The sequence below is a fragment of the Xanthomonas theicola genome (genome assembly GCF_014236795.1).
GTDB lineage: Bacteria > Pseudomonadota > Gammaproteobacteria > Xanthomonadales > Xanthomonadaceae > Xanthomonas_A > Xanthomonas_A theicola.
Genome location: NZ_CP049017.1, coordinates 2595940 through 2710666, shown reverse-complemented (window position 1 = coordinate 2710666; position 114727 = coordinate 2595940). Strand labels below are relative to the sequence as shown.

Sequence of the window (114727 nt, the reverse complement as noted above, 5' to 3'; positions counted from 1 at the left end):
CCACTCCTTTCCATCGTCCTTCGTACGCAAGCCCCAACGTGGATTGATCGACGCTATCGCGCGTCCGCTCGCCGAAATCGAAGCGCTCGGGCCGGGGCTGCACGACCTGCACCCCCAATCGATGCACGCCGAAATCGAACGGCTCGGTCGAGCCTCCGTACCGGTTCTCCTGCTTCCGCTCGCGCACGGATGCGTAGACGACATGCAGACGCGGCCCTTCCGTGAAACTCCTCGATGCACGCAGTTCGCCGCTGGTCGAGGCGTAGCGTTGCTGAGGATCGGCGATAACCAATTCATGGGTCATGCCATCGGGAGTGGTGTCGTTGTAGAGTTCGGAAAATCCTTTCTTGACGTCATAGACCGATTTGAACATGCCGGCCGCGATAGCCCAGTTGGACCCGATCCGGGCTTTCGTGATCAATCCATAGTTGGTGCTCCAGGTCTCGTTCTGCGCCCAAGGCTGGCCAAAATAAGGACGTCGCGATGGTTCGGGAGGCAAATAGTTTCCGCTCGTATTCACCAGCGCGGCGACCTCCTCGTCGTCGCCCCGATTGATGCTCCAGAACGGAATCACCTCGATAGCGTCGGTGGGATGCCAACGGGGTACGATGGCCGCACGCCAGTAAGGCGCGCTTGCACCATCGAGATATTTCTCGTACGAATACGACGCGCCGGCGGCGACGCTCAACCGATCACGCACGATCGGCAATTTGCTGCCTACTTCGATGAAGGGCGAATCGTAGGCATTGAGCGCGCCGACGATGCTCACGATACGTTCGTTGCCCGCTTCGTGGAGTTTGTAGTCGACGATCCCGGTGGGCGCCCGAAACGGGAAACTCTGCGCGGCTAAACCAACACGGATCGTGGAGCCTTCCACCAGCGGCGCCGGCAGGATGCCCTGACGATCCATGTACAGCCCTTCGATGCGAACGTTGCCGGCGACGACTGGCGAGAAGCCACGCACCTGGCTTTCGTCATACAGACCGATGGTTTCGGTACCGACCGTCGCACCGAAAGCATCTTCGACGGCGGTCACCGCATTGTCGTCGGCGCGCTGCGCATGCACGGGAGACGCGACAATGACAACCAGGAGAAAGCCGCAGCAGCGCCAGCAGGACATATTGCGCAGATCTCCTTATTTTCCAAACCCGATCATTCCATAGGGCGGCGGCACTTTCGTGACGCCGAAGTGTCATCAAAATGACGCGGATGCCGGTGATCCTCTTCGAGGAAATGGTTTTGTTTCAAGGAAAGACACATGACGCTGCGGGCATCCTCATTCCTTGTGGGCAATAACTGCCGCCACGATTTGGCAAATCAGGCCACTGGACTGAAATGCTGCATGCCTGTCCTCAAAAAATAGCCGTGTTCCTCACGTTGCAGACGGGCGCCACGCGCCACCCCCCCGTGTTTTGTGTGCCGGGTGCAGGCAACACCGCGATGTCGTTCGCGCCGTTGTGCGGCGCACTGGGAGTGGAATACACCGTGCACGCCTTCATGCCTCCGGGCATGTTGGACGAGCGGTCTCCCCACGCCACGGTGGAGGAAGCGGCCATAGAATATCTCGGCGAACTGCGCAGCGTGTACCCGCAGGGTCCATATCACCTGGTGGGACACTCGTTCGGGGGATGGGTGGCATTCGAGATGGCGCGACGCGCGAGCGCCGCGTCGGTCGTCATCGTGGATTCGGATGCACCGGGGCGACGGCAGCGGGAATACTCGGACGTCGATGCGTTGCTGGAGTTGGCAAGCCTGTTCGAGCTTCACCTGGGTCGACCGCTCAACCTGCGAGCCGCGGACTTCGCCAGTCGCGCCCTCGATGCGCAGCTGCAGGTGCTGGGTCGACGCGCCCAGGCCGATCCGGACGAGTTGGCGATGATCTTCGCCGTGTTCGCCAGCAACCTGAGAACAACCTACCTGCCACCCCAGCGCTATCCCCACGCGATCGATTTGGTGTGGGCCGAGCGCACGGCTGCGGATTCGGACACGTGGCTGCCATGGGCGCCAGCGCAACACGTGCATCGCGTTGCCGGCAACCATGCGACGATGCTGGAATCGGCCCATGTCGCCAGCCTGGCGCGGGTGCTCCGGGCCGTATGGGCCCGCGTCAGCGGGCCGTAAAGGCGGCGTCGACGGTGATGGTCGATCCGGTCATATAGCTCGCCGCGTCGGAGGCCATGAACAACACCACGCGCGCGATCTCGGCGGGATCGGCCAGGCGGCCCATGGGGACGGTCTGCGCGATGCCGTCGAGCAGCGCCTGCGTCACGCGTTCCTTGCGTTCCGACTGCAGCATCGGCGTGTTGACTTCGCCCGGCGCGATCGTGTTGATGCGGATGCCGTCCTTGACATGCTCCAACGCCATGGCGCGGGTCAGGTTGTGGACGGCGCCCTTGGAAGCGCAGTAGGCCGCCACGCCCGCGGCGGCGACGTCGCCCCAGATCGATCCGAAGTTGACGATGACGCCCCCACCCTGCTGTTTCATGATCGGCAGCACCGCCCGGCACGTATAGAACACGCCGCCCAGGTTTACGTCGAGCACGCGCTTCCACTGCTCGTCGGTTGTGGCGACCGCGCCCGCGCGGGCGATGATGCCGGCCGCGTTGACAAGTGCGTCGACCCGTCCGTGACGGGACATCGCCGTGCCGATGATGTGCCGGCAGAACACCGGATCGCCGACATCACCTACCAGCGGCTCGTCGCCGCCGATCTGCGCCGCGACCTGCTGGGCTTTGGATGCCGTCCGTCCCGCGATGACCACGCGGTAGCCGGCTGCGGCGAATTCCCTGGCGCACGCGGCCCCCATGCCGGAGGATCCACCCGTGATGACCGCGACTCGATTCGTTTGGCGCATATGGCATCCTTGGTTCAATAGACCGCGCGCCCGCCGGACGCATCGAAGACGGCGCCGGTCGAAAACGTGCATTCGTCCGAGCACAACCACAGGCACAGTGCTGCGATTTCGTCGATCTCGCCAGGACGCCCCAGGGGAATCTTGGCGATCATCCGCTGCATGTATTCCTCGCTCATCTGCTCGAAAAGCGCCGTGCGGACCATCGCGGGCGCGATCGCGTTGACGCGGATGCCCGTGTGCGCCAGCTCCTTGCCAAGCGACTTGGTCAGCGCCAGCACGCCAGCCTTGGCCGCCGAGTACGCGGCGGCGTTGGCATTTCCTTCCTTGCCCGCGATGGAGCCGAGATTGACGATGCGGCCCCGGTCGCGCGTCAGCATGTGGGGTATGCAGGCCCGACACGGGATGAACGTGCCATGGAGATCGACGTCGATGACGCGTCGCCACTCCTGCACGTCGTATTCCCAGAGCGGACCGTTGAGCCCGATGATGCCTGCACAGTTGACGAGGATGTCGATGCCGCCGAACTCGGCGGCGACGCGACCGGCGGCGGCGTCGACGGCATGCACGTCGGTGACGTCGATACCCGTCGAAAGATCCCAGATCACCACGCGCGCGCCCGCCTCGTGCAAGCGCTGGGCGATACCCGCGCCAATGCCGCTGGAGCCGCCGGTCACGATGGCTGTCCTGTTATGCAAATCGTAGATGGTCGTGCTCATGCCGGAGGCTGATGTCCTGGTACGCGTGAAGGGCCAATTCGAGCCGCCGCAAGGCGCGGTCGGTGTGCTCCGGCAGGTAGGAGAAAGGCAGGCGGATGAACTCCCGGCGAAAACCGGCGTAATTGCTCGACGTGGCGAGCACCAGCTCGTGTTGGTTGAGCGCGTAATCGGCAAAGTGCTCGACATCGCCGACGGGCAGCCGCAGGACCATCTGCGTGCCGGCCGGAGGGATGCATGGTAGACCGAACGCTTGCTGCAAAAACGCCAGCACGCGCGAGCGCACGATCGTCATGGACTGGAGCAAGGGGGCGTTGCCTTGCGCCAAGGCCATAGCCGCCAGTTCCTGCGACACCGAGGACACCGAGACGTTCTCGTTCTCCAGCCAGTACAGCGCCGTCCGCACGTTGCGCGGGCTCGACGCGAGCCAGCCGATCCGGGCTCCGGGCAGCCCGAAGTTCTTCGACATGGAGCACACGAAGTAAAGATGATCAGCGGTGCCCAAACCTGGTGGCAGCGACGGCGTGCCGCCATCGAAGAAGTACGAGTCGTAGACCGCGTCGACGACGCAGCTGAGTCCCAGCGCGTCGACCCACCGGCCGATGTTCCCCATGACCTGTTGGTCGAAGTACTCCCCGGTCGGGTTGTGCGGGGAGTTGAGGTACAGGCAGCCGACGTCGTCGGTGAGATGCTGCTCGATGTCCTCGAGCGTCAGTTCGAACGGATTGCGATCGACGAAACGCACATGCATCCCTGATAGCGCAATCAGGTTGCTGACACCGACGAAAGTGGTCCCTAGACACAGCACGGTGCTCGCCGGTCGGCGCTTGGCGATGTCCCGGAACGCCAGCCACAGTGCGTGCATGCCGCCGGCCGTGACGAGCACCTGATCCTCGGCGAGCGTGATGCCGTACTTGCTGCGCTCGTGCGCGAGGATCCGCTCGACCAGATCCGCCGAGCCACGCGACGGCAAGTACTGCCCGGCGGATCTGGCGCTGCGCAGACGGGTAACCTCTTCGAAGGCGTGGGGCGGCCACTCGGGAAAGTTTTCCATGAGGTAGACCGGTCGCTCGAAGCGCGATTCGGCGAACAGAATGCGTTGCTGGAGCACGCTGAGCGGACCGCGCCGATGGACGAACTCACTCATGGCGATGCTCACCGGCGGCGCGCAGGAGGTAGCCGATCTCCAGGCGCGTGGAATCAACCTGCTCGGCCGTCGACTCCGTCGCCAGCACCTCCAGACCCGCGGTCGCGAACAGCTCCAGCCACTCGGCGTGCGGCAGCAGTTGCTGCCGCGTGAAGGCGTGCAGGAGGTAGTAGGCGTTGTAGTAGGCCAGGGAGAGGCCGTGTTGCATGACGCCCGGATCGTCCCAGCGATCGTCCACCTCGATCACGATCAGTCGGATCTGCGGAAAGCGCTCGACGATCGAGCGCAGGAAGCGCACCGTGCCGTCCTTGCCCTCCGAGCCGACGATTTCATGCAACACGAAGCCGAGGATCAGAAAGTCCGGGTCGAAGTCGATCTCGCTGCGCATGAACTCGACCGCGCCCAGGTTGACCAGCCAGACGCGCTCCTCCAGGCCATGGCGGCGAATCGTCTCGAGCCCGGCTTCATAGCCGCCGCGATCGGGCTCCACGCCCAGCGCGTACAGGTCGGGATTGGCCTGGCAGAACTCCGCCAGATACAGCGCGTTGCCGCACCCCAGGTCCAGCAGGTTGCGCTTGCGACCGGGCGCCCGCGCCATCAGCGAGCGCGTCAGCGGCATGGCGTCGTAGTGGCTGATCTGGCAGCTGCCGATGCCGACCTTGGCGGCGTCCCTGCTGGCCCAGGGCGCTTCGACGCCGAGCACGGGTCCCATCTGCAGAAACGTGTGACCGTATCCGCCGATGAGCATCGTGTACCAGCCGCGAAAGCGCGCCAGTTGGTGCGCCTTGGATGTCAGGGCGTAGTCGTTCGCCTCGCCACGCGCCAGGACGTTCTCGTTGACCAGGAAATCCAGCAGCCCGCGCAGCTTTTTCTCGCTCAGCCGCAGCGCCGAGGCCAGGGTCGCGACCGGCGCCGGCCCCCGCTCGCGCAGGCGATCGAACACGCCCTGGTCGAAGAAATGGTAGACCGTAGAGGCCAGCACGAAACCACGAATCGGCTGGGTCGCCTCGATCAAATCTCGTTCAATGCTCACGATGTCCTTCTACGACTCGAAAATGAAACCGCTGTAGTGCTGCGCGGCGACCCGATCGCAGATGCTCCGATAGGCGCCGCCGCTATCCACGTAGGGCACGAACACCCGCGGTTTGCCGGGGATGTTCGCGCCGAGATACCAAGAATTCGTCGCCTTTTTGTAGAGCCACGGCTCCGCCGCCGCGTCCACCTGCCGGCCCCAGTCGTCCGCGGCCGCGCGCGTCGGTTCGATGCGCGTCAGTTGGCGCTGGCGCATGTAGTCCAGGCAGTCGGCGATCCACTCGACGTGTTGCTCGATGGAGTTGACCGTGTTGCTCAGGACCGACGGGCTGCCGGGTCCGGTGATCGTGAAAAGGTTCGGATAGCCGGCGATGCCGAGGCCCAGATAGGTTTGGGGTCCGTCTCGCCACTGCTCGCGCAGCGGCTCGCCCGTGGTGCTCTCGAAATCGATGGCCAGCAGCGCTCCGGTGACGGCGTCGAAGCCGGTGGCCAGGACCAGCGCGTCGAGCGCGACCTCCCCGCTCGCCAGTCGCACGCCGGTCGGGGTGACCGCCTGGATGGGATCGGACCGCAGGTCCACCAAGGTCACGTTCTCCCGGTTGAACGTGGCGTAATAGTCGGTATCGAGGCAAAGGCGTTTCGCCCCGAGAGGATGATCCGTCGGGGACAGTACCTCGGCGACGCGCGGATCCTGCACGATCGAGCGGATCTTCCCGCGCACGAACTCCGCGGCCGTGTGATTGGCTTCGTCGGTGTTCATGATGTCGGCGAACGCGCCGATGAAGAAGCCGCCGCCGCGCCGCCAGCGGTCCTCATAGGCACGCTCGACCGCCTCCGGCCTGGCCTCGCCGACGTTGACCGGCGGCGGATCCAACGCCTCGACCGGCACGCACAGGTCTCCGTCGCCGAACAGCTCACCTTTGCGCACCATCTCCCGATAGCGCGGATAGTTCGTCTTGAACTGCTGGACGAACGCATCGTCCAGCGCTGCGTTGTTGGCGGGGAGGCTGAAATTGGGCGTGCGCTGAAACACCGTCAGATGCGCCGCCTGCTGCGCGATCAACGGGATGCACTGAATGGCCGAGGACCCGGTGCCGATGACGCCGACCCGCCGACCCGCGAAATCCGCCGGCTCGTGCGGCCACTGGCTCGTATGGAAGCAGGCGCCGGCGAACGTCTCCAGGCCCTGGAGCGCGGGCGTGTGCGTCGTCGACAGGCAACCCGTCGCCATGATGAGAAAGCGGGCGCAATGGCGCTCGCCATTGTCGGTCGTGGCGGTCCACTGGCCGTCGAACCGTGCCGATACGACGCGGGTCTCGAACCGGATGTGGTCGCGCAGCGCGAAGCGGTCCGCGACGTGCCGCAGGTAGCTCAGGATCTCGGGCTGGCCGGCGAAGCGCTGTTGCCAGTGCCATTCCTGCTCCAGTTCGCTGGAAAAGGAATAGGAATACACCAGGCTTTCCATGTCGCAGCGCGCGCCCGGATAGCGGTTGCGGTACCAGACGCCGCCGACCTCCGGCTCCGCCTCGAGGACGAGCGCGTTCAATCCCAGCTGTCGCAGCTTGTGGAGCATGTAAAGCCCCGCGAAGCCGGCGCCGACGACGATGGCGTCGAGAGGGCGTGGAGGGCTCATGGTCAAACGCCTCGATTCAGATAGCGCACGGCGACAACCAGGCACACCGCGCAGAACGCGATCAGGGCGGCGCCCTCGTATAGCATCGTGGTGGGATCACCTGTGCCGAGCAGCGCAAAGCGCGTGAGATCGGTTTGCCAGGTGAGCGGATTCGCGTAGGCCAGCCCCTTGAACCACGCGGGCACGCCGCTGAGTGGATAAAAAATCGAGCTGAAGAACATGAAGATCAGGAACGCGGCGCTGGTCACGCCGTAGAACACATCCATGCGCGAGATGGCAATGGCACAGGCGCTGAACACGAAAAACCAGCCGGCCGTCGCGGTCACGATGGCCAGGGCCAGGATGGGCAGCCGGCTCCATCGCACGGGGACGTGCAGCAGCATGGCCGCGAGGGCGACGACGATGATCGATCCCAGCAGCACCATCGCCACGTTGAAGCCGATCTTGCCGATCAGGATGTGCTCGCGCCGCACCGGATAGGTCAGCAGTTCCTGCGCGATGCCTGATTCCTTGTCCGAGAAAAAGCTCCAGGAACTGTTCATCGCCACGGAAAACGTCACCATGGAGATCACGCCGGCGACCAGGAACGCCGTATAGCCGAGCTGCTGTCCGTCCAGCCTCAGCGTGCCGCCCATCATGCGTTCGAAGCCGACGCCGAACAGCAGCAGGTAGGCCAATGGCGCCAGCAGATCCCAGATGATCAGGGTGAGGTTGTTGCGGCGCTGCCGGTAGTCGCGATAGAAGACGGCGCCGATGCCGCTCATGTCGCCTCCTTCACGAGGTGCATGAAGATCTCCTCAAGCGTCGGGCCGCGCACCTCGAACTGCTGGATCGGCGCGCGACGCGAGACCTCGCCGAGCCTGGATAGCAGCGATGCTTCCTCGCCGTGGATCACCATCTCGGCGCTGCGACCCTTGATGTCCAGTTGCGCCGGATGCAGCGACTGCAGCAGTTGCTCGAGATCCTCGTCGGTGTCGCCGAACGACAGCGCCACGCGAAACATCTGCGCGGAGCGCTTGCGCAGTTCCTGTAAGGTGCCCGACGCCATGGCACGGCCCTTGTCGACGATCATGATGGTCTCGCAGAGTTCTTCCGCCTCGCTCAGGATCTGCGTGGTGAGCAGAATCGTGCGACCGCTGCGCGCCTCGGCGCGCAGCCGATCCATCATGCGACGCTTCATCATGGGGTCCATGCCGGTCGTCGCCTCGTCGAGGATGATGAGCGGTGTGTCGAGCATGAAGATCTTGGCGATCTGCACGCGCCGCTTCATGCCCAGGCTCAGCTCCTGCACCATGCTCTTCACTGAGTCTCCGAGCTCGAACTCCTCGATCACCCGCTGTGCGCGGGCCTTCGCGTCGATGCGCGACAGGCCGTGAAGATAGCCGTAGATCAACAGGTTCTCGTGAACACTCAGCATGTTCTCGGAAGCGGTCTGCTGGAGCACCACCGCCATCTTCTTACGCGCGGCCAATGGGGCGCGCACCACGTCGTGGCCGAAGATCCGGGCGCTACCGGAACTCGGCGTGCTGACCGTGCCGAGAATCTTGACCATGGTGGACTTGCCGGCGCCGTTGGGGCCCAGCAAGCCAAAGATGTGTCCCATGGGTACCTCAAACGACACGCCGCCCAGGGCGGTTACCGGAGTGCCAGCCTTGGACGTGTACTCCTTCCTTAAATCGTCGACGACGATGGCGCTGGTCATTGTCACTCGAGCAGGCTGTGTGGAGAGGGCCCATACGATATGGCGTTTTTCATGACGGATTCAGGTGCTGGTCGTGACAGATTTGTGGACGCATACGCAGGGCGATTCTCTGCTTTTCAAGTGTCGTCTCTCTGACATATGGCGTCACTACCCTGCGGCCTCGCCACCACTTTAGTAAGGAATGGAGACGTGTCGAAGGACGTGCTGGATTTTGTGGGCGTGGGCTTCGGCCCCTCGAATCTCTCGCTCGCGGTCGCCGCGAAGGAGATCGATCCCAAGAAACGTGGCTTGTTCTTCGAGCGTCGTGCGTCGTTCGACTGGCACCCGGGGATGCTGTTCGACAGTTCACGGATGCAGATCTCCTTCCTGAAGGATCTGGCGACGCTGCGCAATCCAGCCAGTCCATTCAGCTTCCTGCGTTACACACAGGCCAAGGGACGTCTCGAGCATTTCGTCAACCTGGGCAACTTTCATCCCACGCGATGGGAATACCGTGACTACCTGCGTTGGGTGGCCGCGGCGTTCGCCGACCAGGTGCGCTATGGTGCGGCGGTTCGGCGCGTGACGCCACGCGCCGACCTGTTCGAGGTGGAAGTGGAGGATCTCGCCACTGGCATGAGCTCGCACTCTCTGACCCGCAACGTCGTGTATGCCGCCGGCGGCAAGCCGCGCTACCCGTCGATCACCGGCTCGAACACCGAGAACGTCATTCACTCCAACGACTTTCTGCATCGCTTCCCACAGCGCTTCCCCGACAGCGAAGGTTCGTATTGCTTCGGGGTGGTGGGCGATGGTCAGAGCGCCGGCGAGATCGTGCTGTATCTGTTGCAGCGCTATCCTCGGGCGCAGGTGCATGCGTACCTGAATGGCTACGCGATGCGGCCGGTCGATCGCAGCCCGTTCGTCAACGAAGCGTTCATGTTCTCCGAGATGGAGGCCTTCCACGATGCCAGCGACGACAAGCGCGCGGTGCTGCGGCAGGAGCTGCGCAGCACGAACTACGGTGTGGTCGCGCCCGAACTGATCGACGCCATCTACGACTGCGATTACATGGACCGCGTGAAGGGCGAGCGTCGCCTGACCTTTCATCGCTTCGCCACCCTGGTCGCGCTCGATGCCGACGACCGGCGCGTCCTCGTCACGAGTCGGGATCGTCATGGCCCGGAGTCGAAGGAAACCTCGTTCGACGGCTTCGTGCTGGCCACGGGCTACGAGCGCACGCTCGATTCCGAGATCTTCGGCGCCGTGTTGCCGTTTGTGCAGCGTGGCGCGTCGGGAGCGCCCAGCCTGACGAAGCACTATCGCGTCCAAACGCAGCCCGAGGTGTTGGCCGGGCTGTACGTCCAGGGTTATGGCGAAGGCTCGCACGGGCTAGGCGACACCCTGCTGTCGCTGCTGCCCTTCCGCTCGCGCGACATCTTCAACGATATGTTCCGCTCGTCGACGTACCCGCTACCCATGCAGCGGATGAAGGACGGCCAGTACCCGCCGAAGCGGCATCTCGAGAACGATCCCGAGAAGCTGTACGCGGTGCTGGAGCACTGCCGGTTCGCGACGTTGATCTCCGCGGACCAGGACGAGCCGATCGTCACCCATGTGCCTTTGATCCTCGATCGCACGAAAGGCGCCAAGGGCGTGCTGTTCGGCCACATGGATCGCGCCAACCCGCATCTCGACGTGCTTGCGGGCAAGCCGGTGCTGGCCGTGTTCCACGGCCCGAACGCCTACATCTCACCGCGCGTTTACTCAACCGAGCAATTGCCGACCTGGAACTCGATCAGCGTGCATGTCCGTGGCCGCGTTCGACTCGTGGAGACGCGCGAGGGGCTGTTGCGGGGCCTGGAGAGCATCGCGGAGACCGATACGCGCCCCGACGCGTACCGGCTCGACGTGGGTCTGCCGGTGGTGGATCGCATTCTCCCCTACATTGTGGGATTGGAACTCGAGATCGACGAGCTGGTGGGGCGGTTCAAGTTATCGCAGGACCGCAATGCCACCGATCAGCGGCTGGCCGCGATCGAACTGGCGCGACGCAGCGAGGCCGGCGATCGCGCGCTGGTCGAAAAGGCGCTGGGTTGCGCGCTCGAGGCGCGCGTGATCCACGAGCGCTTCGAAGCCCAGGTGACGCGCATGCCCAATGCGCTCGCGGTCCGGTTCGAGGGCGAGTCCGTGAGCTACGCGGCGCTCAACGCGCGTGCCAACCAGCTTGCGCACCATCTGCGGGGACTGGGCGCGGGTCCCGAGGTCGTCGTGGGCCTGTGCATGGAGCGGTCCGCCAATGCCCTCGTCGGACTGCTGGGCATCCTGAAGGCGGGCGCCGCCTACGTACCGCTCGATCCCGAGCATCCGCCTCAGCGCATCCAGATGATGCTGCAGGACACGGCCGCGACGCTGGTCGTGACCGAGCAACGTTTCGTCGATCGCCTGCCTGCCGGCCTTGCCCGGTCGATCTGCCTCGATGGGGACTGGCCGGCGATCGCGGAATCCTCGCTCGACAATCCCCGCAGTGGCGTCGACCCGCGCAACCTGGCGTATGTCATGTTCACGTCGGGCTCGACGGGCAAGCCCAAGGCCGTGACGGTTGCGCACGACGGGCTGGTCAATCACGCGCTCCACATGCAGCGCGCGCTGCGCATGACGGCTGCGGATCGCATGCTGCAGATACTGCCGCTGAACGGCGATGGCTCGGTGGAGGAAATCCTCGTGCCGCTCATCACGGGGGCCGCGCTGTTCCCCCTGGCGGAGAAGCTGCCATCGGCGCGCGACTTCGTGCGCTTCCTGATCCACCAGCGCATCACCGTGATCAACATCACCACCGCGTACTGGCACTTCTGGGTCGGCGACATGTCGCAGCGTCCCCCGGAAGAGTGGCCGCAGACGCTGCGTCTGGTGATGATGGGTGGCGAGGCGGTGAGCCTGGAGAAGTTCCGGCAATGGCGCCAGATCGACGCCACGCGCAACGTGCAGTGGATGCAGGAATACGGTCCGACGGAAGCGACGATCAGCTGCACGGTGTACGCGGCGCCACCGATGAGCCGACCCGAGGATCTCTCTATCGGACGTCCCATCAGCAACATGTACGTCCACCTCCTCGACGAGCAGGGGCTGCCCGTCGCGGCCGGCGAGGTCGGTGAGTTGTGCATCGCCGGCGTGGGACTGGCGCGCGGCTACCTTGGACAGCCGGCGCTGACCGCCGAGAAATTCGTTCCCCATCCCTACGGCGCGCCGGGCTCGCGTCTCTACAAGACGGGCGACTTCGCGCGGGTGCTGGCGGACGGCAACATTCAGTTCCTTGGCCGCCGCGATCGGCAGGTGAAGATCCTCGGCCATCGCATCGAGCTGGGCGAGGTGGAGCGCGCGCTCGAGCGGCATCCGCACGTGCGTGAAGCCGTCGTCGTGGTCTACGAATCCGCCACCGAGGGCACGCGACTGGCGGCCTACGTCGTGGCGAACGACTTCGTCGAAAGCCACCTTCGCGAGCATCTGGCGCGAATCCTGCCGCGACAGATGATGCCGGCGTCGATCACCGCGCTGGCCACGCTCCCGATCAACGCCAACGGCAAGGTCGATCGGGCGCGCCTGCCCGCGCCCGAGCTGGTGACACCCGGCATCGCCCACGCGGACGAGCTGGAGCAAACGGTTGCCCGGTTCTGGACGCAGGACACCGGTCGCGTGCCTCAATCCGTCGACGAGGATTTCTTCCTGGTGGGGGGCGACTCGCTACGCGCGTTGCGCCTGCTTTCCCGGCTGTCCTCGTTGACCGGGGTCGAGCTCAACGTCACCGCCTTCTTCCGCGACCGGACGATCCGCGGGCTGACGCAGGCGCTGCGCGCGGGCTCGCCCGTGGCGGGCGGCCTGGCGCCGAAGCTCACCCGGGTGGCGTCCTCGCGTCGATTCGCCTCCAACGCCCAGCAGCGCCTGTGGTTCCTGGACAAGCTGCAACATTGCGCGGCGTATTCCGTGCCGTTGGCCTATCACCTCAAGGGGCCCTTCTCGGTCGAGCGGCTGGACCGCTGCATGACCGAGATCGTGGCCCGGCACGAGGCCCTGCGCACGGCACTGGTGGCGACGGACCACACCGAACTCTGGCAGGAGATCGCCGCGCCCATGGAGATCCGCTCACGCCGCCTGAGCGCCAACAGCCTCGCCGAGGCGCTGGCCGTGGCCAACGCCGAAGCCAGCGTGCCGTTCGATCTCACCGCGGCACCGCTGGTGCGCTCCCTGTGCATCCACATCGCCGAGGACCAAGCCCTATGGTTCGTCAATTTCCATCACGCGATGTGGGATGCGTGGTCGCTGGCCGTCGTCTGGCGCGAGCTGATGGCGCTCTACGCTGGCGCCGAACCGCTGCCGCCGCCGGCGTTCCAGTACGCCGACTATGCGCAGTGGCAACGCGCCTGGCTGTCGAGCGCGGCGGCGGATGTGCAGCGCGCCTTCTGGCGGCAGGAGCTCGCCGGCGAGTTGCCGTTGCTGCAACTCGGGCGCCGCGGCGGGCCACAGGCCGAGCAAACCACGCGTGGGGCCATGGAACTGTGTCCGTTCGATGCCGTCTCGACCCACGCCACCCGGCAGGCCGCCGAGCGGCATGGCACCACCGAGTACGTGATCCTGCTCAGCGCGTTCCTGGCCACGCTGCATCGGTACACGCGCCAGGACCAGCTCGTGATCGGCGTGCCGGTGGCGTGTCGGTCGCTGCCGGAGACGGAAGGCGTCGTGGGCTTCTTTGCCAACACCCTGCCGCTGCGGATGACGTTCACGTCGCAGATGCGGTTCAGTGACCTGGTGGAGCAGACGGCCGAGCGCCTGGCCGCCGCGCTGGCCCATCAGGAACTGCCGTTCGACGAGATCGTCGAGGCGCAGGGGGACTGCGCGCGCGAGGGCAGCCGCAACCCGCTGTTCCAGGCGATGTTCGTGATGCAGACGATTCCGCTCGATGAAACGCAGCGTCTCGGCGCGGCGTCCGTGGAGGAGGTGATCGTTCACTCCGGCACCTCGAAGGTGGATGTGACCTGCTCGATCCGCTCGGGTGCGCAAGGCCTGCGCGGCGAGCTGGAATACAGCACCGATCGGTTGAGCGAAGGCGAGGCGCAGCGTTTCGTCGCGGCGTTCCTCAACGTGGTGACCGCCGCGACCCAGGCGCCATCGACGCCGCTCGACGCGCTGCCCATGGCGACGCGGGCGGAGTGCGACGCGCTGATTCGCCGTTCCAACAGCGGCTTCGCGCGATACCCGGACTTGCAACCGGCCCACGTGCGCTTCGAAGCGCAGGCACGGCGTACGCCGGACGAGATCGCGATCCAGACGACGAGCGCGGCGGTGAGCTATCGCGCGCTCAACGCCAGGGCGAACCGATTGGCGCGGCGGCTCGTCGCCGCGGGCGTCGGCGTGGAATCGCTGGTTGGCATTTCCGTGGAGCGGTCCGTCGAGATGGTCACGGCGATCCTGGCCGTACTCAAGGCGGGCGCGGGCTTCGTGCCGCTCGACCCGCATTTCCCGAGCGAGCGCGTCCGCACCATCGCGGCCGACGCGCGCCTGAAAATGCTCCTGACCGCGCAGGAACTGGCCGAACCCCTCGACGGGGACGACACCAACCTCGACGTCCCCGTCGCGGCCCAGAACATCGCCTACGTGTACTACACGTCGGGCTCGACGGGCGCGCCGAAGGGCGTGGTGCTCGAGCACCGGGGCGTCATGAACCGGCTGGAATGGTTGCGGCGGCGCTATCCGCTGGCGGTGGGCGATCGGGTGGTCCTGAAGACACCGCTGATCTTCGACCTGTCCATCTGGGAGATCTTCGGCCCGCTGATGGCCGGCGCCACCATCCTCATGGCGGACGCGCGGGCGGAATCCGACGTCATGCACCTCGGCGAGCTGCTCGCCGCGCCCGGCACCGCGTTCGCGTATTTCGTGCCCTCCATGCTGGATGCGTATCTCAGCTATGCGCCGCCCCGGGTGTATCCGGACCTCCAATGGCTCGCCGTGACGGGTGAGGCGATGCCCGCGCGGCTGCTGGAGCGCTTCAAGCAGCACTTCACGCAGAGTGAGTTCCATAGCACCTATGGCCAGACGGAGACCGCCGAGGTTGCGTTGTGGACGGGCTCGGAGTGGAGCGAGTCCGCCACGGTGCCCGTGGGTCGCCCCAACGGCATCTATCGGTTGTTCGTGCTCGACGCGGCGCTGAATCCGGTGCCCCCGTACGTGCCGGGGGAGATCTGCGTGGCGGGCATCGACGGCCTGGCGCGAGGCTACCAGAACCGCCCCGCGCTGACGGCCGAGAGGTTCGTCGCCCATCCGTACGCGCTCGAACCAGGCGAGCGCCTGTATCGCACCGGCGACCTCGGCCGTTTCCTGGAGGATGGGCAGATCGAGTACGTCGGTCGCATCGACACGCAGGTCAAGATCCGCGGATGCCGGGTGGAGATCGCCGAGATCGAGGCTGTGCTGTCGCGCCATTCCACGGTGCGGCTGTGCGCCGTCAGCGTGCGGACGGATACAAGTGGCGGCGCCGAGCTGCTGGCCTATGTCGTGAGCGACAGCCGGTCCGCGCAGGACCTGGCGGCTCACGCGGAGAGCGTGCTGCCTCACTACATGCTGCCCGCGGCGTACATCTTCATGGACGATCTGCCGCTCACGCCCTCCGGCAAGCTCGACCGCCAACGCCTACCGGCGCCGAGCAAGAGCGACTTCACCGCGCGATCCACCTACGAAGCGCCTCGATCGGAACTCGAAGTGGAACTGGCGGCGTTGTGGGCAAAGGTGCTGAAGCTCGAACGCGTCGGTCGTAGCGACAACTTCTTCAACCTCGGCGGCAACTCGCTGAAGTCGGTGCAGGTGCTCATGCGGATCAAGGACGCCTACCAGGTCGCCGTGCAGGTGCGCGACTTCTTCGGCGCGCCCACGGTTGCCGGGCTCGCGGCGATCGTGGAGCAGGCCGTGCTGGCTTATGTCGACTCGCTTTCCGCGGAGGAGATCGACGCCACGCTCGCCCTGCCTGTCTAATAGAACCGGATCCGGCAAACGCCGTCGTCGCAGACCTGCGACGACGGCGTTCGTTGTTTCACGTTTCGTTCCGTGTTCGGAGGAGGCAAGACGTGGCTGCAAGTGCCATGCGGACCAAGGAGGCCTGTCCGGTCACCGTGCGCTACGCCACCTATCCGGCACGACCACGATCGCCGGACTGGCGGCTATCGTGGGACGCACTGCGCCGGTTCACGCCGGTTCGGTTTCCGTGGCGGCGACCGGCGCCGCGTTCGCCATGGCCAGCCGGTAGACCCACTTGCGGTAGGCGACACCGAGACGGTCGCTCTTTACGTGCATCTCGGGCGAGATGCCCAGCGGCATCTGCACGGGCCGCTGCGACTCGACGATCCAGCGATCGCCGTCGTCGAAGATCCGCGACTGGCGGCGTTCGATGTCCTGCTGCGGAATCTCCGCCGCGTGATTGAAGCACATGAGCAGCCAGAACTTGGACGCGTCGCGGTCCACGGGTGTGACGGCGGCCCACGTGAACCAGTGTTCGCCGGAGCCGGTATCCTTGTCGGAATAGGCCACCGTCGGCGCCAGGCAGTAGTAGCGATAGCGCACCTGGAGCTGGATGCCGCGCGCGTCGGCATCCGGCTGGACCACCGAGAACTCGGAGGTCTGCAGCTCGCCGTCGTGCTCGGTCACCTGGTAGTCGATCGTCGTGTCCGGCGCTTCGGGGCGACCGTTGATGCCGGAATGCACGAAAGGGAAGTGCGTGGCATCGATGAAATTGTCGATGCAGCGAAGCGCGTTCGCCCGGAACAGGTACGGCCCGGTATAGCTCTTGCGGAAGCTCGGGTCGTCGAACTTGGGAATGCGCGGGATGTCGCCGCGCGGCTCGCCGATGCACACCCACACGAAGCCGCAGCGCTCGGCCACCGCGAACCGGCGGATCGGCGTGTCGACGGCCTTCGTCAGCTCGGGGTGCGCAGGCACGTGCACCCGACGGGCGTCGGCATCGAACTCCCAGCCGTGATAGGGGCAGGCGATCCGACAGTTGTTGATGCGGCCCAACGACAGCGGCGCGCCCCGGTGGGGGCAGTGATCGGCCCAGGCCAGCAGCGTACCGGCCGAGCGCCACAGCACCAGTTTCTCACCCAGCAGCGTGCAGGGGAAGGCCTGGTCCGCCGTCACTTCCGTGGTCTTCGCCACGACGTGCCATTCGTTCACCAGTGCACGGTAGTCGAGATCGTCGGGATTCCAGCGGCCGGTGCGGGTGTATGAGTCCATGGCGTGCACGAGTGGATCCTCGAATGCGTGATCAGGGTTGGTGATGCAGCGAACGCAGACCGATCGCCACGCCCGCGACGGTGACCGCCACCAGCGCAGCGCCCTCGATGAGAAGCTGCTGCGGGTCGCCTACGCCGAGCAGGGCGAAGCGCAGCAGGTCGATCTGCCACGTCATGGGGTTGAGGTAGGAAACGACCTTGAACCAGAGCGGCATGTCGGTCAGCGGATAGAACATCGGGCTCAGGAACATCAGCAGCACGTACAGCACGCCGACGACGGCGTTGTAGGCGTCCATCTGGTTGATCTTGATGGCCACCATGTCGAAGACGAAGAACTGGGTGGTCTGCGACAGGATCGTCACGGCGAGGATCAGCGGCAGCATCTCCGGCCGCACGGGAATGTCCGTCACCAATCCCCCGACCAGGAGAACCAGCGTGGAGCTCGCCAGGGCGAGCGCGATGTTGAACGCGAGCTTGCCGAGCAGGATCTGGGGCCGGGTGAGCGGATAGGTGAGCATCTCCTCGGCCATGCCCGAATCCCGGTCCATGAAAAAGCTCCAGGACGTGTTGACCGCGATGCCGAAGGTCACCAGTCCGAGCACGCCCGAAACCAGGAACGTCGTGTAGCGAACGTGCTCGCCGTCGATCTCAAGCCCCCCGCCCAGCAGCTGTTCGTAGCCGATGCCGAACAGCAACAGGTAGGCGATGGGCGCCACGACATCCCAGAACATCAGAAAAGGATTCTTCCGGCGCAACAGATAGTTGCGGTAAAACACCGCGCTGAGTGCGCTCATCGTCGATTCTCCAGAGACAAAAGGTGTCTGACGCAGGTCCGTAGCAGGTCGTCGTTCAATGCCGGTATGGGCAGTTCCTCGCGCTCGAGCAGGTCGTGGGTGCGCGCGCAGTCAAAGCGCGGCTTGCGCGTCTGCGCTCGCTCCATTGCGTAGAAAGCGTCTTCGTCCAGTGCGAACGAGGGTTCGATCAGCGGTACGATGGGCAGGTCGCGGCCCTGCAGGTGGAGACGCTGGATCGCACGGGTCCACTCATACAGCGGGAGCAGTTCCAGATTCGTGTCGGCGATGGCGTTGCACCGCTCGAAGACCCCTTCCCGCATTTGTTCCCGAGCGGCGACGTGAAAGACGCCGCCCCCTTCCGCCTGTTTGTTCGCGAGGCGCACGACCGCGCTAGCCAGGTAGTCGACCGGAATCGGCGGTCGGTCGTAGTGGTAGTCCTGGATGCCGTAGCCCGATTCCAGGCAGGAGCGCAGGATGCGGTCTTCGCGCTGCAGGGGATCGTAGCGACCCTGCTGGGCGTCCGCCCACACCAGTCCCAACCTGAAGATATTGCAGGGGATGCCGCGTTCCTGGGCCAGCAGGAACAGCTTCTCGCTGACCCACTTGCTGGCAGTGTAGCCCTGGCTTTCGCGATGGACCTCGTGGTCGATCGGCGTGTGCTCGGCGACGCGTCGCTCCGCGCCACCGGGCGTATCGGCGCTGAACACATCCAGGGTGGAAATGAAATGAATGATTTTCGGCGACCGCTCGGTGGCATAGCGGAGGAGCGCCTCGCTGGCCGCGACGTTCTCCAGCTTGGCGGACGCGTACGCCTCCAAATGGTTCATCCTTGTGGCGCAGTGATAGACCGTGTCCACGCCCTCGACATCGAAGCGCGGCGCACGCAGATCGCCGGGCACGGCCACGACCCGGTCGGCCCAGTCGTCCTGCCAAAGCCCCGAGGTGGTCAACACGTCCCGCAGGCGCGTCGACGCCTCCTGGTTCGAGCGCGCACGCACCAGGCAGTGGACGGTGGCGCTCGTGTCATGGAGGAGTTGCGCCAGCAGGAATCGACCCACGAACCCGGTGGCGCCCGTCAGCAGGATCGATCGCGGCTCGAGCGGGCGGTGCCCGGGATGAGGCACGATCGCCGCATCCAGCCGGGCCTCGCGCTGCAGGTCGATGCGCGGATCGTCCACCTCGCCGTCATCGAGCCGGCGCGCAAGCGCTTCGGCCGTCGGACTGCGATAGAGGTCGGCGGCGGTCAACTGGCTCCTGAGCGCCTCGTTGATCCGGTACAACGCTCGCAGCGCCAGCATCGAATGGCCCCCGAGCTCGAAGAAGTTGTCGTGCACGCCGACCGCGTCGATCTTGAGCACTTGCGCCCAGAGGTCGGTGATGGTGCGTTCGGCCTCTGTTCGAGGCTCGACATAGGAAGCGCGGCCGGCGATCGGACCGTCCAGGGCCGGTAAGGCGCTCCGATCGACCTTGCCACTGGGCGTGAGCGGGAAACGCTCCATGAACCGCCACGCGTTCGGAATCATGTAGTCCGGCAGCCACGCGCGCAGGCCCTCGCGGAGCGAAGCGACGTCGGCATCGTGGCCGATCAGGTATGCAACGAGGCTGTCGCCGGCGGGCAGCACCACCGCCTCCTTCACGCGGGGGTCCCGCCGCAGGCATGCCTCGATCTCCTCGATCTCGATGCGGAAGCCGCGAATCTTGACCTGGCGGTCGTTGCGGCCGAGATAGCGCAACGCGCCATCCGCGCGCCAGCGGCCGAGGTCGCCAGTGCGATACATGCGCCCCGACGCGAAGGGATCGGCGAGAAACCGCTCCGCGGTCAACGCGGGCCGGTTGAGATAGCCTCGCGCCAGTCCGTCTCCCGCGATGAATATCTCGCCGGTGACACCGATGGGCACCGGCTGCAACGCGCTGTCCAGCACGTAGACGCGCGTATTGGCGATGGGCCGGCCGATCGGCTCCACCGGGCCGTCATCGGGCGTCGGCGCGGCGACCTGATGGACACAGGACCAGATGGTCGTTTCCGTCGGTCCGTACAGATTCCACAAGGAACCGACCCGGCCGATCAGCTGTCGTGCGAGGTCCACGGTGAGGGCTTCGCCACCGCACAGCGCCTTGAGGTTGGCCCGGCCCTGCCAGCCCGCGTCGATCAGCATTCGCCAGGTGACGGGCGTGGCCTGCATCATCGTGATGGCGTGCTCATCCATCAGGCGCAGCAGCTGTCGCGCATCCTGGTTCGCCAGCACAACCGTGGCGCCATGCAGCAGCGGCAGCAGCAACTCCAGTCCCGCGATGTCGAACGACAGCGTCGTCGCGGCGAGCAGTACGTCGGACGATTCGATGCCCGGCCGTTCGCGCATCGAGCTTAGAAAGTTGACCACGCTCTCGTGCTGGATCATCACGCCCTTGGGCTTGCCCGTGGAGCCCGACGTGTAGATCACATAGGCCAGATTCAGCGGCGTCGCTCTCCGGAGCGCGACGACCGGGGCCGGCTCGCCCGTCTCTATGTCGGTCAGCACCACGGCGGGCGCCGCGTCTTCGCGCATATAGGCCTGCCGGTCGTGAGGCAGCGCGGGGTCGATCGGTAGATACGCGCCGCCCGCCTTCAAGACGCCGAGCAACGCGATCACCATGTCGGCGCCGCGCTCCAGCTGCACGGCCACCAATCGATCGGGACCTACCCCCTGCGCGTGCAGTCGCGCGGCGAGTCGATCGGCCCTGGCGTCCAGCTGCGCGTAGGTCAGCACGCGACCCTGGTGAATCAGCGCCGTGGCCTGGGGCGTGCGCGCCACCTGTTCTTCGAACAATTCGTGGAGCAACTGCGTGCGTGGATACGAGGCGCAGGTGGCGTTGAACTGCTCGAGGACCTGCCTACGCTGCACCGGGGGCAGCGCGCCAAGGTCGCCAACGCGCACGTCGGGGTCCCGCACCATGGCGCGTAGCACTTCGAGGAAGCAATCGCGCCAGCGCTCGGTGGTGTCGCGATTGAACAAGTCGACGGCGTAGTCCAGGGTGCCCTGAACCCGGGAGCCGCAATCCTCGAGCAGCAGCAGCAGATCGACGGTGGCATAGCCCGTGCTGCCGAACTCCACGCTGACGGTCGCCTGGGGTAGACGCAACGCCCCCCGCGGCGTGCTCGTCATGACGAACATGACTTGGTACAGCGGATTGCGCGTCACGCTACGCGGTGGTTGCAGCGCTTCGACGACCCGGTCGAACGGCACGTCCTGATGATCGTAGGCGCCCAGCGTCACCGCCTTGACGTGCTGGAGCAGCTCGTCGACGCGCGCGTTGGCGTCCACGCCGACGCGAAGCACGAGCGAGTTCACGAACACGCCGATCGTGCCTTCCATCTCGGGCCGCGCGCGGCCAGCGACTTGCGTGCCAACAGCGATGTCGGCGTGTCCCGAGATGCGCGACAGCAACACGGCCCATGCCGTGCACAGCACCATGTACAGCGTCAACTCGTGGCGTTGCGCGAGATGTTTCACGCGTGCGGTGAGCGCTTCGTCGAGCGCCAGTTCGACCGACTCGCCACGATGCGTCGGCGCGACCGGAGAGGGCCGATCCGTGGGCAGGTCGATGTCGGGCGGCAGCCCGCGCAGGCGCTCGCGCCAATAATCCAGCTGCGGGCCGATCGCGTCCTGTTGGCGGACCCAGTGCGCGTAGTCCGCGTATTGCACCGCCACCGGCGGCAACCGGTGCTCGCGTTGTGTGTCGAGGGCGCCATACAGCTCGATGAGCTCGCGCGTCAGCACGCCGATGGACCACGCGTCGGAGACGATGTGATGGACGGTGATGTCGAGCACGTGCTCGTCGACGCAGACCTGCGTTAGCCGACCCCGTATCAGAGGCCCGGTCTCGAGGTCGAAACAAGACTCGCTTGGTCCTATGTAGAAGCGCCCCTGCGGCGCAATTTCCTGGAACAACTCGCCGTCGACGTTCACGAAGGTCGTGCGCAGCGACTCGTGTCGCGCCACTAGCGCGTCAAGCGCGTGCTGCAGTGTCTCAATATCCAACGCGCCCTTGAATCGCAACGACACGGACATGTAGTACGCCCGGATGGCATCGCCCATGCGGTCGATGAACCACAACCGCTGCTGCGCGCGCGAGGCGGGCGCTCGCCACGGGCCAGCGTTGAATACGCGCGGCCTCGGTTGAATGGCTGGTGTCGACCGCAGCGGCGTTTTCAGCAGCTTCTGCAAGAGCGCCGCTTTTTTCTCCGCCAGCGATCCCCGATCGGCGTGCGAGGTCACGGAGTCAACCGAGACCTTGGTCTTGCATGTGCTGACGTAGGCTCGACGGCCGCATGTCGATCCACACTCGCTCGATGTAGGCCAGGCACTCGGCCTTGGTGCCCGACACCCCGGTATCACGCCAACCTGGCGCGTTGTTCCGGTCCAGGGGCCAGACGGAATACTGTTCTTCGTGATTGACTACGGCCTTATAGGGAGTCGTATCGTCCGGGGTGATCGCCATGCGCATTCCTCGTTCATGCTCGCGAGGACGGCACAGTCCATGTCCTCAGGCCGCGTAACCTAGTGACCAATGATGACGCGTGAATTACATCACACTGGCCAAAATTCACGTGTAGCAAGATTCCAGAATTCGACGTCCTCCCGGTTTGAGCGGCGCAGCGGTTTGGAGTCCAATTCCATATTGCACAAGCTCCGGCGCGTGACCGGAGGAGTCGCCCTCGAACGCCCGGACAGGGGATCCCACTCGGTGACGACTAGCCCAGTGCGTCATTCCCAAGGCAGTGGACCTGTCGCAAGCGAGCCAGGAGTCCCTCCATCGCCTCGCCAGGCTGATGGATGGGCGTCCTCGCCAGACTAGGGCCTGTTAACACTAATGGCCCGAGCGTTTAAACTATCGGGCATGGAAATCACGCCAGCACAATTTTCCCTAATCGAACACTGCCTGCCGGCACAGCGCGGCAATGTCAGCATGACCAACCTGCAAGTGGTCAACGCCATTCTTTACGTTGCCGAGCATGGCTGCAAATGGCGCGGCCTGCCCAAGCGCTTTGGCAACTGGCACACGGTGTACACACGCATGAACCGCTGGGCCAAGGCGGGTGTGCTGGACCGGATGTTGGCCCAATTGCAGAAGTCCCAGATCGTGCGCATCAAAATCGAAGCAATCTCGCTGGACTCCACCAGCATCAAGGTGCATCCCGATGGCACGGGCGCATTAAAAAAAACGGTCCGCAGGCCGTCGGCAAGTCCCGCGGTGGATGGAACACCAAGATTCATATGGTTGCCGCAGATGCTCGAACATCCATCACCTTTGGATTGACGCCTGGTAACGTGCATGACGCACCTGCAGGCCGCACGTTGCTTGAACACCTGGGGCCAGTGGAGCGGCCGATTCATTTGTTGATGGACCGTGCCTACGAAGGCAACCAAACCCGCCAGTTGGCGCTCGATCTTGGCTTCGTGCCGGTGGTCCCGCCGAAATCCAATCGGGTCGAGCCTTGGGAATACAACCGGGAGATGTACAAGCGGCGCAACGAGGTGGAGAGACTGTTCCGTCGCCTGAAAGGCTACCGCCGGATTTTCTCGCGCTTCGAGAAGCTGGATGCCATGTTCCTTGGATTCCTCAGCTTCGTCCTGGTCGTTGATGGGCTTCGGATGTGTTAACAGGCCCTAGTGAACTGGGCCACGCCGGCGGCGGCCATGGAGAAGGGCATTCCCGCTGTCGAATCGCGGGGCGCACTTCATTCTCGAGACCGCCCTATGGACCGAGCCCAAAGCCGGCAGGACGCCGGCTTCGTTCTTCCACACGCTTGGCCCGCGCAGGCTTACGCCGACAATTCCAGCAGCAGCTTGTTGAGCCGGCGCACGTAGGCGGCCGGATCCTTCAGGCTGTCGCCGGCGGCCAGCGCGGCCTGGTCGAACAGCACCCGCGCCAGGTCGCCGAAGCGTTCGCCGTCGGCTTCCGCGTCCAGCTTCTCGATCAGCGGATGCGCCGGATTGAACTCGAACACCGGCTTGCTCTCCGGCAGCGTCTGCCCGCTGGCTTCCAGGATCTGCCGCATCTGCAGGCCCAGGTCGCCCTGGCCGATGGCCAGGATCGCCGGCGAGTCGGTCAGGCGGTGCGACACGCGCACTTCGGACACGTCCTCGCCCAGCGCCTGCTGGATGCGCTCGACCAGGCCCTGCTTGGCCTTGGCCGCTGCTTCCATGGCCTGCTTTTCTTCCTCGCTGTCGAGCTTGCCCAGGTCCAGGTCGCCGCGCGCCACGTCGACGAAGGACTTGCCGCCGAACTCGGTGAGATAGCTCATCAGCCACTCGTCGATGCGGTCGGTAAGCAGCAGCACCTCGATGCCCTTCTTGCGGAACACTTCCAGGTGCGGGCTGTCCTTGATCTGCGCGTAGCTCTCGCCGGTCAGGTAGTACAGCTTGTCCTGGCCTTCGGGCAGCCGCGCCACGTAGTCGGCCAGCGCCACGCTCTGCTCGGCGTCGCCGCTCCGGGTGGAGGCGAAGCGCAGCAGGCCGGCGATCTTCTCGCGGTTGCCGAAATCCTCGGCCGGGCCTTCCTTCAATACCTGGCCGAAGTGCTTCCACACGTCCTTGTAGCGCTCGGGTTCGTCCTTGGCCAGCTTCTCCAGCATGTCCAGCGCACGCTTGGTCAGCGCCGACTTCATCGAGTCGATCACCGGGCCGGACTGCAGGATCTCGCGCGACACGTTCAGCGGCAGGTCGCTGGAATCGACGATGCCCTTGACCAAGCGCAGGTACAGCGGCAGGAACTGCTCGGCCTGGTCCATGATGAAGACGCGCTGCACGTACAGCTTGAGCCCGCGCGAGGCGTCGCGCTGGTACAGGTCGAACGGCGCGCGGCCGGGCACGTACAGCAGCGAGGTGTATTCCAGCTTGCCCTCGACCTTGTTGTGGCTCCACGCCACCGGGTTCTCGTGGTCGTGCGCGATGTGCTTGTACAGCTCCTGGTATTCGGCGTCCTTGATCTCGTTGCGCGGCCGCGTCCACAGCGCGCTGGCGCGGTTGACGGTCTCCCACTCGGGGGTGTCCGGCTTGTCCTTGTCCTCGCCGTGGTGTTCCTTGGGCAGTTCGATCGGCAGGGCGATGTGGTCGGAATACTTGCGCACGATGCCGCGCAGTTTCCAGCCGTCGGCGAAGCCGTCCTCGCCGTCCTTCAGCTGCAGCACGATGCGGGTGCCGCGCTCGGGCTTGTCGATGGTGGCGACCTCGAACTCGCCTTCGCCGCGCGAGGACCAGTGCACGCCCTCGCTGGCCGGCAACCCGGCGCGGCGGCTGTACACGTCCACCTGGTCGGCGACGATGAAGGCGCTGTAGAAGCCCACGCCGAACTGGCCGATCAGGTGCGAATCCTGCTTCTGGTCGCCGGACAGGTGCTTGAGGAAATCGGAGGTGCCGGACTTGGCGATGGTGCCCAGGTGCGAGACGATCTCCTCGCGGCTCATGCCGATGCCGTTGTCGTCGATGGTGACGGTGCCGGCGTCCTTGTCGAAGCCGATGCGGATGCGCAGCTGCGCATCGCCGTCCAGCAGGTCGGGCTTGACCAGCGCCTCGAAGCGCAGCTTGTCGGCCGCGTCGGAGGCATTGGAGACCAGTTCGCGCAGGAAGATCTCCTTGTTGGAATACAGGGAATGGATCATCAGCTGCAGCAGCTGCTTGACCTCGGTCTGAAAGCCCAGGGTCTCTTTTTGGGTTTCCACGCTCATCGGTGCTTGCTCCATCGTGATGGCCCGCGCGGAGGAGGGCGCGGCTCTGGCAGCGGACATGGTGGCGGCGAGGCCGGGCTTCAAGCGCACCGCAGCAAGCCGCGGCCGCGGCGCTGGTCTATCATCCGGGCCCCGTTCCGCGCCCACCACCGTCGATGCCGACTCCGCGCCCGTCCCATCCCGATTCCCGGCTGCCGCGAGGCCGCCAATGAACCGCCCCGGCGACGGCCAGGTGCGCATCATCGGCGGGCGCTGGCGCAACACGCGGCTGCCGGTGCCGGACCTGCCGGGCCTGCGCCCGACCCCCGACCGGGTCCGCGAGACCCTGTTCAACTGGCTGCTGCCGGCGCTGCCCGGCGCACGCGTGCTGGACCTGTTCGCCGGCAGCGGCGCGCTCGGCCTGGAGGCGGTGTCGCGCGGCGCGGCGTCGGCCTGCCTGGTCGAACGCGACCCGGCACTGGCTGCCGGCCTGCGCGACAGCGTCGGCAGGCTGCAGGCGCAGACGCAGGTGCAGGTGGTGCAGGACGACGCCTTACGCTGGCTGGCGGCGCCGGGCGCCGACGACGCCCCGGCCGACATCGCCTTCGTCGATCCGCCGTTCGCCGCCGGGCTGTGGGACGCGGTGCTGCAGCGGCTGCCGGCGCGGCTGGCCGCCGGCGCCTGGCTGTACCTGGAGTCGCCGGCCGGGCAGGCGCCCGCGGTGCCGGCGCAGTGGGTCCTGTACCGCGAGGGCGGCAGCCGGGAGGTCCGCGCTGCCCTGTACCGGCGCGCCGCTGCTACACTTCCCGGCGACCTTCACGCGGTATCCAACGCATGACCGTGGCCCACAGCCGCATCGCCGTCTACCCCGGCACGTTCGATCCGATCACCAACGGCCACATCGACCTGATCAACCGGGCCGCGCCGTTGTTCGAGCAGGTGGTGGTGGGCGTGGCGCAGAGTCCGTCCAAGGGCCCGACGCTGCCGCTGGAGCTGCGCGTGAACCTGGCCCGCGAGGCGCTGGCCGGGCACCGCAACGTGGACGTGATCGGTTTCGACACGCTGCTGGCGCATTTCGTGCGCTCGGTCGGCGGCGGGGTGCTGCTGCGCGGCCTGCGCGCGGTATCGGACTTCGAATACGAGTTCCAGATGGCGAGCATGAACCGGCATCTGATCCCGGAGGTGGAGACGCTGTTCCTCACCCCGGCCGAGCAACACAGTTTCATTTCGTCCTCGCTGGTGCGCGAGATCGCGCGGCTGGGCGGGGACGTCTCCGGCTTCGTGCCGCCGTCGGTGGTGCAGGCGCTGGTCCAGGCCCGCCAGGCCGCGGCGCAGCGCTGAGCCGTCCGCCATTCACAGACAATAAGGGAGTCATCCATGAAGAACACCGTACGCGCGCTGCTGATCGCCTCGCTGGCACTGGGCTTCACCGCCTGCAAGAAGCAAGAGGCCGCCGCGCCCGCCGCCGACGCGCAGCCGGCGCTGACCGCGCCGTCCAAGGACGACGACGCCGGCTGGAAGAAGTACCTGCAGGAAGTGGCGATCCAGAACATGGGCAACATCACCAACAGCCCGTTCCTGTACTACCTGCCGCCGGAGTCGGACCCGGAGTTCCAGGCCAAGTACGATCGCCAGGTCGAGAGCGCCACCACCGCCATCGGCCGCGGTATCCAGTCGGGCAACATGCTGGCGTTCGGCTCCTCGGCCTCGGCCAAGATGGCCGACCTGATCGCTGCCGCCTTCGCCAAGGTCGAGCCGAACACCATGAAGGGCGTGCGCGTGGTCTACATCGGCGCCGCCGCCGACAATGCCCGCGTGCAGACCGTGGTGCAGCCGACCGGCGCCGAATACATCTTCGTCGAAGCGAAGTGATGCAGCGCCGGCGTCCCCGCCCGGGTACGCCGGCCACGCGGCCCGCCAGGCGTTCGGCGCGGCCGGCCGCATAGGGCGGCCGCCATCTGCGGCCGCCACCCGCTGCGGCTGAGGCAAGCTCAGTCGCCTGCGGTAGCGCCGAACGCCTGGCGATGCCTGCCGACCCACTCTCCGATCGTCGCAGGACGAAATCCTTGCAGTGCCGGCTGTGCCTGGAATGGCGCGGCCAGGATCGCATCGGCCTGGCTGGGATGCGTGGCGAAGAAGCGGAACTTGGACGCCACCTGCCGGCCGCTTCCTGCGCCCAGCGCCGCATCGACCTCGCGCTCGAACGCATTCAGCGGCTGCGCGCGGTACGCGATGCGCCGTCCGAGTGCGGCCGACAGCCGCGCGGCGAGCTGTTCCCCGGTGACGCTCTCCGGCCCGGCGATGCGGTGCCTGCCGCCATCGACGCCGCGCTCGATCAGGGTCAGCGCCGCCTCGGCGCAATCCTCGGCCGAGGTCCAGGCGATCGCCTGTGTGGCGGCGATCGGCGGGGCGAACACGCCGTGGTCGACGATGTCCGCGCGCGCCGACGGCTTCAGCAGGTTGTCCAGGTACAGCGTCGGCCAGACGCTGGCGAACGGCAGCCCTGTGCGCTGGGCCAGGTCCTCGAGCTGCGCGTTGGCGACGAAGCTCGGTTCGCTGCAGGGGGCGGGCAGGCGCGCGCTCGCCAGTTTCAGGACGAACGAGCGCAGCCGGCACGCGGTGATCGCCGCCAGCGCATGTCCGGCCTGGGCCAGCATCGCCTGTTCCGGTCCGGTGGGAATCTGCAGCACGGCATGGGCGACGCCCGCGCTGGCGGCCCGCAGCGACGCCGGATCGCGCAGGTCGCCCTCGGCAAGCTCGACGCCGAGGGCGGCCAGCGCCTGCGCGCGGCGGCGGTCGCGGACCAGCGCCCTGACCTGGAAGCCGCGGCGCAGCGCGGCATGGACGACGGCAGCGCCTTGCACGCCGTTGCCGAGATAGACGAGCAGCGAGCGGGAGGGATGCATGCATGGATGACATGGAACGGCTCCTGGGATGGCGGATCCGCCGGAGCTGCAGGGTCGGCATGCTCACGGACAGACCCCGGGCATGGACGAAACGCGGGGACTGTCGGGGGATCGCGCGCGGCGCGCGGACCAGAGCTTCCCGGGACAGACAGGGAAGGGCTTGGGCCTACCGAGACCAAGCCAGCCATTTTCGACGGCGCGACTGTAGGCGCCGCGAGGCGCAGGTGTCAACGCCGCAGGCATGCGTCGCGTGGCCACCGCTGACCGCCGCCGCGCGCCAAGGCGACGCTGTGTTCCGCGCGCTTGCCGCGCCCTTCGCGGGGCGCGCGCTGCCCGATCCGGTAAGATGCGCGGGTTAGGGCCGAATCCAGCGGAATGTCCCTCAAGATCAACGAGCTCTGCGTCAACTGCGACGTCTGCGAGCCGGCCTGCCCGAACCAGGCCATCGCGATGGGCGAGACGATCTACGTGATCGATCCGGCCCGCTGCACCGAATGCGTCGGCCATTTCGACGAGCCGCAATGCGTGGTGGTGTGCCCGGTCGAGTGCATCGACCCGGATCCGGCGATCCCGGAAAGCCACGACCAGTTGCTGGCCAAGCTGTTGCGACTGCAGCGCGATCATCCCCAGTCGTACCCACAGGAGCCCGCCGCCGTATGAGACGCCTCGTCCGCCGCATCCTGCTGCTCGCCCTGGTCCTGACGCCGCCGGCGTGGGCCGAGGCGCCGACCGCGACCGCTGCCGCGCATCCGCCCGGCGCCGCCGTCGCCAGCGGCCATCGCCTGGCCACCGAGGCCGGCCTGCAGCTCCTGCGCGAGGGCGGCAATGCGTTCGACGCCGCGGTGGCGGTGTCCTCGACGCTGTCGGTGGTCGAGCCGATCAGCTCCGGCCTGGGCGGCGGCGGGTTCTTCCTGCTGCACGACGCCAGGACCGGCAAGGACGTGATGCTGGACGCGCGCGAATACGCGCCGGAAGCGGCCAGCGCCGACGCGTTCCTGGACGCCAAGGGCGCGCTGGACCGCGACCGCTCGGTCAACGGCCCGTGGTCGGCCGGCATTCCCGGCCTGCCGGCGGCGCTGGTGGAACTGGCGACCAAGCACGGCCGGCTGCCGCTGCGGCAGTCGCTGGCGCCGGCGATCCGCATCGCCCGCGACGGCTTCCCGGTGTACCGGCGCATGGCCGAGGGCTACCAGTCGCGGCGCAAGGTGATGGAGCGCTATCCCGGCACCCGTCAGGTGTATCTGCGCAACGGCAAGCCGATCGCCGAAGGCGACCTGTTCAGGCAGCCGGAACTGGCCAATACCTTGCAGTTGCTGGCCGCCAAGGGCTTCGACGGCTTCTACCGCGGCGCCACCGCCAGGAAGCTGCTGGCCGGGGTCAAGCAGGCCGGCGGCCATTGGACCGCCGAGGAACTGGCCGGCTACACGGTCAAGCAGCGAACGCCGATCCGGTTCGAGTACAAGGGCTGGACCGTCACCACCGCGCCGCCGCCGTCCTCCGGCGGCATCGCCCTGGCCAGCATGCTGCAGATCCTGGAAGGCTACGACCTGAAGGCGATGGACCCGGTGCATCGCACCCATCTGGTGGTGGAGGCGATGCGCCGCGCCTACCGCGACCGCACCTTCTTCCTGGGCGATCCGGACTTCACCGCGGTGCCGCAGCGGGTGCTGCTGAGCAAGGACTACGCGCTGGGCCTGCGCTCGACCATCAACCCGGAGAAGGCCACCCCCAGCGACCTGCTGTCGGGCAAGCCGACTCCGCTGGAGGACGACGAGACCACCCACTTCTCGATCATCGACGGCGCGGGCAACCGGGTCGGCGCGACCCAGACCGTGAACCTGCTGTTCGGCTCGGGGCTGATCCCCAAGGGCACCGGCGTGCTGCTCAACGACGAGATGGACGACTTCGCGCTCAAGCCGGGCACGCCCAACGCGTTCGGGGTGATGGGTTACGAAGCCAACGCGCCCAAGCCGGGCAAGCGCCCGCTCAGCTCGATGTCGCCGACCTTCATGGAGAACGCCGACAAGGCGATCGTGCTCGGCACCCCGGGCGGCAGCCGCATCATCACCATGGTGCTGCTCGGCATCCTCGGCTACGACGACGGCCTGAGCGCGCAGCAGGTCGCCGCGCTGCCGCGCTACCACCACCAGTGGCTGCCGGACGTGATCGAGGCCGAGAGCGGCGCCTTCGATGCGGCCACCGTGCAGGGCCTGCAGGCGATGGGCCATGCGCTCAAACTGCCCGGCGATGCCGCCGAGGGCGGGCGCGGTTCCAGCCACGTGTGGGGCAATCTGCAGACCGTGGAGTGGAACAAGCGCAACAATGTGCTCAGCGGCGGCAGCGATCCGCGCAACGAGGTCGGCAGCGTCGAGGTGCAACTGGCGACACCGGCGCCGTAAGCCGCGGTCCCGAGTCCCGAGTCCCGAAAAAATGAAACTCTGGTCCATCCAAGGCAATTCGCAGAAGCTCGACGGCGGCGCGATGTTCGGCAACGCGCCCAAGGCGATGTGGCAGCAGTGGGCCGCGCCGGACGACGGCAACCGCATCGCGCTGGCCTGCCGCGCGCTGCTGGCGCGCCCGCTGGCCGGCAAGACGGTGCTGTTCGAGACCGGCATCGGCGCGTTCTTCGCGCCGGCGCTGCGCGAGCGCTACGGGGTGCAGGAACAGCGCCACGTGCTGCTGGATTCGCTGCGCGCGGTCGGCCTCGCGCATACCGGCATCGACGTGGTGGTGCTGAGCCATCTGCACTTCGACCACGCCGGCGGGCTGCTGGCGCCGTGGCGCGAGGGCGCCGCGCCGGAGCTGCTGTTCCCGAACGCGCGCTTCCTGGTCGGTGCGGCGCACTGGCAGCGCGCGCTGCAGCCGCATCCGCGCGACCGCGCCAGCTTCATCCCCGAGTTGCCCGGCCTGCTCGAGGCCAGCGGCCGCCTGGAGCTGGTCGACGGCGAATACTCGCGCACGCTGGGCGAGGCGGTGCGTTTCCGTTTCAGCGACGGACATACGCCGGGGCTGATGCTGGCCGAGATCGTCGGCGCGCGGCAGGCCGATGGCCAGGCGCACGGCGGCGTCGCCTTCTGCGCCGACCTGATTCCCGGGCGCTCCTGGGTGCACGTGCCGATCACCATGGGCTACGACCGCAACGCCGAGCTGCTGATCGACGAGAAGCGCGCGTTCCTGGAGGACGCGCTGGCGCGCAACGTGCATCTGTTCTTCACCCACGATCCGGACTGCGCGCTGGCGCAGTTGGCGCGCGATGGCAAGGGCCGTTTCGTCACCACCCACGCGCAGGCCGCGCTGCAGGCACGGCCGCTGCCCGGATGAGCGCCACGGCATCGGCGACGGACGGCGCTTGCAGCCGTCATCGCGGCCGGCGAGCATCGGTCCAACCTGCCCGCCGCCCTGCGTTGCCTGCTGCTCGCCTGCCTGCTCGCCGGTGGCTGTGCCTCGCGCAGCGGGGACGCCGCGGTGTCCGGGATCCGGCTCGACCAGATCGACGACCCGCCGGCGCCAGCGAGTCCGCGGTGGTGCCCGACGGCCACGGCGCGGCGTTCGCGATCGAGCGTGCCGACTCCGGCGAGGAGGCGCTGCGCGGCACGCTCGGCGCCGCGGCGGCATGGGCGCCGGCGCGCAGACGGTGCGCATCGCCGACTTCTCCGCGCTGCACACGCCGCGCCGCTATCGCCTGCGCGTGGACGGGCCGCCGCCGTCGGACAGCTTCGCCATCGCCGCCGATGCCGACCAGGCGCTGTCGCGCGCGGCGCTGAAGGCAACCGTGCCGGCCCCGCGCTGCCTGGCCAGCACGCCGGCCGCCGCGCGCGCAAGGGCATCCGGAGACCGAGGTGCCGATCCATGCCTCGGCGGCCTCGCCCGGGCGCCCGGCCGGCAGTTCGATCTCCGCGCCCAAAGGCTGGTACGACGCCGGCGACTACAACGAGTACGTGGTCAATTCCGGCATCGCCGTGTATACGCTGCTGGCCGCCTACGAGCGGTTGCCGGCCTATTTCGCCGCACAGAAGGAAGGCATCCCGGACAGCGGCGGCGTGCCGGACATCCTGCGCGAGGTCGACTGGAACCTGCAAGGGATGCGGGCGATGCGGCATACGGCCCGCGGCGGCGTCGACCACAAGCTGGCCAACCTCGACTTCGGCGGCACGCAGATGCCGACCAGGCGCGCGCGCCGCGCTATGTGATGCGGAAGAGCACCGCGACGCTCGACTTCGCCGCGGCGATGGTCCAGGCCAGCCGCATCTACGCGCCGTTCGACGACCGCTTCGGCGGCGTGTCCCCGCGCATGCTGGACGCCGCGCGGCGCGCCTGGGCCTGGCGCAGGCGCATCCGGACGCGGTCTACTGGCAGCCGGTGGACGTGCATACCGGCGGCTATGACGATGCCATGCTCGACGACGAGTTCGCCTGGGCCGCGACCGAACTGTACCGGGGCGCCGCCGACGACGCGTTCTACGACGCGGCGATGGCGCGCAACGTGCCGGCAAGCGTCCCGAACTGGGGAGCGGTGGGCGGGTTGGCGTGGATGTCGCTGGCGCAACACCGCGCGCGGCTGACCGCGCACGCGGACCAGGCGCGCATCGCGCGCGCGATCGACGGCGTGGCCATGCACCTACTGCACGCCTGGCAGGGGTCGGCATGGAAAGTGCCGATGGCGCCGGCCGACTTCCACTGGGGCAGCAACAGCGCCGCCTTGAACCAGGCAATGCTGCTCGTGCAGGCCTATCGGCTGGAGCGCAGGCCCGAGTACCTGCAGGCCGCACAGTCGCAACTGGACTCGTGCTCGGGCGCAATCCGCTGCGCATGTCGTTCGTGACCGGCATCGGCGCGCGCGCCGATGCACCTCCACCATCGCATCTCCATCGCCGACGGCGTCGCCATGCCGGTCCCGGGCCTGCTGCTCGGTGGTCCGCAGCCGGGCCAGCAGGACGTCAGGGAGGGCAAGCACGCCTATGCCTCGTCGCTGCCGGCGCTGTCCTATCTGGACCAGGAGTGCAGCTACGCCAGCAACGAAGTGGCGATCAACTGGAACGCGCCGCTGGTGTACGTGAGCGCAGCGCGGCAGAACCTGCAGCATGAGCTCGCGCTCGCGGCCGGCAGCGTCTTCACTTTGCTGGATGGCGCTTGCAGGAGCGGCTCCGCCCGAGGTGGCGCACGACGCCTCCGCGCTGGCAGAACGCCCGGCGAAAGCGTGCTAGTCCTGGATCAGGTACGGTGCGCCGCCATTGTCCACGCCGATGCAGGGCGCGCTGTTGCCCAGCACGAAGTCGCCGCTGGGCTGCAGCGCCTGCAGCAGCGCCTGGTAGGCCTGGCTTGCCGAGTGCTCCCAGTAGGCGAGTTGCCCGAACACGATGCACGGTGGGGTACTGCCCGGCGCCGTGCCCGCATGCGCGATCGCCAGCACCGTCGGCACGTCGGCGGCGCCGAAGGCGTCGCCCTGGCTGTCGTGCAGCGGAAGATTCAGCCCGACCAGGGTGCCATTGTTGACCACCGCGATGCCGATGCTGGAAAACAGCGGGTCGAACTGCAGCAGGGTGCCCTGGTTGTTGCCGCCTTCGAGTGCAACCTGCGCCCATTGCTGTGCACCGATCGACAGCGGGTCCGTGGTCTCGTTGATGTAGTAGCTCATGTGCGTGTCCTGGAAGAAGGGAATGCGGCCGGCGCGGCGTGCCCGGCGCCGATCCGCCGATGCGGATGCGCGGGGCCGGTTCGCAGCGCGGCGTGCGCCGGGCCGCCATTGCAGAAACGCGGGCGTGTATCGTTTGTGAGCGCGCGTGCGCGATTGCCGCGCAGCAGGCCAGTGACGTTGCCGATCCAGGCGACGCCACGCGCGCGGGCGACGTGAGGTGGGAGCGGCTGCAGTGGCGACGGGCGTGACTGGCGGCCCTCGTCGCGACGGATGGCCCGAGGTCATCCGGCGTCGCTCCTGCAGCCTTGGGCAGGGCAGCGAGCGCGTCTTCCAACGTCGGCGCTGCGGGTCCTGCGCGCCCGCAGCGCGCCCGTGGCTCAGCCCATCCGGGTGCCGAAGATGCGGTCGCCGGCGTCGCCGAGGCCGGGCAGGATGTAGCCCTTGGCGTTGAGCTGGCCGTCGATCGCGGCGGTGTACACCGCCACGTCCGGATGCGCCGCCTCCAGCGCGCGCAGCCCTTCCGGTGCGGCGACCAGGAAGATGCCCTTGATCCGCCGCGCGCCGGCGCGCTTGAGCATGTCCACGGTGGCGATCAGGGTGCCGCCGGTGGCCAGCATCGGGTCCAGGATCAACGCATCGCGCTCTTCCAGGCGGCCGGTGAGGCGCTCGAAGTAGGGCACCGGCTGCAGCGTCTGCTCGTCGCGCTGCAGGCCGACCACGCTGACCCGCGCCGCCGGGATCAGCGCCAGCACGCCGGGCAGCATGCCCAGCCCGGCGCGCAGGATCGGCACCAGGGTGATCTTGGCCCCGGCAATGCGCTGCACCCGGGTCGGGCCGGCCCAGCCGTCCATCGTGTGCGTTTCCGTCTCCAGGTCGGCGGTGGCCTCGTAGCCGAGCAGGGTGCCCAGCTCGGTGACCAGTTCGCGAAAGCCCTTGGTGCTCAGCGCGGCGTCGCGCAGCAGGCCAATCTTGTGCTGCACCAGGGGATGGCGGACTTCGACGATCTTCATGGGGGCGCTCGCAAGGGGGATGCGCACAGTGTGCCGCAGCCGGCGCGGCGGCGGCCAGGGATCGCGGCCCGCATGCGTCCACCCACCCGCTGCGAAGCAGGCGATGCGCCGCCTACGCAGCGGAGGGTGCTTGCAGGAAGTCCCGCAGCAGTCCGGCCAATACCTGCGGTTGTTCCTCGGGAACGTAGTGGCCGCAATCGGCGATGCTCGCCGCTTGCACGCGCTCGAAGTGGGCGCGCAGCGGCGTTGCCATGTCGCGGATCGAGCCATGTTCGGCGCTGATCGCCAGCAGCGGCATCGCCAGTTTTCCGCTGCGGGCGCGTTCGCGGTTCTGTGCGGCCGAGCGCGCGGCGGCGCGGTAGTAGCCAAAGCCGGCGCGCAACCCGCCCGGGCCGGCGAAGGTGCGCAGGTACTCGTCGATAGCGGCCGCATCGAACACGCCGGGATCGGCTGCCTTGCGCTGCAGGAACCATTGCAGGTAACCGCGTTCGCGCCCGCTCACCAGCATCTCGGGCAGATCGGGCAGCGCGTGGAAGGCGAAATGCCAGGTCTTCCACGCCGTTTGCGGTGCCGTGGACAGGGCTTCGGGCAGTGTCGCGCCCGGGATGCCGGCATCCAGCAGCGCCAGGCGTTCGACCCGGTCGGGGAACATGCCCGCATAGGCATAGGCGACCCAGGCACCGACGTCGTGGGCGACGACCGCATGCGGCGGCCAGCCGATCCGTTGCATCAAGCCATGCAGCGAGGCGGCAAGCGCCGCGGTGTCGTAGCCTTCGGCAGGGCGGTCCGAATCGCCCTGGCCGGGAAGATCCGGCGCGATCAGCCGATAGTGCGGCGCGAGCAGCGGCAGCACGCGGCGCCAGGCGTACCAGCTCTGCGGGAAGCCGGCCAGCAACAGCAGCGGCGGCGCATCGGCGCGTCCGCCTTCGACGTAGTGCAGGCGCACGCCGTCGATCGAGGCATGGCGATGGGCGAATCCTTCCGGGGCGCAGGCGCGTTCGGGCGAAGTAGGCATTTCAGTCTCCATGTTAGGTATCGATCGTTTCCAAATCAGGCAAGAAAATACTCAATCGAGGATCTTCAGCGCCAGCGCGCGCAAGGCATCGCCCTGCAGCGGGTGACCGGCCTTGCCGAGCACGCGCAGGCCGAGCAGGAAGGCGAGCAGGGCCTGGGCCGCCTCGCCGGCTGCCAGCCGCTCGGCGATCGAGCCATCGGCCTGGCCTTGGCGGACCAGTTCTTCCAGCTGCGCCCGATTGCGTTGCAATGTCTCGGCGACGATGGCCTGCATCGAGTGGTCCAGCGTGCGCGCCTCGGCGGCGCTGCCCGCCACCAGGCAGCCGCGCAGGCCTTCTGCGCCCTGCGAGGATGCCAGGTAGAAATCGATCGTCGCGGCGATCCGCTCGCGGCCGCTGCGGCAGGCGGCGAGCCGCTGCCCGAGCAGCGCGCCGCGTGCCTGCAGATAGTGCTGGAACGCCTGCAGGAACAGCGCGCGCTTGTCGCCGAATGCCTTGTAAATGCTGCCGGTGGTCAAGCCCATCGCCTGTGCGAGCAGTGCGATCGATGCGCCTGCGTAACCGCGCTCGCGGAACACCTCGAGCGCTCGCGCCACCGCCTGTTCGGCATCGAACTCGCGTGGGCGGCCGGGCAGGCGCGTGGACAGGGGGGCGGCTGGCATGGCCAGCACTTTAGGAAATGATCGATTCCAAATCAAGTCGGAATCCGACCATGCACTGCCGGCCGCCGATCGAGGCCGGCATCCGGGCGATCAGGCCGCCTTCGCCTGTTCCAGCCGCGGGCCTTCGCGCAGCGCGCGGCCGATCAGCCCCACCAGCAGGTCCAGTTCCTCGGCATCCATCGCGAAATGCGGGGTGAAGCGCAGCGAGTTCTCGCCGCCGTGGATCACATTGACCCCGTGCCGGCGCAGCCATTGTTCGGTGGAGCCGGCGCCATAGCACTTGAACTGCGGCGCCAGCGCGCAGGAGAACAGCAGGCCGGTGCCCTGCACCTGGGTGATCAGCCCGCCGAGCTCGGCCTTGAGCTTCTCCAGCTTCTGCACCGCCTCGGCGCCGCGTGCGCGGATGTTGGCGCGTACCTGCGGGGTCAGCTGCGCCAGCGTGGCGCTGGCCACGTCCAGCGCGCGCGGGTTGCTGGTCATGGTGTTGCCGTAGGTGCCCTTGCGGTACAGCTGCGCGGCGTGCTCGCCGACCGCCAGCACCGACAGCGGATACTGCGCGGCGTTGAGCGCCTTGGAGTAGGTTTCCATGTCCGGCGGAACGAGCTGCTCGAAGCCGGGATAGTCGACCACCGACAGCACCCCGTGGGCGCGCAGGCCGGCCTGGATCGAATCGACCAGCAGCAGGCTGCCGTGGGCGCGGGTGAGGTCGCGCGCGGCGGCGTAGAACGCCGGCGGCAACGCGCGGCCCGGGTCGCCTTCGCCCATCACCGGCTCCAGGAACACCGCCTCGACGAACCAGCCGTGCTGCTCGGCGTCGGCGAATGCGCCACGCAGGGCGTCCACGTCGTAGGGCGCGATCGCGATCACCGAGTCCTCGCCGCGGTAGCTGGCCAGGTGCTGCAGGTAAGCCTTGCGGCTGGAATCGGAGTACAGCCCGGGACGGTCGGTGCGGCCGTGGAAACTGCCCTTGACCACGATGCGCTTGATCCTGGCGCCGGCATGGCGCGCGCCCGGGTCGGTCTGCAGCTTGGCGTTGATGTCGGCGATGCGCGCGGCCAGGCCGACCGCTTCGGAGCCGGAGTTGAGGCACATGAACTTGCTGTACGGGCAACCGCCGCGGCGCTGCCCGATCTCGGCGCGCAGCGCGCGCTCCAAGCGCAGCTGCGACAGGCTGGGGGTCATCACGTTGGCCATCGCCTGCGGCCGCGCCATCGCCTCCAGCACCGCGTCCGGGGTGTGACCGAAGCCGAGCATGCCGTAGCCGCCGGCGTCGTACAGCACCGCGCCCTTCAGCGTGACCACCCACGGGCCGCCTGCGGCCAGCGCCACGTACGGGGTCACCGCATCGTCGGCGTAGAAATTGACGAAGCCGGCCTGTAGCGTGCCGATCTGCGCATCCTCGTCCAGTTCGAGCAATTCCGTGAACTCGTGCGCCAGGCGCGCGTGCTCGGCCGCAGCGGCGGCGATCGCGGCGGCCAACTGCGGGTGCGACGCCGCCAGGCGCTCGATGTCCGCATCGGCCAGGCCGGCGGTCAGGCGTTGGCCGGCGTGGGCGCGCAGCGGGGCGAGGGGGCCGAGTACGGACATGCGGATCTCCTGGGAACGGGCTGTCTGGCGACTGACCTTCTTATTATCGGGACCGGATCGTCGATTGGCAGAGTTGATTTGTGCAGGAAATCGGATAATTTCGTCGATTCGACGAAATCCGGCCGGCATGAAGATCACTTCCTCCGACGAACGCCTGCTCTCGCTGCTGCGCGAGGACGCGCGCGCCTCCACCGCGCAGATCGCCCGCAAGCTCGGCCTGTCGCGCACCACCGTGCAGAGCCGGATCGAGCGGTTGGAGCGCGAGGGTGTGATCTGCGGCTACACCGTGCGCACCCGCGAGGATTTCGAGCAGGGCCATCTGCGCGCGCACATCCTGATCACCGTGCTGCCGAAGAAGATGACCTCGGTGGTCAAGGCGCTGCGCGGCATCGACCAGATCCGCGGACTGCATTCGGTCAGCGGATCCTACGACCTGATCGCGCTGGGCGTGGTGCCGGGCGTTGACGACATGGATGTGCTGACCGACCGCATCGGCGCGGTGGAGGGCGTGGAACGCACCACGTCGTCGATCATCCTTTCGACCAAGTTCGAGAGGTGAGGCTGGGGTTCGGGACTCAGGACTCGGGATTTTTGCGAGTGCGCCGCATTTCTGCGTTTCTGCAAGAGGGGCTTCAGCCCCGATGCGTTACCGGTAGGGCGTGGGGCCGAAGACCCTCCTACAGAAAAACGGTTGGTGCGAAGTTGCAAAAAAGCCGCTTTTTCCTTCTGAAGATGTGGCGATTTTCTTGACAGCGATTTGCGCCGGGACAGCATCCTGCCGTCCCGCGTCCTCGCCCTCCCGCTACAATGTTCGGCCCCGTTCCGCGACCCGCCGGCCTTGAAGAAGTCCGATTTCCGCTACGACCTGCCCGAGGAGCTGATCGCGCAGGCGCCGCTGGCCAAACGTTCCGCCAGCCGCCTGCTGCTGGTGCCGCCGGCACCGGCGCCGTTCGCCGACCGCCAGGTGCGCGACCTGCCGCAGCTGCTGCAGCCGGGCGATCTGCTGGTGTTCAACGACACTCGGGTGATCCCGGCGCGCCTGTTCGGGCACAAGCGCAGCGGCGGCCGTGTCGAGATCCTGATCGAGCGCCTGCTCGGCGGCCAGCGCGCACGCGCGCAACTGGGCGTGAGCAAGTCGCCCAAGGCCGGCGCGCGCATCGCCCTGGATGCCGGCGGCGAGGCCGAGGTGCTGGACCGCGACGGCGCGTTCTACGTGCTCCAGTTCCGCGTGCCCGACACGCTGGAATCGTGGTTGCAGCGGGCCGGGCGGCTGCCGTTGCCGCCGTACATCCGCCGCGAGCCCGGGCTGGACGACCGCGAGCGCTACCAGACCGTGTTCGCGCGGCAGGCCGGTGCGGTCGCCGCGCCCACCGCCGGGCTGCACTTCGATGCGCCCTTGCTGGAGGCCCTGCAGGCGCGCGGCGTCGGCGTCGGCCACGTCACCCTGCACGTGGGTGCGGGCACCTTCCAGCCGGTGCGGGCGGAGGCGCTGGAGCAGCACGTGATGCACCGCGAGTGGCTCAACGTCGGCGCCGGCCTAGTCGAGCAGGTGCGGCGTACCCGCGCCGCCGGCGGCCGCGTGATCGCAGTCGGCACCACCGTCGTGCGCGCGCTGGAGAGCGCCTCCCGGGACGGCGAACTGCTTCCGTTCGCCGGCGAGACCCAGATCTTCATCCTGCCCGGCTACCGCATCCGCAGCGTCGATGCGATGGTCACCAACTTCCACCTGCCGGAAAGCACGCTGCTGATGATGGTGTCGGCCTTCGCCGGCCGCGAACGCATCTTCGCCGCCTATCGCCACGCGATCGCGCAGTGCTACCGCTTCTTCAGCTACGGCGATGCGATGCTGCTGTGGAGCGGGGAATGGGGAATGGGGAATGGAGAGCCGTAAAAAAGCCCAAGCCATTGCGCCATCCGGTGCTGTAACCCCTCCCGATTCCCCACTCCCCATTCCCGGCCTTTCAATGTCCCGACTGCAGTTCCAGCTCGACACCACCGACGGCGCCGCGCGCCGCGGCCGCCTGACCTTCCCGCGCGGTACGGTGGAAACCCCCGCGTTCATGCCGGTCGGCACCTACGGCTCGGTCAAGGGCGTGCTGCCCGAGCAGATCCGCGCGCTGGGCGCGCAGATCATCCTCGGCAATACCTTCCACCTGTACCTGCGGCCGGGCCTGGACGTGATCGGCGACCACGGCGGGCTGCACGGCTTCGCCCGCTGGGACGGGCCGATCCTCACCGATTCGGGCGGTTTCCAGGTGTTCTCGCTGGCGCACCGGCGCAAGATCAGCGAGCAGGGCGTGACCTTCGCCTCGCCGACCGACGGCGCCAAGGTGTTCCTGGGCCCGGAGGAGAGCATGCGCATCCAGAAGGTGCTCGACTCGGACGTGGTGATGATCTTCGACGAGTGCACCCCGTACCCGGCCACCGAGGACGTCGCGCGCCGCTCGATGGAGCTGAGCCTGCGCTGGGCGCAGCGCTCGCGCGATGCGCACGACGGCCTGGGCAACGACGCGGCGCTGTTCGGCATCGTCCAGGGCGGCGTGCATGCGGACCTGCGCACGCGCTCGATCGAGGGCCTGCAGGCGATCGGCTTCGACGGTTACGCGATCGGCGGGCTGGCGGTGGGCGAGCCGGAGCACGAGCGCAACGCGATGCTCGAACACCTGCATCCGCGGCTGCCGGCCGACCATCCGCGCTATCTGATGGGGGTTGGGCGGCCGGAGGACCTGGTCGAGGGCGTGGCCCGCGGCGTGGACATGTTCGACTGCGTGATGCCGACCCGCAACGCGCGCAACGGCCACTATTTCACCGCGTTCGGCACCGTGCGCATCCGCAACGCCCGCTACGAGCGCGACCTGAGCCCGATCGAGCCGGGCTGCGGCTGCCACGCCTGCAGCGGCGGCTATACCCGCTCCTACCTGCGCCATCTGGACCGTTGCAACGAGATGCTGGCGCCGATGCTGGGCACCCTGCACAACCTCTGGTACTACCAGAAACTGATGGCCGACATGCGCGCGGCGATCGCCGCGGGAACCTTTGCCCAGTTCCGGCGGTCCTTCTATGCGGCGCGCGGGGTGGAAGCGGCGCCGCTACCGTCGGAGCAAGGATAAAGCCCCTCTCCTACCGGCGACCGTAGGGAGTCCCCGTGGGAGAGAGGGGTTGGGGTGAGGGTACGGCGCGAAGCGTCTCGCGGCGTTTGGGTGCACGAGGCTTCGCCCGTACCCTCATCCGCCGCTGCGCGGCACCTTCCCCCGAGAAGGGGGAAGGTGGTCCCGGTGGGAGAAGGGGGGTTGCGGCCCGATCCAAGGGTAAGGAGAGATCGTGGCATAATCGGCGGCTGCTTGCCGCCTCCGGCGACAAACCAGCGGTCCGTGCCCGCAACGGCGACGGGCCGCCCAAACCATAGGACACACCGATGAACCCGCTCGATTTCCTGATTCCCGTGGCCCAGGCGCAGACCGCCGGCGCCGCTCCCGCCGGTGGCGGCATGCAGATGTTCCTGCTGCCGATCATCCTGATCGCGGTGATGTATTTCGTGATGATCCGCCCGCAGATGAAGCGGCAGAAGGAACACAAGTCGATGCTGGACAAGCTCGGCCGCGGCGACGAAGTCATCACCTCCGGCGGCGTGGCCGGCGTGGTCACCGACATCGGCGACAACTTCATCACCGTGGAAATCGCCGACAACGTGCGCATCCGCGTGCAGAAGGGCGCCATCGGCAACGTGCTGCCCAAGGGCACGCTGAAGTCCGCCTGATCCATTTCTCCTACTGCTAGGCGCGGCGCCGGCGTGGCGTCGCGCGGGGTCCTGCAATGCTCGAGTTTCCGCGCTGGAAGTATTTCCTCATCCTGATCGTGCTGGCGTTCAGCGCGTTGTACGCGCTGCCCAACGTCTACCAGAAGGACCCCTCGGTGCAGATCACCGCCAGCCGCGGCGGCCAGCTCGACGAGGCCCTGCGCGAGCGGGTCGGCGCCGACCTGAAGGCGGCCGGGATCACCCCCAAGTCGGTGGCCAACGAAGGCGACAGCCTGATGGTGCGCCTGCCTAGCCTGCAGGCGCAGACCCGCGCCAACGACATCCTGCGCCAGCAGGTGGGCGAGAACTACACGGTGGCGCTGAACCTGGCCTCGACCGTGCCGGAATGGCTGTCCAGGATCGGCGGCAAGCCGATGGTGCTCGGCCTGGACCTGGTCGGCGGCGTGCACTTCGCGCTGCAGGTGGACCAGAAGGCGGCGCTGGAGAAGCGGCTGGACGGCTTCGCCGAGGACATCCGCACCACCCTGCGCGACAACCGCATCGCCTACCGCTCGGTCGAGCGCCGCGCCGACAACAGCATCCAGGTCGGCCTGGGCGAGGGCGCCGACGCCGACGCCGCGCGCGCCGCGCTGGCCAAGGCGCAACCGACGCTGCGCTACGCCGTGTCCGCGCAGACCATCGCGGTGAGCGTGCCCGATGCCGAGCTCAAGCAGATCGCCGCCGGCGCCATCGAGCAGAACCTGACCACGCTGCGCAACCGCGTCAACCAATTGGGCGTGGCCGAGCCGATCATCCAGCGCCAGGGCGAGGACCGCATCGTGGTCGAACTGCCCGGCGTGCAGGACACCGCCGAGGCCAAGCGCATGATCGGCGCCACCGCCACGCTGGAGTTCCGCGGCGTGGTCGAAGGCAACGCCGAGGACGCGGTGCGCACCGGCAATATCCCGCCCGAGGCCAAGGTGTTCCGCCTGCGCGACAGCGGCGCCCCGGTGCTGCTGAACAAGCGCGTGCTGGTGTCCGGCGAGCAGATGGTCAACGCCACCGTCAGCACCGACCAGAACGGCCTGCCGGCGGTGGCGGTCACCCTCAACAACGTCGCCGGCCAGCGCATGTTCGACTACACCAGCGCCAATACCGGCAAGCTGATGTCGGTGGTCTACATCGAGCGCATTCCCACCGTGAGCATGGTCGACGGCAAGGAAGTGCGCAGCGTGCGGGTCAAGGAAGAGGCGCTGTCGCCGACCCGCATCGCCGGGGTGTTCGGCAAGAACTTCCAGACCACCGGCCTGGAAAAGACCGAGGCCGAGAACCTGGCCAAGCTGCTGCGCGCCGGTTCGCTGGCCGCGCCGATGGACTTCGTCGAGGAGTACGTGATCGGCCCCAGCCTGGGCGCGGAGAACGTCGAGCGCGGCGTCACCGCGGTGATCTACGCGTTCCTGTTCACCCTGGTGTTCTTCGGCGTGTACTACCGCATGTTCGGCGTGATCACGTCGGTGGCGCTGCTGATGAACCTGCTGATCGTGGTCTCGGTGATGTCGCTGTTCGGCGCCACCATGACCCTGCCCGGCTTCGCCGGCCTGGCCTTGTCGGTGGGCCTGTCGGTGGACGCCAACGTGCTGATCAACGAGCGCATCCGCGAGGAGCTGCGGCTGGGCGTGCCGCCGAAATCGGCGATCGCCGCCGGCTACGAGAAGGCGGGCGGCACCATCCTCGACGCCAACCTCACCGGCCTGATCGTCGGCGTGGCCCTGTACGCGTTCGGCACCGGCCCGCTGAAGGGTTTCGCGCTGACCATGATCATCGGCATCTTCGCCTCGATGTTCACTGCGATCACCGTGTCGCGCGCGCTGGCCACGCTGATCTACAGCCGCCGCAAGAAGCTCAAGTCCGTCGCCATTTGATGTGAGTTCCTTGCAAGAGCCCGTACACCTATGTGCGGGGGGTGCAAAAATGCGAGTCTTTCGCAAGAGCCCGCACATCCATGTGCGGGGGTGCAAAAATGCGAGTCCCTCGCAAGAGCCCGCAAATCCATGTGCGGGGGTCTAAAAATGAAGAGCACGTCTCCATGAAAATTTTCCCGCTTCACCTGATCCCGAACGACACCAAGATCGACTTCATGCGCTGGCGGCGTCCGACTCTGGTGCTGATGCTGGTGCTGGCGGTGGCTTCGCTCGGGGTGATCTTCGCCAAGGGCTTCAACTACGCGCTGGAGTTCACCGGCGGCGCGCTGGTGCAGGCCAGCTTCCAGAAGCCGGTGGACGTGGACCACGTGCGCGAGCAGCTGGCCGCGGCCGGCTTCGAGAACGCGCAGGTGCAGAACGTCGGCAGCGGCAACGAGATCGTGATCCGCCTGCAGCCGCAAGGCGAGCACAACAACCAGGACGTGACCAAGAACCTCGCCGAGCAGGTGCGCAAGGCGGTGGATACCGCGCAGAACCCGGCGACGGTGCAGCCGGGCGAGTTCGTCGGCCCGCAGGTCGGCAAGGACCTGGCGCTGAACGGCGTCTACGCCACGGTGTTCATGCTGGTCGGCTTCCTGATCTACATCGCGTTCCGCTTCGAGTGGAAGTTCGCGGTGGTGGCCAGCCTGACCGCGCTGTTCGACCTGCTGGTGACCGTGGCCTACGTCTCGCTCACCGGCCGCGAGTTCGACCTGACCGTGCTGGCCGGCCTGTTGTCGGTGATGGGCTTTGCGATCAACGACATCATCGTGGTGTTCGACCGCGTGCGCGAGAACTTCCGCAGCCTGCGCGTGGAGCCGCTGGAAGTGCTGAACCGCTCGATCAACCAGACCCTGTCGCGCACCGTGATCACCGCGGTGATGTTCTTCCTGTCGGCGCTGGCGCTGTACCTGTATGGCGGCACCTCGATGGAAGGCCTGGCGCTGACCCACATGATCGGCGCGGTCATCGTGGTGGTGTCGTCGGTGATCGTGGCGGTGCCGCTGCTGTCGATCGGCCCGTTCCAGGTCAGCAAGCAGGACCTGCTGCCCAAGACCAAGGACGTCGAGGCGTTGGCGCGCAGGCCCTGAGGGGCTTGGATTGGGGAGTCGGGATTGGGGATTCGCAAGAGCGGCACCCCATCACCGCCTTGCCCCCTCCCAAAACGAAAAATTTCCGCTGTCAAGCGCTTGGCGCGACCACCTCGCGATGGAAAAGGCAGGCAGGGCGGCCAGTTGGGCGGTGTTCTCGTCGTTGCGCCTGTCAGGCTCTTCGGTGACGAAGTGCCACATGGGTCACACGCATTGGAGCAACACAGCAAGGATCGGAGTAGTTCCTACTGATGGAGCCACGCTGTCAGCGCGGCCCCATCTTGGACGGCACCATCGTTTCACTCAACGCCCACATCGTCCGGTAGATCGCCGCCGCACCGATCACCGCGCCGGCCACGCCGAACACGGCCGCCTTGTTCAGCGCATCGCCGTAATCGGCATCGTGCGGCAGCAGTACCGACGGCCCCAGCGCATGGCCCAGCGCGACCATCGACAATGCGATGCCGAACTTCGAGGCGAAGGTGAAAATGCCGTAGGAAAGCGTGTCCGAGCGCAGCCCGGTGCGGGCGTTGTGGCGGTGAATCAGGTTGGCCGCCGTGCCCCACAGCAGCATCGTGCAGCCGAACGCACCGCCACCGTAGAGGAAAGCGAAGGCATCCAGCCCGACGCTGCCGTTGATTCCGTTGAGGTGGAACGACCACGCCAGCCCGACGCAGGCCACGCCGGCCAGCAACGCCGCCAGCAGGAACGCCCGGTGCTCGCCGAAGCGCGCGGCGACGAACTGGAACATCGGGAGCAGCGCCAATGTGCCGACCGAGAACGCGATCAGCGCGCCCGACCGCTCGCCCAGGTACGGCAGGACGCGGCTCATCACCGACACCATGCCGGCATTGACGAAACCGGCGAACAGCAGCAGCGCCATTCCTTGCGGTATCCGCGCGACCAAACCAGCAAGTGTGGCGTTGGCAGCGGGTTTCGGCGCTTCGCCGGCATGGCCGGTGGTTTGCTTCGCCACCCGCGCCAGCAGCCACGCCGATACCAGCGCCGGCGCGCACAGCAGCGCGACGAACAGGGTCATGCTCCAGTCCGAGCGCGATTCGGCCCCCTTGCCGATCAGCAGGTAGGCGATGCACGCCACCACGATGCGGGCGCTGCCGCTCAGGAAATACCGCCCGGTCGAAAGCCGCAGCACCTCGCGGTTGTCGCGGGTCAGCACCGAGGTCAGCGCGTTCTGCGGCACGTCGTAGAGCTTGTAGCAGACCTGGAAGGCCAGTCCGACCACGACCGCGTGCAGCAACGGCGATCCCGGTCGCGGCACCGAGAACAACACGAGGAAGGCAATCGCCGACAGCAGCGCGCCCCAAACCTGCAAACCGGCCAAGCGCCGCAACGTGTCCGGACCGCAGTCAATCCACCAGCCAACCACCGGGTCGGCGATGGCGCTGAACAGCATCAACGCCATCGCCACCACGCCCATCGTCTGTGGCGGCAGGTGCAGGTACTGGGTCAGGAAATACGCGAACAGCAGATCGTAGGCATGCCAGAACAGGCTCTTGCCGCCATGTGCACCCAAGTAATAGCGGAACTGCTGTTGCACGCGGTTTCCAAGTCGCCCCTGCCGTTAGAGCGTGTTATGAACTTTGAAGGATGGTAGCGGCGTTGCTGAGCATGAGCACGGTGAAGACGACGAAGTGCAAGCCAGCCAAGGTTTCCGGCAAGCGCTCATAGTCGCGTGCCAATCGTCGGAATCGGTTGACCCAGCCGAAGCTGCGTTCGACGACCCAGCGCCGAGGAAGCAAGACGAATCCTTTCTTGGCTTCGGGAAGTTTCACCACGTGCAGTTCGATTCCTTCTGCCTGCGCGGCTTGCGCCGGCTCCTGCCCGGTGTAGCCTTGATCCACGAACGCCAGTTTTACCGTATCGCCCGTGACATGTTGCACCTCTTGCGCCAGCGAGCGCACCTGAGCGCGTTCTTGCTCGTCGGCAGGTGTGACTTGCACTGCAAGCAAATATCCGAGCGTGTCCACCGCCATATGCACCTTGCTGCCCTTCTTGCGCTTATAGCCGTCGTAGCCTGCACGTGTGTCGCTCTCGCAGGTGGATTGCAGCGTCCGCCCGTCCAGGATGACAGCACTGGGTTGGCCATGTCTGCCTTGGGCAACACGCAGGATGGAACGCAGGTCGTTGACCATGGCTTCAAAGCAGCCCGCCTGCAGCCAGCGTTGTGTCTGTTGGTAGACCGCTTCCCATGGCGGGAAGTCCTTGGGCAAAAGGCGCCATGGCGCTCCAGCACGTGCCATCCAGCGCAGCGCATTGAACATTGCCCGCAGCTCGTACTTGCGCTGCGGAGCGTGCTCGGTCATCAGGCTCAGGTAAGGCGCTGCGAACGCCCACTCTTCGTCGGAAATGTCGGTCGGATATGGGCGTTTGCTCTGCATCCCGCTACGATAGCCGGATCGACTCAAAGTTCATAACACGCTCTAGGGCCTGTTAACACATCCGAAGCCCATCAACGACCAGGACGAAGCTGAGGAATCCAAGGAACATGGCATCCAGCTTCTCGAAGCGCGAGAAAATCCGGCGGTAGCCTTTCAGGCGACGGAACAGTCTCTCCACCTCGTTGCGCCGCTTGTACATCTCCCGGTTGTATTCCCAAGGCTCGACCCGATTGGATTTCGGCGGGACCACCGGCACGAAGCCAAGATCGAGCGCCAACTGGCGGGTTTGGTTGCCTTCGTAGGCACGGTCCATCAACAAATGAATCGGCCGCTCCACTGGCCCCAGGTGTTCAAGCAACGTGCGGCCTGCAGGTGCGTCATGCACGTTACCAGGCGTCAATCCAAAGGTGATGGCTGTTCGAGCATCTGCGGCAACCATATGAATCTTGGTGTTCCATCCACCGCGGGACTTGCCGACGGCCTGCGGACCGTTTTTTTTAATGCGCCCGTGCCATCGGGATGCACCTTGATGCTGGTGGAGTCCAGCGAGATTGCTTCGATTTTGATGCGCACGATCTGGGACTTCTGCAATTGGGCCAACATCCGGTCCAGCACACCCGCCTTGGCCCAGCGGTTCATGCGTGTGTACACCGTGTGCCAGTTGCCAAAGCGCTTGGGCAGGCCGCGCCATTTGCAGCCATGCTCGGCAACGTAAAGGATGGCGTTGACCACTTGCAGGTTGGTCATGCTGACATTGCCGCGCTGTGCCGGCAGGCAGTGTTCGATTAGGGAAGATTGTGCTGGCGTGATCTCCATGCCCGATAGTTTAAACGCTCGGGCCATTAGTGTTAACAGGCCCTAGTCTAGAACGGCTTTATTGCGCCAGTTCCTGCCGTGCCGCGTCCACGTCCTGCCGGAACGCCACATCGCCGTGCAGACGGGCGACGACCGACGCACCGGCTAGCCGGCCGGCTTCCACCGCGCTCAGGTTATGCACGCCGCAGATATAGCGGCTATCGCCGTAGGCGCGGCCACGGGCGAGGATTTCCGTCGCGTGGTCGGGCATCAGTTCGACCAGCACCAGCGCCACCGCCGTTCCCCACGTCGTATGGCCGGAGGGATAGTCGTAGTCGGCCACCTGGTCATGTGGTTGGCAGGTCGTGCCCTTGTCCAGATGGAACGGGCGCTGCCGTTGCCACACCGGCTTGGCCGCCGTCACCGCCGCCGCCACGTCCGGGCGCATCCGCGCCAGCAACGCGGCCAGCGCCGGGTTCGCTTCGGGCGTGAGCGTGCGCCCGGCGGCCGGCGAGAAATCGGCCAGCATCGAGGTCACATCCTCGTGCACGTCGCCGACGGCTTGCGCACCGCGCGGCGTGCCCAGCAGCTTGCGGGTTTCGCGGAAGGTGCGGCGGTCGGCCTCGTAGCGCGGCGTGCCGCGTTCGGGCGCAGGCGGAAGCACCTGCACCAGATCAACACCCTCGCCGGACAAGTAGCGATCCGCCGGGGCGGTTTGCGCCGCCGCCGGCATCGCCGCCAGCAACGCGCACAAGGCCAACGGCACGATGCCGTTGACGCGGAACGGAACAGGGATAAAGGTCATCGCCTTGCCAGCAGGAATTGCGTCTTGAATTCGTCCATCGTATCGAACAGGCAGTATTCCGGCGCGCCCAGTTCGATCACCGGCACCCGGAGGCGCAGTTCGCGGATGGCGTCCAGCCACAGCGATTGGTAGCGCCGCTCCTCGGCCACTGTCTCGAACTGGCGGATGTAGTAGCCGAAAGTGGAGTGGAAGCCGTAGCTGTCGTGGTTCGGATGGCGAATGCCGGTCGCTTCCGTCAGCCGGTCGCGCAAGTTGCACAGGCGCTTGTTCTCCGCATCGTCGATCGGGCGCAGCGGGAACTGCGTGTTCGTCCGCGTCGCCAGGGCTTCGTCGGCCACCATGCGGATCGGCAAGTCCATGCCGAGGTCGAACTGCTTGAGCCGTTCGCCGACGTAGCGGTTGCACTCATCCAGCGAGGCATCCAGCGGCAGCTGGTGCGGCCAGTCGCCTGGGCGGCGGCGGGAATCCAGCGCCCCATCGAACACCGTCATGTGGTACGACGATGGCGGTGTCCAGGTGATGTTCTTGTTGCCGACCTTGGCGTGCAATGCTGCCGTTATTTCGGCAAGCGCCGTGTGTATCGGCCCCGGCTGATTCAAATGGCAGAGGATGGTATTGCCGGGGAATGACAACGCCTTTCCGTCGTCGTCGTATTTCTCGCTCACGCCAATGGCGCTGGGAACTCCCAGCGCCATCAGTTCGCAGTCCTTTGCTAGTTCCTTGGCGTGGGCGCGACCGGCAACGGTCGCCCCCATCAAACCTGCACCCGCCCATCCGAGAAATGCTCGGCGTGATGTCTTCATCAGAAATCCTTGTGGAAAGCGAGACCGAAGTAACGCTCGTCGTTGCGCGGCACGCCGCGGACAAGACTGCCATCGAACGTAGCCAGAGTGGCCGCATAGGACTTGTCGGTCAGGTTCTTGCCCAACAACGAGATGCGCCAGCCGTTGTAATTGCTCAAGGTGACGCTGGCGTTCCAGATGCCATAAGCCGGCTGGATGGTGTCCGGGGTCTGGTTGATGCTGTATTGGCTTTCGCTCTGCCAACTGTAATCGGTGACGAAGCTCAGATCGTAGTTCTCGCTGACTGGAACGCGATATTCACCATTGACCGAAGCCTTCCAGTCAGGAGCGAAAGGCAGCGTCTTGCCGTTCACATCGCACGAAGCGGTCGTGCCCGTCGGGCAGACGAATTTGTCGATACGGGCGCGGGTGTAGGCGACCGAGGTGCCGATCCGCAAGCCATCTGCCGGACGCGCCGACAGATCAAGCTCCACGCCCTTGGTCGAGACGCTGCCAGCGTTGATGAGGCGGCTGATGATCGAGCCGTTGTAAGTGTCGTAGAAGTTGACCTGATAGTCGTCGAAATCGTCCTGAAACAGCGCGACATTCAGGTCGAGGCGATGATTGAACCAGCTCGACTTCAGGCCAAGCTCGAACGCATTCGAGGTTTCCGGCTTCGCTGCCTGCGTGTCCTGCGGCAACATGCTGAAGGCTAGGTTATACGCTGGCCCCTTGTAGCCACGCGAATAGGTGAAGTAGACATTGGCGCGATCGCTGAGATCGTATTGAAGGCCCAGGCGTGCGGAATAGCCATCCTTCTGCGTCGAGCCAGAGTTTGCGAACGCCGTCTGGATGCCCGAAACCGCGGTGGCCGAGGTCGAGGTACGGGCGAAGTAGTAGTCGATGTCGTCGTGGATGAATCGCGCACCGGCAATGCCGCGGAAAGCATCGGTGAAGTTCAGGGTCATTTCGCCGAACACCGAATAGTTGGTGTTGATCGTGCCGAAATTGGCAACGCCGCGATTAACGACCGTGCTGCCGGACGACAACTGTGTCGTCTCGCGGGTGTAGGTTTCCTCATCCTCACCACGCATGTAGAACACGCCGGCAACGTAGTCGATGAAGCCACCCTTCGGCGAAGCCACGCGCAGCTCCTGCGAGATTTGATTGAAGTCCAGTTCACCGCGATCGTTTCGCTGCGGATTGGTGGATGTCACCTTCGGCAGACGATCGTTATCCTGCAATTGCAGGTTTTCCCACTTTCGATAAGCGGTAATGCTCGTCCACTCATAGTCGCCAGTGTGCCAGTCCAGTTGCGCCGCAATACCATAGTTGGTGTCGTTGGCGTAGGTGTCCTGGTTGACGTTGGCTTGGCGGTTTTCCTTGCCGGCAACCACCGGAGCCAAGGCGGCGGCGAAGTTCGCGTAATTCGTCACCGTGCCGCTCGGATACGCGCGGAGCCAAGTCTGGGTGACAACGCCATGTGCGGTGGTGTCGTGCGAGCGCAGGTAGTCGAGGCTCACTGTCGCACGCAAGTTGTCGCCGGGGATGATCTCGAACTTGGCACGGCCACCGTTCTTGGTGTAGCCGTTGACCTTGTCGCCGTTGTAAACATTGGTGACGTTGCCGTCGTAGTTCGCAGAGAGGACGCTGACCGAGGCATTGACCTTGTCCGGCACCAGTGCGCCGGAGACGCCGGCCTTCATGTGGATCTCGTTACCTTCGTACCATGACAGATCGAAGGAACCCGTGGTTTCGGCAGTCGGGTTCTTGGTGATGATGCTCACCACGCCAGCCGAAGCATTCTTGCCGAACAGCGTGCCTTGCGGGCCGCGCAGCACTTCGATGTGATCGACGTCGAGCAGGTCGAGGTTGGCCATGCCTTGACGAGCCAGCGGCACACCATCAATCACGGTCGAAACAGTCGGCTCAACGCCCGGCGAGGTGGACACGGTGCCCATGCCGCGCAGGAAGATGGATTGATCTTTTGACGAGGCAGCGGAACGGAAGTTCAGCGCCGGAACCTGCGCCGAGATGTCGCGGATGTTGTTCAAGCCCTGTGCTTGCATGCGCTCGCCAGTGACCACCGAGACAGCCACCGGAACCTTTTGCAAGGGTTCCTCACGGCGGGTCGCGGAAACCGTCACCGTATCTAGGTCCTTGGCTGGTGTCGGTGTGGTCGCCTCTTGGGCGAAGCCCGGCAGCGCGGTCAGGATGCCCGCCGCCAAGATGGACAGCTTGAGGGCGCGGTGTGGATGCGAGTACAGCATGGCGGTTCTCCGGGGAGGTGATGGGGATGGCTATTACATTCCATAGAGAAATTTATTACTTGATTATTACAGGGTGATTGCGCGGAAGGCGCACTTTTATTTGGCTTCTCGGTGTAGTCGTCTGCGTGATATGTTTCTCTGAGGAATCTAAAGGAACTTCGTCGTGTCCATCGAGCTGGGCCTGGCCCCTAGCGAACAGCGCATCCTCGACCTGATCCGGTATCGAGGCCCCATCTCCCGTGCCGAACTGGCACGGGAAGCCGGCTTGTCGCCGCCATCGTTGACCCGTCTCATCCAGCAGTTGCTGGAACGCGGGCTGGTGGTCGAATCCGGGCGTGTTCATGCCGGCCAGCGCGGGCAGCCGGCGCAGCTGGTGCAGCTCAATCCGCGCGGTGCGTTCGCGGCGGGCATCGCGCTGCAAAGCGAATACCTGGAAGGCTGCATCGTGGACATGGAAGGTGGCCTGTGCGCCAGCACCGCGATTCCACTGGAATCGCTCGCCCCGGAACACGTCGGGCCGCTGGCCGCGCGGATGCTGGCCGAATTGATCGCCACTGCGGGCATTGATACCGCCAAGCTGGTCGGCGTGGGCGTGTCGATGCCGGGCATGGCGTTGGGTGCCTACGGTTCCGGCACGCGACCGGAGGGCAACAACGACTTGCCGGACGAGTTCGAGGACTGGAAGCCGCTCGACCTGAAAGCCTTTTTCAGCGAGGCATTGGGCATGACCTGTTGGCTGGAGAACAGCTCGAAGGCCGTGGCCTTGGCGGAAATGTATTACGGCGAAGGCCGCCGGTTGGGCAACTTCGCCGTCGTCCATATCGCCTACGGTTTCGGCGGCGGCCTGATCCTCAACCGCCGCCCGTACCGCGGTGCACGTGGCCGCGCCGGCGAGTTCGGCGGCATGTTCCCGTATGCCGGCGTGCGTCCGGCAGGCCGCGATTTGCTGCTGTACCTGGGCGAGCGCATGGCGAACCCGCCGCAGCATGTGCGCGACATCGTGATCGACGAGATTCCCGACCATCTCATCCACGGCTGGGCCGAGCGGGTCTATCCCTGCGTGCATGACCTGTGCAAGTTCCTCGCCGTGGTACTCGACCTAGAGGCCATCGTTTTCCACGGCCTGATTCCCGACAAACTGACGCATCGGCTGGTGGAATTGGCACGACAGCGCGTTCCTTCGTCGTTGCCGCACGAGTTCGCCATGCCGGACGTGATCGTGTCCGGGTTGTCGGCATCGAGCTTGAGCATCGGCGCGGCGAGTTTGCCGATGCACTTCACCACCGCTGCGGCACCTTGATTCGGGAAGCGAGATGGCAATGGAGTTGCGGCATCTTCGCTGTTTCATGGCGGTAGCAGAAGAACTCCATTTCGCCCGCGCAGCAGAGAGACTGCACATCGAACAATCGCCCTTGTCGCGGGCGATCAAGGAACTGGAAGAAGACTTGGGCGTTCGGCTGTTCATCCGCAATTCGCGCAGCACGCGCCTGTCGCGTGCCGGGCAGGTTTTCAAGGAGCATGTGCCGCGCATCTTCACCGCCTTGCAGCAGGCGCGCGAGGGTGCAAAAGCGGTTGCCGCCGGCTATGACGGCCAACTGCGCATCGCCCTGTCCGACGGCATCACGCCGCCCCGCCTGAGCACCTTTCTGGCGAAGTGCCGGGACGATGATCCCGAAGTCGGGATTCATCTGGCCGAGATACCGCTGTCGCAGCAAATCGCGGGGCTGCGCGAAGACCTCTACGATGCCGGATTTGCACAGTCCGATGATGTGGGCGACGGCCTGCTGGCAGTGCCTGCATGGCATGACCCGCTGGTCGTGGCGGTGCCAGCCAAGCATCCGCTGCTGACCCACAAGCGCATCCCGCTGGAAGAAGTCCTGCGCTATCCCTTGGCGATGGGCGACCCACACGTTTGCGAGGGCTATTGCCGCCAGATCGCACGGGTGCTTCGAACCGTGGACGTGGAGCCGCTGGTGGCCGAAGAAGTCGCTTCGCTCGACCTGATGCTGACCTTGGTTTCCGCCGGCTATGCCTTGGCGCTGGTCGGGGCATCGCAGATCGCCGCCTGCCGTTCTCCCGACGTGACCAGCCGCCCGTTGGCGGGCATGTCGCCCGTCCTAACGACCTACCTGCTACGGGCCGACACGGAGCCTTCCGAACCGCTGGCGCGCTTCATCGAACGCGCCATTTCTAACGCTGCCGACCCGCGCCGCTGATTCCCTTTCCGATATGCGCAGCACTGCGGCGCTGGCGCAGCAAGGCGCGTTGCTGCGTAGCTGGCACGCCACCAAGCCAGTCGTGATGCGGCTTCGCGCATTTCAGCGGCACGGTGCCGTATTCGGCGCGTGCCGCGCCAACCCCATGTGCAGACCGGCTTTCCTCGCGGCGAGGTGCCGCGACCTTTTATCTGGCCTTCCACCGCTGCATGCCTGCCGGCACGCAACGGTGAGCGGCAGCGGCGCTGCCGCCGCCTTGCGCTGGACATGGGGAAGGCTGCGGCCATGCCCGCGAGATGAGCGGTACGCTTCCCATCCAACCGCCATGTTTTGCGCACGAGTTCGTGCGCAAAACATGGCGGAACCCGTGCAGTCCAAATGCAGGCGCAATGCCACGCCGATGGCCGCCCGCCGTGCAACCGATTGGTACGCTCATGGCGGCAAGATCAGAAAACGTTGCGGCGGCTCCTGATGCAGTTCCGCCGTCAAGGCGCGGTTCTCCGCCGTGCCACGCGCCACCAGTCCGGCCAGCACGTCCAGCGAGCCAACGCGATGCGTTTGTGCCAGATGTTGAAAGCGCCGAATTTCGTCCGCCGTGCAGGCGCGGTATGCGTCCCGCAACAGGCCGTTGACCTGCAACAGCCGCAGGTTTTCCGGGTGGATCAGCGCCAGCAGGGTTTCCACTTTGCTGACCTTTTCCTGCAAGTGCTGCAAGGCATCCGCTTCGGTCTGCACGCCGTACCGTTTCCACGCCGGTTCGTAGTGGAACAGCCGGTTGCGGAAGTCGCGTAGCGTGGCGACCAGATCACGGGCATGGGCCAGCACGACGCTGGCCTGATGCGCCGGCCAAGGCCCCCGGAATACCGCCGATAGGTGTTTGGGCCAGATCAACCCGCGCCCCATGAATTCGGCATCCAGCAGGAACTCCCAGGTCGAAAACTCCGTCTTCGCCAGCACGCCGGCATGACTCGGCGTGATGTGCCCGCGCACGCGATGGCGGCTGCGCACTTCGGCAATGTATTTGCGCGTGGCCTTGATGAAGTTGTCATGCACAGCCTGCACCGCATGGGGCGGCACGACACCTGCCGTATGGGAGCGGTGGCGCAGCCGCGCGCCCGACCACCAGAAGGTGCCAAGATCAGCCGTCAGGGCTTGGTCGATGGCGTTGCGCAAGGTGATTTCCGCCATGCCGATCAGCGGATACAACGCGCCGCAGACGTGCGCGTTCCAGAGGTACACGCCCATCAGTTCCACGTCGTTGGCCGGGTGGAAGACGCTCTGGTAGCTGTTGATGCGCTCGTTGCTGATGAGCGAGTCGATCAGCACGGGCCGATAGTGCAAAGTCTGGGGCATACAGTTGGGGAACCTTCGGTGTCCCGGCCCGCCAGCGGTCGGGGTTGACGCTGACGGGCGGATGTGCAGTAGAATAGCGACAAGGTTGGTGATGGCTTCCAATGGGCGCAAGCCTAAGACCCATCATGTAAGACCTGATTTCACCCCGGCCTAGAGCCGGGGATTTCATTTCCAGGGTCGGAAATGTCACGCCGCCGCTGCGGCGCTTTCCTGACCGGCTGGCCGCTTCCCCAAGACCACCGCCTTACGCCGGTTCGCCACGACTTCCGCAGCTTCCCGTACCGGCTTGTCTTCGGTGTGGACGTAGCGCATGAACATCGCCACGGTCTTGTGTGCGGTCAGTGCTATGCCGACTTTGACCGGAATGCCCGAGTTCGCAATGTCGGTCGCCGAGCGATGGCGGATGCCGTGCGTGCCGACGTGTGCCGCGCCTGCGGCTTTGAGTACCCGGCACCAGCCGCCGTAATACTCGCCCTCGGTCAGATGCCGTTTCGGACGGCGCGGGGACGGCAGCACGTAGGGGCTGTCCTTCTGCCGTGGCGCGGTTGAGAGCAGCCGGTAGGCTTCCTCGCTCATGGGCTTGGACATGCCGCCGGTCTTGCTGTCCGGCCACACCACGCGCCGGTTCTCCAGATCGACCCATTTCCATTCGAGCGTGATGATTTCCGAACGACGGCCCGCGAACTCGAACTGGAGCCGAATCGCCAGCGGGATGACGTAGTTCTCCAACCCCTCGGCTTCGATCTTGTCGAGCTGTCGGAACAGCTTGCCCATGTCCTCGTCGCTGATGAGGTGAGTGGATTTACCTGCCGGATAGGTCGGCACATGCCGGCAGGGATTACTGCCGTCGGGCCGAAAGCCCCACACCTCGGCCAAGTTGAACATCTTCCGCAAGATGCTGAACACCTTGTTGGCTTCGGTCGGCTTGTACGCGAGTTTTTCCATCACGCCCACCACATCGGGGCGCTTTACGTCCTGTACCTTCTTGCGCCCAAGCAGCGGGATAATGCAGCGGTCGATCACACCCTGATAGCCTTCCTGCGTACTGGGCTTGTTGCGCTTGCTGGAATAGTCGGCCATGAACTTCTTGCACAGTTCTTCGACCGTGGGGGCTTTGCGTGCCTCGGACTTGGCTGCGCCGGGGTCGCCGCCGCGACGTACTTGCGCCAGCCATTCCTGCGCCAGCGAGCGGGCCTGTTCGACAGTCAGTTCCCCGTACTGGCCCAAGGCCGGCTTGCGCCGCTCGCCCGCGTTCGTGCGGTACTGGAGCATGAACACCTTGCGACCCGCCGGGGTAATCTTGCACAGGAAGCCGGGCACCAGCGTATCCCGCAGTTCGACGGCCTGCGCTTGAGGTTGCGCCGCATCGACGGCGGACTTGGTGAGTTTGATCTTTGCCATGATGACTCCTCGGAAAGACCCGATTCCCAAGGGTCTGATGGGAGCCATCAGCGGGAAAGCCGGGTCAAGTTTCGGAAAGCACCGACATAGGTTGAACTCGCCTAACCCTTTGATAAAACTGACATATCGGGTGGTGGCGTAGTCCAGCGAAGTGCGATGCTGGAGTCATCGTGAAACGAAAAAGCCGCGCAGATGCGCGGCTTTTTCGTTGCAGAACCGGGAACCCGCTTTTGCGAATCCCCAATCCCGACTCCCCAATCCCGGCCCCATCAGAACTTGGCGTCGAACTCCGCCGCATACCCGGTGTTGACGATCAGCTTCTGCAGCGCATCGCTGACCTTGATGTTGCCGGCCACGATCTGGAACTGCGGGGCGCCGCGGTCGTCGATGCGGCCCGGGGTGGCGCCCTTGAAGTCGGTGATGCGGCCGCCGGCCTCGCGCACCAGCAGCATGCCGGCGGCGATGTCCCAGGCCTTCACGCCGGCCTCGAAGTAGGCATCGGTGCGGCCGCAGGCCACGTAGGCCAGGTCCAGCGCGGCCGAGCCGGTGCGGCGGATGTCCTCGGCCTGCACCATCAGCGCGTCCACGCACTTGAGCTGGGCGCTGGTGCGCTTGCGTTCGCGCGGGGCGAAGCCGGTATTGATCATCGCCCCGTTCAGTTCCTTGCGCTCGCCGACCCGGATGCGGCGGTCGTTGAGCACCGCGCCGTTGCCGCGGCTGGCGGTGAACAGCTCGTTGCGCAGCGGATCGAAGATCACCGCGTCGATCGGCTCGCCGTTCTCGACCAGGGCGATCGACACGCAGTAGTGCGGGAAGCCGCGCAGGTAGTTGCTGGTGCCGTCGAGCGGGTCGATCACCCACATGTAGCGGCCGCCGCCCTGCACGCCGCTCTCCTCGCCCATCACCCCGTAGTCGGGATAGGCGCGGCGCAGTTCCTTGACGATCACCTTCTCCGCGTCGGCATCGACGTCGCTGGCGTAGTCCATGCGGTCCTTCTGCACCACGTTCAGCGCTTCCAGCCGGTTGATATGGCGCAAAAGCACATTGCCGGCGAGGCGGGCGGCCTTGACCATGACGGTGACGGCGGGTTTTTGCATGGCAACGGCTCCCGGCAGGGCGGAGAAGGATCTGGCGGAGGAAAAGAGCAGTCCGGCGCGAAGGCCGGCCGCACAGTTTACCATCTACGCCCCGTTCGCTCCGCCTCTACTCTTCGCCATGACCGTTTCCGCCCGCATCCGCTTCGTCCTGGTCGGTACCCAGCATCCCGGCAACATCGGCGCCGCGGCGCGGGCGATGAAGACCATGGGCCTGGCGCGGCTGGTGCTGGTGGCGCCGGAGCGCGCGCTGGACGAGGACGCCTACCGGCGTTCGGCCGGCGCCGAGGACCTGCTGCAGCAGGCGCCGCTGCTGGCCACGCTGGCCGCGGCGGTGGCCGACTGCCGGCTGGTGCTCGGCTGCACCGCGCGCAGCCGGCGGGTGTCGCTGGAGGAGCTGCTGCCGGCCGACGGCGCGCGGCGCCTGGCCGCCGCCGCCGCAGAGCCGGCCGAGGTGGCGCTGGTGTTCGGGCGCGAGCGCACCGGCCTGACCAACGAGGAACTGCAACTGTGCCACGCGGCGGTGCACATTCCGTCCGATCCGGCATTCGGTTCGCTCAACCTGGCCGCGGCGGTGCAGGTGCTGGCGTACGAACTGCGCCTGGCGCAGCTGCGCGGCGCCAGGCCGGCCGCGGCGCCGGAACCGGGCTTGCGCGAGGCGGCGGCCAGCCACGCGCAGCTGGAAGGCCTGTTCGGGCAATTGGCCGACACCCTGGACGACATCGATTTCCACAAGGGCCGCGCGCCCGATTCGGCGATGCGCAAGCTGCGCCGGCTGTTCCTGCGCAATGCGCTGAGCGAACAGGAAGTGCGGCTGTTGCGCGGCATCCTGTCCGATGCGCAGCGCATGGCGCGGCTGGCCGGGCAGGCGTGCCGCTAGTGTGAGGTCTCGAAATAAGGTTAAGAACTTATCCGTAAATTATTAAACTTCTGATCCGAGCCGCAGAGAACGCGGCGGCGGATCGGGACCATGGCCAAGCGCGTCGAATCGTGGGTCGTGACCGATGACTTCTGGGAACGGGGAGGATTGCGCCATGCGCGTGCCTTCTTCCACGCGCTCATGCAGCAAGCGATTGATCCGTTGGGAAAAATTTTGGGGAAACCTGAGCTACAGGTTCCGCCACTTCCCTTTCTTCTTCTTTTGTTCGATCGGCGGCTCGGAGGCTTTCCTGGCGCTGCTTTCCGCAGGCAATTGCTCTGCGTGGGTAAGCAGGTCGGCGATGAGTCCACGGTCTGGCTTGATATCGCTCAGATCCCTGCCGCCCGCGTCTGCAAACGTGCCGTCGATCACCCTGTGAGCCAACACTTCGATTCCAGTCAGCACGTGGTCGCCGCAGGAATAACCGTCCTGTTGTTGCGCGATGGGCGTTCCCATGACGTAGGTATCGATGCCCATGGCCCGGGCCGCCTTCTTGGCCAATTTGTACTGAGCTGTATTGGTAGCGTCTTCGGCTTGCTCGGGATTTATCGAGGAATCGTAGTGGAAGGCATCGTCGGTACGCCGGTCGATGACGAGCAGCGACCAATGGGATTCTGGATTATTGATCGGCAGGAACACGATGGGCGGGGTATCGCGTCCAGCGAGACGGCGCAGCGCAGTTTTCTCCTGTGTTCTGTCCCCGAACATCAGCATTGCGATTATCACAGGGTCGGCAAAGTTGAGTAGCTCGGCATTGGGCTGTCCTTCCAATCGGTGGGCGAGGAGTTGGGTGTAGGCGAGCATATGTTCGTCCCCCAGCCAGGAAGTGGCCGTCAGTCCCTGAAGTCCGGCGCCTTCAGTGGACTGGGGCGTGGGCATATTGTCCACATCAATCCTGCCTGGGCTCATGGCAGGCGTGAGCGACTGCTCCACAGGTGCCTGCGTGGCATAATCGCTATAGGGGCGCCACGGCTGCTCGACTTCCTGGGGGGTATCGAGTTGGAATTCGCCACGGTAATAGGTACCCTGGTTCAGGGAAGAGAGTCCGCCGAAGGTCGAAGCCGGACTTTGAGGGGGATATAGCGGTGTGGAAGGCTCCCTTTCGTAATCGCTATAGGGGCGCCACGGCTGCTCGACTTCCTGGGGGGTATCGAGTTGGAATTCGCCACGGTAATAGGTACCCTGGTTCAGGGAAGAGAGTCCGCCGAAGGTCGAAGCCGGACTTTGAGGGGGATATAGCGGTGTGGAGGGCTCCCTTTCGTAGCCTTGGTAGCCCATGCCTCTCCATTGCGCGCTGACCCCCGAGAAGAATGACGGGGCCGGCAAATTTTCTTCCTGCTGGATAAACCGAGGGGGAGGGGGGGTGTTGGCGGGTGGGGCCGATTGCCGATAACGAAGTCTAAAATTGAAACGGATTGCCTCCTGCATGGATGCGTCGGCTCTCGAAATAACTTCTTCGCCAAGAGCGGTAAGTTCGCCATTTCCTTCGTCGACTAATTTTTCAAGCATTCTTTGGGATAGCAGACTATCGGTTGCATCTTCGATGCTGAGCGTTTTGTTTTTGAGTTTGCTTGACATATCCAACAGCAAGTGTGGGCTTTGGTGAAGAGTTATAAGAGCTCCTTTCTTCAACATTGAGTTGAGGATAGGGGTGGAAGGGGAGGCGAAGGAGGTGGCTAGTTTGCGTTCTTTAATTGCCATCTCTACTGTTTCCATTTCGTGGCCTTGGTAGCCCATACCCGAGAAGAATGACGGGGCCGGCAAATTTTCTTCCTGCTGGATAAACCGAGGGGGAGGGGGGATGTTGGCGGGTGGGGCCGATTGCTGATAGCGAAGTCTAAAATTGGAACGGATTGCCGCCTGCATGGATGCGTCGGCTCTCGAAATAACTTCTTCGCCAAGAGCGGTAAGTTCGCCATTTTCTTCGTCGACTAATCTTTCAAGCATTCTTTGGGATAGCAGGCTATCGGTTGCATCTTCGATGCTGAGCGTTTTGTTTTTGAGTTTGCTTGATATATCCAACAGCAAGTGTGGGTTTTGGTGAAGAATTGTAATAACTCCTTTTTTTGACATTGAGTTGAGGATAGGGGTGGCGGGGGAGGCGGAGGAGATGGCTAGTCTGCGTTCTTTAATTGCCGTCTCTACTATTTGCATCTCTCCGGCAGTGGAGGATTCAAATAGTTTACGCCCTCTTTTGGTATATCCACCTGCCCTGTTCAGGTAGTGGAAAAATTTGAAATCGGCTTGCCTGTCGATTGAATTCACTTCTCCTGCTGCATATTGCGGGATCAGTTGCATGATTGTTTCGATCAGGCTTCTGTCTGAGTGGGGCCTATTCTCTGCAGCAGCTGCTAACTCAGCTGCCTCAGCAGTAGCAACTGCTGCTTCATCTGCCTCAGCGGCAGCTGCTTGTGCTTTGGCATTATCAAGTCTAATTTTTAGACTATTCATTGCTGCTTCTTGATCTTTTTCGTTGGTCAGGAGGTTTTTGATTCGTCTTTCTATTTGATATGTAATTAAATCGATCTGGCTGGGGTTTAAATTTCTCAGCATGGTAGTGGCGGTCATTCTGCTGGAAAGGCCAAAAAATGAAAGGTGTGATTGGATGCGTGGAAATGTCAGTTTTAGATTTGAATATTCTTCGCCATCGCCATAGCGCTCAAGTATGCCGAATAATTCCGAGTAATCATAATTGGATTTCGATGTCGGTGCAGGAGCGCGCATCCGATTAACCGATGTATTGAAACGCCCTTGTGCGGCATTCATTGACGGGAGGTGTTCAAGCAGCGGATGCATGGAATAAGTATCGGCACTCCCGTGTTCTGCCCGGCGTGGGGAGTGATGTTCATTGCTCCCCTCATTCGTCATGTTATAGTATTGACTGTAATTGAATTCGAAAATTTTATCCATGCTCGCTATGCTGTATGTTTATGATTGGGGGTGCCAAGTATATGGATCTTTGCGCGGTTGTAATTTTTGATGGTGAAAATGTATTATGGAAAACGAAGCTATGCGCAATATGTCATGCCCACCATTTTTTGCTCAGGTCATGCGGTTAATGTGTGTGGGGGGGGGCTCGAACAACCCGGATTTTGCCCATTTGATCTGATCAAACCGGGGCACGCGATCGCTGGATGGAGCCAGCGGCGCTGCGGGGGACCCAATGAGAGTGGTTTCAAGCGTGGGGTGCGGTCCATCGACCGGCCTTGCCGCTCATGCCGGCACGGTCCCTTGGTCCTGCAGACGCGCCAGTGGCATCAGATCGCCGGTTCGCCGGCCGCGGCCGAAGCCGCTGCTGCATTGCACTGCGGCGCCTGCCCGGGCCGACTGCGGCTACAGCGCGCGCTTGCCGGTGTCGCCGGGGATCTCGCGCACCAGCGTCGGCAGCAGATACCCGGACAGCCGCGCGGCCAGGGCCCGGTGCAGCGCGCGCGCGGTCGCGTCGTCCACTTCGAAATGGGCCACGCCCTCGACCCGGTCCAACTGGTGCAGGTAGTACGGCAGCACGCCGGCGGCGAAGCTGCGCTCGCTCAGCGCGGTCAGCGCCTCGACGCTGTCGTTGACCCCGCGCAGCAGCACCGCCTGGTTCAGCAGCTGCGCGCCGGCGTCGCGCAGCTGCGCTAGCGCGGCATCGACGCTGGGGTCGAATTCGTTGGCGTGGTTGGCATGGATCACGAACGCCAGTGGCCACGGCAGGCCGCGCAGCCAGGCCAGCAGCGGCGCGTCGACGCGCTCGGGCAGCACCACCGGCAGCCGGCTGTGGATGCGCAGGCGCTTGAGCTGCGGCATCGCCGCCAGCGCATCGGTCAGCTCGGCCAGCTTGGGCGTGGCCAGCGACAGTGGGTCGCCGCCGGACAGGATCACTTCGTCGATGCTGGGATCGGCGGCGATCGCCGCCAGCGGCGCGCGCCAGCCGTCGCGCGCCGCGGTTTCCTCGGCATACGGGAAGTGGCGGCGGAAGCAGTAGCGGCAGTGCACCGCGCAGCTGCCGGTGGCGACCAGCAGCGCGCGGCCGCGGTATTTCTGGATCACCCCGTCGGCCTTCTTGGCCGCGGCGTCGCCGACCGCGTCCAGCGCGAAGCCCGGCACCCGGTGCAGTTCGGCGTCGATCGGCAGCACCTGGCGCAGCAGCGGGTCGTGCGGGTCGCCATGGCGCATGCGCGCCACGAAGCCGTGCGGCACGCGCAGTGCGAACTGCGTCGCAGCCTGTTCGGAGACGCCGAGCGCCTGCGGGTCCAGCCCGAGCAGCGCCAGCAACGCGCGCGGGTCGCGCACGGCGTCGCGCCACAGCTGCTGCCAGCGCGGCGGCGCCGGCGTGGCGGGGGACGGGGACGGCTGCATCGGGCGGGGGCCTGCGGTTATCATAGGCGGTCATAAAACGAGCGCCCGCCGGTGTTGGCGGGCTTTCCATTCTATCCGGCCGGCCGCCGAACGCGGCGGGTTTGCCTTCCCCGAGGAGTTTCAGATGGCCAGCTACGGCATGAACGACGTCAAGAACGGGATGAAGATCCTGGTCAACAGCGAGCCCGCGATCATCACCGATACCGAATACGTCAAGCCGGGCAAGGGCCAGGCCTTCACCCGCATCAAGTACCGCTTCATCAAGTCCGGGCGCGTGGTCGAAATGACCATGAAGGCGACCGACAGCGTGGAAGCGGCCGACGTGGTCGACACCAACATGCAGTACCTGTACACCGACGGCGAGTACTGGCACTTCATGCAGCAGGAGACCTTCGAGCAGGTGCAGGCCGACAAGGCCGGCGTCGGCGACGCCGCCAAGTGGATCAAGGGCGAGGAGGACTGCGTGGTGACGCTGTGGAACGGTACTCCGATCCAGGTCACCCCGCCCAACTTCGTCGAACTGAAGATCGTCGAGACCGATCCGGGCGTGCGCGGCGACACCTCCGGCGGCGGTGGCAAGCCGGCCACGCTGGAAACCGGCGCGGTGGTGCGGGTGCCGCTGTTCGTCGGCCAGGACGAGGTGATCAAGGTCGATACCCGCTCGGGCGAGTACTTCTCGCGCGTCAAGTAAGCCGACGCGCCGCGGCCGCGGCCATCCCGGCGGCGGCCGTGCGCCAGCGCCCGGGTGCGCCGGCCGGCCGATGCAATGCCGCAACGCCGCGTGGCGATGCCGACCGACCCCGCCTCAGGAATTGTTCGCGACGATGAGCCACGCCGATACCGCCGACGCCGAATACCCGCGACCGGATCGTGTTCTTCAGCGCTGCGGTCTTCGCCATCGCCATCGCCTTGCTGGCAGCGCAGATCGAGCTGCCGGTGCATGTCCAGGTCGAGGCCGCAGGCAGAATCGTGCGCGCGCTGCAGCGGATGCTGTCGTCGTTCATCGGCTTGGCGGTGAGCTTCCCGGTCACGCCGCCGTTCTGGAAATCGCACCTGCAGCCGTGCCGGCACATCCGCCAGTTCGACGGGCGCAGGCGCGGACGATGACGCTGCGCGTGGCGATCGCGCCGATCGTGTTCGTGCTGTGCATCCCGCTGCCCCTGGTCGTGCCGGTGCTGGGGCGGCGGGGCTTCGCGGCGCTGTTCGTGCTGCCGTGGGTGGCGATGCGCGTCTACCGGCGGCGCATCGGCCAGGCCCAGGCGGCGTCTTGATCCTTCCTTTTCCAGAGCATTTGCGATGACCTCCTTCTCCGAATCCTGCGACCTGCTGATCGAAGCCGGCTACGTGGTCCCGATCGAGCCGCATGCGCTGGTGCTGGAAGACCACGCGGTGGCGGTGCGCGGCAGCGAGATCGTCGCGGTGCTGCCGGCCGCCGAGGCGCGCGCGCGCTTCGCCGCTGCGCGCACCGTGTCGCGCCCGGATGCGGCGCTGCTGCCGGGTCTGGTCAACGCGCACACCCACAATCCGATGACGCTGCTGCGCGGCATCGCCGACGACCTGCCGCTGATGGTGTGGCTGCAGCAGCACATCTGGCCGGTGGAGACCGCGGTGATCGGCCCGGAGTTCGTCGCCGACGGCACCGCGCTGGCGATCGCCGAGATGCTGCGCGGCGGCACCACCTGCGCCAACGAGAACTACTTCTTCTCCGACGTGCAGGCCGCGGTGTACAAGCAGCACGGTTTCCGCGCCCGGGTGGGCACGGTGATCATCGATTTCCCGACCGCCTGGGCCAAGACCTCCGACGAGTACTTCGCGCGCGCCTGCGAGGTGCACGACCAGTGGCGCGACGATCCGCTGATCAGCATCGCCTTCGCCCCGCATGCGCCGTACACGGTCAACGACGCCAACTTCGAGCGCGTGCGCATGCTGTCCGACCAGCTCGACGTGCCGGTGCACCTGCACACCCACGAGACCGCGCAGGAGATCGCCGATTCGATCAAGCTGCACGGCCAGCGCCCGCTGGCGCGGCTGGACCGGCTGGGGCTGGTCAACGACCGCCTGATCGCGGTGCACATGACCCAGCTCACCGACGCCGAGATCCACCTGTGCGCCGAGCGTGGGGTCAGCGTGGTGCATTGCCCCGAATCCAACCTCAAGCTCGCCTCCGGCTTCTGCCCGGCCTGCGCGTTGCAGCGCGCGGGGGTGAACCTGGCGATCGGCACCGACGGCTGCGCCAGCAACAACGACCTGGACATGTTCAGCGAGAACCGCACCGCGGCGATCCTGGCCAAGGCGGTGGCCAACGACGCCACCGCGCTGGACGCGGCCAGCACGCTGCGCGCGGCCACTCTGGGTGGCGCGCGCGCGCTGGGTTTCGGCGAGAAGATCGGCTCGATCGAGGTCGGCAAGCAGGCCGACCTGATCTGCGTGGACCTGTCCGCGCTGGAGACCCAGCCGTTGCACAACGTGCTGTCGCAGCTGGTCTATGCGACCGGCCGGCAGCAGGTCGGCGATGTATGGATCGCCGGCCAGCGCAAGCTCGAGCAGCGCATGCTGGTGGACATGGATGCCGACGCGCTGGTCGCCAACGCGCGGCAATGGCGCGAGCGCATCCGCAGCGTGCACGCCTGACCCGTCCTCCCGCCGCGCCGCTGCCAGCGCGCGGCCCAACCGAGATGCCGCCATGACCGCTTCCGCACCCAATCCATCCGCCAACTTCGATCAGGCCGAACTGGACAAGTTCGGCGCGCTGGCCACCCGCTGGTGGGACGCCGACGGCCCGCAGAAGCCGCTGCACGCGCTGAACCCGGTGCGCCTGCGCTACGTCGCCGACCGCGTGCCGCTGCGCGGCGCCAGCGTGCTCGACGTGGGCTGCGGCGGCGGCCTGCTCAGCGAGGCGCTGGCCAAGGAGGGCGCGCAGGTCACCGCGATCGACCTGTCGCCGGAGCTGGTCAAGGTGGCGCGGCTGCACCAGTTCGAATCCGGCGTGGAGGTCGACTACCGCGTGCAGCCGGTCGAGGACCTGGCCGCCGAGCGCCCGGGCAGCTTCGACGCGATCACCTGCATGGAGATGCTCGAGCACGTGCCCGATCCGGCGGCGATCGTGCGCGCCTGCGCGACCCTGCTCAAGCCCGGCGGCCAGTTGTTCCTGTCCACGCTCAACCGCACCCCGGTCGCGTTCGCGCTGGCCATCGTCGGCGCCGAGTACGTGGCGCGGCTGCTGGCCACCGGCACCCACCGCTACCAGGATTTCATCAAGCCGGCCGAGCTGGCGGCCTGGCTGCGCCAGGCCGAGCTACAGCTGCACGACGTCAGCGGCATGGCCTACGAGCCGTGGCGCAACCGCGCGCGGCTGTCCACGCGCACCGACGTGAATTACCTTGCCTGCGCGGTGAAGCCGGGAAGCGGGAATGGGGAATAGGGAATCGTCGCAGCGCCTGCGCGACGGGTTCCCACGCGCGGTGCTGTTCGACCTGGACGGCACGCTGCTGGACAGCGCGCCGGACCTGCTGGCCGCGGCCAATGCGCTGCGCACCGAACATGGCGCGGCCGCGCTGAGCCTGGAGCAGTTGCGCCCGGTGGTGTCCAAGGGGACGCGCGCGATGCTGGGCGTCGCCTTTCCCGAAGTGCCGGCGGCGGCGCGCGAGGCGCTGATTCCCGCTTTCCTGCGCCACTACGAAACCCTGATCGGCCGCCATTCGCGCCCGTTCGACGGCATCGCGCCGCTGCTGCAGCGGTTGCAGGACGATGGCTGCGTCTGGGGCATCGTCACCAACAAGCCCGAATACCTGGCGCGGTTGATCCTGCCGCAGTTGCAATGGGCACGATGCTGCGCGGTGCTGATCGGCGGCGACACGCTGCCCGAGCGCAAGCCGCACCCGCTGCCGCTGCAGGTGGCGGCGCAGCGCCTGGGTCTGCGTCCCGAACAGATCGTCTACGTCGGCGACGACGAACGCGACATCCTGGCCGCGCGCGCCGCCGGCATGGCGTCGGTGGCGGTGTTGTGGGGTTATCGCCTGGACGGCGACGATCCGCTGGCCTGGCGCGCCGATGCGCTGGTCGCCGCACCCGCCGAGCTGCTCGACCCGGACGCCTGGCCTGGCGCGCCGCTGCGCTCCTGAACCGACCCAATCGCGCGATCGCATGAGCAGTCCCTCCGCCCTGGATGCCTTCCTCGACAAATGGCGCCGCCGCTGGCCGGAGTGGGCGGTGGCCGAGACGTTCGTGCCCGCGGCGCAGCGCGCGCGGACCGTGGCCTGGTTCGCGCTGCTGCAGGAATTCGACGACATCCTCAACATCGCCGGCGACCCGCTGCCGGCCGACGCCAAACTGGCGTGGTGGGGCGAGGAATTGCGCAACTGGGCCATGCAGCGCTCGCGGCATCCGCTGGGACGGGTGCTGGAGCCGGTCGCCGCACCGTGGGCGCAACTGGCCGAGGCCTTGCCGGGGTTGCTCGCCGCGCGCGCGTCCGCGGTCGATCCGGGGCAGGCCCATGCACAGTTGGAATCCTTCGCGCAGGTAGCGGCTGCGGTCGAGTGCGCGCTGTTCGATGCCACGCCGGTCGACGCCGCCACCCGTGCAGTGGCCACGCAGGTGCTGGCACAGCGGCTGGCCGAGGTCGGTGCCGCGGCGGTGCCGCTGTCGCTGCGCAGCGGCGACGATGCGCAGGCGCGGCAGCAGTGGGCGCAGGCCTTGCTGCAGCGCTGGCCGCGGCGCGTGCGCGGGCCGCGAGCGCGGCGCATCCTGTCCGCGCTGGCGCGTGCACGCATCGTGCGGCAGGCCACCATCCCTGCGCCGAAGCCGCCGACCGCGATGGCCACGCTGTGGCGCGCCTGGTGGGCCGGCCTGGGCTGAGCGTCGGCGCGGCGTGCGCCCGACGACGCGCCGCCGCCGCGGATGGCGCAGCGCCGGCATGGCGCCAGCGCTGCGGGGATCGACGAACGGCGACGCGCTTGGAGCGATCAGATCGGCGAATCTGGCAGCACGCTGCTGTAGGCCGGGAACGCATCGCTGCAGTCCAGCGGCTCGCCGGTTCCAGGCTGGCCCTGGATCTGCACGTCGTACTGTGTGGAAGGGGTCAGCCGGCTGGCGAAGCTGACGGGTCCGCCGGTGAAGCTGAAGTGGGTGGCTGCCGGATTCGCGTTGGGTCCGTCATAGTGCGGAGCGGCGAAGGAAATGGCGCCGCCCTCGAGCACGACATTGTCCATCGCGATCGTGATCGGGTAGGACACCTTCGCGTCCCGATAGCCATAGAAACTCAACTGGCCTGCGCCGAAATGGCGTGAGCCCAGCGAATGCACGTTGCGCAACGTGATGTTGTCGAAATGCGGATACGCGGTGCTGGGCTCGGCATTCCCCGGCTTGCTGTAGAACGCGTCGAATACCAGCGGACGCGCCACGTTACGCATGCAGATGTTCTCGAAGCTGATGTCGGAGACCTGCCCGCCGCGGGTGCGGTCGGACTTGATGCGCAGACCGTTGCCGGACGCAGGATCCTTGATCGCGTCGCTGGCGTTGAACCCGTCGATGCTCAGGTTCTGCACCACGATGTGGTGCATGCCGGAGTCGGTTTCGCTGCCCATCGACATGCCATGGCCGTAATAGAAGTGGTTGTTGACGAATGCCATGTTGCTCGACGGATTGCTGGCCTTGGTGCTGGCATGCGCCTTGATGGCGACGTTGTCGTCGCCGGTGCTGATGTAGGAATCCGCCAGCAGTACGTTCCTGGACTGGCCGGGGTTGAAGCCATCGGTATTCTTGACGGTTGCCGGGGTGAAGCAGGTGGCGGGAGTCAGCACATCCGGCGTGGTGCCGGCCGGGCACTTGTAACCTGGCCGGGTGTAGACCAGGCTCGGGCTGAGGATCTTGATGCCCCAGGCGGTCACGCCGACGACGTTGTCGGTGACCACGTGGAAATTGGGCGAGTTCTCCAGGGTCACGGCATAGAGGGTGAAATCGTTGCTGTTGTCGATCTGCAGCATGCGCGGCGCATGCTGGACCAGCCCTTGGCTCACGTTCTGATAGGCCACGTCCCACCAGCTGCGCTTGCCGGCGTTGGGGCCGGCCGTCAGCACACTGCCGCCGCGCCCGTCGATCTTGCCGTCGCCGACGATGCCGCTGCCGCTGATGGCCTTGCCGTAGATCAGTGGTTTGCAGGATTTTTTCTTGTCGGTGTCTGCGATTCCGCAACTGCCGACGCCGTTATCGTAGTCGTGCGGATTGCGCGAGGCGAACAGCGTGGCGCCCTGATCAATCCAGAGGGTCACCCCGCTCTTGAGGGTCAGCGGGCCGGTGAGGAAACCGGATTCGCCATTGGCGCCGACGACCAGCTTCACTGCACTGCCGGCAGGGCAGTCGGTGATGGCATCCTGGATGCGCAGCGTATCCGTTGCCGAGTACGCCGGATTCGCGTCGAGGCTGTCGAGCGAACCGTTGACCGGCCGCAGCGTCGCCGATAGCTTCATGCATACATTTTGCGGCAGCGTTGGTTTGGCCATCGTCCCCCAGGCGGTGCTGACGCAGGTTGGAGCGTCTCGCTGGGCAAGCGGCTGCCGCGGCGCGGCGTTGGCCTGGAGCGAGGCGATCACCAGCAGCGGTAGGCCGAATTTGAGACAGGGCAAGGGAGTTGTCGTCGTCATGGAATGCTTCTGTTGGGTTGGAAAGGGGAATGGCGCGTGTGCGCAGCGGATGCGTCCGTTCGATGATGCACAGCGGCACCGTTTCGACCGGCGGCGATGCTGGTGGGGACCGGTTCAATTGGTGCTGCCTGCGCCGCTGTTGGAATACTCGTAGAGGCGGTTGGCTGAGTATTTGCAACCGGCGCTGCAATAAGGGCGCATGGTGGTGGACGACGCGGCCCACGGCGCATTCTTGCGAATATGCGCGCCGAGCGTCGAATTGCGGATTGTCACCTGACCGTTCGGCGATGTGCCGTTGACATAATCGGAGAGGCTGGCGACACCCTGGTCCCAGGCCCGGCCCAGATAGACCGAATTGCCGGCGACATCGCCGATCGCGTCGAAGATGCTGTCGGTGGCGAGAAAGCCGTAGATGCTGTCGGGCTTGGTGCTGGGCGCGAAAATATAGCCGCTGCGGCGGCTGCTCAGGCGGTTGGCGTCGTAGCGGATGGTGCTATGGGAAAACACCGCGATGCCGGAGCCGAAGATGAAATCGGTATCGCCCTGTACCAGACTGTCCTTGAAGTACGCACGGATCAGCGACGGCGCCGCGGTGGCGCTGACCATCAGGGTGTCCTGGTTGCCCAGCACCGCCACATTCTCGAAAAGCGCCTTGTCGCCGCGCACGGCCAAGGCGACCGCCGACTGATTGTGGCTAGCATAAGTATCCTCCACATAGTCGTTGGCGACGGTCAGGTTGCGTGCCTGGAACGCATCCGCGCGCACCGTGACCGTGGCGCTGTTGGAGGTGCCGGTCACAGCCGCAGCGGCGTTGCTGGCGCATGGGTGGGTGGGTGTGCCGACCAGCTTGGGCGTCGGATTGGCATTGTTGAAGACGATCAGCGTATCGCTGCGAGTGTTGCCAAGGCCGAATAGCGTGATCGGCGGCGCGGTCGAAGGAATGCACAGCAGTTCCCTGTAAGTCCCTGGCGCGACGCTGATGTAGCGGCGCATCGTACCGCCGTCCGCCACGGCTCTGTTCACTGCGGCCTGCACGCTCTTGAACGGCGCCGAGCCATCGGCGGCGACGCGATAGTCGGCGCTCAGCAGGGCCACCCCCGCGCTTGGATCCCAGTTGTCGCTGCTCAACGCGGCTAGCCTGCCGGCCTTGCCAGGTAGCAGGTCGCTGGAATACTTGTTTCCGGGGTGAATGTCGACACTTTCTTTGCCAAAAATGACGCACATCAAATGAAGGATCAATGACTCACATTGCAAATGGGGTGGCTTTCGAGGTCTGTCAACCGGTATTTCAGCGGTCAGATAGGAGTCGGCGGTGTAGATCCGGGCGTCGGCGGTACTCAATTGCGGTCGGGCGGCAGTGCCGTTCAGGACCTGAGCGTCGCAATTGGAGATGCACAAGACGGTCAGCAATGCGGATACGTGCAGCGAGACGGGAAAATGCATGCGAATTCTGTCTTGTCCGAAAAGGAATGGTGGTCGAGGCCAAGGTGAGGAGTCTTTTGATGCCGCGCTCGGCAGTTCCATCGCGAATGTCGTCAAATTCCTATCATGGCGGCTGTTGTTTTTTATCGGCTTGCGATTTTGCGAAAAAACGTTGCGTGATGCGAAATTCAAGTTTTTTTATGTTTTTGGCGTCGCCGGTTGTGGTATTTTGCGGCCGCTTTCGGCGATGGCGTATACGTAGCAAATGCGAGAGCGGCGATCTTTTTTTTTTATTTGGATCATTCGTCTATCCTTTCAGACGCAGCGGCGCCTTGATTGCGCGCAGGCTCACGTTCTCCGTGTGCGGCGCTCGTGCATTGGCTCGCATGCCCTCGGCAGCGCCTGCATGGCGGTCGGTTGCCGCGCAGCGCGATGGCGGCGCGGCGACACATCGGTTCGTTGGTTGTGCGCATGTCGGCGGATGTTGTCTGCCTCAGTCCGGGATCAGGAAATTACCCAGTGGCTTGCGCGGCGCAGCGTCCCCTAGCGTGGGCGTATCCGTCTGGTCCTTCAGTTGCACGCCGGACAGTTGCCGCCGGCATGCCTCGCGCATCAGCCAGGCCAGCTTGTGCGCGGCCTGCGCGTAGCTCAGGCCCGCCTCGCGCACGTTGGAGATGCAGTTGCGGCAGGCGTCGCTGAGGCCCACGCGCGGGGCGTAGGTGAAGTAAAGGCCGAGGCTGTCCTGCGAACTGAGGCCGGGGCGCTCGCCGATCAGCACCACGCTCATGCGCGCGCGCAGCAGTTCGCCGATCGCGTCGCCGATCGCCACGCGTCCCTGTTCGACCAGCGCCACCGGCGCCAGCGTCCAGCCTTCGGCCGCGGCCAGCGCATCGATGCGTTCGAGCATCGGTGCGGCGTGGCGGTGCACCGCCAGCGCCGACAGCCCGTCGGCCACCACCAGCGCCAGGTCGCAGCCGCGGCGCCGCATCGCGACGTGGCCGGGCAGTTCGCCGGTCGCGTCCTCGCTCAGCCGGCGGCCCAGATCGGGGCGCTGCAGGTAGATGTGGCGATCTGCCGCGGCGCTGCGCAGGGTGAGGTGATCGCGGCCGCGCGCGTGCAGCGCCGCGGCCAGCGGCGCCGGATCGAAACGCAGGTGCACCGCGTCGCGCGCCTGCGCGTGCGCGAACTGGAAGTCCAGCTGCGCCGCTGTCGGCAGGCTGGTGCCGGTGCGGCCCAGGGCGATGCGCGCCGGGGTCAGCCGGCGCAGCGCGGCCCGAGAGGCGGCACGGGAAGGGCGTTCGGCGTCGTCGTGCATGGGCGCGGCCCGCTCAGCGCAGTTGCGCCAGCGCGCGCGCGAACGCGGCCGGCGGCGCGTGGCCGAGGCGGAAACGGCCGTTGTCCAGGTGCAGGATGTCCAGCCGCTCCAGCCACTGCTCGAACTCCGGCGCTGGGCGCAGGCCCAGCGCCTGGCGCGCGTACAGCGCGTCATGGAACGAGGTGCTCTGGTAGTTGAGCATCACGTCGTCGGAGTCGGGGATGCCCATGATGAAGTTGACCCCGGCGGTGCCGAGCAGGGTCAGCAGCACGTCCATGTCGTCCTGGTCGGCCTCGGCGTGGTTGGTGTAGCAGATGTCGCAGCCCATCGGCACGCCGAGCAGCTTGCCGCAGAAGTGGTCTTCCAGCCCGGCGCGGATGATCTGCTTGCCGTCGTACAGGTATTCGGGGCCGATGAAGCCGACCACGGTGTTGACCAGCAGCGGTCTGAAGCGGCGCGCCACCGCGTAGGCGCGCACCTCGCAGGTCTGCTGGTCCACGCCGTGGTGCGCGTCGGCCGACAGCGCGCTGCCCTGGCCGGTCTCGAAGTACATCACGTTGTCGCCGACGTTGCCGCGCTTGAGGCTCAGCCCGGCCTCGTAGCCTTCCTGCAGCAGCGCCAGGTCGATGCCGAAGCTGGCGTTGGCCTTCTGCGTACCGGCGATGGATTGGAACACCAGGTCCAGCGGCATGCCGCGTTCGATCGCCTCGATCGAGGTGGTGACGTGGGTCAGCACGCAGGCCTGGGTCGGGATCTGGTAGCCGGCGATCACCGCGTCGAGCATCTTCAGTAATTCGCAGAGGATCTGGGTGTTGTCGCTGGCCGGGTTGATCCCGATCACCGCATCGCCATTGGCGTACAGCAGCCCGTCGAGCACGCTGGCGGCGATGCCGGCCAGGTCGTCGCTGGGATGGTTGGGCTGCAGGCGGGTGGACAGCCGCCCGCGCAGCCCCAGCGTGTTGCGGAACGCGGTGACCACGCGGATCTTCTGCGCCACCAGCACCAGGTCCTGGATGCGCATCAGCTTGGACACCGCCGCCGCCATTTCCGGGGTCAGCCCCGGCGCCAGGGCGGCCAGCGCCGCCGCGTCGGCATCCTCGCCGAGCAGCCAATCGCGCAAGCCGCCGACGGTCAGGTGCGCCACCGGCGCGAACGCGGTGGCGTCGTGGCTGTCCACGATCAGCCGCGTCACCTCGTCGTCCTCGTAGAGAATCACCGCTTCGTCGAGGAAGTGCCGCAGCGGCAGGTCGGCCAGCGCCATCTGCGCCGCGATCCGCTGCGGCCCGCTGGCCGCGGCCAGCCCGGCCAGACGGTCGCCCGAGCGCGCCGGCGTGGCCTTGGCCAGCAGGTCCTTGAGGTCGTCGAAGCGCCAGGTCTGGCCGCCGACGCTGTGTGCGAAACCGCTCATGCCGGGTCCTCCCGCCGGCGCCCGCGCGGCGCCGGCGCCGGCGCCGTGTCGTCGATCATGCCTGACCGCTGGCTTCGGCGGCGACAATGCCGCCGTTGCCGCGCAGGCTGAGTACGCAGCAGCCCGCGCCGAGCAGCATCAGGCCCAGGAACAGCAGCGCAGCAGCGCGTTGAACCACACCATCGCCGCCAGGCACAGCAGCGCCAGCAGCAGCGCCAGCGCCGGCACCAGCGGATAACCCGGCGCGCGGTGGCTGCGCGGCAGTTGCGGCTCGGCGCGGCGCAGCTTGAACAGGCTGAGCATGCTCATGATGTACATGACGATCGCGCCGAACACCGACATGGTGATCATCGCCGCGGTCAGCGACATGCCCTGCACCTGCACCAGCCCGTCGCTGTAGATCGCCGCCACCCCGACCACGCCGCCGGCCAGGATCGCCCGGTGCGGGGTGCGCAAGCGCGACAGCCTGGCCAGGCCGTGCGGCAGGAAGCCGGCGCGCGCCAGCGCGAAGAACTGCCGCGAGTAGCCGAGGATGATGCCGTGGAAGCTGGCCACCAGGCCGAACAGGCCGATCCACACCAGCATGTGCAGCCAGGTCGAGTCGTTGCCGACCACTGCCTTCATCGCCTGCGGCAGCGGATCGTTGATGTTGGACAGGGTGCGCCAGTCGCCGACGCCGCCGGCCAGGATCATCACCCCGAACGCCAGCGTCGCCAGGGTCAGGATGCCGGCGATGTAGGCGCGCGGGATGGTGCGCCTGGGGTTCTTGGCCTCCTCGGCGGCCATCGCCGCGCCCTCGATGGCCAGGAAGAACCAGATCGCGAACGGGATCGCGGCGACGATGCCGCCGATCGCCGCCAGGCTGAACGTGTCCGACCCGGCCCAGCCGCCGCGCACGAAGTTGGCCACGCTGAAGCCCGGCCCGACCACGCCCATGAACACCAGCAGCTCGAGCACCGCCAGCACGGTGACGATCAGCTCGAAGGTGGCGGCGATGCCGACGCCGAGAATGTTCAAGGTCATGAAGATGGCATAGGCGCCGACCGCGGCCAACCGCGGGTCCAGCGCCGGGAACTGCACGTTGAGGTAGGCGCCGATCGCCATCGCGATCGCCGGCGGCGCGAACAGGAACTCGATCAGCGTGGCGATGCCGGCGATCATCCCGCCGGCGGTGCCGAATGCGCGCAGGCTGTAGGCGAACGGGCCGCCGGCGTTGGGGATGGCGGTGGTCAGTTCGGTGAAGCTGAAGATGAAGCAGGTGTACATCACCGCCACCAGCACGGTGGTGACCAGGAAGCCGAGCGTGCCGGCGGCGCCCCAGCCATAGCTCCAGCCGAAGTATTCGCCGGAAATCACCAGGCCCACGGCGATGCCCCACAGGTGCAGGGTGCCGAGGCTGGGCTTGAGCGTGTCGATCCTCATTGCGCACATCTCCTAGGCGGGGGGAGGGAGAACGAACGCCGCGCCCCGGGCGGCCGCGGTTGCTGCGCGCGCGGTGTGCGCGGCCTTTTCCTGGCGCGGCCGCCTGCGTGGCGCGGGCAGGGGCGGCGCGGCAGGCGGCGCACGCGCCTGTCGCCCCCTGTTTATACCGCAAAGCAGCACGCGCACGGACGCCTGATGCGCCGCCGCCGGATTGGACATGTCCGCCGCATCGGCTTGCGTTTTGGTCTGCGACGCAACGTGGGGGGGGGGGGGGGGGGGGGGGGGCGCATGTCCCTGCGGCCTCGTCGCGGTCGAAACCGTTCCCGCAGGCGTCGGACGCGTGGCGCCATAGGCGCTTTCGCCGGCGTCTGCGCAGCGCCGGCCATGGCGAAGGCGGCACGCCTTACTGCGTGCGCTCCAGCACCAGCAGCGGATCGATGCGGACATCGAACCAGTTCATTCCCCAGTGCAGATGCGGCCCGGTGGCGCGCCCGGTGGCGCCGACCGCGCCGAGCACCTGACCCTGGACGAGGTGGTCGCCGACCTTCACGTCGATCCGCGACAGGTGCAGGAAGTTGGAGCTGACCCCATAGCCGTGGTCGAGCAGCACGGTGCCGCCGGTCAGGTACAGGTCCGGCGCGGCGAAGGTGACCACGCCGGCGGCCGGCGCCTTGACCGGGGTGCCGGTGGGCACGGCGATGTCCATGCCGGAGTGGCCGGCGCCGGGTTGCCCGTTGTACACGCGCGCATTGCCGAAGCGGCCGCTGATGCGGCCTTGCACCGGCCAGACGAAGGGGGCGGCGAAATCGGTACGGTCGTCGTCGCGGTCGCGCGCGGCGACGACCTGCGCCTGTTCGCGCTTGATCCGCGCGGCGATCGCCGGCGGCGGATTGACCGTCTTCGGCGGCACGCCATCGATGCGTTCCAGCGGCCAGGCGCGCGGCGCCACCGCGATGTCGACGGTCTCGCTGCCGCCGTCGGCGCGCTGCACCAGCAGCCGCAGCGGGCCGCGCGCGTCGCGGCCGATGCCGAACACCACGCTGCCGTAGCCGCTGACCCGCAGGCTGCGTCCGGCGTATTGCACGCGGCTGCCGGGCGGCACCTTGCCGATCACCAGCGCGCCCTGCGAGGCGCTGCGCGGGAAGACGCTGCGGGTGTCGGCGCCAGCGCTGGGCGCGGACTGCGCGTGCAGCGCCGGCACGGCGGCTGCCGACGCCAGCAGGCCCAGCGCCAGTGCGGCGCCCGCCAGCAGCGCGCGCCGCATCAGCGGTCGAACGCCAGGCGCTGCCCGTTTGGGCTGCCGACCAGGCGGGTGCCGTCCCAGGCCAGCACGCCGTTGACCCAGGTCGCCGCGATCCTGGAGCGGAAGCGGCGGCCCTCGAACGGCGACCAGCCGCCCTTGGACAGCACGTCCTCGCGGCGCACGGTGAAGGCGGTGTCGTCGATCAGCACCAGGTCGGCGTGGTAGCCCTGGCGCAGGAAGCCGCGCTGCTGCACGTCGAACAGCCGTGCCGGCGCATGCGCGAACTTGTGCACCACCTGGGCCACGCCGAGCCGGCCCTCGTGGACCAGCTCCAGCGCCGCGACCAGCGCGAACTGCACCAGCGGCAGGCCCGACGGCGCCTGCGCGTACGGCTTGCTCTTCTCTTCCCAGGTGTGTGGCGCATGGTCGGTGGCGAGCACGTCGATCACGTCCTCGGCCAACGCACGGATCAGCGCCTCGCGGTCGCTGGCGTCCTTGATCGCCGGGTTGCACTTGATCAGGTTGCCCAGCGCCGCGTAGTCGGCGCGGTCGAAGCGCAGGAAATGGATGCAGGTCTCGGCGGTGATGCGCTTGCCCTGGATCGGGCCGGGCGCGAACAGCGCCAGCTCGTCGGCGGTGGAGATGTGCAGCACGTGCAGGCGGGTGCCGTGCTTGCGCGCCAGCGACACCGCCAGCTGCGAGGATTTCAGGCAGGCCTGGCGCGAGCGGATGTCCGGGTGCATGTCGGGGGTCAGCGCCTCGCCGTACTTTTCCTTGAACGCGGCCAGGGTCGCGTCGATGGTCGGGGTGTCTTCGCAGTGGGTGATGATCGGGGTCGGTGCGTCGCGGAAGATCGCATCCAGGGTGTGCGGGTCGTCGACCAGCATGTTGCCGGTGGACGCGCCCATGAATACCTTGATGCCGGGTGCGCTCTTCGGGTCCAGGGCCTGGATCGCAGCCAGGTTGTCGTTGCTGGCGCCCAGGTAGAAGCCGTAGTTGCCCCAGGCGCGGCCGCCGGCGGCATCGTACTTGGCCTGCAGCGCAGCCGCGTCCAGGGTCGGCGGGTTGGTGTTGGGCATGTCCATGAAGCTGGTCAGGCCGCCGGCCACCGCCGCCGCCGACTCGCTGGCGATGTCGCCCTTGTGGGTCAGGCCGGGTTCGCGGAAGTGCACCTGGTCGTCGATCATGCCGGGCAGCAGCCAGCGTCCGGCGGCGTCGACCACGGTGTCGCCGTCGCGGGCGGCCAGTTGCGGCGCGATTGCGGCGATGCGGCCGTCGGCGATGCGCAGGTCGCCCTCGGTTTCGCGACCTTCGTTGACCAGGCGGGCGTTGACGATGAGCGTGGAAGGGGAGGGCATTCAGTGTTTTCCTGGACAGCGGCAGGCCGGCGCCGCCGCGGGATCGGGCACCGGGTCGAACCCGCCGGGATGGAAGGGGTGGCAACGGCCGACGCGGCGGGCGGCCATCCAGCCCCCGCGCAGCGCGCCGTAGCGGGCGATGGCGGTGACCGCGTAGGCCGAGCAACTGGGCACGAAACGGCAGCGCGGGCCCAGCAGGGGGCTGATGAAGCGCTGGTACAGACGCAGCAAGGCGATGAGAGCGCGGGCGATCACCCGGCCATGATATGCCAGTTGCGCCGCCGGCCGCCGTTCACCGGCGTGTACGCGGCGTGGTTGCCGCTCGGGGTAGGGTAGGCTATAAAGGCCCGCTTTCCCGGGCCCCGGGGAAACCAAGGAAGAGCGATTCGTGGCTGCTAAAAAACCTGCAAAGAAGGCCGTCAAGGCCGCCAAGAAGCCCGTCCAGCCCGTTGCCAAGAAAGCGACGGCGTCCGCTGCTGCCAAGCCGCCGAAGAAGCCGGCGGCCAAGCCGGTGGCCAAGCCCGCGCCAGTGAAGAAGGCCCCGGCCAAGGCGGCGGCGAGCAAGCCGGCGCCCAAGCCGGCCGCCGCCGCGCCCGCCAGGAAGGCCGCGGCCAAGCCGGCCGCCAAGCCAGCGAAAGCCGCCGCCAAGCCCAGCGCCACGCCCGTCGCGAAGCAGGCCGCGCCGGCAAGCAAGCAAAAATCGGCCACCGCCCCGGTCGCCCCGGCGGTGTCCAAATCCGTACCGAAGCCGGCTGTCAAGCCGGCGCCGGCCGAGTCTGTCCCGGCCAAGGCCGCCACGCCCGCCGCTGCACCGGTTTCCAAGCCGGTCGCCGCCACGCCCGCCGCGCCCTTGGCCCCGCCACATAAGAATCCCGTGTCCGTTTCGAAATCCTCCGCGAAAACCCCCACCAAATCCGAATCCACCCCCAAGCCGCCGGTCGCCAAGCCCACCGGCAAGGTCGTCGTCGCGGTGACCGCCAAGTCCAATGCGCCGGCCAAGCCGGCCAAGTACAAGGTGGTCGAGTACAAGACCGACGAGGCCACCGGCCGCCCGATCCTGCCCAAGGGCTACAAGCCGGCGTCCGACGAGGAGTACATGAGCACGCTGCAGCAGGAGTACTTCCGCCAGCGCCTGCTCAACTGGCGTGCCGACCTGGTCGAGGAGTCCAAGCAGACCATCGAGAACCTGCGCGACGAAGTCCGCGACATCGGCGACGAGGCCGAGCGCGCCACCCGCGAGACCGAGAACTCGTTGGAGTTGCGCACCCGCGACCGCTACCGCAAGCTGATCGGCAAGATCGACAGCACGCTCAAGCGCCTGGACGCCGGCGACTACGGCTACTGCGTGGATACCGGCGAGGAAATCGGCCTGGAGCGCCTGGAGGCGCGCCTGACCGCCGAGCGCACCATCGATGCGCAGGAGCGCTGGGAACACCTGCAGAAGCAGCAGGGCGATTAAGGTTTCATGCGAAATAACATGGGTTCATGAGGATGTGAATTCCATGGAATCAGTAAGTTGTAGTCTCACCAGGTCCACGCCTGATCGAGAAATCCCTCGCTTCGGAGGGTGTTTTTTGGGGTGATGTCGGCTTCGAACGCCGTTGAGGATGTTCGAGGTCCGAGACGTGGCAATCGACGAGTTGAACGCAAACCGGATCCGCGACGCCAAGTGCGGCAGGCCCTTCGAGGGCGCTGGTTTGTTCCTTCAAGCCTTCGCACCGAGTCATCTCCCCCACGAGAACCAACCGCAAAGCCGAGCGGCTGGTGTAGGCAAGTCCGCGCGAATAGAGCCTAGGCGCGGGTCTTACGCCAATTCCCAGCAGCCCACCGACGCCTTCCCCGGCTACCAGCCGCCCATCTCACGCACCCCACTGCACAAGGTACCGGGTTTACATCCCTAGCCGGTCCAGCCGGGCATCGGGCTTGCGTTAGCGCGCCCCCATCCAGGTTGGATGGCCAAATTTCGATTTTTTCCCAAATTGGGAAATTTGGAGTATCGTGTTGGTCGACGATGCCCGATGGATAGCGACATGGAACTTCCCCTGGATTTGCTTGAGCTGGAAAAGACGCCCGCTGCGGACGTCAAGATGAAAGGCTGGCCGAGCCTCGTGCGCAAGGTGCGCGTGAGCGGAGCCATCGTCATCACCAACCACAGTCATCCCGAGGCTGTCGTGGTGGACGTGAACGAGTACCAGCGACTGGTCGCGCAAGCGAACGCGGCATCCGGAACGAACCTGCGCGCGCAGTCGTTGCGGACGCTGCAGTTGCGGTTCGATGAGCACCTGTCCTCGCTGAAAGACGGCGCGGGATTGTCCAAAGTGCTGGGTAGACCTGCCCGCAAGGGCATGAAGATTGCCTTGGGAAGCTCGCGCTAGCCTATGGGCCGGATCCTGGTGCTGGCGGGGGTCAACGGCGCCGGCAAGAGTTCGCTGCTGGGCATGATGCTGCGGGAGGATGGAGCCAACTGGTTCAATCCCGACTCCTTTACCCAGGCGCTGGTGGAGGCGGGATGGCCTCTCGATGAGGCGAACGCCGCGGCCTGGCAGGAAGGGGTGCGACGACTGCGTCAAGCGATCGCCGATGGAACCGACCATGCATTCGAAACCACGCTCGGCGCGAAGACGATTCCAAGATTGCTGCGAGAGGCTTGCGACCTTCACGGGGTCACGGTCTGGTTCTGCGGGCTGGAGAGCGTGGAACTGCATATCGAGCGCGTCGCCGCCCGCGTAGCGGCTGGTGGCCACGATATCGCCGAGGACAAGATCCGCGGTCGCTACGATTCGTCCAGGGCAAACCTGATAGCGCTGATTCCCTATTTGGCAGCGCTGCGCGCCTACGACAACAGCCGACCGCCGGACGCCGAGGGCCTCGTCGAACCGCTGCTCGTGCTGGACATGGGCCGTGAAGGCATCCGCTACCCAGAGACGCCCGAGGATCTGGAACAAACCCCGCAATGGGCGAAGGCGATCGTCATGGCCGCCTTGGACGCCCGCCCGCCTGACCGGGTGGAACGTTCGCTCGGATGATGCCGTGAAGGCGTGGTGCCGTCTTTGGGCGTCCTGCGGAGTGCGGCCGACAATCAAGGGTGACCGGGCATGCGAAATACCGTCGCGAGGCTTGGCCGGCCTGCCGCCGGCTGCGACGAACTCTGTGCGATGGTGCTGCTCGAGCTCAGTATCGACGAGGGCCCGTGGGAGACGGCCGATCTGGCGGACAGGTGTCTGCAAGACCACGCTGGTGCCGACGAGCACAGGCCCCACGCCGCGGCTTTGCTGCAGGCGGTGATCGACGTCTCTGCGGCGCGCCCCTCCGGCGACCTGCAGCGTGCGCAACGCGCCTTGTCCTTCACCGATCACCACGTCGACGAAAGCATACGTGCCTTGTGCCCGACGTCCCCTGGGCCCGTACGCGTTAGGAAGGTCCGGCAGTCGGCGAGATCGACAGCACGCTCAAGCGCCTGGACGCCGGCGACTACGTGGATACCGGCGAGGAAATCGGCCTGGAGCGCCTGGAGGCGCGCCTGACCGCCGAGCGCACCATCGATGCGCAGGAGCGCTGGGAACACCTGCAGAAGCAGCAGGGCGACTGATCCGCCAAGCGCGGCACTGCAGCCTTGCACGAGAAGCCCCGCCATGTGCGGGGCTTTTTCGTTGCGCGCCGGATGGCGCCGCTGCGGCACTGCGCCAGAGGGAGCCGATCCGGCCAGGCCGGCGCTGCGTGCCGCGGTGCTGGCGTGCGCTGCCGCACAGGCACGCGCACGCTTGGCGACGGGGCGGCCGACGTGCCCGCTCTCAGCCGTGCCAGCAGCATTCAGCGCACACCGCCGACCAGGCCGCTGCCCGCGTCCTTGCTCAGGTGCAGCGCAGGCAAGGCGAACGCGTCCAGGTCCTGCTTGCTGTCGGCGATGTCCAGGCCGACGATGCGCGAGGTGTCCGGATCGACGTTCAGGCCGATCGGCATGGCGGCGAACTGCACGTAGTCGCGGCTGGCGTTCCATTGCGGCTGGCCGCCGATCCGCTTGAGCACGCTGTCGGCGTCGGCGTCGGCGGCAGGCGCCAGCAGCTGGAACGGAAAGGGGGCCTTGGGATTGGCGAAGGCGACGATGTTGACCACCTTGCCGTTGCGGAAACGCAGGCCGAGCTGGCTGTAGTCGAGCCTGTCGGCGGCAAGCGGCTTGCGCGCCAGCTGTGCGTTGAACCCGGGTGGATAGAGGTAGACGGCGCTGGACGTATCCGGGTGCGCGTCGTCGGTGCGCAGCGCGTCCGGCTGGCCGAGCGCCGCCTGCACCTGCTGCTTGCTCATGCCCAGCTCGACCAGGCCGATGCGCCGGCATGGCGCGGGCAGAGCGGCCGCGTCGCTGGAGCTCGCGAACGCCTGGTGCAGCGCGCTGGTGCAGGCCGCGGCCTCGGCGCCGGCCGACAGGACCGTACCCAAGGCGAGCAGGCCGAGGAGCGAAAGGGATCGGGGTGTCATTGGGGATCTCCGTAGCGTGTCGTGGTGAACGAGGCCTGGATGCGCATCTTGGCCTCGCCGCTTGCTTGAATTAGGGCCTGTTAACACTAAACCAACCTGAGAGTTCCCCCGGCTCTGCCGGGGAGGCAGTAGAAGTTTGACGTATCCGGGAGTCCATCCCGGAGACTCCGCAACGTGAGCGGCCAAGCACACGAGACGGAGAAACCGAGATGGATGAGTTTGAGAGCTTAAGTCACACCAGGTGGGAGTGTCTGTACCACGTTGTGTTCATACCGAAGTGTCGCCGTAAGACACTGTATGTGGGTCTGAGGAAGCATCTAGGAGAGGTGTTCCGGCGATTGGCCGAGCAGAAGGAGAGCCGGGTCGAGGAGGGCCATCTGATGCCAGATCACGTCCATATGCTGTTGAAGATTCCGCCGAAGTAGGCGGTGTCGCAGGTGGTGGGCTATATCAAGGGCAAGAGCGCCATCCACCTAGCGCGGGTGTATGGGGAGCGGAAGCGGAACTTTGTAGGGCAGAGCTTCTGGGCGCGAGGTTACTTCGTTACGAGGGTAGGTCGGGATGAAGGGTTGATCGGGGCATACATCCAGAACCAAGAGGCGGAAGATCGGCGCTTGGACCAATTGCAGTTGCTGAGGTAGTCGGCCACCTTCAGGTGGCCCTAACAAGGGAGGCGCGTAGCGCTCCCGCAGCCGCTTTGAGCGGCTCACATCTCTAAAGCCCCCGGCTTTGCCGGGGGATATTTACTCGAACACTGCCTGCCGGCACAGCGCGGCAATGTCAGCATGACCAACCTGCAAGTGGTCAACGCCATCCTTTACGTTGCCGAGCATGGCTGCAAATGGCGCGGCCTGCCCAAGCGCTTTGGCAACTGGCACACGGTGTACACACGCATGAACCGCTGGGCCAAGGCGGGTGTGCTGGACCGGATGTTGGCCCAATTGCAGAAGTCCCAGATCGTGCGCATCAAAATCGAAGCAATCTCGCTGGACTCCACCAGCATCAAGGTGCATCCCGATGGCACGGGCGCATTAAAAAAAACGGTCCGCAGGCCGTCGGCAAGTCCCGCGGTGGATGGAACACCAAGATTCATATGGTTGCCGCAGATGCTCGAACAGCCATCACCTTTGGATTGACGCCTGGTAACGTGCATGACGCACCTGCAGGCCGCACGTTGCTTGAACACCTGGGGCCAGTGGAGCGGCCGATTCATTTGTTGATGGACCGTGCCTACGAAGGCAACCAAACCCGCCAGTTGGCGCTCGATCTTGGCTTCGTGCCGGTGGTCCCGCCGAAATCCAATCGGGTCGAGCCTTGGGAATACAACCGGGAGATGTACAAGCGGCGCAACGAAGTGGAGAGACTGTTCCGTCGCCTGAAAGGCTACCGCCGGATTTTCTCGCGCTTCGAGAAGCTGGATGCCATGTTCCTTGGATTCCTCAGCTTCGTCCTGGTCGTTGATGGGCTTCGGATGTGTTAACAGGCCCTAGTTGCCGTGCCAGCCTTCGCGGTGGCCGTAGGCCGTGACGAAGGCATTCTGCTGGGCGCTGGTCAACGATCCCCACTGATCGGACGGATTCAGGCCCGAATTGGTGGCGATGGTGGTGATCATCTCCGAGGTCGGGTTCTCGCTCGGCGGCGACCACGTGCTGATGATCTGGCTGAGCGTGGCGGTGTCGTTGATCCGGTTCATGTCGGCCACCGCAGCGTCGAGCCCTGCCTGGGGATTGGAGAAGATCGCGAAACCGCGATCGTTGCCGAGCGAGCCGTGGTCGTCGGCGAAGGTGCCCGAGCGGATGTCGAGCGGATTGTTGTCGCGGTTCGGATGAATGCCGGTGATCTGCTGGGTGGAGCCGTCCGCCGCGGTGTAGCTCACCGTGGTGCCGCTGGCCGATGCGGACGTGGCCGGCTTGGCGTCGCTGCCGGCGCCACCGTCGCCCTCGAACTCGGCGATCGTCTGCATGGCCGACGCCTTGTGCATCGCCGCGTGCTGGTGGTGATGGGCCTTGGCCTTGGCGCGGCAGCGCACGCGCGAACAGCGCGTTATACACCGGCGACAGGAACGCGCGTGCCGCGCCGGTCAGCGCGATCGCCGCGTAGATCGGCCATACGCCGTGCGTCGGCAGCCAGCCGTGGGTCAGCGCGGTCAGCATTCCCGCGGTCGCGACCAGGCCCAGGCTGGCAAGCATGCCCAGCCGGCGCCGCGGCAGGTGGTCGACCAGGTAGCCGGCGAACGGCGCGATGCAGAAGAACGGCAGGATCTCGGCCGGCCCGATCAACCCCAGCGAGAACGGATCGCGGGTGATCTCGTAGATGTGCCAGCTGATCGTGACCGCGACGATCTGGTAGGACAGCATCGCGCAGATGCGGTAGGCCAGCACCAGCGCGAAGCCGGGATGCGCCAGCAGCATGCGCAGGCTCTGTGCGGGAGGGAGCCGGGCGCTCATGCCTGCGCGCGCGCGCTGTTCTGGATGAACGCCAGGATCGCGGCCAGGCCGTCGCTGCGGGTCGGCGACAGGTGCTTGCCCAGGCCGATCGCGGCGACGAAGTCCGGCGCGGTGGCCAGGATCTGCGCGGCGCTGCGCCCGGAGTAGACCCGCAGCGCCAGGTAGATCAGCCCGGAGACGATGGCCGAATCGCTGATCGCATGGAACACCAGGCGCCGCGCATCGCCCTCGGGCACGATCCACACCATCGACTGGCAGCCGTGCAGGCGGTGCTGCTCGGTCTTCCATTCCTCGGGGAACGCGGGCAGCTTGCGGCCCAGGTCGATCAGGTACTGGTAGCGCTCGGACCAGTCGCCGAAGAAGCCGAATTCCTCGGCGATGGCGGCCTGTGCGTCGGCGGGCGTGGGTTCGAGCGGAAAATCGGTATCGGTCATCGCAAATCCAGAATCGAGCGGTAAAGCCCTTCTCCCTCCGGGAAAGGGATCGGTGGCGGCAGGGCAGGAGCGCAGCCCCGCGAAACATCGACGCCAGCCGCCTCGCCCCGCCTCGCCATCCGCTGCGCCCGCATCCTCATCCGCCGCTTCGGGGCGCCTTCTCCCGGAAAGCGGGCTGGGCCATGGTCTCCATGGAGGAAGGACGCTCAGCCACGCTTCCAACGCACGCCTTGCGCGGTGTCCTCCAGGACCACGCCTTCCCCGGCCAACTGCTGGCGGATCGCATCGGCCCGGGCGAAGTCGCGGCCCTGCTTGGCGGCGCTGCGTTCGTCGATCAGCGTCTGGATGCGCGCATCGTCGCCGTCGTCGGCGCCGCGGTTGAACCAGGCCGCCGGCGCCTGCTGCAGCAGGCCCAGCGCCAGGCCGGCGCCGAGCAGCTCGGACTTGGCCTGCTGCAGTTGCGCTTCCAGCCGTGCGTCGCGCGGGGCATCGGCACCGCCGGCCGGAGCCAGCAACTGCCGCGCGACCGTCGCGGTCCGCGCCAGTTCGGCCAGCGCCTGCGGTGTGTTGAGATCGTCGTCCAGCGCATCCTCGATCGCCTGCGGGATCGCCGCGGTCGCCTGGACCGTCTGCAATGCCCGCAGCGTGCCGTACAGGCGGTCCAGGGTGCGCACCGACTGCTCGATCAGCGCATCGGACCAGTCCAGCGGCTGCCGGTAGTGCGCGCTCAGCAACGCATAGCGCAGCGCTTCCGGCCGATGCCTGGCGATCAGGTCGTGCACGGTCTCGATGTTGCCCAGCGACTTGCTCATCTTCGCGCCGCTGAAGTTGAGCATGCCGTTGTGCAGCCAGAACCGGGCGAAGGTGGCGCCGCCGTGCGCGCACTCGCTCTGCGCGATCTCGTTCTCGTGGTGCGGGAATTGCAGGTCCACGCCGCCGGCATGGATGTCGATGGTCGGCCCCAGGTGCGCGACGGCCATCGCCGAGCATTCGATGTGCCAGCCCGGACGGCCGCGGCCCCACGGCGAGTCCCAGCCCGGCAAGTCGTCGCTGGACGGCTTCCATAGCACGAAGTCGCCGGCATCGCGCTTGTACGGAGCCACCTCGACGCGGGCGCCGGCCAGCATCTCCTCCGGGTCGCGCCGCGACAGCTTGCCGTAGCCGGCGAAGCTGGCCACCGCGAACAGCACGTGGCCTTCGGCGGCATAGGCGTGGCCGCCGTCGATCAGCCGCTCGATCATCGCCACGATCTGCGGGATGTGCGCGGTGGCCTCCGGCTCCAGGTCCGGCGGCGTCACGCCCAGTGCGGCCATGTCCTGCCGGTAGATGGCGGCGAAGCGGTCGGTGATGGTCGCGATCGGCACGCCCTGCGCCTGCGCGGCGGCGTTGATCTTGTCGTCCACGTCGGTGATGTTGCGCGCGTAGCGCAGCGCGCCGTAGCGGCGGCGCAGCAGCGCGGCGAGCACGTCGAACACCACCGGGCCGCGCGCGTTGCCGATGTGCGCGTAGTTGTAGACGGTGGGGCCGCAGACATACAGCGTGGGGCCGGCGATCGGATCGAGGGGTTCGAAGACGTCGACCCGGCGGGTCAGGTTGTTGTGCAGGCGCAGGCTCATCGGCATCGGACATGGGGAAGCCCGGCGATTCTACCGGCAGCGGCCGCGCGGCGGGGCCGGGCGCCAGGCCGCGCGCAGGGCGCAGGAGGCGGCTCGGCGGGCGCGACGCCGGGCCACGCGTGCCCGTGGCGCGCCTGTCCAGGCCATGCGCGCCTGCCGTGATGCCGGGGCATCCGCCGCGCCGCAGGCGCACGCATGCCGCGCTGTCCGCCCGTGCATGCGCAGCGCCGGCGCCTGCCCGCATGCCGCGCGTCCGCGCGCGGCGCGGACGCTCCTGCCAGGGCCCGGCCGGCGCCGGCACAGGGGGGCGTTCAGCCCGACGCAAGGCGCGATGCCTACACTGCTTGTTGTCCTCTGCGAATGCGAAGCCTGGTGCCGATGCGTCCGAACCTGTTGTTGCCGCTGGCTGCCCTGCTCGCATGCCTCGCAGCGCCGGTCCGGGCCCAGGACAACGATGCGCGCAACCGCGTGGTGGTGATCGAGAACGTCAAGTTCGACTACGCGCAGGTGCTGAACGTGGAGCCGGTGTACCAGACCCTGCGCGCGACCCGCACCGAGCAGTACTGCGACCCGGTGGAAGCGCCGACGCCGGCGCCGGCCAAGCCGGAGGAGGACGACAGCCGGCTGAGCCGGCTGATGGACTCGGTGAAGGACATCTTCGGCCGCCGCCACGAAGAGACGCCTGCGCTCGCCGCCGCTGCGCCGGCGTCGGCGGCGGGCACGCGCAACTGCCGCACCGTCGAGGTCGGCCGCCAATTCCGGCGGCCGATCGCCTACGACGTGGACTACGTCTACAAGGGCACCAAGTACCGCTCGCGGCTGCCGGAGGACCCGGGCAACCGGCTACGCATCCGCGTCTCGGTGGCGCCTTACGTGCCCGACGCGGTCATGCTGCCGCCGCGATGAACGCGCGCTTGCGCCGTTGCCACGCGCGTGCGAGGATGCGCGCCGATGAACGCGAACCTGCCCGCGCACGATCTCAGCGCCGCCCGCATGGCGTCGGGCATGACCTCGCGTGCGCGCCGACCGGAATCCCACATCCTGCCTGGGTGACCGGAACGCTCGCCGTTCGTTCTGAAAAACCCAGCCTGAGGCTGGGTTTTTTCGTTTCATGCTCCGGAAAGGTTTCACCCGTAAAGAACTACCGCGCGTCCCGCGCACGCCACCGCCGCGGTGGCTCCACGCAGCAAAGGATGGATCGATGTCTCCGAAGCACTTCTTGAACACCCAGGACTGGAGCCGCGCCGAGCTGGATGCGCTGTTGACCCAGGCCGCGCTGTTCAAGCGCAACAAGCTGGGCAGCGAGCTGAAGGGCAAGTCGATCGCGCTGGTGTTCTTCAATCCGTCGATGCGCACCCGCACCAGCTTCGAGCTGGGCGCGTTCCAGCTGGGCGGGCATGCGGTGGTGCTGCAGCCGGGCAAGGACGCCTGGCCGATCGAGTTCGAGCTGGGCACGGTGATGGACGGCGACACCGAGGAGCACATCGCCGAGGTGGCGCGGGTGCTGGGCCGCTACGTGGACCTGATCGGGGTGCGCGCGTTCCCGAAGTTCGTGGACTGGTCCAAGGATCGCGAGGACCAGGTGCTGAAGAGCTTCGCCAGGTATTCGCCGGTGCCGGTGATCAACATGGAGACCATCACCCACCCGTGCCAGGAGCTGGCGCACGCGCTGGCGCTGCAGCAGCACTTCGGCACCTCCGACCTGCGCGGCAAGAAGTACGTGCTGACCTGGACCTACCATCCCAAGCCGCTGAACACCGCGGTGGCCAATTCGGCGCTGACCATCGCCACCCGCCTGGGCATGGACGTGACCCTGCTGTGCCCGACCCCGGACTACGTGCTGGACCAGCGCTACATGGACTGGGCGGCGCAGAACGTGGCCGAGAGCGGCGGCTCGCTGCGCGTCAGCCACGACACCGACAGCGCCTACGCCGGCGCCGACGTGGTCTACGCCAAGAGCTGGGGCGCGTTGCCGTTCTTCGGCAACTGGGGCCCGGAGAAGCCGATCCGCGACCAGTACCAGCACTTCATCGTCGACGAGCGCAAGATGGCGCTGACCAACAACGGCGTGTTCTCGCACTGCCTGCCGCTGCGCCGCAACGTCAAGGCCACCGACGCGGTGATGGATTCGCCCAACTGCATCGCCATCGACGAGGCCGAGAACCGGCTGCATGTGCAGAAGGCGGTCATGGCCGCGTTGGTTCGGGACGCGTGACGCGGGACGCGTAAAGTCCGGGCCGGCGTCTTCGCTTTGCATATTTCTCCAGTATTCCCCCAGGAGTTCATCCATGTCGCAATCCACCGCTTCTCCGAGTCCGGAGTCCGGAGTCCCGAGTCCCGGCACCAGGGACATCGTTCTCGCCTTCTCCGGCGGCCTCGACACCAGCTTCTGCATTCCCTATCTGCAGGACAAGGGCTACGCCGTGCACACCGTGTTCGCCGACACCGGCGGCGTGGACGACGAGGAGCGCGACTTCATCGAGAAGCGCGCCGCCGAACTGGGCGCGGCCAGCCACGTCACCGTCGACGGCGGCCCGGCGATCTGGGCCGGTTTCGTCAAGCCGTTCGTGTGGGCCGGCGAGGGCTACCAGGGCCAGTACCCGCTGCTGGTGTCCGACCGCTACCTGATCGTCGACGCCGCGCTCAAGCGCGCCGACGAGCTCGGCACCAAGGCCATCGCCCACGGCTGCACCGGCATGGGCAACGACCAGGTGCGCTTCGACCTGGCGGTCAAGGCGCTGGGCGACTACGAGATCGTGGCGCCGATCCGCGAGATCCAGAAGGAGCACACCCAGACCCGCGCCTACGAGCAGCAGTATCTGGAGGAGCGCGGCTTCGGCGTGCGCGCCAAGCAGAAGGCGTACACGATCAACGAGAACCTGCTCGGCGTGACCATGTCCGGCGGCGAGATCGACCGCTGGGAAGCGCCGGGCGAGGGCACCCGCGGCTGGTGCGCGCCACGCAGTGCATGGCCGACCGAGCCGCTGACGGTGACGCTGAAGTTCGCGCACGGCGAGGCGGTGGCGGTGGACGGCAAGCCGCTGCAAGGCGCCAAGCTGCTGGCCAAGCTCAACAAGCTGTTCGCCCCGTACGGCGTGGGCCGCGGCATGTACACCGGCGACACCGTGATCGGGCTGAAGGGCCGCATCGTGTTCGAGGCGCCGGGCCTGATCGCGCTGCTGGCCGCGCACCGCGCGCTGGAGGACGCGGTGCTGACCAAGCAGCAGAACCGCTTCAAGCCGGAGGTGGCGCGCAAGTGGGTGGAGCTGGTCTACGAGGGCTTCTTCCACGACCCGCTGAAGACCGATTTGGAGGCGTTCCTGAATTCCTCGCAGACCATGGTCAACGGCGAAGTGACGCTGGAGACCCGCGGCGGCCGCGTCGACGCGGTGGCGGTGAAGTCGCCGCACCTGCTCAACGCCAAGGGCGCCACCTACGCGCAGTCGGCGGACTGGGGCGTGGCCGAGGCCGAGGGTTTCATCAAGCTGTTCGGGATGAGCTCCACGCTGTACGCGCAGGTGAATCGCTGAGGGATGGGAGTGGGGGCGGGATTGGGAATTGGTCAGAGCGGATCCGCTCGCCCGCTCGCCGTCGCGGCCGAGAGGACGGGCCGTGGGCGGGGCCATGCCGCCGCTTGCCGCGACTCGGGGTCGCAGCCCGCCTGTTCCGTCCGCACCCAGACTTCCGCTTCCTGCACAGGGCCATGACCGTGTTGCGCATCAGTACCGACCAGGCCGAACTGGACGTGGCGAGGATCCATCGCTTCCTGTGCGGCGAGGCCGCCTGGAGCCGGGGCATTTCCCGGTCCACGGTGGAGCGGGCGATCGCCGGCTCGCTGTGCTGCGGCGGCGACGTCGAGGGCGCGGGGCAGGTGGCGTTCGCGCGCGTGGTGAACGATGGCGCCGCCTTTGGCGACCTGGCCGACGTGTTGGTGCTGTCGGCGCATCGCCGGCGCGGCCACGGCAGGCGCGTGATGGACGCGGTGATGGTGCATCCGCAGTTGCAGGGGCTGCGCCGCTTGCTGCTGGCGACCTCCGACGCGCATGGGCTCTATGGGCCGTACGGCTTCGCCGCACAGGCGCGGCCGCCGTCGCTGATGGAGCGCCTGCGTTCCGACCTCTACCTGGCCGCCGGCGCGGCCCATTGACGACCGACATGACCGACCTGCTCGACAATACGCTCGCCCACCTGCAGCAGCTGGTGGCCTTCGATACCCGCAATCCGCCGCGCGCCATCGCCGCCGAGGGCGGCATCTTCGGCTACCTGCGCGCGCAGCTGCCCGGCTTCCAGGTCGAGGTGATCGACCACGGCGCCGGCGCGGTCAGCCTGTACGCGGTGCGCGGCACGCCGAAGTACCTGTTCAACGTGCACCTGGACACCGTCCCGGACTCGCCGCACTGGAGCGCCGACCCGCACGTGATGCGGCATGCCGGCGACCGCGTGGTCGGGCTCGGCGTGTGCGACATCAAGGGCGCGGCGGCGGCGCTGGTGGCCGCCGCGCAGGCCGGCGACGGCGACGCGGCGTTCCTGTTCTCCTCCGACGAGGAGGCCAACGACCCGCGCTGCATCGCCGCGTTCCTGGCGCGCGGCCTGGCCTTCGAGGCGGTGCTGGTGGCCGAGCCGACGATGAGCGAGGCGGTGCTGGCGCACCGCGGCATCAGCTCGGTGCTGATGCGCTTCGCCGGCCGCGCCGGGCATGCCTCCGGCCGCCAGGACGCCGCGGCCAGCGCGCTGCACCAGGCGATGCGCTGGGGTGGACGGGCGCTGGACCACGTCGCGTCGCTGGCGCACGCGCGCTTCGGCGGGCTGACCGGGCTGCGCTTCAACATCGGCCGGGTCGAGGGCGGCATCAAGGCCAACATGATCGCGCCGGCGGCCGAGCTGCGCTTCGGCTTCCGGCCGTTGCCGTCGATGGACGTGGACGCGCTGCTGGCCACGTTCGCCGGCTTCGCCGACCCGGCCGCCGCGCACTTCGAGGAGACCTTCCGCGGGCCGAGCCTGCCTTCCGGGCCCGCTTCCGACAAGAGCGGCGCGCGCGCCGAGGACAAGCGCCTGGCCGCGCGCGAGGTGGCCGACGCGCTGGACCTGCCGATCGGCAACGCGGTGGACTTCTGGACCGAGGCCTCGTTGTTCTCGGCCGGCGGCTACACCGCGCTGGTCTACGGCCCGGGCGACATCGCCCAGGCCCACACCGCCGACGAGTTCGTGACGCTGCAGCAGTTGCAGCGCTACGCCGCGTCGGTGCAGCGCATCATCAACGGCGCCGCCTGACGCCCGCGCCGCCGGGCCCCTTTCCCCGCACCACGGAACCGCCACTGCCCCCATGCACGCCAACAAGCAAACCCGCCAGACCATCGTCCGCCTGCTCTCGAGCATGGCCAGCGCCAAGGAGATCAGCCAGTACCTCAAGCGCTTCTCGCAGCTGGACGCCAAGCGCTTCGCCGTGGTCAAGGTCGGCGGCGCGGTGCTGCGCGACGACCTGGACGCGCTGACCTCGTCGCTGTCGTTCCTGCAGGAGGTCGGGCTGACCCCGATCGTGCTGCACGGCGCCGGCCCGCAGCTGGACACCGAGCTGGCCGCGGCCGGCATCGAGAAGCAGACCGTCAACGGCCTGCGCGTGACCTCGCCGGAAGCGCTGGCGATCGTGCGCCGGGTGTTCCAGGTCTCCAACCTCAAGCTGGTGGAGGCGCTGCAGCAGAACGGCGCGCGCGCCACCTCGATCACCGGCGGCGTGTTCGAGGCCGCCTACCTGGACCGCGACACCTACGGCCTGGTCGGCGAGGTCAAGGCGGTCAACCTGGCGCCGATCGAGGCCAGCTTGCAGGCCGGCTCGATCCCGGTGATCACCAGCCTAGGCGAGACCCCGAGCGGGCAGATCCTCAACGTCAACGCCGACTTCGCCGCCAACGAGCTGGTGCAGGAGCTGCAGCCGTACAAGATCGTCTTCCTGACCGGCACCGGCGGGCTGCTCGACGAAAACGGCAAGGTGATCGATTCGATCAACCTGTCCACCGAATACGCGCACTTGATGCAGCAGCCGTGGATCAACGGCGGCATGCGGGTGAAGATCGAGCAGATCAAGGACCTGCTGGACCGGCTGCCGCTGGAGTCTTCGGTGTCGATCACCCGCCCGGCCGACCTGGCCAAGGAGCTGTTCACCCACAAGGGCTCGGGCACGCTGGTGCGGCGCGGCGAGCGGGTGCTGCGCGCGACCGCGTGGGACGCGCTGGACCTGCCGCGGCTCACCGCGCTGATCGAGTCCAGCTTCGGCCGCACCCTGGTGCCGGACTACTTCGCGAACACCGCGCTGCTGCGCGCCTACGTCAGCGAGAACTACCGCACCGCGGTCATCCTCACCGAGGAGGCCGGGCACACCTACCTGGACAAGTTCGCCGTGCTCGACGACGCCCAGGGCGAGGGCCTGGGCCGCGCGGTGTGGAATGTGATGCGCGAGGAGACGCCGCAGCTGTTCTGGCGCTCGCGCCACAACAACCCGGTCAACATCTTCTACTATGCCGAATCGGACGGCTGCTTCAAGCAAGAGAAGTGGAAGGTGTTCTGGTACGGGCTGGACAGCTTCGCGCAGATCCAGCAGTGCGTGGCGCACTGCGCCACCCGCCAGCCGACGCTGCGGGACTGACCGCCATGGCCCCGATGCCGCCGCCGGCCTGGCGCAAGATCCCGACCCTGCGCGGCCGCCACGCCACCCTCGAGCCGCTGCACGCCACGCACGCGGACGCCCTGCACGCGGCGCTGGGCGACGGCGCGCTGTCGCGGCTGTGGTACACCAACGTGCCGGCGCCCGAGGGCATGGAGGGCTACATCGCCGCCGCGCTGGCCGCCCGGGCCGACGGCGACGCGCTGCCGTTCGCGGTGCGCGACGCGGCCGGCGAGGTGGTCGGCACCACGCGCTGCTACCGGCTCGCGCCGGAGGTGCCGACGCTGTGCATCGGCTACACCTGGTACGCCCCGCAGGCGCAGCGCACCGGGCTCAACACCGAAGCCAAGCTGATGCTGCTGCGGCACGCGTTCGAGACCCTGGGCTGCCTCAGCGTGGTGTTCGAGACCAGCTGGTTCAACCATGCCTCGCGCGCGGCGATCGCGCGCCTGGGCGCCAAGCAGGACGGCGTGCTGCGCCGGCACAAGCGCCACGCCGACGGCAGCCCGCGCGACACCGTCGTGTTCTCCATCATCGACGCGGAATGGCAGGCGGTCGAACGCCACCTGCGGTTCCACCTGGACGCCCATTCATGAGCGACAAGACCTTCACCCTCGGCATCGTGGGCGCCCGCGGCCACACCGGTTCGGAACTGATCAAGCTGGTCGCCGCGCACCCGCGTATGCGCCTGGCGTTCGTGTCCTCGCGCGAGCTGGCCGGCCAGCCCGTGGCCGCGCGCAACGCCGGCTACCGCGGCGCGCTGCACTTCGAGAGCCTGGACGCCGACGCGGTCGCGGCCAAGGGCGCCGACGCGGTCATCCTGGCCCTGCCCAACGGCAAGGCCGAGCCGTTCGTGGCGGCGCTGGAGGCGCAGGCGCCCGGCACGGTCATCGTGGACCTGTCGGCCGACTACCGCTTCGACCCGGGCTGGTACTACGGCCTGCCGGAGCTGACCCGCGCCGGCTACGCGGGGCAGACGCGCATCAGCAACCCTGGCTGCTACGCCACCGCGATGCAGCTGGCGATCACGCCGCTGCTGCGCGAACTGGCGGGCCCGCCGCAGTGCTTCGGCGTGTCCGGCTACTCCGGCGCCGGCACCACGCCCTCGGACAAGAACGACCCGGAGCTGCTGCGCGACAACCTGATGCCGTACGCGCTGACCAACCACATGCACGAGCGCGAGGTGTCGGCGCAGCTCGGCGTGCCGGTGGAGTTCATGCCGCACGTGGCGCCGCACTTCCGCGGCCTGACCGTGACCGTGAACCTGTGGCTGCAGCGGCCGCTGATGCTGGAGCGCGTGCAGGCCCTGTACCGCGAGCGCTATGCCGGCGAGGCGCTGGTGGAGGTGACCGACGCGGCGCCGTGGGTCAGCCGGATCGCCGGCCGCCATGGCGTGCAGGTCGGCGGCTTCACCCTGGCGCCGGGGAACCAGCGCGTGGTGGTGGTGGCGACCCTGGACAACCTGCTCAAGGGCGCGGCGACCCAGGCCCTGCAAAACCTCAACTTCGCGCTGGGCCTGGACGAACTCGCCGCGATCCCGCACTGAGCCGGGCGCGGTCGCCGCCACCCCCAGGCCTGCGCTATGCGACGCCCTGGGCCGCCGACCCGAATCGAACATCATTGCCGGACGCGTCCGGCACCCGCAGGAGACACACCGATGGCAGAGCTGTTGTGGCAGAAACCCGGCGTCGCGGTCGACGCCAAGATCCAGGCCTTCCTGGCCGGCGACGACGTGATCCTGGATCGCGAATTCTTCCTGTACGACATCGCCGCCAGCAAGGCGCACGCGCAGGGCCTGCAGCACATCGGCATCCTGTCGCTGCAGGAGCTGGGCGCGTTGAGCGAGCAGCTGGACGTGCTCGCCGCCGACTTCCGCAGCGGCGCGTTCGTGCTCGACGACCAGTACGAGGACGGCCACTCGGCGATCGAGGCGCGCCTGACCGAGCGCCTGGGCGACGCCGGGCGCAAGATCCACACCGGCCGCAGCCGCAACGACCAGATCCTGGTCGCCACCCGGCTGTGGCTGAAGCACCGGCTCGCGCGCGTGGCCGCGCTCAGCGGCGAGGTCGCGCGGGTGGCGCTGGACCGCGCCGAGGCCGAGCAGGGCCTGCCGCTGCCGGGCTACACCCATATCCAGCGCGCCGTGGTGTCCTCGGCGGGGATGTGGTGGGCGGGCTGGGCCGAGGCCTTCGTCGACAACGCGGTGCGTGCCGCCGACACCCTGCGGCTGGTGGACTGCAACCCGCTGGGCACCGCCGCCGGCTACGGCGTCAACCTGCCGCTGGACCGCGAGCACACCACCACCGAGCTGGGCTTCGCGCGCATGCAGCTGTCGCCGGTCTACGCGCAGCTGTCGCGCGGCAAGTTCGAACTGGCCGCGCTGGAAGCGCTGGGCGGCGCCACCCTGGACCTGCGCCGGATCGCCTGGGACCTGTCGCTGTTCACCAGCGGCGAGTTCGCCTTCGTCGCGCTGCCGGCGCAGTACACCACCGGCAGCTCGATCATGCCGAACAAGCGCAATCCCGACGTGATCGAGCTGATGCGCGCCGCCCACGCCAGCGTGGCCGCCGCGCGCACCGAGATCGAGCAGCTGCTGTCGCTGCCCTCCGGCTACCACCGCGACCTGCAGAGCAGCAAGGGCGCGATCGTGCACGGCTTCGGCCGCGGGCTGGCCGCGCTGGAGCTGCTGCCGGCGCTGCTGGCCAACCTGCAATGGCGCGAGGACGGCCTGCGCGCGGCGATCGACTCGGGCATGTACGCCACCGACGCCGCGGTCGAGGCGGCCGTGGCCGGGGTGCCGTTCCGCGAGGCCTACAAGGCGGCCGCGGCCGGCGCGGCCACCGCCGGGCAGGGCCGCACGCCCGAAGGCAGCCTGGCCGCCCGGGTCTCGCCGGGCGCGGCGGCCGACCTGCGGCTGGACCTGCTGCGCGCGCGCTGGGACGCGCTGGCGGGCTGAGGGGCGCCATGCGCCTGGCCACGGCCGAGCACGTCCCGTGGGGCGACGGCTGCGACGGCTGGCACCTGCGCAAGGACGCGCGCAGGTGCGTGATCGCCGAGCGCATGCCGCCGGGCACCTGCGGCATGCGCCACCTGCACCGGCACGCGCGCCAGTGCTTCTGCCTGCTGGAAGACGGGACGATACTGACGCTGGACGGCGTGTCGCACCCCTGGGCCCTGACCAGGGCCTGCACGTGCCGCCGGGCCGTGCCCACCGGATGCGCAACGACAAGCGCGCGGCCGGCGCGGTTCCGGGGGGGCGGCCCCGCGCAGCCACGGCGACCGCAGTGCGGCGCCCCCGATCGAACGAGGAGACCCGCGATGACGCTCTACCTGGTGCTGGCGATGCGCAAGCCCGACTTCCCGGCCGCGGTGGTGCGGCCGCACCGCGACTTCCTGGCGCAGTTGCGCGAGCGCGGCCTGCTCGAGCTGGCCGGCGGCTTCGGCGACGGCAGCGGCGGCGCCTACCTGCTGAAGAACCTCGACAGCCTGGACGCGGCGCGCGCGCTGGTGGCCACCGATCCGTTGGCGATCCAGCAGGCCTCGGTGCTGACGGTGCACGAATGGAATGCGCAGTGACCCCGGGAGCGCGCGCCCGATGACCGCGCCGTCCGCGTCGTTCATGGAGCAGCCGTTGCCGCCCTGGCGGCGCGCGGTGCTCAAGGTCGGCAGCAGCCTGCTGGCCGCCGACGGCGGCGGGCTGTCGCCGCGCTTCGCGCTGGGGCTGGCGCAGTTCGTCTCGGCCAACCTGGGGGCCGGGCGCGAACTGGTGATCGTGTCCTCCGGCGCGGTGGCGGCCGGGCGCGCGATCCTGCCGCGGGCGGCCGAGGCCGGCGCGGCGATCGCCGCGCGCCAGGCGCTGGCCGCGCTCGGCCAGGCGCAGCTGATCGCGCTGTGGCAGCGCTTCTTCGAGCGCCCGGTGGCGCAGGTGCTGCTGACCCACGACGACCTGCGCAACCGCCGCCGCTACCTCAACGCGCGCGCCACGCTCGGCGAGCTGCTGCGGCTGGGTGCGCTGCCGGTGGTCAACGAGAACGACACGGTGTCGGTGGACGAGCTCAAGCTCGGCGACAACGACAATCTGGCCGCGATCGTGGCCGCGCTGGTCGACGCCGACGCGTTGTTCATCGCCACCGACATCGACGGCTTGTACACCGCCGACCCGCGCCTGCACCCGCACGCGCAGCCGCTGGACGAGGTGCCGGAACTGAGCGCGGCGGTGCTGGCGATGGCCGGCGGCAGCGGCAGCCGGGTCGGCACCGGCGGCATGCGCACCAAGCTGGAGGCCGCGGCCAAGGCCGGCGCCGCCGGCATCGAGACCTACCTGTTCAATGGCCGCAGCGCCGAGGTGGTGCGCGGCCTGGCCCAGGACCGTCTGTGCGGCACTCGCATCCATGCCGCGCGCACCCGCGTCGCCGCGCGCAAGCACTGGCTGCGCCAGGTCCCGGTCGAGCCGGGCGCGATCCTGGTCGATGCCGGCGCCGCTGCCGCACTGGTCGAGCGCGGCGCCTCGCTGCTGCCGGGCGGGGTGGCGGGCGCCGAAGGCGAGTTCCGCCGCGGCGACATGGTCGAGGTGCGCCTGCGCGACGCCGCCGGCGAGCGCTGCCTGGCGCGCGGCGTCAGCCAATACGCGGCCGCCGACGTGCGCCGCATCGCCCGCCGCCATTCCCGCGACATCGAATCGATCCTGGGGTACAACTACGGCGGCAACGTGATCCATCGCGACGATCTGGTGGTGCTGCAGGCGCCGGGAGCCGGGAGCCGGGACCCGGATCCCGGGACAGTGGCATAACGGCGCGGAACCCGGCTCGCGCCGGCACGCGAACAGCGCCACTGTCTGGCGTGGCACCCTTCGCAGATCCCCGTGCTTTTCCGGGCTCCGACTCCCGCCCCCGACTAACCCCATCCCATCTGGAACCCGCCCATGACTTCCATTCGCTCTCTGGCCCTGCAATGCCGCGACGCCGCGCAGGCGCTGGCGCAGCTGTCGTCCGCGGCCAAGCAGGCGCTGCTGGAGGCGATGGCGGCGGCGCTGGAAGCGGATGCGGAGGCGATCCTCGCCGCCAATGCGCGCGATCTGGACGCGGCGCGGGCCAAGCACGTCGGCAGCGCGCTGCTGGATCGGCTGGCGCTGGACGGCAAGCGCCTGGCCGGCGTCGCCGCGGCGCTGCGCGACGTGGCGGCGCTGCCCGATCCGGTCGGCCAGGTGACCCGCGACGACGTGCGCCCGAACGGCATCCGCGTGCAGAAGGTGCGGGTGCCGCTGGGGGTGATCGCGATGATCTACGAGGCCCGGCCCAACGTCACCGCCGACGCCGCCGCCCTGTGCATCAAGGCCGGCAACGGGGTGATCCTGCGCGGCGGCTCGGAGGCGGTCCATTCCAACACCGCCATCGCCGCCGCGCTGCGGCGTGCGCTGCGCGAGGCCGGACTCGGCGAGGACGCCTTGACCCTGGTCGAGGACCTGCGCCGCGAGACCGTGCTCGAACTGCTGCAGCTCAACGACATCGTCGACCTGGCGATCCCGCGCGGCGGCGAGGGCCTGATCCGCTTCGTCGCCGAGCACGCGCGGGTGCCGGTGATCAAGCACTACAAGGGCGTGTGCCACCTGTTCGTGGACGCCTCGGCCGAGGTGGAGCTGGCGGTGAAGTTGTTGGTGGACGGCAAGACCACGCGCCCGGCCGCGTGCAATGCGCTGGAGACATTGCTGGTGCACGCCGACATCGCCGCGCGCTTCCTGCCGCTGGCGGCGCAGGCGCTGCGCCAGCGCGGAGTGGCGCTGCGCGGCGACGCCGCCAGCCGCGACCTGCTGCCGGACACCGAGGCCGCCAGCGATGCCGACTACGCCGCCGAATACCTCGACCTCATCCTGGCGATCCGGGTGGTCCCGGACCTGGACGCGGCGATCGCGCACATCCGCCGCTACGGCTCGGACCACACCGAGGTCATCGCCACCGCCGATCCGGCCAACGCCGAGGCGTTCGTGCAGGCGCTGCGCGCGGCGGTGGTGATGGTCAACGCCTCCTCGCGCTTCTCCGACGGCGGCGAACTCGGCCTGGGCGCGGAGATCGGCATCTCCACCACGCGCCTGCACGCCTACGGCCCGATGGGCCTGGAGGCGCTGACGGTGGAACGCTACGTGGTACGCGGCGCGGGCCAGGTGCGTCACACCGCGGGCTGAGGCGAAAGGGCGGGCGCGCGGGCCGCCGCGCCCGCGGCATGGACCGGTACGGCAAGGCGAGTCCCGGTTCGGCCGGACGCCGGGTCCGTCCGCCTGGCCTGAAGTGCCGCGCTCCCGCCGTGGCTCCGTGCCGCCTCGCGCGCTTCGCCGCGGCATCTGCAGCCGGGCGGGGCCGCGCCGGCGCGGCCGCTCGCCGCGGCCGCGCGACCCACGCGCCGTTCCCATTCCCCTTCCAGTGGCGGGCATGCTTTCATGACGGCTTCGCTCCGGAGACCGCCCATGCATCCATCCGTCCGTCCGCTCGTCCTGGCGCTGGTATGCGCCGCCTCGCTCCCCGCCGCCTTCGCCCAGACCGCGCCGATGACGGCGGACATCACCGGCAAGGCGTTCGTCGCGCCAACCGCGGCCAACGACTACGTCAAGCGCGAGGTGATGATCCCGATGCGCGACGGCGTCAAGCTCCACACCGTGATCGTGGCGCCCAAGGGCGCGCACGATGCGCCGATCCTGCTCACGCGCACGCCCTACAACGCCAGCGGCCGTGCCGAGCGGCTGGCGTCGCCGCACATGAAGGACCTGCTGCCGCAGGGCGACGATGTGTTCGTCGACGGCGGTTACATCCGGGTGTTCCAGGACATCCGCGGCAAGTACGGGTCGCAGGGCGACTACGTGATGACGCGCCCGCTGCGCGGGCCGCTCAACGCCACCGCGGTCGACCACGCCACCGACGCCTGGGACACCATCGACTGGCTGGTCAAGCACGTGGCCGAGAGCAATGGCCGGGTCGGCATGATCGGGTCCTCGTACGAGGGTTTCACCGTGGTGATGGCATTGACCGACCCACATCCCGCGCTCAAGGTGGCCGCGCCGGAAAGCCCGATGGTCGACGGCTGGATGGGCGACGACTGGCTCAACTATGGCGCCTTCCGCCAGGTCAACTTCGACTACTTCACCGCCCAGCTGGCCCAACGCGGCAAGGGCGCCGGCATCCCGCGCCAGGGCTTGGACGACTACAGTAATTTCCTGCGCGCCGGCTCGGCCGGCGACTACGCCAAGGCCGCCGGCCTGGAGCAGCTGCCGTGGTGGCACAAGCTCACCGAGCATCCGGCCTACGACGCGTACTGGCAGGCGCAGGCGCTGGACAAGGTGATGGCGCGCACGCCGCTGCAGGTGCCCACGATGTGGCTGCAGGGCCTGTGGGACCAGGAGGACATGTGGGGCGCGATCCACAGCTACCAGGCGATGGAGCCGCGCGACGCCGGCAACGACCGCAACTACCTGGTGATGGGGCCGTGGCGGCACAGCCAGGTCAACTACGACGGCGCCGCGCTGGGCGCGCTGACGTTCGACGGCGACACCGCGCTGCAGTTCCGCCGCGACGTGCTCAAGCCGTTCTTCGATCAGTATCTGGTGGACGGCGCGCCCAAGGCCGACACGCCGCCGGTATTCATCTACGACGCCGGCGCGAACCGTTGGGACCGCCTGCAGACGTGGCCGCGCAGCTGCACGCAGGGCTGCGCGGCACGCAGCAAGCCGCTGTACCTGGGCGTCGGCGGCACGCTGTCGTTCGACCCGCCGGCGGCCGGGCAGGGCGACTACGAAGAATACGTGTCCGACCCGGCCAAGCCGGTGCCGTTCGCGCCGCGCCCGGTCGACTTCGGCGACCGCAACATGTGGACCACCTGGCTGGTGCACGACCAGCGCTTCGTCGATGGCCGCCCGGACGTGCTGACCTTCGTCAGCGCGCCGCTGGATGCGCCGCTGCGCATCGCCGGCGTGCCCGAGGTGAACCTGCAGGCCTCCACCAGCGGCAGCGACAGCGACTGGGTGGTGAAACTGATCGACGTCTACCCGGATGAAATGGCCTCCGATCCGAGGATGGGCGGCTACGAACTGGCGGTGTCGATGGCGATCTTCCGCGGCCGCTATCGGGAGAGCTTCGAGACACCCAGGCCGATCGCGCCGAACCAGCCGCTGGCGTACAGGTTCGGCCTGCCCACCGCCAACCATACCTTCCAGCGTGGCCACCGGGTGATGGTGCAGGTGCAGTCCAGTCTGTTCCCCTTGTACGACCGCAATCCGCAGACCTACGTGCCCAACATCTACTTCGCCAAGCCGGGCGACTACCGCAAGGCGACGCAGCGCATCTGGCATACGCCGCAGCAGGCCAGCTACATCGGTTTGCCGGTGCGCTGAGCGGCCGCCGGCACGCGGCGCACGGCGGCCGTACGCTGGACCCGGAGCGACGCGCACGGCAGCACCAGGTGCATTGGCGCCGCCGCGTGCGGCTTCGGCTCGCGCTGCGGCCGGCGCTTATTCTCCGTCCATCGTCGCGGTGCATTTGCCGCCGTATCGCTCAGGGCGATGCCTGCGGAACCGGCGCAGACGTGGGCAGATCCTGATATGGAATGCGCGCATGCAGCGGCACCTGGCCATAGCCGAGTTTGCGTGCCAGCATCGGAATGGTTTCGAGGCCCATGTTCATGCCGTTGACGATGGCCGTGCCGACATGGCGCAGGAACTCGCTCCTGGGCGCGAGCAGGCGGTGCAATTCCTCGGCGCCGATCTCGTCGCGGCCTTCGGCACCCATCTGTTCGCTGGCGCGGACAAGAATGGTCTGCACGACGCGTGCGTGCCTGGCATTGTCGGAGTTGAACAATCCCGGGATCTTGATGCGGCTGCCCAGGGCCAGCGCGTTGAGCGCGATCGCCTCGATCGGGTTGAACACGGTGCTGCGGAAGATGCGCAACATTTTTTCCGACATCACCCCGGTCGCCTTCTCGCCGGCAATCAACGGGATCATGCCGATGATGGAGGCCAGGCCTATGGATTTCACCGCGGTGCTTTCGCCCGGCGCGACATCCAGCGCATGCTTGGTCATCTGCTCGATCGTCCGTTTCGCCGAGGTTCCATCGGCGGGGCGCGCGATCAGGTCATCCTTCATTGCCTGGAACAGGCCGGCGCGCATGAGTTCCCCGTTTTCCTTCACTTCCGGTGGAATCCCCGAGGCGGCGCCGAAAATGGCCATTTCGTTCGTCGCCGCGTTGGCCGCAAGATCCACTGGCCTGGACTTGAAGCCGACGTATTGCAGCAGATTGTTGGGCAGTGAGAGCACCGAGGAGATGGCGCCGGCTTGCATGGCCTTCGGCAGTAGGTTGCGCAACGAGCAGCCCTCGCCCTTCATACCCTTGATGATCGACAGCACGAATATCGTGTCCAGCGTCTCGATTAATGCAGGCGGCACCGAATCGATTCCCGCCAACTGCAGGGCATATTTGCTTGGCGAGAAATTCTTCCCGAATACGTGGTTCTTCATCATTTGCGACACGACCAGTTCCCAGGCCGAGCCGAGTCCGCTGCTGACGGCAATGCTGCCGGCGAGCCCGGACAGCTGGAATTCCTTCTTGGTAGCGGCATGCAGCAGCGATTGCGCGCCCAGGCGCACCCGCAGCTCGTGGTCGGGGCCGATCTTGCGCTCGATGAAGCGATCCAGAAGGTCGTCTTCGGCGGTGATCGCGGGAGCATGTGCGGCCAGGAACCGTGCGGCAGGCACGTGGTCGCCGCCTTCCACCTCGATCGATGCATTCGTCCCGAAAGCCCGCGTTCCCTGTTCGATGACTTTCATCAGCATGGCGATGTGGATATCGGCATCGATCCGCTCTGTGGTCCGCTCTGCTGTATCGGTGTGGGACACGAGATCCGCGGTCTCCACCGTGAACGCGCGCTTGAAGGTAGCCAGTGCGGCCTCGAGCCCAGGATGGGCGTGCATTTCCAGGCGGGATGCCGTGCCATTTGCGATATGCGGCGGTGCCGGCTGGTCGGTCTGGGCATAGGTCAGCAGCGCATCGATGACGGGATCATCGCAAACCAGGCGCTGGCCGTTATGGTGCACCGAGCCTGCGTGCAATGGCGCGCCACCGGCCTGGCGACTGGAAGAGGCCAGCATTGCGCTTTGCAACTCAGGCATGCCAGGGCCGCTGGCGGTCCGCTCGGCAGCTGGCGCCGATGTCCGGTGCAGCCGTGTGCGGCATGGCGCTTTCGGCAGCGTCACATCGGTGTCGCTGCTGTAGCCGCGGCACGGTTCAGAGCCGGACGACGTGGTCGTTGCCGCTGCATCCTGGTCCAGCGCGATGTTGACGGTCAAGGTCGGTGCGGAGTGCGAACGGATGAGGGGTGTTGGTGCGGGCATGATGGATATCAACAGAAAGAATGGGGAGGGAGTGCCTTGATGTCTCGCACTCCACCTTAGCGCCCATACCGAGAAACGATGGCTGGCTGCCGAAGGAGCGTTGCCTCCTGCGAATTCGGCAGCGAAGTTGTTTACGAGAAAATCTAAACCAGGCCACACTCGGGGTGTGGTAGAAACCCTGCATTGATGCTGCCGACCAATAGGGCGATAGCGAGGTATGGGAATGATTCGTCGCCGGCAGCGGCGGCCTGGCATGCATGGATCCGGCGCGAACGGATCGAGCGGCGATCCCGATCGGCACGGCCATCCAGCTTCTGGCCGACAGTGAAGATTGCACGTCGGCTTGGGATCAACGTCGCTACGGTGCGCCGAGAGCTGCGCGGGAAGGGTGTTGCGTATGCCCGCAAGTAGCTCGCCATCGAGGATATCCTTCCAAGCCAGGTGCAAACGCTACTGAACGAAGGGGTACCGCGCCATGCCTTGTCCTCACACGAGAAAACATCGCCGCAGCTTGTTGGACCTGCAACCAGCGCCGGCACAGGCGAAAGAAATCCCTAATCCTGGAAACTTTTGGAACTCTGGTGCGCCGAGGGGTTGCAGCAGGCAAAATGGTGGCCTTCAGCGGACAGATCTAAGAGGGGTTTTTACAAAATAGTGTAGACTTCGATCGTCTTTATTGATCCAGCGTCCCCCATGGGTCGTCCAGCCAAGATTCAAGATAACCGCGCCGCGGTGTTGGTGCAGATCGTGGCGTGTGATCCGACCGCCACGCTGGAAGAGGTCGGGGACGAACTTGTCCGTCCTACTGGACTGAAAGTGCACGCGCAGACCTTGGTTGGGACGCTGCGTGGACAAGGGATCGAGCGTGTCGCCAGCCATGAAGTAGTGACGGTGGAGCCAACGGCCCCTGCTGCCATGTGCTACGGGTATACCCAGGCCCATCGGTGGCAGGAACCGGAACAGATCTATCCCAGTCGCCTGACTGAACCGCCCCGGGACTGGACTGCCCCGCAGAAGTTGGACGAACGTCAAGGGGTCTCATGGAGAAGTACAAAAGGGAGTTCAAGTTGGAAGTCGTCCAGAGCGTCTTGGCGGGCGAAGGCGGGGCAAGGCTGCTGGCTGGGCGGTGGCTGGTGCGCGAGGAGAAGATCCGCACCTGGGTGAGCCCCTGTCGCCTCCACGGCATCGACCGGTGGCGTCCCAAGCGCAGCGCGTACAGTGGGCAGTTCAACCTGCGGGTCCTGGCCGGTCAGGATCGCGAACCGCTTTCCAGCCGCCAGGTGGCGGCGTTCTATGACATCGGCAATCCCCACCAAGTCGTGGTCTGGCGAGGCAATCTCGATCAAGGCCGCCTGCAGGCTCTCGCTAGCGAGAAAGAAGAGCGTCCCAAGATGAAGCCAGAACGAGGCGGTGCAGCGCCGTCAAACAAGCTCGCCAGCGATGCGGCGCAAACCCTGCCGCGCGCCAACAGCCTTGATGCGCTCGAAGCGGGCGTGCATGGTGACGTCCACTACGACAACCCCGAGCGTATCAAGCTCGGGCTGCAGGGGCTCAGCCCTGTGGCATACCGGCTGAGAAGCACCGCCTGAACGCGGGAATCGCGACCGTCCAACTTCCGGGGACAGTTCAATCCCGGGGCGGTTCACTGCGCTGAGTGTGGCGCCTGGTGCAAATACCCCAGTCCGATACCATTGCGCGCTTACGCTCCAGGGATGGCGTTCGCGCTAGTGTTCCGTCTCAAAAATAACGTTTCCTAAAAATTGTCTATGCTTCCCCTGTCAGCAACAGACCGGAGACGGGCAGATGAACTCGCAGAACATTACCCTGACACCCGAAGAGCACAGCCCACTCGCTACGTTTGGAACGCCAAAGGGGAAGACATCTTGAACAAAATTCAGCGAGCCCGCGAAGCAATGGCATCGCAAGCGTGAGGGATATTATTTCTGAGACGGCACACTAGCGGGTGCCACGACACCCGCACCGCGCGGGCTTTTCAGCGGCCGCATCGACGCGGCCGGTCTCCGGCGCCGATCTACTCCAACTGCTCGCGCGCGAAAGCCGCATCCAGCGCCTCCATCGCATCGCGCGGCTTGAGCTTGGCTGCCTTCTCGAATGCGCCGGCTGCCGCGTCCTCGCGCTTGTCGCCGTACAGCAGCAACAGTACGTTGGCGTGTTCGACATGCGCGATCGGTGCATCCGGGGTCAGCCTCAGCGCCTGCTGGATGTGCCGCTCGGCGGTCGCCGCCTTGGCGCCGTAGGTGAGGCCGCCGATCACCGCGCCGACCTTGCCGATGATCTCGGCGTGGTACAGGGCCAGCGCCATGTGCGCCTCGGCATGCTTGGGCTCCAGCGCCAGTGTGGTTTCCAGCGATTGCCGCACCTTGCCGGCGATGCCTTGCTTGAGCGCCTTGACGATGCTCAGGCCCTGGCTGTAGCGGCCCAGCGCGAACGCGTGGCGGTAATGGCTGTTGGCTTCGTCGGGCAGCGTGGCGATCGCCGTCTCGGCCAGCGTCGCGGCCTGCTGCAGGCGCTGCAGTTTTTCCTTGTCGTCGCCGACCAGGTAGCTGGCGTGGATGCCGAGCGCCTTGGTCGCGACCGAGGCGCCGAACACGCCCAGCGCCTGCGCGGTCGTGTAGGCATGCTGGAACCGGCCCTGGTGAAAGGCGCACCAGGCGTCGATCAATGCCGCCGACAGCGTCTGTGCGTCGTGGCCCTTGCCGGCGGCGGCGAGCAAGGCCTGCGCGCGTGCGAGATCCGGAAACGGTTCGAGGTCGCCGGCGTGCAGCTTCGGCCACGCCTTCTTCAATGCCTCGCCCGGATAGGCGTAGGCCTTGGCGTCGTACGGAAACGGCGCCCATGCGGTCGGTTTTGCTGCCATGCCTAGCCTCCCTGTGGTCGCGCCGAGCATGGCGCTGCCATGGCCGCCTGGCAAGCTGCAGGGCGGATAGTGTGTTTGCTCAAGACGCTGCCGCCAGCATGCGTCGCATCGGTGCCGCTGCCGGCATGCTAGGAGACCCATGATGGCGACCAAGAAGCGTTCCACTTCCTCCGCTCTCCGGCCCGAGACCCTGGCGCCGCGGCACCTGTGGCTGGCCGGCCTGGGCCTGGTGTCGCTGACCCGCAAGCGCGCGTTGGCCGCCGCGGCCGATGCCGCGAGCGGGGCGAACACCTTGAAGGCGCTGGTGGCGCAGTTGGCCGACGCTGCCCAGGCCAGCGTGCACGAGGGCGCCGCGGCGCTGCGCGGCCAGGTGCAGCCGTTGAGCGCCGAAGTCGAGGCGCGGCTGCAGCCGGTGCTGGTCAAGCTCGGCCTGCAACCCGCACCGCGAACCACCTCGCGCAAGCGCCCGGTAACGACCAAGAGGGCCAAGCGCGCGACCAAGAAGATCACCACGGTGCGACGCCCGCGCAAAGCGGCCAAGCGCGGCGTGCGTTCGCGGTAGCGGCAGTTGACGCTGTTGCCGAGATGGGGCTGCATGCTGGATATAGCCCCCTCGTCGTGGAGGCAGTGGCTGCTCGAGGCAAACACAAACAAGAGCGCTAAACCAACCTGAGAGTTCCCCCGGCTCTGCCGGGGAGGCAGTAGAAGTTTGACGTATCCGGGAGTCCATCCCGGAGACTCCGCAACGTGAGCGGCCAAGCACACGAGACGGAGGAACCGAGATGGATGAGTTTGAGAGCTTAAGTCACACCAGGTGGGAGTGTCTGTACCACGTTGTGTTCATACCGAAGTGTCGCCGTAAGACACTGTATGTGGGTCTGAGGAAGCATCTAGGAGAGGTGTTCCGGCGATTGGCCGAGCAGAAGGAGAGCCGGGTCGAGGAGGGCCATCTGATGCCAGATCACGTCCATATGCTGTTGAAGATTCCGCCGAAGTAGGCGGTGTCGCAGGTGGTGGGCTATATCAAGGGCAAGAGCGCCATCCACCTAGCGCGGGTGTATGGGGAGCGGAAGCGGAACTTTGTAGGGCAGAGCTTCTGGGCGCGAGGTTACTTCGTTACGAGGGTAGGTCGGGATGAAGGGTTGATCGGGGCATACATCCAGAACCAAGAGGCGGAAGATCGGCGCTTGGACCAATTGCAGTTGCTGAGGTAGTCGGCCACCTTCAGGTGGCCCTAACAAGGGAGGCGCGTAGCGCTCCCGCAGCCGCTTTGAGCGGCTCACATCTCTAAAGCCCCCGGCTTTGCCGGGGGATATTTACTCGAACACTGCCTGCCGGCACAGCGCGGCAATGTCAGCATGACCAACCTGCAAGTGGTCAACGCCATCCTTTACGTTGCCGAGCATGGCTGCAAATGGCGCGGCCTGCCCAAGCGCTTTGGCAACTGGCACACGGTGTACACACGCATGAACCGCTGGGCCAAGGCGGGTGTGCTGGACCGGATGTTGGCCCAATTGCAGAAGTCCCAGATCGTGCGCATCGAAATCGAAGCAATCTCGCTGGACTCCACCAGCATCAAGGTGCATCCCGATGGCACGGGCGCATTAAAAAAAACGGTCCGCAGGCCGTCGGCAAGTCCCGCGGTGGATGGAACACCAAGATTCATATGGTTGCCGCAGATGCTCGAACAGCCATCACCTTTGGATTGACGCCTGGTAACGTGCATGACGCACCTGCAGGCCGCACGTTGCTTGAACACCTGGGGCCAGTGGAGCGGCCGATTCATTTGTTGATGGACCGTGCCTACGAAGGCAACCAAACCCGCCAGTTGGCGCTCGATCTTGGCTTCGTGCCGGTGGTCCCGCCGAAATCCAATCGGGTCGAGCCTTGGGAATACAACCGGGAGATGTACAAGCGGCGCAACGAAGTGGAGAGACTGTTCCGTCGCCTGAAAGGCTACCGCCGGATTTTCTCGCGCTTCGAGAAGCTGGATGCCATGTTCCTTGGATTCCTCAGCTTCGTCCTGGTCGTTGATGGGCTTCGGATGTGTTAACAGGCCCTAGTTGGCCGGGCCGGCGTTGATCCACTGCCGCAGCAGGTCGCGCTGCGCCGGCGCGATGGTCAGGAAGCGGAAACCGGTCCAGGCCTGGCCCGGCGCGTTACAGCGTTCGCTCCACAGCAGGTGCACGCCGACGTCGATCTGCACGTCGCGGCCCAGTTGCGGCATCGCGAAGCGCAACTGGTACAGCGCGTCCTCGTGCAGCGGCGCCGAGGCCAGCAGCAGCATGCCACTCTCGGAGACGTTGCCGAGCCGGCCGACCATGGCGTCCTCCATGACATCCAGCACCGCCACCATGTCCGGGACGCGCCGGCGCGGCGAGCGGCGGGCTTCGGCGATCATGCGTCGCCCTCCAGAGCGCCGGCGGGTGCGCCGGCCAGGGTGCGCAGTGCGCGCACGGTGGCGTGCCAGGCGCGGTCGATCAGGCGTGCGCGGGCCACGGCCACGGTCCGCGCCTGGCCCTGCGCCAGCAGCCGCGACAGCGTGTCCAGCGAGTATTCGGCGGTCTTGTGCCCGCGCTGGTTGACGAACAGCGCGCGGTCGGTGATCGGGCTGTACCAGGACAGGCGCTGTCGTTTCAGGTCGCCCTGCTGGTTGGTCACGAACTCGAACCAGGTGCCGAACGGCAGGCCGCACAGCCGTGCGTAGGCCGCCTGCTCGGCGTCGCTGCGCGGCGCCGGCAGCGGCCGCTCGGCGTCCTCGCCGTCGCCGTGGTCGCCGAGGCGTGCGCGCGCCTTGGGCCGGGCACTGGGCGCGGTACGCGAGGTCGGCGCGCTCCCGCCGCCCGGCGTGGACAGTTGCCGCGCGATCGCGTCGGCCTGGTCCCGGTGGTAACCCACCTGCAGCAGGGCGTCGCGCACCGCGTCGGCCAGGCTGGGATCGGCGCCGCCGGGGGGGCTGCAGGTGATCTCGGCGATGCAATGGGTCAGCTGCGTGCGCTCGTGCCAGGCGTCGGACTCCTCGCCCTGGCGCAGCAGGGTCAAGGTCAGCACGTCGGACCAGGCCTGCTTCAGCAGCGCCTGCACGGACGCGGACGGTTGCCAGGTCCGGCACAGTGCGTCCAGCGTGGCGTTGGCCAGTTGCTTGGCCGCTTGCAGCCGTTCCTTGCCGCGCGCGGCCTCGATATGGCGGCGCTCGGCGATCTCGGCCTTGTGCGCCAGTGCGCGGCATTGCGCCTGGATGTCCTGCTGGGCCTGTGCGAAGACTGCCTCGTCGCCTTCGTATTCTTCGACCACCCGGTCCACGGTCTGGTTCAGCTTCAGCAACAGCTGCGGATCGGTGTCCTCCTCGCCGAGCCAGGCCGCGCCGGACTCGGCGACCGCGTTGAGCAGTGCGTGCGCCGGGTGCCGGCTGCGCACGAAGAACGCCTCGTCCTGCAGCGCGGCGCGCACCAGCGGCACCTGCAGGCGCTCCAGCATTCCGGCGGCCGGCGCATCGCTGCGCACTTCGCGCTCGATCTCCGAGTAGAGCAGGGCGAGCAGGTCGAAGGTGTCGGCATCCTGCGGCGCCAGCGCCGCCTGTGGGCCATGCTCGGCACGCAGTGTGGCCAGCAGCGCCGCCTGCACGTCGCGTATCTGGCGGCGCCCGCGCAGGCCGGCCAGCGCGCTGCAGGCTGGTGGTTGCGCCTGCAACTCTCGCAACGCCCGCAGCAGCGCCGCGGTCGGCACGGCGGCCACACCGGCGGTCACGCCGGCGGGCGCGGAGGCGGCCGGCGCCGCTGCGGCACGGCCGCGCGCCGCGGCCAGCAACTGGCGCAGGGTGGCCAGGTCGCGTGGCGCGCTGCCGGTGCCGGCGGGCGCAGTCGCGGCGCGCGCCGGCTGCGCTGCGGGCGCCGGAACGCCGGGCCAGCCGTTGCCGGCGGCCGTGACGGGCGCTGCGGGGGGCTGGCCGGTGGCCGGACGCGGCGCGGCATGGTCGGGCGTGGCGGCCGGGCGCGCCAGGTAGGGCAGGTAGACCAGCCCGGGCAGCACGCCGGCATGCGCCAGCAACACATTGGCGCGCTCCACGATCTCGCCGCAGCGCGCCAGCGCGTGGCGCTCGAAGGCGCGGTACAGGGCCAGCTGCGCGTCCAGCCCCAGCCGCAGTTCCTCGCCGGCCCCGCGCAGGATCCGGCACAGCAGGTGCGGGCCCAGCGGCGTGCGCTCGGTCTCGAACGCCGGCCGCGCGGCGAGCACGCCGAAACGCTGGCCGAGCAGTTGCAGCGGGATGCTGTTCCGCGCCGCCTGGCGTCGGGCAATATCGTGCAGCACGATGTCGCGGTCGATGTCCGCGTCGGCGACCAGGGCCAGCGTCCGCGTCGCCGCGCCGGCGTCGTCCTGCCGGTGCGGCGCGGCTGGCGCGGGCGGCAGCCGGATCGTGGCCAGGGCCGCCTCCAACTGCGCCTTGTAGTAGGCCGCGAAGTGCTCGCGGCGCGCCCGCAGCCCCTGCAGTTGCTGGTACGCGTCCTGCTGCAGCTGGCTGTTGCGCGCGCGCTCGGCCTGGTCGCACAGCGCGCGCTCCAGTTCGGCCAGGGTCAGCCGCAACGGCGCGTCCAGCGCCTGCCACAGCAATGCCTTCAGCGCATCCAGGAGTTCGCGCACGCGCGCTGGCAGGGCGGCGCTGGCGAGCGTCGCCGGGCTCGCCGACGGAATGGCAGACAATGACATCCTGTGATCGCCGTTTACTTTTCCAGATTCAGGTATTTAACACGTTTCGCGCCGCGCAACCATGCCGATGCGCGCGCTGCACCGCTCAGGGCATGAACAGGGCGACCACGTCGTTGGTGAAGCGCCGTCCCCGTTCGGTCGGCAGCGCGTACCCGGCGTCCAGTTGCAGCCAGTCGCGCGCTTGCGCCAGCGCCAGCGCCGGGCCGATCGCCTCCGGCGCCAGGCCGGTGCGCGCGGCGAAGTCGCGCAGCGCGAAGCCCTGGTTCAGGCGCAGGGCATTGAGCATGTATTCGAACGGGCGCCGCTCGGCGCCGATCCACTCGTCGCCGCCGATCGCCGCCGGCGTGCCGGCCGCGGCCAGGTAGGCCGTCGGGTGCCGGGTCTTCCAGCGGCGCAGGATGCTCTGCTCGGCGCCGGAGCTGATCTTGCCGTGGGCGCCGGCGCCGATGCCCAGGTAGTCGCCGAACTTCCAGTAGTTGAGGTTGTGCGCGCACTGGTGGCCGTCGCGGGCGTAGGCGCTGACCTCGTACTGGGCGTAGCCGGCCGCGGCCAGCAGCGCCTGGCAGCGTTCCTGCATGTCCCAGGCGTCGTCCTCCTCGGGGATGCCCTGCGGCGGCCGCGCGGCGAACACGGTGTTCGGTTCGAGGGTCAGCTGGTAGTGGCTGATGTGGGTGGGCTGCAGCGCCAGCGCGCGGGCGATGTCGGTCTGCGCCTGGGTCAGGGTCTGCTGCGGCAGCGCGTACATCAGGTCCAGGTTGAGGTTGGAATAACCGGCGTCCTGCGCCAGCTTCACCGCGCGCTCGGCGTCGGCCCCGTCGTGGATCCGGCCCAGGCGCTGCAGCGCGGCGTCGTCGAAGCTCTGGATGCCGAAGCTGAGCCGGTTGACCCCGGCCGCCAGGTAGCGATCGAAGCGGCCGTGCTCGGCGGTGCCGGGGTTGGTCTCCAGGGTGATTTCCAGGTTCGGCGCGAAGCGCAGGCGCGCGCTGGCCGCCTGCAGGAAGCGGTCGATCGCCTCGGCCGGGAACAGGCTGGGGGTGCCGCCGCCGAAGAACACGGTCTGCACGGTGCGGCCCCAGACCAGCGGCAGGTCCTGGTCCAGGTCGCCGATCAGTGCGTCCACGTAGTCGTCGAACGCCGGCGTGCCCTTGGCCGCATGCGAGTTGAAATCGCAGTACGGGCATTTGCGCACGCACCAGGGCAGGTGCACGTACAGCGACAGCGGGGGCGGGATCAGCATGGTGCGGTGTAAGTAGCCCAGCAGTGTTCGTGGCGGGTCAGCACGTCGCCGAGCCGGTCGCGCTGCGCATAGCGCTGGCGGCCGTAGGCCAGGCAGTGCGCGTAGCGGCTTCGTCGCGCCAGCGGTCGATGGTCAGGCAGGTGCCGGGCGCCTGCGCGCGCAGCAGTTCGGTGCCCAGATAGCCCGGGTATTCGGCGAACAGCGCGGCCCAGCCGCCATCGGCGGCATACAGCGCCTCGAACGCCTGTGTCTGGCCGTCGGCCACCGTGTATTCCCAGATTGCGACGAACATCGGCGTCTCCCTCAGGTTTCCCAGTGCGTCAGTTGCCTGCGCAGCAGCGCCAGCGCCTGGCCACGGTGGCTGATCCGGTTCTTCAGCGGCAACGGCATCTGCGCCGCGCTCTGGCCGTGTTCGGGATCGAAGAACACCGGATCATAGCCGTGGCCGCCGGTTCCGGCGCGTGCGTGCAGGATACGCCCGCGCCAGCTGCCTTCCACCAGCAGTGGCTGCGGATCTTCGGCATGCCGCAGCAGCACCAGCACGCAGTAGAAATGCGCGGTGCGCTGCGCGTCGGGCACCTCGCGCAGCGCGTGCAGCAGCTTGTCGATGTTGGCGGCGGCCTTGCCGTGTTCGCCGGCGTAGCGCGCCGAGTACAGCCCCGGCGCGCCGCGCAGCGCATCCACGCAGATCCCCGAGTCGTCGGCCAGCGCCGGCAGGCCGGTGACCTGGGCGGCGTGGCGCGCCTTCAGCAGCGCGTTCTCGACGAAGGTCAGGCCGGTCTCGTCGGCATCGTGTACGCCGAGCGCGGACTGCGCGACCAGCGCGATGCCGGTGTCGCCGAGCAGCACATGCAGTTCCTCGAGCTTGCCGGCATTGCCGCTGGCCAGGACCAGTTTCATGGCTTGGGCTCCAGCAGGTCCCACTGGTTGCCGTACGGGTCTTGGAACACCGCCACGATCGCGTAGGCTTCGTCGCGCGGCGCTTCCAGGAACTGCACGCCGCGCGCCAGCATCGCCGTGTGGTCGCGGTGGAAGTCGTCGGTGTGCAGGAAGAAGCCGACCCGCCCGCCGGTCTGGCGGCCGATGCAGGCGCGCTGCGCATCGTCGCTGGCGAGCGCCAGCAGCAGGCCGGCGCCGGCGTCGCCGGCCGGACCCACCCGTACCCAGCGCTTGCCGCCGCCGAGCGCGGTGTCTTCCAGCAGGGCGAAGCCGAGCGTGCCGGTGTACCAGGCGATGGCCTGGTCGTAGTCCGGCACCACCAGGGCGACCAGGGCGATGCACTGGCTCATTGCGCCAGCGCGGCGCGCTGCGCCGCCAG

Annotated in this window: 97 protein-coding genes and 7 pseudogenes (2 of these 104 running past the window's edge); 52 read left to right on the top strand and 52 right to left on the bottom strand. The window is 67.1% G+C overall.

Translation table 11 applies throughout. The features are described 5' to 3' along the window. On the bottom strand, positions 1-1120 hold the 5' portion of the coding sequence (locus tag G4Q83_RS12680; protein WP_128420110.1) for a TonB-dependent receptor domain-containing protein. It extends 794 nt beyond the left edge of the window; the window shows 1120 of its 1914 coding nt (coding positions 1-1120); its start codon is at positions 1118-1120; the stop codon falls past the left edge of the window. A 245-nt stretch (positions 1121-1365) separates the two neighbouring features. Here G4Q83_RS12680 and G4Q83_RS12675 point away from each other — a divergent pair, with 245 nt between their 5' ends. Beyond that, positions 1366-2121: a thioesterase domain-containing protein gene (locus tag G4Q83_RS12675; protein WP_158255008.1), complete on the top strand. Its 756-nt coding sequence runs from the start codon at positions 1366-1368 to the stop codon at positions 2119-2121. Here G4Q83_RS12675 and G4Q83_RS12670 read toward each other — a convergent pair. Genes G4Q83_RS12670 through G4Q83_RS12640 form a run of 7 tightly spaced genes read right to left on the bottom strand, consistent with a single transcriptional unit; the run spans position 2108 to position 9081 of the window. Beyond that, positions 2108-2854: an SDR family NAD(P)-dependent oxidoreductase gene (locus tag G4Q83_RS12670; RefSeq protein WP_128420112.1), complete on the bottom strand. Its 747-nt coding sequence runs from the start codon at positions 2852-2854 to the stop codon at positions 2108-2110. The genes G4Q83_RS12675 and G4Q83_RS12670 overlap by 14 nt on opposite strands. Before the next feature lie 14 nt (positions 2855-2868). Then, positions 2869-3570 (bottom strand): SDR family NAD(P)-dependent oxidoreductase, encoded by a 702-nt coding sequence (locus G4Q83_RS12665; protein WP_128420113.1) that lies wholly within the window; start codon positions 3568-3570, stop codon positions 2869-2871. After that, positions 3542-4714 (bottom strand): aminotransferase class I/II-fold pyridoxal phosphate-dependent enzyme, encoded by a 1173-nt coding sequence (locus G4Q83_RS12660; protein ID WP_128420114.1) that lies wholly within the window; start codon positions 4712-4714, stop codon positions 3542-3544. The genes G4Q83_RS12665 and G4Q83_RS12660 overlap by 29 nt, the downstream gene beginning before the upstream one ends. Next, on the bottom strand, positions 4707-5729 hold the full coding sequence (locus tag G4Q83_RS12655) for a 2-ketoarginine methyltransferase (RefSeq protein ID WP_211288289.1): 1023 nt from the start codon (positions 5727-5729) through the stop codon (positions 4707-4709). The genes G4Q83_RS12660 and G4Q83_RS12655 overlap by 8 nt, the downstream gene beginning before the upstream one ends. A 27-nt stretch (positions 5730-5756) precedes the next feature. After that, positions 5757-7379: a flavin-containing monooxygenase gene (locus tag G4Q83_RS12650; protein ID WP_246432088.1), complete on the bottom strand. Its 1623-nt coding sequence runs from the start codon at positions 7377-7379 to the stop codon at positions 5757-5759. A 2-nt stretch (positions 7380-7381) separates the two neighbouring features. After that, entirely contained in the window at positions 7382-8143 is a 762-nt protein-coding gene (locus tag G4Q83_RS12645) for an ABC transporter permease (RefSeq protein ID WP_128420116.1), read from the bottom strand. Then, on the bottom strand, positions 8140-9081 hold the full coding sequence (locus tag G4Q83_RS12640; RefSeq protein ID WP_128420117.1) for an ABC transporter ATP-binding protein: 942 nt from the start codon (positions 9079-9081) through the stop codon (positions 8140-8142). The genes G4Q83_RS12645 and G4Q83_RS12640 overlap by 4 nt, the downstream gene beginning before the upstream one ends. A gap of 189 nt (positions 9082-9270) precedes the next feature. Here G4Q83_RS12640 and G4Q83_RS12635 point away from each other — a divergent pair, with 189 nt between their 5' ends. Beyond that, positions 9271-16080, top strand: coding sequence for a non-ribosomal peptide synthetase (locus G4Q83_RS12635; protein ID WP_158255009.1), 6810 nt, complete (start codon positions 9271-9273; stop codon positions 16078-16080). Between the two features lie 210 nt (positions 16081-16290). Here the strand turns inward: G4Q83_RS12635 and G4Q83_RS12630 are convergent, their stop codons facing one another. The 4 genes from G4Q83_RS12630 to G4Q83_RS12615 are packed head-to-tail and all read right to left on the bottom strand — an operon-like array spanning position 16291 to position 22606. Then, complete coding sequence (locus G4Q83_RS12630; RefSeq protein WP_128420119.1) at positions 16291-17334, bottom strand: aromatic ring-hydroxylating oxygenase subunit alpha; 1044 nt, start codon at positions 17332-17334, stop codon at positions 16291-16293. 31 nt (positions 17335-17365) lie between these two features. Further along, positions 17366-18127 carry an ABC transporter permease gene (locus tag G4Q83_RS12625; protein ID WP_128420120.1) on the bottom strand — a complete coding sequence of 254 codons (762 nt, stop codon included), beginning with the start codon at positions 18125-18127 and terminating at the stop codon, positions 17366-17368. Continuing rightward, positions 18124-22383, bottom strand: a complete 4260-nt coding sequence (locus G4Q83_RS12620) for a non-ribosomal peptide synthetase (RefSeq protein WP_128420121.1) — start codon at positions 22381-22383, stop codon at positions 18124-18126. Before G4Q83_RS12620 ends, G4Q83_RS12625 begins: the two co-directional genes overlap by 4 nt. A 4-nt stretch (positions 22384-22387) precedes the next feature. Beyond that, positions 22388-22606: an MbtH family protein gene (locus G4Q83_RS12615; protein ID WP_128420122.1), complete on the bottom strand. Its 219-nt coding sequence runs from the start codon at positions 22604-22606 to the stop codon at positions 22388-22390. 399 nt (positions 22607-23005) lie between these two features. Between G4Q83_RS12615 and G4Q83_RS12610 the strand changes: the two genes are divergently transcribed. Beyond that, positions 23006-23769, top strand: a protein-coding gene (locus G4Q83_RS12610; protein WP_246432087.1) for an IS5 family transposase whose coding sequence is annotated in 2 segments (ribosomal slippage) — positions 23006-23321 and positions 23321-23769 — 765 coding nt in all. Because the reading frame shifts where the segments join, the coding sequence is not laid out codon by codon here. A 161-nt stretch (positions 23770-23930) separates the two neighbouring features. Here G4Q83_RS12610 and htpG read toward each other — a convergent pair. Then, the gene (gene htpG, locus G4Q83_RS12605; protein WP_128420882.1) at positions 23931-25835 is read right to left on the bottom strand and encodes a molecular chaperone HtpG; all 1905 of its coding nucleotides are present in this window, start codon (positions 25833-25835) and stop codon (positions 23931-23933) included. A 208-nt stretch (positions 25836-26043) separates the two neighbouring features. Here htpG and rsmD point away from each other — a divergent pair, with 208 nt between their 5' ends. Genes rsmD through G4Q83_RS12590 form a run of 3 tightly spaced genes read left to right on the top strand, consistent with a single transcriptional unit; the run spans position 26044 to position 27686 of the window. After that, entirely contained in the window at positions 26044-26652 is a 609-nt protein-coding gene (rsmD, locus tag G4Q83_RS12600) for a 16S rRNA (guanine(966)-N(2))-methyltransferase RsmD (protein WP_185817208.1), read from the top strand. Beyond that, a complete protein-coding gene (gene coaD / locus G4Q83_RS12595) occupies positions 26649-27155 on the top strand; it encodes a pantetheine-phosphate adenylyltransferase (protein WP_128420881.1) in 507 nt (168 codons plus the stop codon). Before rsmD ends, coaD begins: the two co-directional genes overlap by 4 nt. Before the next feature lie 36 nt (positions 27156-27191). Then, a complete protein-coding gene (locus tag G4Q83_RS12590) occupies positions 27192-27686 on the top strand; it encodes a hypothetical protein (protein WP_128420880.1) in 495 nt (164 codons plus the stop codon). Between the two features lie 119 nt (positions 27687-27805). Here the strand turns inward: G4Q83_RS12590 and G4Q83_RS12585 are convergent, their stop codons facing one another. Then, positions 27806-28720 carry an SDR family oxidoreductase gene (locus G4Q83_RS12585; protein ID WP_128420879.1) on the bottom strand — a complete coding sequence of 305 codons (915 nt, stop codon included), beginning with the start codon at positions 28718-28720 and terminating at the stop codon, positions 27806-27808. Positions 28721-29095: 375 nt separating this feature from the next. Here G4Q83_RS12585 and G4Q83_RS12580 point away from each other — a divergent pair, with 375 nt between their 5' ends. The 5 genes and pseudogenes from G4Q83_RS12580 to G4Q83_RS23365 form a co-directional block, all read left to right on the top strand. Continuing rightward, positions 29096-29380 carry a YfhL family 4Fe-4S dicluster ferredoxin gene (locus G4Q83_RS12580; RefSeq protein ID WP_128420878.1) on the top strand — a complete coding sequence of 95 codons (285 nt, stop codon included), beginning with the start codon at positions 29096-29098 and terminating at the stop codon, positions 29378-29380. Continuing rightward, positions 29377-31119: a gamma-glutamyltransferase gene (gene ggt / locus G4Q83_RS12575; protein ID WP_128420877.1), complete on the top strand. Its 1743-nt coding sequence runs from the start codon at positions 29377-29379 to the stop codon at positions 31117-31119. The genes G4Q83_RS12580 and ggt overlap by 4 nt, the downstream gene beginning before the upstream one ends. A 31-nt stretch (positions 31120-31150) precedes the next feature. Continuing rightward, positions 31151-32041, top strand: a complete 891-nt coding sequence (locus tag G4Q83_RS12570; RefSeq protein WP_128420876.1) for an MBL fold metallo-hydrolase — start codon at positions 31151-31153, stop codon at positions 32039-32041. Between the two features lie 518 nt (positions 32042-32559). Beyond that, entirely contained in the window at positions 32560-32910 is a 351-nt protein-coding gene (locus tag G4Q83_RS23370; RefSeq protein WP_246432086.1) for a glycoside hydrolase family 9 protein, read from the top strand. A gap of 202 nt (positions 32911-33112) precedes the next feature. After that, a pseudogene (locus G4Q83_RS23365) lies at positions 33113-33715 on the top strand (glycoside hydrolase family 9 protein); the annotation flags it as partial. Positions 33716-33919: 204 nt separating this feature from the next. On the opposite strand, the gene G4Q83_RS12560 reads toward G4Q83_RS23365, so the two are convergent. From G4Q83_RS12560 to G4Q83_RS12540, 5 genes are all read right to left on the bottom strand, one after another. Beyond that, positions 33920-34354: a hypothetical protein gene (locus tag G4Q83_RS12560; RefSeq protein WP_170069181.1), complete on the bottom strand. Its 435-nt coding sequence runs from the start codon at positions 34352-34354 to the stop codon at positions 33920-33922. A gap of 377 nt (positions 34355-34731) precedes the next feature. Then, positions 34732-35364: a uracil phosphoribosyltransferase gene (gene upp / locus G4Q83_RS12555; RefSeq protein WP_128420875.1), complete on the bottom strand. Its 633-nt coding sequence runs from the start codon at positions 35362-35364 to the stop codon at positions 34732-34734. A gap of 112 nt (positions 35365-35476) precedes the next feature. After that, positions 35477-36379, bottom strand: coding sequence for an alpha/beta fold hydrolase (locus G4Q83_RS12550; RefSeq protein ID WP_246432085.1), 903 nt, complete (start codon positions 36377-36379; stop codon positions 35477-35479). A gap of 51 nt (positions 36380-36430) precedes the next feature. Continuing rightward, the gene (locus G4Q83_RS12545) at positions 36431-37039 is read right to left on the bottom strand and encodes a TetR/AcrR family transcriptional regulator (RefSeq protein WP_128420873.1); all 609 of its coding nucleotides are present in this window, start codon (positions 37037-37039) and stop codon (positions 36431-36433) included. Positions 37040-37129: 90 nt separating this feature from the next. Beyond that, positions 37130-38626 (bottom strand): aminotransferase class III-fold pyridoxal phosphate-dependent enzyme, encoded by a 1497-nt coding sequence (locus G4Q83_RS12540; RefSeq protein ID WP_128420872.1) that lies wholly within the window; start codon positions 38624-38626, stop codon positions 37130-37132. Between the two features lie 127 nt (positions 38627-38753). Between G4Q83_RS12540 and G4Q83_RS12535 the strand changes: the two genes are divergently transcribed. From G4Q83_RS12535 to secF, 6 genes are all read left to right on the top strand, one after another. Continuing rightward, positions 38754-39185: an Lrp/AsnC family transcriptional regulator gene (locus G4Q83_RS12535; RefSeq protein WP_128420871.1), complete on the top strand. Its 432-nt coding sequence runs from the start codon at positions 38754-38756 to the stop codon at positions 39183-39185. A 279-nt stretch (positions 39186-39464) separates the two neighbouring features. Continuing rightward, the gene (queA, locus tag G4Q83_RS12530) at positions 39465-40517 is read left to right on the top strand and encodes a tRNA preQ1(34) S-adenosylmethionine ribosyltransferase-isomerase QueA (protein WP_128420870.1); all 1053 of its coding nucleotides are present in this window, start codon (positions 39465-39467) and stop codon (positions 40515-40517) included. A gap of 73 nt (positions 40518-40590) precedes the next feature. Then, complete coding sequence (gene tgt, locus G4Q83_RS12525) at positions 40591-41736, top strand: tRNA guanosine(34) transglycosylase Tgt (RefSeq protein ID WP_128420869.1); 1146 nt, start codon at positions 40591-40593, stop codon at positions 41734-41736. Between the two features lie 305 nt (positions 41737-42041). Next, a complete protein-coding gene (gene yajC / locus G4Q83_RS12520) occupies positions 42042-42383 on the top strand; it encodes a preprotein translocase subunit YajC (RefSeq protein WP_128420868.1) in 342 nt (113 codons plus the stop codon). Between the two features lie 56 nt (positions 42384-42439). Then, positions 42440-44284 (top strand): protein translocase subunit SecD, encoded by a 1845-nt coding sequence (secD, locus tag G4Q83_RS12515; protein WP_128420867.1) that lies wholly within the window; start codon positions 42440-42442, stop codon positions 44282-44284. 164 nt (positions 44285-44448) lie between these two features. Continuing rightward, positions 44449-45414, top strand: a complete 966-nt coding sequence (secF, locus tag G4Q83_RS12510; protein WP_128420866.1) for a protein translocase subunit SecF — start codon at positions 44449-44451, stop codon at positions 45412-45414. A 265-nt stretch (positions 45415-45679) separates the two neighbouring features. Here the strand turns inward: secF and G4Q83_RS12505 are convergent, their stop codons facing one another. From G4Q83_RS12505 to G4Q83_RS12480, 6 genes are all read right to left on the bottom strand, one after another. Continuing rightward, positions 45680-46972 (bottom strand): MFS transporter, encoded by a 1293-nt coding sequence (locus G4Q83_RS12505; RefSeq protein ID WP_128420865.1) that lies wholly within the window; start codon positions 46970-46972, stop codon positions 45680-45682. A gap of 34 nt (positions 46973-47006) precedes the next feature. Next, complete coding sequence (locus G4Q83_RS12500; protein ID WP_185817207.1) at positions 47007-47813, bottom strand: IS5 family transposase; 807 nt, start codon at positions 47811-47813, stop codon at positions 47007-47009. A gap of 52 nt (positions 47814-47865) precedes the next feature. Then, positions 47866-48629 (bottom strand): IS5 family transposase gene (locus G4Q83_RS12495; protein ID WP_246432084.1). Its coding sequence is split into 2 segments (ribosomal slippage): positions 47866-48314 and positions 48314-48629, totalling 765 coding nucleotides; the frame shifts between segments, so codons are not numbered across the junction. A 58-nt stretch (positions 48630-48687) separates the two neighbouring features. Next, positions 48688-49413 (bottom strand): acid phosphatase, encoded by a 726-nt coding sequence (locus G4Q83_RS12490; RefSeq protein ID WP_128421400.1) that lies wholly within the window; start codon positions 49411-49413, stop codon positions 48688-48690. Beyond that, on the bottom strand, positions 49410-50216 hold the full coding sequence (locus G4Q83_RS12485; RefSeq protein WP_128421401.1) for a DUF1868 domain-containing protein: 807 nt from the start codon (positions 50214-50216) through the stop codon (positions 49410-49412). Before G4Q83_RS12485 ends, G4Q83_RS12490 begins: the two co-directional genes overlap by 4 nt. Continuing rightward, complete coding sequence (locus G4Q83_RS12480; protein WP_128421402.1) at positions 50216-52465, bottom strand: TonB-dependent receptor; 2250 nt, start codon at positions 52463-52465, stop codon at positions 50216-50218. The genes G4Q83_RS12485 and G4Q83_RS12480 overlap by 1 nt, the downstream gene beginning before the upstream one ends. A 163-nt stretch (positions 52466-52628) precedes the next feature. Between G4Q83_RS12480 and G4Q83_RS24645 the strand changes: the two are divergent. The 3 genes and pseudogenes from G4Q83_RS24645 to G4Q83_RS12470 all read left to right on the top strand — a co-directional run. Then, a pseudogene (locus G4Q83_RS24645) lies at positions 52629-52733 on the top strand (hypothetical protein); the annotation flags it as partial. A gap of 105 nt (positions 52734-52838) precedes the next feature. After that, positions 52839-53765, top strand: coding sequence for an ROK family protein (locus G4Q83_RS12475; RefSeq protein WP_246432083.1), 927 nt, complete (start codon positions 52839-52841; stop codon positions 53763-53765). A gap of 19 nt (positions 53766-53784) precedes the next feature. Next, complete coding sequence (locus G4Q83_RS12470) at positions 53785-54681, top strand: LysR family transcriptional regulator (RefSeq protein ID WP_128421409.1); 897 nt, start codon at positions 53785-53787, stop codon at positions 54679-54681. Between the two features lie 432 nt (positions 54682-55113). Here G4Q83_RS12470 and G4Q83_RS12465 read toward each other — a convergent pair whose 3' ends face one another. The 3 genes from G4Q83_RS12465 to G4Q83_RS12455 form a co-directional block, all read right to left on the bottom strand. Continuing rightward, positions 55114-56007 carry a hypothetical protein gene (locus G4Q83_RS12465; RefSeq protein ID WP_221893085.1) on the bottom strand — a complete coding sequence of 298 codons (894 nt, stop codon included), beginning with the start codon at positions 56005-56007 and terminating at the stop codon, positions 55114-55116. Positions 56008-56220: 213 nt separating this feature from the next. Next, entirely contained in the window at positions 56221-57435 is a 1215-nt protein-coding gene (locus G4Q83_RS12460) for a tyrosine-type recombinase/integrase (protein ID WP_128421406.1), read from the bottom strand. Positions 57436-57704: 269 nt separating this feature from the next. Then, positions 57705-58532 carry an inositol monophosphatase family protein gene (locus tag G4Q83_RS12455; protein WP_128421407.1) on the bottom strand — a complete coding sequence of 276 codons (828 nt, stop codon included), beginning with the start codon at positions 58530-58532 and terminating at the stop codon, positions 57705-57707. Between the two features lie 118 nt (positions 58533-58650). Between G4Q83_RS12455 and G4Q83_RS12450 the strand changes: the two genes are divergently transcribed. After that, entirely contained in the window at positions 58651-59409 is a 759-nt protein-coding gene (locus tag G4Q83_RS12450) for an RNA methyltransferase (RefSeq protein ID WP_128421408.1), read from the top strand. Positions 59410-59637: 228 nt separating this feature from the next. On the opposite strand, the gene G4Q83_RS23360 is transcribed toward G4Q83_RS12450, so the two are convergent. Then, positions 59638-62358: a Ulp1 family isopeptidase gene (locus G4Q83_RS23360; protein ID WP_246432082.1), complete on the bottom strand. Its 2721-nt coding sequence runs from the start codon at positions 62356-62358 to the stop codon at positions 59638-59640. A gap of 423 nt (positions 62359-62781) precedes the next feature. Continuing rightward, entirely contained in the window at positions 62782-63813 is a 1032-nt protein-coding gene (epmB, locus tag G4Q83_RS12440) for an EF-P beta-lysylation protein EpmB (protein WP_128421931.1), read from the bottom strand. Between the two features lie 100 nt (positions 63814-63913). Between epmB and efp the strand changes: the two genes are divergently transcribed. From efp to G4Q83_RS12410, 7 genes are all read left to right on the top strand, one after another. Next, a complete protein-coding gene (gene efp, locus G4Q83_RS12435; protein ID WP_128421430.1) occupies positions 63914-64480 on the top strand; it encodes an elongation factor P in 567 nt (188 codons plus the stop codon). 179 nt (positions 64481-64659) lie between these two features. After that, the gene (locus G4Q83_RS23355; RefSeq protein ID WP_246432081.1) at positions 64660-64896 is read left to right on the top strand and encodes a TMEM175 family protein; all 237 of its coding nucleotides are present in this window, start codon (positions 64660-64662) and stop codon (positions 64894-64896) included. Then, positions 64893-65060, top strand: coding sequence for a hypothetical protein (locus tag G4Q83_RS23350; RefSeq protein ID WP_246432080.1), 168 nt, complete (start codon positions 64893-64895; stop codon positions 65058-65060). Before G4Q83_RS23355 ends, G4Q83_RS23350 begins: the two co-directional genes overlap by 4 nt. Before the next feature lie 25 nt (positions 65061-65085). Then, on the top strand, positions 65086-66420 hold the full coding sequence (locus G4Q83_RS12425) for a TRZ/ATZ family hydrolase (protein WP_128421431.1): 1335 nt from the start codon (positions 65086-65088) through the stop codon (positions 66418-66420). Positions 66421-66472: 52 nt separating this feature from the next. Then, positions 66473-67210, top strand: coding sequence for a bifunctional 2-polyprenyl-6-hydroxyphenol methylase/3-demethylubiquinol 3-O-methyltransferase UbiG (gene ubiG / locus G4Q83_RS12420; RefSeq protein ID WP_128421432.1), 738 nt, complete (start codon positions 66473-66475; stop codon positions 67208-67210). Further along, entirely contained in the window at positions 67200-67910 is a 711-nt protein-coding gene (locus G4Q83_RS12415) for a phosphoglycolate phosphatase (protein WP_128421433.1), read from the top strand. Before ubiG ends, G4Q83_RS12415 begins: the two co-directional genes overlap by 11 nt. Before the next feature lie 22 nt (positions 67911-67932). Beyond that, a complete protein-coding gene (locus G4Q83_RS12410) occupies positions 67933-68643 on the top strand; it encodes a squalene/phytoene synthase family protein (RefSeq protein WP_128421434.1) in 711 nt (236 codons plus the stop codon). 107 nt (positions 68644-68750) lie between these two features. Here G4Q83_RS12410 and G4Q83_RS12405 read toward each other — a convergent pair whose 3' ends face one another. Beyond that, entirely contained in the window at positions 68751-70427 is a 1677-nt protein-coding gene (locus tag G4Q83_RS12405) for a glycoside hydrolase family 28 protein (RefSeq protein ID WP_128421435.1), read from the bottom strand. A gap of 114 nt (positions 70428-70541) precedes the next feature. Next, the gene (locus G4Q83_RS12400; RefSeq protein ID WP_246432079.1) at positions 70542-71870 is read right to left on the bottom strand and encodes a pectinesterase family protein; all 1329 of its coding nucleotides are present in this window, start codon (positions 71868-71870) and stop codon (positions 70542-70544) included. Between G4Q83_RS12400 and G4Q83_RS12395 the strand changes: the two genes are divergently transcribed. Then, entirely contained in the window at positions 71869-72111 is a 243-nt protein-coding gene (locus G4Q83_RS12395; RefSeq protein ID WP_128421436.1) for a hypothetical protein, read from the top strand. The two genes, G4Q83_RS12400 and G4Q83_RS12395, sit on opposite strands and share 2 nt — an antisense overlap. Positions 72112-72342: 231 nt before the next feature. Here G4Q83_RS12395 and eutC read toward each other — a convergent pair whose 3' ends face one another. From eutC to yidD, 6 genes and pseudogenes are all read right to left on the bottom strand, one after another. Further along, positions 72343-73164, bottom strand: coding sequence for an ethanolamine ammonia-lyase subunit EutC (gene eutC / locus G4Q83_RS12390; protein WP_128421437.1), 822 nt, complete (start codon positions 73162-73164; stop codon positions 72343-72345). A 13-nt stretch (positions 73165-73177) separates the two neighbouring features. Then, positions 73178-74572 carry an ethanolamine ammonia-lyase subunit EutB gene (locus G4Q83_RS12385; protein ID WP_128421438.1) on the bottom strand — a complete coding sequence of 465 codons (1395 nt, stop codon included), beginning with the start codon at positions 74570-74572 and terminating at the stop codon, positions 73178-73180. Positions 74573-74627: 55 nt separating this feature from the next. After that, a pseudogene (gene eat / locus G4Q83_RS12380) lies at positions 74628-76003 on the bottom strand (ethanolamine permease). 394 nt (positions 76004-76397) lie between these two features. Beyond that, positions 76398-77258, bottom strand: a complete 861-nt coding sequence (locus G4Q83_RS12375) for a M23 family metallopeptidase (RefSeq protein WP_128421775.1) — start codon at positions 77256-77258, stop codon at positions 76398-76400. After that, complete coding sequence (locus tag G4Q83_RS12370) at positions 77258-78595, bottom strand: dihydroorotase (RefSeq protein WP_128421776.1); 1338 nt, start codon at positions 78593-78595, stop codon at positions 77258-77260. Before G4Q83_RS12370 ends, G4Q83_RS12375 begins: the two co-directional genes overlap by 1 nt. Continuing rightward, positions 78596-78868 (bottom strand): membrane protein insertion efficiency factor YidD, encoded by a 273-nt coding sequence (gene yidD, locus G4Q83_RS12365; protein ID WP_128421781.1) that lies wholly within the window; start codon positions 78866-78868, stop codon positions 78596-78598. Positions 78869-78983: 115 nt separating this feature from the next. On the opposite strand from yidD, the gene dksA reads away from it, so the two are divergent. From dksA to G4Q83_RS12345, 4 genes and pseudogenes are all read left to right on the top strand, one after another. Then, entirely contained in the window at positions 78984-80054 is a 1071-nt protein-coding gene (gene dksA, locus G4Q83_RS12360; protein WP_128421777.1) for an RNA polymerase-binding protein DksA, read from the top strand. 571 nt (positions 80055-80625) lie between these two features. Then, positions 80626-80970, top strand: coding sequence for a type II toxin-antitoxin system prevent-host-death family antitoxin (locus G4Q83_RS12355; protein WP_128421778.1), 345 nt, complete (start codon positions 80626-80628; stop codon positions 80968-80970). 3 nt (positions 80971-80973) lie between these two features. Continuing rightward, positions 80974-81621: an ATPase gene (locus G4Q83_RS12350; RefSeq protein WP_128421779.1), complete on the top strand. Its 648-nt coding sequence runs from the start codon at positions 80974-80976 to the stop codon at positions 81619-81621. Between the two features lie 401 nt (positions 81622-82022). Continuing rightward, a pseudogene (locus tag G4Q83_RS12345) lies at positions 82023-82184 on the top strand (TraR/DksA family transcriptional regulator); the annotation flags it as partial. Positions 82185-82405: 221 nt separating this feature from the next. Here G4Q83_RS12345 and G4Q83_RS12340 read toward each other — a convergent pair. Further along, on the bottom strand, positions 82406-83068 hold the full coding sequence (locus G4Q83_RS12340) for a secreted signal peptide protein (RefSeq protein ID WP_128421780.1): 663 nt from the start codon (positions 83066-83068) through the stop codon (positions 82406-82408). Between the two features lie 209 nt (positions 83069-83277). Here G4Q83_RS12340 and tnpA (G4Q83_RS12335) point away from each other — a divergent pair. Further along, a pseudogene (gene tnpA, locus G4Q83_RS12335) lies at positions 83278-83709 on the top strand (IS200/IS605 family transposase). Positions 83710-83778: 69 nt separating this feature from the next. After that, a protein-coding gene (locus G4Q83_RS12330; protein ID WP_246432384.1) for an IS5 family transposase occupies positions 83779-84548 on the top strand; the annotation gives its coding sequence in 2 pieces (ribosomal slippage) (positions 83779-84100 and positions 84100-84548; 771 coding nt in all). A gap of 6 nt (positions 84549-84554) precedes the next feature. Here G4Q83_RS12330 and G4Q83_RS12325 read toward each other — a convergent pair. From G4Q83_RS12325 to cysS, 4 genes and pseudogenes are all read right to left on the bottom strand, one after another. Next, complete coding sequence (locus tag G4Q83_RS12325; RefSeq protein WP_246432421.1) at positions 84555-85031, bottom strand: hypothetical protein; 477 nt, start codon at positions 85029-85031, stop codon at positions 84555-84557. Positions 85032-85083: 52 nt separating this feature from the next. Further along, positions 85084-85515 (bottom strand): annotated as a pseudogene (locus tag G4Q83_RS12320) (MFS transporter); the annotation flags it as partial. Continuing rightward, positions 85512-85949: a SufE family protein gene (locus G4Q83_RS12315; protein WP_128420949.1), complete on the bottom strand. Its 438-nt coding sequence runs from the start codon at positions 85947-85949 to the stop codon at positions 85512-85514. The pseudogene G4Q83_RS12320 and the gene G4Q83_RS12315, both read right to left, overlap by 4 nt. Before the next feature lie 206 nt (positions 85950-86155). Continuing rightward, a complete protein-coding gene (cysS, locus tag G4Q83_RS12310; protein WP_170069184.1) occupies positions 86156-87565 on the bottom strand; it encodes a cysteine--tRNA ligase in 1410 nt (469 codons plus the stop codon). 378 nt (positions 87566-87943) lie between these two features. Between cysS and G4Q83_RS12305 the strand changes: the two genes are divergently transcribed. From G4Q83_RS12305 to G4Q83_RS12245, 13 genes are all read left to right on the top strand, one after another. Continuing rightward, positions 87944-88471, top strand: a complete 528-nt coding sequence (locus G4Q83_RS12305) for a hypothetical protein (protein WP_128420951.1) — start codon at positions 87944-87946, stop codon at positions 88469-88471. Between the two features lie 295 nt (positions 88472-88766). Beyond that, the gene (locus G4Q83_RS12300) at positions 88767-89780 is read left to right on the top strand and encodes an N-acetylornithine carbamoyltransferase (RefSeq protein ID WP_128420952.1); all 1014 of its coding nucleotides are present in this window, start codon (positions 88767-88769) and stop codon (positions 89778-89780) included. 73 nt (positions 89781-89853) lie between these two features. Next, positions 89854-91095 (top strand): argininosuccinate synthase, encoded by a 1242-nt coding sequence (locus tag G4Q83_RS12295; protein WP_128420953.1) that lies wholly within the window; start codon positions 89854-89856, stop codon positions 91093-91095. A gap of 173 nt (positions 91096-91268) precedes the next feature. Beyond that, positions 91269-91712: a GNAT family N-acetyltransferase gene (locus G4Q83_RS12290; RefSeq protein ID WP_128420954.1), complete on the top strand. Its 444-nt coding sequence runs from the start codon at positions 91269-91271 to the stop codon at positions 91710-91712. Positions 91713-91720: 8 nt separating this feature from the next. Then, positions 91721-92836: an acetylornithine deacetylase gene (locus tag G4Q83_RS12285; RefSeq protein WP_128420955.1), complete on the top strand. Its 1116-nt coding sequence runs from the start codon at positions 91721-91723 to the stop codon at positions 92834-92836. A gap of 52 nt (positions 92837-92888) precedes the next feature. After that, on the top strand, positions 92889-94205 hold the full coding sequence (locus tag G4Q83_RS12280) for an acetylglutamate kinase (RefSeq protein WP_128420956.1): 1317 nt from the start codon (positions 92889-92891) through the stop codon (positions 94203-94205). 5 nt (positions 94206-94210) lie between these two features. Beyond that, complete coding sequence (locus G4Q83_RS12275) at positions 94211-94819, top strand: GNAT family N-acetyltransferase (RefSeq protein WP_128420957.1); 609 nt, start codon at positions 94211-94213, stop codon at positions 94817-94819. Then, positions 94816-95769, top strand: a complete 954-nt coding sequence (gene argC, locus G4Q83_RS12270; RefSeq protein WP_128420958.1) for an N-acetyl-gamma-glutamyl-phosphate reductase — start codon at positions 94816-94818, stop codon at positions 95767-95769. Before G4Q83_RS12275 ends, argC begins: the two co-directional genes overlap by 4 nt. A gap of 111 nt (positions 95770-95880) precedes the next feature. Continuing rightward, positions 95881-97179, top strand: a complete 1299-nt coding sequence (locus G4Q83_RS12265; protein ID WP_128420959.1) for an argininosuccinate lyase — start codon at positions 95881-95883, stop codon at positions 97177-97179. 362 nt (positions 97180-97541) lie between these two features. Further along, positions 97542-97799 (top strand): YciI family protein, encoded by a 258-nt coding sequence (locus tag G4Q83_RS12260; protein WP_128420960.1) that lies wholly within the window; start codon positions 97542-97544, stop codon positions 97797-97799. Between the two features lie 19 nt (positions 97800-97818). Further along, positions 97819-99012 carry a glutamate 5-kinase gene (gene proB, locus G4Q83_RS12255; protein ID WP_128420961.1) on the top strand — a complete coding sequence of 398 codons (1194 nt, stop codon included), beginning with the start codon at positions 97819-97821 and terminating at the stop codon, positions 99010-99012. Positions 99013-99144: 132 nt separating this feature from the next. Next, positions 99145-100401: a glutamate-5-semialdehyde dehydrogenase gene (locus tag G4Q83_RS12250; RefSeq protein ID WP_128420962.1), complete on the top strand. Its 1257-nt coding sequence runs from the start codon at positions 99145-99147 to the stop codon at positions 100399-100401. A 360-nt stretch (positions 100402-100761) separates the two neighbouring features. After that, on the top strand, positions 100762-102597 hold the full coding sequence (locus G4Q83_RS12245) for a CocE/NonD family hydrolase (RefSeq protein WP_386273641.1): 1836 nt from the start codon (positions 100762-100764) through the stop codon (positions 102595-102597). Between the two features lie 160 nt (positions 102598-102757). Here G4Q83_RS12245 and xopB read toward each other — a convergent pair whose 3' ends face one another. Next, positions 102758-104347 carry a XopB/HopD1 family type III secretion system effector gene (xopB, locus tag G4Q83_RS12240; RefSeq protein WP_386273643.1) on the bottom strand — a complete coding sequence of 530 codons (1590 nt, stop codon included), beginning with the start codon at positions 104345-104347 and terminating at the stop codon, positions 102758-102760. 1283 nt (positions 104348-105630) lie between these two features. Between xopB and G4Q83_RS12235 the strand changes: the two genes are divergently transcribed. Further along, positions 105631-106179 (top strand): hypothetical protein, encoded by a 549-nt coding sequence (locus tag G4Q83_RS12235; protein WP_185817206.1) that lies wholly within the window; start codon positions 105631-105633, stop codon positions 106177-106179. Positions 106180-106622: 443 nt separating this feature from the next. On the opposite strand, the gene G4Q83_RS12230 is transcribed toward G4Q83_RS12235, so the two are convergent. Further along, a complete protein-coding gene (locus tag G4Q83_RS12230) occupies positions 106623-107468 on the bottom strand; it encodes a tetratricopeptide repeat protein (RefSeq protein ID WP_128421964.1) in 846 nt (281 codons plus the stop codon). A gap of 142 nt (positions 107469-107610) precedes the next feature. On the opposite strand from G4Q83_RS12230, the gene G4Q83_RS12225 reads away from it, so the two are divergent. The 3 genes and pseudogenes from G4Q83_RS12225 to G4Q83_RS12215 all read left to right on the top strand — a co-directional run bounded on the left by G4Q83_RS12225 (position 107611) and on the right by G4Q83_RS12215 (position 109521). Next, the gene (locus G4Q83_RS12225; RefSeq protein WP_128421965.1) at positions 107611-108030 is read left to right on the top strand and encodes a hypothetical protein; all 420 of its coding nucleotides are present in this window, start codon (positions 107611-107613) and stop codon (positions 108028-108030) included. Positions 108031-108250: 220 nt separating this feature from the next. Continuing rightward, positions 108251-108682: pseudogene (gene tnpA / locus G4Q83_RS12220) on the top strand (IS200/IS605 family transposase). 69 nt (positions 108683-108751) lie between these two features. Next, positions 108752-109521 (top strand): IS5 family transposase gene (locus tag G4Q83_RS12215; RefSeq protein ID WP_246432388.1). Its coding sequence is split into 2 segments (ribosomal slippage): positions 108752-109073 and positions 109073-109521, totalling 771 coding nucleotides; the frame shifts between segments, so codons are not numbered across the junction. 6 nt (positions 109522-109527) lie between these two features. Here the strand turns inward: G4Q83_RS12215 and G4Q83_RS12210 are convergent. The 7 genes from G4Q83_RS12210 to rph form a co-directional block, all read right to left on the bottom strand. Beyond that, on the bottom strand, positions 109528-109869 hold the full coding sequence (locus tag G4Q83_RS12210) for a PilZ domain-containing protein (protein WP_128421570.1): 342 nt from the start codon (positions 109867-109869) through the stop codon (positions 109528-109530). Beyond that, positions 109866-112172 (bottom strand): DUF1631 domain-containing protein, encoded by a 2307-nt coding sequence (locus G4Q83_RS12205; protein WP_128421571.1) that lies wholly within the window; start codon positions 112170-112172, stop codon positions 109866-109868. The genes G4Q83_RS12210 and G4Q83_RS12205 overlap by 4 nt, the downstream gene beginning before the upstream one ends. Positions 112173-112257: 85 nt before the next feature. Beyond that, complete coding sequence (hemW, locus tag G4Q83_RS12200; RefSeq protein WP_128421572.1) at positions 112258-113409, bottom strand: radical SAM family heme chaperone HemW; 1152 nt, start codon at positions 113407-113409, stop codon at positions 112258-112260. A 37-nt stretch (positions 113410-113446) separates the two neighbouring features. Continuing rightward, positions 113447-113701, bottom strand: a complete 255-nt coding sequence (locus G4Q83_RS12195) for an antibiotic biosynthesis monooxygenase family protein (protein WP_128421573.1) — start codon at positions 113699-113701, stop codon at positions 113447-113449. Between the two features lie 11 nt (positions 113702-113712). Continuing rightward, positions 113713-114309 carry an RdgB/HAM1 family non-canonical purine NTP pyrophosphatase gene (gene rdgB, locus G4Q83_RS12190; RefSeq protein WP_128421574.1) on the bottom strand — a complete coding sequence of 199 codons (597 nt, stop codon included), beginning with the start codon at positions 114307-114309 and terminating at the stop codon, positions 113713-113715. Next, on the bottom strand, positions 114306-114698 hold the full coding sequence (locus G4Q83_RS12185; RefSeq protein WP_128421575.1) for a VOC family protein: 393 nt from the start codon (positions 114696-114698) through the stop codon (positions 114306-114308). The genes rdgB and G4Q83_RS12185 overlap by 4 nt, the downstream gene beginning before the upstream one ends. Continuing rightward, positions 114695-114727 carry the 3' end of a ribonuclease PH gene (rph, locus tag G4Q83_RS12180; RefSeq protein WP_128421576.1) on the bottom strand. It continues 693 nt past the right edge of the window, so 33 of the gene's 726 nt are visible here — the last part of the coding sequence; its start codon lies beyond the right edge, outside the window — the gene reads right to left on this strand; the stop codon is at positions 114695-114697. The genes G4Q83_RS12185 and rph overlap by 4 nt, the downstream gene beginning before the upstream one ends.

Coding starts and splice junctions, on each gene's coding strand:
- G4Q83_RS12670 (WP_128420112.1), bottom strand. CDS start 2,854: ATGCGCCAAACGAATCGAGTCGCGGTCATCACGGGTGGATCCTCCGGC.
- G4Q83_RS12665 (WP_128420113.1), bottom strand. CDS start 3,570: ATGAGCACGACCATCTACGATTTGCATAACAGGACAGCCATCGTGACC.
- G4Q83_RS12660 (WP_128420114.1), bottom strand. CDS start 4,714: ATGAGTGAGTTCGTCCATCGGCGCGGTCCGCTCAGCGTGCTCCAGCAA.
- G4Q83_RS12650 (WP_246432088.1), bottom strand. CDS start 7,379: ATGAGCCCTCCACGCCCTCTCGACGCCATCGTCGTCGGCGCCGGCTTC.
- G4Q83_RS12645 (WP_128420116.1), bottom strand. CDS start 8,143: ATGAGCGGCATCGGCGCCGTCTTCTATCGCGACTACCGGCAGCGCCGC.
- G4Q83_RS12640 (WP_128420117.1), bottom strand. CDS start 9,081: ATGACCAGCGCCATCGTCGTCGACGATTTAAGGAAGGAGTACACGTCC.
- G4Q83_RS12630 (WP_128420119.1), bottom strand. CDS start 17,334: ATGGACTCATACACCCGCACCGGCCGCTGGAATCCCGACGATCTCGAC.
- G4Q83_RS12625 (WP_128420120.1), bottom strand. CDS start 18,127: ATGAGCGCACTCAGCGCGGTGTTTTACCGCAACTATCTGTTGCGCCGG.
- G4Q83_RS12615 (WP_128420122.1), bottom strand. CDS start 22,606: ATGGCGATCACCCCGGACGATACGACTCCCTATAAGGCCGTAGTCAAT.
- htpG (WP_128420882.1), bottom strand. CDS start 25,835: ATGAGCGTGGAAACCCAAAAAGAGACCCTGGGCTTTCAGACCGAGGTC.
- rsmD (WP_185817208.1), top strand. CDS start 26,044: ATGAACCGCCCCGGCGACGGCCAGGTGCGCATCATCGGCGGGCGCTGG.
- coaD (WP_128420881.1), top strand. CDS start 26,649: ATGACCGTGGCCCACAGCCGCATCGCCGTCTACCCCGGCACGTTCGAT.
- G4Q83_RS12590 (WP_128420880.1), top strand. CDS start 27,192: ATGAAGAACACCGTACGCGCGCTGCTGATCGCCTCGCTGGCACTGGGC.
- G4Q83_RS12585 (WP_128420879.1), bottom strand. CDS start 28,720: ATGCATCCCTCCCGCTCGCTGCTCGTCTATCTCGGCAACGGCGTGCAA.
- G4Q83_RS12580 (WP_128420878.1), top strand. CDS start 29,096: ATGTCCCTCAAGATCAACGAGCTCTGCGTCAACTGCGACGTCTGCGAG.
- ggt (WP_128420877.1), top strand. CDS start 29,377: ATGAGACGCCTCGTCCGCCGCATCCTGCTGCTCGCCCTGGTCCTGACG.
- G4Q83_RS12570 (WP_128420876.1), top strand. CDS start 31,151: ATGAAACTCTGGTCCATCCAAGGCAATTCGCAGAAGCTCGACGGCGGC.
- G4Q83_RS12560 (WP_170069181.1), bottom strand. CDS start 34,354: ATGAGCTACTACATCAACGAGACCACGGACCCGCTGTCGATCGGTGCA.
- upp (WP_128420875.1), bottom strand. CDS start 35,364: ATGAAGATCGTCGAAGTCCGCCATCCCCTGGTGCAGCACAAGATTGGC.
- G4Q83_RS12550 (WP_246432085.1), bottom strand. CDS start 36,379: ATGCCTACTTCGCCCGAACGCGCCTGCGCCCCGGAAGGATTCGCCCAT.
- G4Q83_RS12545 (WP_128420873.1), bottom strand. CDS start 37,039: ATGCCAGCCGCCCCCCTGTCCACGCGCCTGCCCGGCCGCCCACGCGAG.
- G4Q83_RS12540 (WP_128420872.1), bottom strand. CDS start 38,626: ATGTCCGTACTCGGCCCCCTCGCCCCGCTGCGCGCCCACGCCGGCCAA.
- G4Q83_RS12535 (WP_128420871.1), top strand. CDS start 38,754: ATGAAGATCACTTCCTCCGACGAACGCCTGCTCTCGCTGCTGCGCGAG.
- tgt (WP_128420869.1), top strand. CDS start 40,591: ATGTCCCGACTGCAGTTCCAGCTCGACACCACCGACGGCGCCGCGCGC.
- yajC (WP_128420868.1), top strand. CDS start 42,042: ATGAACCCGCTCGATTTCCTGATTCCCGTGGCCCAGGCGCAGACCGCC.
- secD (WP_128420867.1), top strand. CDS start 42,440: ATGCTCGAGTTTCCGCGCTGGAAGTATTTCCTCATCCTGATCGTGCTG.
- secF (WP_128420866.1), top strand. CDS start 44,449: ATGAAAATTTTCCCGCTTCACCTGATCCCGAACGACACCAAGATCGAC.
- G4Q83_RS12500 (WP_185817207.1), bottom strand. CDS start 47,813: ATGCAGAGCAAACGCCCATATCCGACCGACATTTCCGACGAAGAGTGG.
- G4Q83_RS12490 (WP_128421400.1), bottom strand. CDS start 49,413: ATGACCTTTATCCCTGTTCCGTTCCGCGTCAACGGCATCGTGCCGTTG.
- G4Q83_RS12485 (WP_128421401.1), bottom strand. CDS start 50,216: ATGAAGACATCACGCCGAGCATTTCTCGGATGGGCGGGTGCAGGTTTG.
- G4Q83_RS12480 (WP_128421402.1), bottom strand. CDS start 52,465: ATGCTGTACTCGCATCCACACCGCGCCCTCAAGCTGTCCATCTTGGCG.
- G4Q83_RS12470 (WP_128421409.1), top strand. CDS start 53,785: ATGGAGTTGCGGCATCTTCGCTGTTTCATGGCGGTAGCAGAAGAACTC.
- G4Q83_RS12460 (WP_128421406.1), bottom strand. CDS start 57,435: ATGGCAAAGATCAAACTCACCAAGTCCGCCGTCGATGCGGCGCAACCT.
- G4Q83_RS12455 (WP_128421407.1), bottom strand. CDS start 58,532: ATGCAAAAACCCGCCGTCACCGTCATGGTCAAGGCCGCCCGCCTCGCC.
- G4Q83_RS12450 (WP_128421408.1), top strand. CDS start 58,651: ATGACCGTTTCCGCCCGCATCCGCTTCGTCCTGGTCGGTACCCAGCAT.
- G4Q83_RS23360 (WP_246432082.1), bottom strand. CDS start 62,358: ATGGATAAAATTTTCGAATTCAATTACAGTCAATACTATAACATGACG.
- epmB (WP_128421931.1), bottom strand. CDS start 63,813: ATGATAACCGCAGGCCCCCGCCCGATGCAGCCGTCCCCGTCCCCCGCC.
- efp (WP_128421430.1), top strand. CDS start 63,914: ATGGCCAGCTACGGCATGAACGACGTCAAGAACGGGATGAAGATCCTG.
- G4Q83_RS23350 (WP_246432080.1), top strand. CDS start 64,893: ATGACGCTGCGCGTGGCGATCGCGCCGATCGTGTTCGTGCTGTGCATC.
- G4Q83_RS12425 (WP_128421431.1), top strand. CDS start 65,086: ATGACCTCCTTCTCCGAATCCTGCGACCTGCTGATCGAAGCCGGCTAC.
- ubiG (WP_128421432.1), top strand. CDS start 66,473: ATGACCGCTTCCGCACCCAATCCATCCGCCAACTTCGATCAGGCCGAA.
- G4Q83_RS12415 (WP_128421433.1), top strand. CDS start 67,200: ATGGGGAATAGGGAATCGTCGCAGCGCCTGCGCGACGGGTTCCCACGC.
- G4Q83_RS12410 (WP_128421434.1), top strand. CDS start 67,933: ATGAGCAGTCCCTCCGCCCTGGATGCCTTCCTCGACAAATGGCGCCGC.
- G4Q83_RS12405 (WP_128421435.1), bottom strand. CDS start 70,427: ATGACGACGACAACTCCCTTGCCCTGTCTCAAATTCGGCCTACCGCTG.
- G4Q83_RS12395 (WP_128421436.1), top strand. CDS start 71,869: ATGCGAATTCTGTCTTGTCCGAAAAGGAATGGTGGTCGAGGCCAAGGT.
- G4Q83_RS12400 (WP_246432079.1), bottom strand. CDS start 71,870: ATGCATTTTCCCGTCTCGCTGCACGTATCCGCATTGCTGACCGTCTTG.
- eutC (WP_128421437.1), bottom strand. CDS start 73,164: ATGCACGACGACGCCGAACGCCCTTCCCGTGCCGCCTCTCGGGCCGCG.
- G4Q83_RS12385 (WP_128421438.1), bottom strand. CDS start 74,572: ATGAGCGGTTTCGCACACAGCGTCGGCGGCCAGACCTGGCGCTTCGAC.
- G4Q83_RS12375 (WP_128421775.1), bottom strand. CDS start 77,258: ATGCGGCGCGCGCTGCTGGCGGGCGCCGCACTGGCGCTGGGCCTGCTG.
- G4Q83_RS12370 (WP_128421776.1), bottom strand. CDS start 78,595: ATGCCCTCCCCTTCCACGCTCATCGTCAACGCCCGCCTGGTCAACGAA.
- G4Q83_RS12355 (WP_128421778.1), top strand. CDS start 80,626: ATGGAACTTCCCCTGGATTTGCTTGAGCTGGAAAAGACGCCCGCTGCG.
- G4Q83_RS12350 (WP_128421779.1), top strand. CDS start 80,974: ATGGGCCGGATCCTGGTGCTGGCGGGGGTCAACGGCGCCGGCAAGAGT.
- G4Q83_RS12340 (WP_128421780.1), bottom strand. CDS start 83,068: ATGACACCCCGATCCCTTTCGCTCCTCGGCCTGCTCGCCTTGGGTACG.
- G4Q83_RS12325 (WP_246432421.1), bottom strand. CDS start 85,031: ATGCAGACGATCGCCGAGTTCGAGGGCGACGGTGGCGCCGGCAGCGAC.
- G4Q83_RS12315 (WP_128420949.1), bottom strand. CDS start 85,949: ATGACCGATACCGATTTTCCGCTCGAACCCACGCCCGCCGACGCACAG.
- cysS (WP_170069184.1), bottom strand. CDS start 87,565: ATGAGCCTGCGCCTGCACAACAACCTGACCCGCCGGGTCGACGTCTTC.
- G4Q83_RS12305 (WP_128420951.1), top strand. CDS start 87,944: ATGCGTCCGAACCTGTTGTTGCCGCTGGCTGCCCTGCTCGCATGCCTC.
- G4Q83_RS12300 (WP_128420952.1), top strand. CDS start 88,767: ATGTCTCCGAAGCACTTCTTGAACACCCAGGACTGGAGCCGCGCCGAG.
- G4Q83_RS12295 (WP_128420953.1), top strand. CDS start 89,854: ATGTCGCAATCCACCGCTTCTCCGAGTCCGGAGTCCGGAGTCCCGAGT.
- G4Q83_RS12290 (WP_128420954.1), top strand. CDS start 91,269: ATGACCGTGTTGCGCATCAGTACCGACCAGGCCGAACTGGACGTGGCG.
- G4Q83_RS12285 (WP_128420955.1), top strand. CDS start 91,721: ATGACCGACCTGCTCGACAATACGCTCGCCCACCTGCAGCAGCTGGTG.
- G4Q83_RS12280 (WP_128420956.1), top strand. CDS start 92,889: ATGCACGCCAACAAGCAAACCCGCCAGACCATCGTCCGCCTGCTCTCG.
- G4Q83_RS12275 (WP_128420957.1), top strand. CDS start 94,211: ATGGCCCCGATGCCGCCGCCGGCCTGGCGCAAGATCCCGACCCTGCGC.
- argC (WP_128420958.1), top strand. CDS start 94,816: ATGAGCGACAAGACCTTCACCCTCGGCATCGTGGGCGCCCGCGGCCAC.
- G4Q83_RS12265 (WP_128420959.1), top strand. CDS start 95,881: ATGGCAGAGCTGTTGTGGCAGAAACCCGGCGTCGCGGTCGACGCCAAG.
- G4Q83_RS12260 (WP_128420960.1), top strand. CDS start 97,542: ATGACGCTCTACCTGGTGCTGGCGATGCGCAAGCCCGACTTCCCGGCC.
- proB (WP_128420961.1), top strand. CDS start 97,819: ATGACCGCGCCGTCCGCGTCGTTCATGGAGCAGCCGTTGCCGCCCTGG.
- G4Q83_RS12250 (WP_128420962.1), top strand. CDS start 99,145: ATGACTTCCATTCGCTCTCTGGCCCTGCAATGCCGCGACGCCGCGCAG.
- G4Q83_RS12245 (WP_386273641.1), top strand. CDS start 100,762: ATGACGGCGGACATCACCGGCAAGGCGTTCGTCGCGCCAACCGCGGCC.
- xopB (WP_386273643.1), bottom strand. CDS start 104,347: ATGCTGGCCTCTTCCAGTCGCCAGGCCGGTGGCGCGCCATTGCACGCA.
- G4Q83_RS12235 (WP_185817206.1), top strand. CDS start 105,631: ATGGAGAAGTACAAAAGGGAGTTCAAGTTGGAAGTCGTCCAGAGCGTC.
- G4Q83_RS12230 (WP_128421964.1), bottom strand. CDS start 107,468: ATGGCAGCAAAACCGACCGCATGGGCGCCGTTTCCGTACGACGCCAAG.
- G4Q83_RS12225 (WP_128421965.1), top strand. CDS start 107,611: ATGGCGACCAAGAAGCGTTCCACTTCCTCCGCTCTCCGGCCCGAGACC.
- G4Q83_RS12210 (WP_128421570.1), bottom strand. CDS start 109,869: ATGATCGCCGAAGCCCGCCGCTCGCCGCGCCGGCGCGTCCCGGACATG.
- G4Q83_RS12205 (WP_128421571.1), bottom strand. CDS start 112,172: ATGTCATTGTCTGCCATTCCGTCGGCGAGCCCGGCGACGCTCGCCAGC.
- hemW (WP_128421572.1), bottom strand. CDS start 113,409: ATGCTGATCCCGCCCCCGCTGTCGCTGTACGTGCACCTGCCCTGGTGC.
- G4Q83_RS12195 (WP_128421573.1), bottom strand. CDS start 113,701: ATGTTCGTCGCAATCTGGGAATACACGGTGGCCGACGGCCAGACACAG.
- rdgB (WP_128421574.1), bottom strand. CDS start 114,309: ATGAAACTGGTCCTGGCCAGCGGCAATGCCGGCAAGCTCGAGGAACTG.
- G4Q83_RS12185 (WP_128421575.1), bottom strand. CDS start 114,698: ATGAGCCAGTGCATCGCCCTGGTCGCCCTGGTGGTGCCGGACTACGAC.